The organism is Pseudomonas sp. GV047 (genome assembly GCF_003058245.1).
Classification (GTDB): domain Bacteria; phylum Pseudomonadota; class Gammaproteobacteria; order Pseudomonadales; family Pseudomonadaceae; genus Aquipseudomonas; species Aquipseudomonas marginalis.
Genome location: NZ_QCWA01000011.1, coordinates 1 through 110844, shown reverse-complemented (window position 1 = coordinate 110844; position 110844 = coordinate 1). Strand labels below are relative to the sequence as shown.

Below are 110844 nucleotides of genomic sequence, written 5' to 3'. Positions count from 1 at the left end.
GTACTTCGAACGCAGAGCCATGACTTCGGTCATGTCGACTTCGTTGAAAGTGGTCAGCATCGCCATGTTCGACTGTGCTTCAACCAGGCGCTTGGCCACGGTGGCACGCACGCGGGTCATCGGCACACGCTTCTCGGTGCGGTCGCCGGCAGCGAACACAGGCGCAGCGGCAGCCGGGGCAGCAGCCTTGACAGGCGCGGCAGCCGGAGCGTTTTTCTTGGCTTCAACAGCAGCGACCACGTCTTCCTTGGTCACACGGCCGTCTTTGCCGGTGCCTTTGATGGAAGCCAGGTTGATGCCGTTTTCTTCAGCCAACTGGCGAGCAGCCGGTGCGGCGATTGGATCTTCGCCACCCGCAGCCGGAGCGGCAGCAGGTGCCGAGGCAGCGGCCGGTGCAGCAGCGGCAGCAGGAGCAGCGGCAGCGCTGCCCTCTTCGATCGAGCCGAGTACCTGGTTCGACAGAACGGTAGCGCCCTCTTCGGCAACGATTGCGCCCAGCACGCCGTCAGCTTCGGCCAACACTTCCAGCACGACTTTGTCGGTCTCGATGTCGACGATCAGGTCGTCACGCTTGACGGCCTCACCTGGTTTCTTGTGCCAGGTGGCAACGGTGCCATCGGCAACCGATTCCGGGAATGACGGGGCTTTGATTTCGATAGCCATTATCTGTGGGTCCTTAAAATTCGGTTTCAGTCAGCGCGAAGGCGTTAAACAGTGAAAGCATCTTGCAGCAGTTTTTCCTGCTGCTCGGCGTGCATCGACGCATAACCACACGCAGGTGCAGCGGAAGCATCACGGCCGGCGTACTCCAGGCCCAGGGCCTTGTTGTGGTTACCGATGCTGCGACGCAGGTGATGCTGGCTGCTGTACCAAGCGCCCTGGTTCATCGGCTCTTCCTGACACCACACCACGTTAGTGAGGTTGGTGTAAGGCGCGATGGCCTCCATCAGGTCGTCTTCCGGGAACGGATAAAGCTGCTCGATACGCACGATGGCGATGTCTTCGCGGCCTTCGGCACGGCGTTTTTCCAGCAGGTCGTAGTAGACCTTGCCGCTGCACAGCACCAGGCGAGTCACCTTGGCCGGGTCCAGCGTGTCGATTTCTGGAATAACGGTCTGGAACGAGCCATCCGCCAGATCTTCCAGGGTCGAGATGGCCAGTTTGTGACGCAGCAGCGACTTCGGCGTCAGCACGACCAGCGGCTTGCGCAGCGGGCGGATTACCTGGCGACGCAGCAAGTGGTAGATCTGTGCCGGGGTGGTCGGCACGCACACCTGGATGTTGTGCTCGGCGCACAGTTGCAGGTAACGCTCCAGACGGGCCGAGGAGTGCTCAGGGCCCTGACCTTCATAGCCATGTGGCAGCAGCATGGTCAGACCGCACAGGCGACCCCACTTGTGCTCGCCGCTGGTGATGAACTGGTCGATAACCACTTGGGCGCCGTTGGCGAAGTCGCCGAACTGGGCTTCCCAGATCACCAGCGCATTCGGCGTGGTGGTCGAGTAACCGTATTCGAACGCCAGTACCGCTTCTTCGGACAGGAACGAATCGTACAGGTCGAAACGTGGCTGGCCTTCGTAGAGGTGCTTCAGCGGAACGTAGGTGCTTGCGTCTTTCTGGTTGTGCAGAACCGCGTGACGGTGCGAGAACGTACCACGGCCGATGTCCTGGCCAGTCATGCGGATCGGGTGACCTTCGAACGCCAGGGTCGCGTACGCCATGGTTTCGGCGTAACCCCAGTTGATCGGCAGGCCGCCGGCTTGCATCTTCTGACGGTCTTCGTAGATCTTCGCAACCTGGCGCTGCACCACGAAGCCTTCCGGAATTTCCAGCAGCTTGGCGGACAGTTCCTGCAGGGTCTTCAGATCGAACGAGGTGTCGTGACGCGCCGTCCAGGTGTGACCCAGGTACGGACGCCAGTCAACGAACAGCTCTTTGTTCGGCTCCTTGACCAGGCTTTTTACGACATGCAGACCATTGTCCAGCGCGTTGCGGTATTCATCGATCTTCGCCTGAACACGTTCATCGTCAACGATACCGGCCTTGGTCAGGCTTTCGGCATACAGCTCACGGGTGGTGCGCTGCTTGGTGATCTGCTGGTACATCAACGGCTGGGTGCCGCTTGGTTCGTCGGCTTCGTTGTGACCGCGGCGGCGGTAGCAAACCAGGTCGATCACCACGTCACGCTTGAATTGCATGCGGTAGTCGACAGCCAGTTGGGTCACGAACAGCACGGCCTCCGGATCATCGCCATTCACATGGAGGATCGGCGCCTGGATCATCTTGGCAACGTCGGTGGCGTACTCGGTGGAACGCGCGTCCAACGGGTTGCTGATGGTGAAGCCAACCTGGTTGTTGATGACGATGTGAACGGTACCGCCGGTCTTGAAGCCGCGGGTCTGCGACATCTGGAACGTTTCCAGGACCACGCCTTGACCGGCGAATGCCGCGTCACCGTGGATGGAAATCGGCAGGACCTTTTCACCGGTGGTGTCGTTACGACGATCCTGGCGAGCACGGACCGAACCCTCGACCACTGGAGAAACGATTTCCAGGTGGGATGGGTTGAACGCCATGGCCAGGTGAACTTCACCGCCGGTGGTCATCACGTTGGACGAGAAGCCCTGGTGGTATTTAACGTCACCGGAACCCAGCTCGACCTTCTTCTTGCCTTCGAACTCGTCGAACAGCTCACGCGGGTTCTTGCCGAAGGTGTTGACCAACACGTTCAAGCGACCACGGTGGGCCATGCCGATCACGATTTCCTTGGTGCCGTAGGAACCGGAACGCTGGATCAGCTCGTCGAGCATCGGAATCAGGCTCTCGCCGCCTTCCAGGCCGAAACGCTTGGTGCCCGGGTATTTGGTACCCAGGTATTTTTCCAGGCCCTCGGCTGCGGTCACGCGCTCAAGCAGGTGGCTGCGCACGTCGGCGGACAATACCGGACGGCCACGCACGCCTTCCAGGCGATGCTGGAACCAGTGGCGTTGCTCCGAATCGGTGATGTGCGTGAACTCAGCGCCGATGGTGCGGCAATATGTCTGCTGCAACGCTTCGTGAATTTCGCGTAGGCTCGCTTCCTCTTTGCCGATGAACAGGTCGCCGGCACGGAAGGTCGTATCAAGATCGGCATTGGTCAAGCCGTAATGATTGATCGACAGGTCAGCAGGTGCAGGACGCTGCCAGAGCCCCAGCGGGTCAAGCTGGGCCGCCTGGTGGCCACGCATCCGGTAGGCCTGGATCAGTCGCAGTACTTCAACTTGCTTCTTCTCGTGCTCACTGCTCACGCTGCCGGCGGAAACCGGTTGGGCGCGGCGCTGGTTCTTTGCCAGCAGCACGAACTGATCGCGAATTGTTGCGTGCGATACATCGGTGGCAGCGTTGCCGTCTGAAGACAACGTCTGAAATTTGGTGCGCCATTCTTCTGGCACAGCGTTAGGGTCGTGCAGGTAGAGCTCATAAAGCTCTTCCACATAGGCAGCGTTACCACCTGAAAGATAGCCGCTGTTCCACATGCGCTGCATCACGCTTTCTTGCATGCTTGGTCACCCTCGATTTGGGGACACCACCGGCGAAAACACCGAGTTTGCTTGCAAAAGGCCAAGTGCAGCGACCAAAACAAGCCACTTAGGATCACGCTGATAGTTCGGGTACCAACCCGAATGCCCCTGCTTGTCTCATTTCTTCAAAATAAGAGCTGCGGCTTTGTAAGTCGCTGCTCAAGTTAAAACTACGGCGCCGGTTGAAGCCTGCGCCGTAGCATTTACGGGCACAACGGTCCTGCTTTGTTACAACGTCAGTTACACACCGCTTTGCAGCAGCATGTTACGGATGTGACCAATGGCCTTAGTCGGGTTCAGGCCTTTGGGACATACGTTGACGCAGTTCATGATCCCGCGGCAGCGGAATACGCTGAACGGGTCATCCAGCGAAGCCAGGCGCTCGGACGTCTTGGTGTCGCGGCTGTCTGCCAGGAAGCGGTACGCTTGCAGCAGGGCAGCTGGACCCAGGAACTTGTCCGGGTTCCACCAGAAGGACGGGCACGACGTCGAGCAGCAGGCGCACAGGATGCACTCGTACAGGCCATCGAGCTTTTCACGCTCTTCTGGGGACTGCAGACGCTCGATGGCCGGAGCCGGCGTGTCGTTCTGCAGGAACGGCTTAACTTTCTCGTATTGCTTGTAGAAGATGCTCATATCAACGACCAGGTCACGGATAACCGGCAAACCTGGCAGAGGACGAACGATCAGCTTGTTGCCTTTGACAACGGCGGACAGCGGCGTGATGCACGCCAGGCCGTTTTTGCCGTTGATGTTCATGCCGTCGGAACCGCACACACCTTCACGGCAAGAGCGACGATAGGAGAAACCTTCGTCCTGCTCTTTGATCAGTGCCAATACATCCAGCACCATCAGGTCTTTACCACCGGTATCGACCTGGAACTCCTGCATGAACGGCGCAGCGTCCTGATCAGGGTTGTAACGATAAACACTGACTTTCAACATGGCAGCCACCCTTAGTAAGTCCGAATCTTCGGTTCAAACGTCGGAACCGTCTTCGGCGAGAAGTTCACGGCACGCTTGGTTACGCGCTTGTCACCCGGGAAGTACAGGGTGTGGCACAACCAGTTTTCGTCATCGCGATCTTCAAAGTCTTCACGAGCGTGGGCACCACGGGATTCCTTACGAACCTCGGCGGCGATCGCAGTCGCTTCAGCCACTTCCAGCAGGTTTTGCAGTTCAAGGGCTTCGATACGAGCGGTGTTGAACGCCTGGCTCTTATCGTTGATCTTGACGTTGGCGATGCGCTTGCGCAGATCGGCCAGCTGGGCAATACCCTTCTGCATGTATTCGCCGGTACGGAATACACCGAAGTAGTTCTGCATGCAGCTTTGCAGCTCGCGACGCAGGGTTGCCACGTCTTCGCCATCAGTGCGCTCGTTCAGAGCGTTCAGGCGCGCCAGGGCGGCCTCGATGTTGGCGTCGGTGGCGTCATCGTATTCGATGCCGTCGGTCAGGGCTTTTTCCAGGTGCAGGCCAGCCGCGCGGCCGAATACCACCAGGTCGAGCAGCGAGTTGCCGCCCAGGCGGTTGGCACCGTGTACCGATACGCAGGCCACTTCGCCTACCGCGAACAGACCGTGGATGATCTCGTCCACGCCTTCGGCGTTCTGGGTGATCGCCTGGCCATGAATGTTGGTCGGAACACCGCCCATCATGTAGTGGCAGGTTGGAACAACCGGAACCGGAGCAACCACCGGGTCCACGTGGGCAAAGGTCTTGGACAGCTCACAGATACCCGGCAGGCGGCTGTGCAGCACTTCTTCACCCAGGTGATCGAGCTTCAGCAGTACGTGGTCGCCATTCGGGCCACAGCCGTTACCGGCGATGATTTCCTTGACCATCGAACGGGCAACGACGTCACGACCCGCCAGGTCTTTCGCGTTCGGAGCATAACGCTCCATGAAACGCTCGCCGTGCTTGTTGATCAGGTAACCACCTTCACCACGGCAACCTTCGGTGACCAGTACACCGGCGCCGGCGATGCCGGTCGGGTGGAACTGCCACATTTCGATGTCCTGCACCGGCACGCCGGCACGCAGTGCCATGCCGACGCCGTCACCGGTGTTGATCAGGGCATTGGTGGTGGAAGCGTAGATTCGGCCTGCACCGCCGGTCGCCAGAACGGTAGCCTTGGCGCGGATGTAGGTGGTTTCACCGGTTTCGATGCAGATGGCGATCACGCCAACGAATGCACCGTCGGCGTTCTTCACCAGATCCACTGCGTAGTATTCGTTCAGGAACGTGGTGCCGGCTTTCAGGTTGCCCTGATAAAGCGTGTGCAGCAGCGCGTGACCGGTACGGTCGGACGCGGCGCAGGTACGGGCAGCCTGGCCGCCTTTACCGTAGTCCTTCGACTGGCCGCCGAATGGACGCTGGTAGATGCGACCCTGTTCGGTACGGGAGAACGGCAGGCCCATGTGGTCCAGCTCGAACACCGCGGCCGGGCCTTCCTGGCACATGTATTCGATAGCGTCCTGGTCACCGATGTAGTCGGAACCCTTGACGGTATCGTACATGTGCCAGCGCCAGTCATCGTTCGGGTCGGCGGACGCGATGGCGCAGGTGATGCCACCCTGGGCCGACACGGTGTGGGAGCGCGTCGGGAATACCTTGGTGATCACGGCAGTCTTGTGACCGCCCTGGGCCAGCTGCAGCGCTGCGCGCATGCCGGCACCGCCGCCACCAATGATGATGGCGTCGAAGGAAATAGTTGGAATGTTAGCCATGAATCAGATACCCCAAAGAATCTGCACACCCCAGACGAAGTAAGCGAACATCGCGACGCCGCATACTGCCTGGAAGAGGAAACGGACTGCGGTCGCGGACTTGCCCAGCGCCATCGGCGTCAGGTAGTCGGTCGCGATGGTCCACATGCCGACCCAGGCGTGAGCGCCCAGGGCTACAAGGGCCAGCAGGCTGAAGATTCGCATCGCATTGTGGGAAAACAGCCCGTGCCATTGCTCGTAGCCGATGCCCGGGTTTGCGACGAGGTATCCGATCAGGAAAATGAAATAAGCCGCGAGAACGACCGCAGACACACGCTGCGCCATCCAGTCATAGAGGCCCGAACGCGATAGGTTCGTAACGCTGGTTACCATATCCAAACTCCTGCCAGAACGATCAGCACCACGGAAATGGCGATGATGATTTTCGAGCCCAGGCGGCCGCCTTCCAGCGTCTCACCGATGCCCATGTCCATGATCAAGTGGCGCACACCGGCTACCAGGTGATACAGCAGAGCGGACAGGAGGCCCCATGCTACGAACTTGGCCAGCGGGCTGGTCAAGCATGCCTTCACCTCGGCGTATCCTTCCTCGGAACCCAGGGATTTGCTCAATGCATAAAGCATGATGCCCAAGCCCAGGAACAGGATGATGCCGGAAACACGGTGCAGGAACGACGTAACGCCGGTGATGGGGAGTTTGATGGTCCTTAGGTCTAGGTTTACAGGTCGTTGGCTATTCACGGCTTTTTTTCACACTGAAGAGCCCCTAACAATCAGGGCAAAGTTGTTGGGGAGTGCGACTGGTCAGGTAAGCACCACCCAGGGAGTGCGACCCCCAATGAAAGCAAGCCCAAAAGCCCTTGGCGGTCGGTGGCCGAGTATAGACAGTTAGGTTACTAATGACAACGCGCGCACCTCACCCTAATAGCGGATTGCGCTGGCGGGATAAAAGGCGTAAATGGCAGGCAATTTCGAGGAAAAAGTCCGGTTAAAGCCTTCTGGGGCAAGACTTTAGGCAAATTGACATCTGAATTTATCTCACTATAGTGGTGCGGGCCCTGCGTGGGGGGTCTGTCTGATGATTTGAAGCATAAATAGGAGGCCACATGGCTGACAAAAAAGCGCAGTTGATCATCGAGGGCGCAGCCCCCGTCGAGCTGCCCATTTTAACCGGCACCGTTGGTCCCGATGTTATCGACGTACGGGGCCTGACGGCCACGGGCCGTTTCACTTTCGACCCAGGCTTCATGTCGACCGCCTCTTGCGAGTCGAAGATCACCTATATCGACGGCGACAATGGCATCCTGCTGCACCGGGGCTACCCGATCGAGCAACTGGCGGAAAAATCGGACTATCTGGAAACCTGCTACCTGCTGCTAAATGGCGAATTGCCAACAGCCGAGCAAAAAGCCCAGTTTGTCAGCACCGTGAAGAACCACACCATGGTTCACGAGCAGTTGAAGACCTTCTTCAACGGCTTCCGTCGCGACGCCCACCCGATGGCGGTCATGTGCGGCGTGGTCGGCGCCCTGTCGGCCTTCTATCACGACTCCCTCGACATCAATAACCCGCAGCATCGCGAAATTTCCGCGATCCGCCTGGTTGCCAAGATGCCGACCCTGGCCGCAATGGTTTACAAGTACTCCATGGGCCAACCCATGATGTACCCGCGCAACGACCTGACGTACGCGGAAAACTTCCTGCACATGATGTTCAACACCCCGTGCGAGATCAAACCGATCAGCCCGGTGCTGGCCAAGGCAATGGACCGGATCTTCATCCTCCACGCCGACCACGAGCAAAACGCCTCCACCTCCACCGTGCGCCTGGCAGGCTCTTCGGGTGCCAACCCGTTCGCCTGTATCGCCGCCGGCATCGCAGCGCTGTGGGGTCCTGCCCACGGCGGTGCGAACGAAGCCGTATTGACCATGCTCGATGAAATCGGCGATGTGTCCAACATCGACACGTTCATCGCCAAGGCCAAGGACAAGAACGATCCGTTCAAGTTGATGGGCTTCGGTCACCGGGTCTACAAGAACCGCGACCCACGCGCCACCGTCATGAAGCAGACCTGCGACGAAGTGCTGAAGGAACTGGGCATCAACAACGATCCGCAACTCGAACTGGCCATGCGCCTGGAAGAGATCGCCCTGACCGACCCGTACTTCATCGAACGCTCGCTGTACCCGAACGTCGACTTCTACTCGGGGATCATCCTCAAGGCGATCGGCATTCCAACCAGCATGTTCACCGTGATCTTCGCCCTGGCGCGGACCGTGGGCTGGATCTCCCACTGGAAAGAAATGCTCTCCAGCCCGTACAAGATTGGCCGCCCGCGCCAGCTGTACACCGGCTACGAGTCGCGTGACATTACCAAGCTGGAAGATCGCAAGTAAGCACCTTTCAGCAGCACCGAAAACGGCCTCCCTCAGTGGAGGCCGTTTTTATTTGTGGCGCCTGATCTACCGCCATCGGGGGCAAGCCCCCTCACACATTTGAACGTATTCATAGATCAAGTGTGGGAGGGGGCTTGCCCCCGATGAGGCCAGTAGCAGCCCCCCATAAGCCCCAGGCAAAAAAATACCCCGGCCTTTCGACCGGGGCATTTCTTTATCCAGCTACAACCTTAGTGATTAACCGCCCCACTCGCCCCCAGGCCAGTCTGCGAACGCACAAACTGCGGGAAGTACAGCGCACGCTCTTTCTCTGCCGCCGCCGACTTGTCGGTGATGGAGAAGAACCAGATACCGATGAACGCAATGATCATCGAGAACAGCGCCGGGTATTCGTACGGGAAGATGGCTTTTTCGTGATGCAGGATCGAGACCCAGATGGTCGGACCCAGGATCATCAGGCCAACGGCACTGATCAGGCCCAGCCAACCGCCAATCATCGCGCCACGGGTGGTGAGGTTTTTCCAGTACATGGAAAGCAGCAACACCGGGAAGTTACAGCTGGCGGCAATCGAGAACGCCAGGCCGACCATGAACGCGATGTTCTGGCTTTCGAACAGGATGCCCAGGCCAATCGCCAACACTGCGAGGGCGATGGTGGTGATCTTCGATACGCGAATCTCATCCTTTTCGTTGGCCTTGCCTTTCTTGATCACGCTGGCGTACAGGTCATGGGACACCGCCGAAGCACCGGCCAGGGTCAAGCCGGCAACCACGGCGAGGATGGTGGCGAAGGCCACCGCCGAGATGAAGCCCAGGAAGATACTGCCACCCACCGCGTTGGCCAGGTGCACCGCCGCCATGTTGTTACCGCCCAGCAAGGCGCCTGCAGCATCCTTGAACGCCGGGTTGGTGCTGACCAGCAGGATCGCGCCGAAGCCGATGATAAAGGTCAGGATATAGAAGTAGCCGATGAAGCCCGTGGCATACAGCACGCTCTTACGCGCTTCCTTGGCGTCGCTTACGGTGAAGAAGCGCATCAGGATATGCGGCAGGCCGGCGGTACCGAACATCAGTGCCAGGCCCAGGGAGAACGCGGAGATCGGGTCTTTCACCAGGCCGCCGGGGCTCATGATCGCTTCACCTTTAGGGTGGACCTTGATCGCCTCGGAGAACAGCGTGTTGAAGTCGAAGTTGACGTGCTTCATCACCATCAGCGCCATGAACGAAGCACCGGACAGCAACAGCACCGCCTTGATGATCTGCACCCAGGTGGTCGCCAGCATGCCGCCGAACAGCACATACAGGCACATCAGGATCCCGACCAGGATCACCGCCACATGGTAGTCGAGGCCGAACAGCAGCTGGATCAGCTTGCCCGCCCCCACCATTTGCGCGATCAGGTAGAACGCCACCACCACCAGGGAACCACAGGCCGACAGGCTGCGGATCTGGGTTTGCCCGAGGCGATAGGACGCCACGTCGGCAAAGGTGTACTTGCCCAGGTTACGCAGGCGCTCGGCGATCAGGAACAGAATGATCGGCCAGCCCACCAGGAAGCCGATCGAGTAGATCAGGCCGTCGTAGCCGGAGGTGAACACCAGTGCGGAAATACCCAGGAAGGACGCGGCCGACATGTAGTCGCCGGCAATCGCCAGGCCGTTCTGGAAACCGGTGATCTTGCCGCCGGCCGCATAGTAGTCGGCCGCCGACTTGTTGCGCTTGGAAGCCCAGTAGGTGATGCACAACGTCGCGCCGACAAAGGCCACGAACATCAGGATCGCTGCGATATTCAGCGGTTGTTTGTGCACTTCACCGGTCAATGCATCCGCCGCCCACACCGCAGGAGCGAAGACCGAAGCGCCGAATACTGCCAATAGACGACGGATCATTGCGCAGCCTCCTTGAGAATCGCATTGTTCAGGTCGTCGAATTCGCCGTTGGCGCGTCGCACATAGATGCCGGTGAGGACAAAGGCCGACACAATCAGCCCGACCCCGATGGGGATGCCCCAGGTGATGGATGAGCCGGGGCTGAGTTTAGCCCCCAGTACTTGTGGCCCGTAGGCGATCAACAGGATGAATCCGGAGTACAGCCCTAGCATGATCGCCGAGAGAATCCAGGCGAACCTTTCCCTTTTTCTCACCAGCTCCTTGAAACGCGGGCTGTTTTGAATCGAGAGGTAAATGCTGTCGTTCATTGTTTTTATCCTCGCAGCACAGCTTTTTTATTATTGGTACGTATCCACTGTATGCGGCTACGGAACAGGTTCCAGACGACCTTAGTATTAGACGGAGTGTAGCGAGGGATTGAGAGGGCGCAGAAACATTTGCGGGTGACGAAAATAATGTGGGAGGGGGCTTGCTCCCGATAGTGGTGAGCCAGTCAGATCATTGACGACTGACACACCGCAATCGGGGGCAAGCCCCCTCCCACAGGGGGTTGTATCAAGGCATTGGGGGGTTATTTACCGGTCCACTCGGCTACGCGCTCAGGGTGCTTGGCCACCCAGTCCTTGGCCGCTGCATCAGGCTTGGCGCCTTCCTGGATAGCGAGCATGACTTCGCCGATCTCATCCTTGGAGGCCCACTGGAATTTCTTCAGGAACGCCGCGACTTCCGGCGCTTTCTTCTCCAGGCCCTTGCTGCCGATGCTGTTGACGGTTTCAGCAGCACCATAAATCCCTTTTGGATCGTCCAGGAAACGCAGTTTCCACTTGGCGAACATCCAGTGTGGCACCCAGCCGGTGACCGCAATGGATTCCTGTTTGTCTTCGGCACGGGTCAGCTCGGCGATCATCGCCGCACCCGAACTGGCTTGCAGTTTGTAGTCGAGGCCGTACTGCTTGATGGCTTCGTCGGTCTTGAGCATCACGCCTGAACCGGCGTCGATGCCGACGATCTTGTTCTTGAAGGTGGTGTCGGTCTTGAGGTCTTCGATGGACTTGGCCTTGACGTACTCCGGCACGATCAAGCCGATCTTCGCATCCTTGAAGTTGGGGCCGTAGTCGACCACCTTGTCCTTGTTCTTGGTCCAATACTCGCCGTGGGTCACCGGCAGCCAGGCGGAGAGCATGGCATCGAGCTTGCCGGTGGCCACGCCCTGCCACATGATCCCGGTGGCGACCGCTTGCAGTTTGACGTCATAACCGAGCTTTTCCCTGATCACCTCTGCCGCCACATGCGTGGTGGCAACGCTGTCGGACCAGCCATCTACATAACCGATGCTCAGGGTTTTGCTGTCGGCGCTGGCCAGTGTGGAGCTCATCGCAACTACCAGAGTGGCAGCTGCGCCCAAGAGTCGTCGCATCTTCATCGTACTTCCCCGAAAGTGCTGCGCCCGACGGATGTCGAGCGACGTCAACCTGTTGTTATGTGGTGCGCCGCGCCCCCTTCACGCGCATCGATCCGGCTGCTGCGACATCAGTGGAGTGCTGACACGTCGATCATCAACCTGCCGCAGCCTTCGACCTGCTCTGTCAGCGACCTCATGCAAGCAAGAAACGACATCACATCGCCAGTAGGACTTTTTGTAGGACTTAACCCCACGATCCCGCCTGAACTTTGCATGTCAAAATTATGCAGCCCCACTGGGATAGCGCAAATCCGGGTAAGATGCGCGCCTTTGCTCCCCCAGATAAGCCGACCATGCCCGCGACTGCCCGCTTCCCTGCCCTGCCCTATTGCTTCGCTTTGATCCTCGGCCTGCTGGCCCTTGTCGGCTACTGGTATGGCCTCGGCCGGCCGGTGGTGCTGCCAGATGTGGCCAGTGCCAGTCACAAGCTGCAATGCGCGTCGTACACACCGTTCGACAAGGACCAATCGCCCTTCGACCAACCGTTCACACTGCGCCCCGCGCGCATGGACGCCGACCTGGCCCTGCTGGCCACCCGCTTCGAGTGCATCCGCACCTACTCCATGACCGGCCTGGAAGCCTTGCCGGACCTGGCGCGCAAGCATGGGTTAAAGGTGATGGCGGGCGCCTGGGTCAGCAGCGACCCGGTCGCGACCGAAAAAGAAGTCGACCAACTGATCGCCTCGGCTAACGCCAACCCCGATGTGGTCACCTCGGTGATCGTCGGCAACGAAGCGCTGCTGCGCAAGGAAGTCACCGCCAAACAGCTGGTGGCGCTGATCCATAAGGTCAAAAGCCAGATCAAGCAGCCGGTCACCTACGCCGACGTCTGGGAGTTCTGGCTGCAGCACCCGGAAATCGCGCCGGCGGTGGACTTCCTGACCATCCACCTGCTGCCCTACTGGGAAGATGACCCCTCCGGCATCGACCAGGCCCTCAAGCATGTGGGCAATGTACGCCAGACCTTTGGCAACAAATTCGCGCCCAAGGACATATTGATCGGCGAGACGGGCTGGCCCAGCGAAGGCCGCCAACGCGAAACCGCGGTGCCGAGCCGGGTCAATGAGGCCAAGTTCATGCGTGGCTTCGTGGCCATGGCCGAGGCCAATGGCTGGCACTACAACCTGATCGAAGCGTTTGACCAACCGTGGAAGCGCGCCAGTGAAGGTGCCGTGGGCGGCTACTGGGGCCTGTTCGATGCCGACCGCCAGGACAAGGGCATCCTCGCCGGGCCGGTGACCAATGTGCCGCACGGGCCGCTGTGGCTGGGGGTCGGCGGGATTATCCTGCTGGGCACGCTGGTGCTCGGTGGTCGCGTCCGCAGCTCGCGCGCCGCGATCGCCCTGCCCCTGCTGGGTGCAGTGGCTGCCTGCGCCATCGGCACCTGGGCCGAACTGACCCGCGTGACTGCGCGCTTCAACGATGAGTGGGCATGGGCCGGTTTACTCGTGGCGCTGAACCTGCTGGTACTGGCCCACGCGGCCCTGGCCCTGAGTGCCCGTGAAGGCTGGCGCGAACGCCTGTTCAGCTGGCTGGAACACCGTGCCGGCTGGCTGGTGGCAATCGCCGGGTTCGCGGGCGCCGTGATGATGCTGGCACTGGTGTTTGACCCACGCTACCGCAGCTTCCCGAGTGCGGCGCTGCTGCTGCCGGCGTTGGTGTACCTGGTTCGTCCAGTGACCGGGCCACGCCGGGAGATTGCCTTGCTGACCTTTATCATCGGGGCCGGCATTGCGCCACAGCTGTACCGTGAAGGCTTGCTGAACCAGCAGGCTTGGGGTTGGGCGGTGGTCAGTGGGTTGATGGTTGTGGCTTTGTGGCGGTGCTTGCGGATGCGCAAGGCTTAAGAGCGCCATCGGGGGCAAGCCCCCTCCCACCTTTGGACTGCGTTCTCATGTGGGAGGGGGGTTGCTCCCGATTGGTCTTGTCAGGCGCGCCGCGACTGCCTGACCAACCGCAACCCCGCAATCACCACCGCAAACACCGCAAACGAGGTGTTGTACAACGCCAGGGCCGGCAGCCCGAACGCCAGCCCCAGTACCGCCAAGCCCCATCCCGCACGGCCCGGCACGAAAAACGCCAGCACCGAGGTCACCAGCGCGGCCCAGCCCAGCACCTTGAAGTGAATCATCAAGCCCAGGTTCGAACGCACCTGGCATTCCCAGCGGCTGGCCTCGTCGGCACAGATGCCGACCCACTGGCCATCTTCCATAAAGCCGTAACGCGCGCCATAACTGGCAGCCAGCCATAACGGCAGGGCAATAAGCAGCAAAATCAACGGCAAGCGGCGGGACATGGAGCACTCCGATAGGCAAAAACGGCGCTCAGCTTAATGCGCCGGCGGCCGTTAGCAAGGTGCATACACACAATTAGTGTTCACTAATGCATGGCAAAGTGTATCGTCTCGCTACTATTACCCCGAATCCGACGTTATTTTCCGACTTTTCGTGCCGAGAGCTGGCACTTCGGTGGCAACGCGGTGGTCATAGCCTGCGAACTTCATTAAGCACGTTTCCTCTTAGGGATTAAGTCATGCTCCGTTCCTTGCGCTGTGCTGCCTTACTGGGCAGCCTTTTTTTGAGTGCGTCAGCACTGGCCGTCGATATCGACCAAGCCAGCTATGGCTACCCTTTGACCAACCCATTCGAAGCGACCATCGCCACCACACCGCCTGACCTTCGGCCGACATTGCCGACCGACGACGAGATCAATCAGTCCGACTACACCCTGAACATGCGCCCCGAGCGCGAGTTCAGCCTGCCGGACAACTTCTGGGCAGTGAAGAAACTCACGTACCGCATCGCCAAGCAGGACCGGGCCGCGCCGCTGATCTTCCTGATCGCAGGCACCGGTGCGCGGTTTGACAGCAGCATCAACGAATACCTGAAAAAACTGTATTACCAGGCCGGCTACCACGTGGTGCAACTGTCGTCGCCCACCAGCTTCGACTTCATCGCCTCTGCGTCGCGCTTCGCCACCCCCGGCATCAGCCAGGAAGATGCCGAAGACATGTACCGCGTGATGCAGGCCGTGCGCGCCCAGAACGCTTCGCTGCCGGTGACCGACTTCTACCTCACCGGCTACAGCCTCGGCGCGCTGGATGCGGCATTTGTCAGCAAGCTCGACGAGACCCGCCGCAGCTTCAACTTCAAGAAAGTGCTGCTGCTCAACCCGCCGGTCAACCTCTACACCTCGATCACCAACCTCGACAAGCTGGTACAGACCGAGGTCAAGGGCATCAACAACACCACCACCTTCTATGAACTGGTGTTGAACAAGCTGACCCGTTACTTCCAGCAAAAGGGCTACATCGACCTCAACGACGCCCTGCTCTACGACTTCCAGCAATCCAAGCAGCACCTGACCAACGAACAGATGGCCATGCTGATCGGCACCTCGTTCCGCTTCTCGGCGGCCGACATCGCCTTTACTTCGGACCTGATCAACCGCCGTGGCCTGATCATCCCGCCGAAGTACCCGATCAGCGAAGGCACCAGCCTCACGCCGTTCCTCAAGCGCGCACTGCAATGCGACTTCGATTGCTACCTCACCGAACAGGTGATCCCAATGTGGCGCGCCCGCTCCGACGGCGGCAGCCTGTTGCAACTGGTTGACCAGGTCAGCCTGTACGCCCTCAAGGACTACCTGCACGCCAGCCCGAAAATCGCCGTCATGCACAACGCCGATGACGTGATCCTCGGCCCGGGCGACCTTGGTTTCCTGCGCAAGACCTTCGGCGATCGCTTGACCGTCTACCCCCTGGGCGGCCACTGCGGCAACCTCAATTACCGCGTCAACGCCGACGCCATGCTGGAGTTCTTCCGTGGCTAAATATCTTCTGCTGCTTGCCGCCCTGATGTGCGCAGGCGTTGCCAATGCCGACAACAGCAAGGCTCACGCGCCTGTGGTGATGGACTCCGACGGATTCAAGGAGCCGTTGAGCAAACTCAAGTTCAACCCGGGTCTGGACCAACGCGAATTCGAACGCTCGTCGGTCAACGCCCTCAACGTGTATGACCCGCTCGAATCGTGGAACCGCCGCGTGTACCACTTCAACTACCGCTTTGACCAATGGGTGTTCCTGCCGGTGGTCGACGGTTACCGCTACGTCACGCCAAGCTTCCTGCGCACCGGCGTGAGCAACTTCTTCAACAACCTGGGCGACGTGCCCAACCTGTTGAACAGCCTGCTGCAACTCAAGGGCCACCGTTCCCTGGAAACCACCGGGCGCCTGCTGCTCAACACCACCGTCGGCATCGCCGGCCTGTGGGACCCGGCGACCGCCATGGGCCTGCCGCGCCAGAGCGAAGACTTCGGCCAGACCCTGGGCTTCTACGGCGTGCCCGGCGGTGCCTACCTGGTGCTGCCGATCTTCGGCCCGTCGAACCTGCGCGACACCGGCGGCCTGCTGGTGGACTACACCGCCGAGTCCCAGATCAACTTCCTCAACGTCTCCGAAGTCAGCTCCAACCACCCGGAAATCTGGGCCCTGCGCGCGGTGGACAAGCGCTACCAGACCAGCTTCCGCTACGGTCAGATGAACTCGCCGTTCGAGTATGAGAAGGTGCGGTATATCTACACGGAATCGCGCAAGTTGCAGATTGCCGAGTAAATAACGCCCGTAAAAAAGGCCATTCGATTGAATGGCCTTTTTTGTGTCGGCGATTTATGCCCTGAGCGCTTTCCAGCTCTTGCCCACCACACTGACCACTGCCACTACCACCGCCCCGGCAACAATCCCCGCCACCGCATTCAGTAACGTCGGCATCAACCACGCCAATCCACCTGTGCTCTGGCTCACACCCTCGATCCAGTGATGCACCACCGGCACGCCATGGGTAAGGATGCCACCGCCGACCATGAACATCGCCGCCGTGCCGATCACCGACAGGCTCTTCATCATGTACGGTGCCGCCCGCAGGATGCCGCCACCGATACGGCGAGCCATCTGGCCAGGCTTCTGGGTAAGCCACAGGCCCAGGTCATCCAGCTTGACGATGCCAGCCACAAGCCCGTAGACGCCGATGGTCATGACGATGGCGATGCCCGACAACACGATCACCTGCTGCATCAGCTGCGCATCAGCCACGATACCGAGGGTGATCGCGATGATTTCCGCCGAGAGGATGAAGTCGGTGCGGATAGCGCCTTTGATCTTGTCCTTTTCGAAAGCCACCAGATCGGTCGCCGGGTCGGCCACGGCTTCGACCAATTGGGTGTGTTCGGCCTGGTCTTCAGCCTGGCTGTGCAGAAATTTATGCGCGAGTTTTTCGAAGCCTTCGAAACACAGGTACGCACCGCCGAGCATCAACAAGGGCGTCACCGCCCAGGGTGCAAAGGCGCTGATCAACAGCGCCGTCGGCACCAGGATCAGCTTATTGACGAATGACCCCTTGGCCACCGCCCACACCACGGGAATTTCCCGCTCGGCGCGCACACCGGAAACCTGCTGGGCGTTAAGCGCCAGGTCGTCACCCAGCACGCCGGAGGTCTTCTTCGCGGCCACCTTTGTCATCAAGGCAACGTCATCGAGTACCGCGGCGATATCATCAATCAACACCAACAAGCTGCTTCCTGCCATGAATCGGGCTTCCTTAAGAGAGGGATGGGCGGAGCATAACGCGGCGCAGGGCTTTGCGGGCACATTGTTGAGGCCCGCGGATAGCCGGTGCTACCATGCGCAACCGCCTGTCCTGGCAAGGAAACTCCCCGTGCTCAGTTTCATAGATACGTTTCTCTTTTGGCGAGTGGCTGTTGTCGTCAGGCAAGGAGCCGCGACGACTCATAGCTCGCTATGGGGAGGAGCGGCGACGCAGAATGGCGGCAACAGACGCCGTCAAACAGAAACAGTATCTGTGAGACTGAGCACTTTATGAGCACCATTCGCGAGCGCAACAAAGAAAAGATCCTGCGGGCGGCGAGCGAGGAGTTTGCCGACAAGGGCTTCGCCGCGACCAAAACCAGCGACATCGCCGCCAAGGCCGGGCTGCCCAAGCCCAACGTCTATTACTACTTCAAGTCCAAGGACAACCTCTACCGCGAGGTGCTCGAAAGCATTATCGAGCCGATCCTGGCGGCGTCCACGCCGTTCAACCCCGAGGGCGAGCCTTCAGCGGTGCTGAGCAACTACATCCGCTCGAAAATCCGCATCTCCCGCGACCTGCCCTTCGCCTCCAAGGTGTTCGCCAGCGAAATCATGCATGGCGCACCGCACCTGAGTGCCGAGCAGGTCCAACAACTCAATGCCCAGGCCAAGCACAATATCGACTGCATCCAGAGTTGGGTGGATCGCGGGGTGATCGCGGCTATCGACCCTCATCACCTGATGTTCAGCATCTGGGCGGCGACGCAGACCTATGCGGATTTCGACTGGCAGATTTCCGCGGTGACCGGCAAGGCCAAGCTGGATGAGGCCGATTATGAAGCGGCGGCGCAGACGATTATTCGGTTGGTGCTCAAAGGCTGCGCGCCGGACTGATGCACCGAGGTGCCTGTGCCAATCGGGGGCAAGCCCCCTCCTACCTATTGAACCGTGAATACGCTCAAGACTGTGGGAGGGGCTTGCTCCCGGTGAGGCCCTTACAGTCACACACCACTCAAGCTGATACCCCCGCATCCGCCCTCAACCCAAGCCCTTCGATCGCCGTGATCGCACACTGCTCATCAATATCCGACGTATCCCCGCTGATCCCGATCGCCCCCAGTACCGCCCCCGCCTGATCCCGAATCAACACCCCACCCGGCGCCGGCACCACGCTGCCTTGCCCCAGGCTGTTCAACGCCGCGATAAACGCCGGCCGTTGCTGTGCGTCCAGCGCCAGCAAGCGCGAGCCCTTGCCCAGCGCAATCGCGCCCCAGGCCTTGCCGATGGCGATGTGCGGGCGCAGCAGGCTGGCGCCGTCTTCGCGCTGCACGGTGATCAAGTGGCCACCGCTGTCGAGCACCGCAACGGTCAGCGGTGCGGCTGAGATCGTGCGCCCTGCGCTGAGGGCCTGGCTGGCCAGTTGGGTGGCAATCTTCAAGGTTAAAGCGCTCATGGTGCCGTCCTTCTTTTGTTATTGGGAAAGCGGTGGAGGTCTGTTTGATCAGATGCTCGATCAAACAAATAGAACACAATGACATTTATTTTTGTATACAATATTTTCAAACAAAGGCTCCACACGTCGAAAAAAGCGGTTCCGACGAACGCAAAGACCAACCAATAAAATGGATTGACCTGTGCCTCCCGCCGTGAATACACTTTGGACAGACACCACTTGTATACAATTACAAAACGCAAGAGGCACCAAAATCATGAGCAAAATGAGAGCAATCGAAGCCGCCGTCCTCGTCATGCGCCGCGAGGGCGTGGACACCGCCTTCGGTATCCCAGGCGCTGCGATCAACCCGCTGTACTCAGCCTTGCAGAAGGTGGGTGGCATCGATCACGTCCTTGCTCGCCACGTTGAAGGCGCCTCGCACATGGCCGAGGGTTACACCCGCACCAAGGCCGGCAATATCGGCGTATGCATCGGCACCTCGGGCCCGGCGGGCACCGACATGGTCACCGGCCTCTACAGCGCCTCGGCCGACTCGATCCCGATCCTGTGCATCACCGGCCAGGCACCACGGGCCCGCATGCACAAGGAAGACTTCCAGGCCGTGGACATCACCAGCATCGTCAAGCCGGTGACCAAGTGGGCGACCACCGTCCTCGAGCCGGGCCAAGTGCCGTACGCGTTCCAGAAAGCCTTCTATGAAATGCGCTCCGGCCGCCCTGGCCCGGTGCTGATCGACCTGCCGTTCGATGTGCAGATGGCCGAGATCGAATTCGACATCGACGCCTACCAGCCGCTGCCACTGGCCAAGCCACTGGCCACGCGTATCCAGGTCGAAAAGGCCCTGGCCCTGCTGGATCAGGCGGAACGCCCGTTGCTGGTGAGCGGCGGCGGTGTGATCAACGCCGACGCCAGCGAGCTGCTGGTGGAGTTCGCCGAACTGACCGGCATCCCGGTGATCCCGACGCTGATGGGCTGGGGCACCATTCCCGACGATCACCCACAGATGGTCGGTATGGTCGGCCTGCAAACCTCCCACCGCTACGGCAACGCGACGCTGCTCAAATCGGACGTGGTGCTGGGTATCGGTAACCGTTGGGCCAACCGCCACACCGGTTCGGTCGAGGTCTACACCGAAGGGCGTAAATTCATTCACGTCGACATCGAACCGACGCAGATTGGTCGCGTATTCACCCCGGACCTGGGCATCGTGTCCGACGCCGGCTCCGCGCTGACGATGTTCATTGAAGTGGCCCGTGAGTGGAAAGCCGCCGGCAAGCTCAAGGACCGCAGTGCCTGGCTGCATGACTGCCAGCAGCGCAAGTCGACCCTGCAGCGCAAGACCCACTTCGACAACGTGCCGGTCAAGCCGCAACGGGTGTACGAAGAGATGAACCAGGTGTTCGGCAAAGACACCTGCTACGTCAGTACCATCGGCCTGTCGCAGATTGCCGGCGCGCAGTTCCTGCATGTGTACAAGCCCCGCCACTGGATCAACTGCGGCCAGGCCGGCCCGTTGGGCTGGACCATTCCGGCGGCGCTGGGCGTGGTCAAGGCCGACCCGGGCCGCAAGGTGGTGGCGCTGTCCGGCGACTATGACTTCCAGTTCATGATCGAAGAGCTGGCCGTGGGCGCGCAGTTCAAGCTGCCGTACATCCACGTGGTGGTGAACAACTCTTACCTGGGGCTGATCCGCCAGGCCCAGCGCGGGTTTGAAATGGACTACTGCGTGCAATTGTCTTTCGACAACCTCAACGCACCGGAGCTGAACGGTTATGGCGTCGACCACGTCGCAGTTGCCGAAGGCCTGGGTTGCAAGGCCCTGCGCGTATTCGAGCCGGGGCAAATCCAGCCGGCATTGCGCCGCGCCGAGGAAATGATCGAAGAGTTCAAGGTGCCGGTGATCGTCGAGATCATTCTGGAGCGCGTGACCAATATTTCCATGGGCACCGAGATCAACGCCGTCAACGAATTCGAAGACCTGGCCCTGGTCGGCAACGATGCGCCGACCGCCATTTCCCTGCTCGATTAAGGAGAACCCTATGCCACGCTTTGCCGCCAACCTGTCCATGCTGTTTACCGAACAGGACTTTCTCGCGCGCTTCAAGGCCGCTGCCGAGGCCGGGTTCCAAGGTGTCGAGTACCTGTTCCCCTATGAATTCAGCTCGGCTGACATCAAGGCCCAGCTCGACACCCATGGCCTGACCCAGGTGCTGTTCAACCTGCCGGCCGGTGACTGGGCCAAGGGCGAACGCGGCCTGGCTTGCCACCCGGACCGGGTCGAGGAGTTCCGCGCCGGGGTCACCCTGGCCATCGCCTACGCCCAGGTGCTGGGCAATACCCAGATCAACTGCCTGGCGGGGATTCGGCCGCAGGGTGTGGATGATGAAACCGTGGAAAAGACCTTTGTCGCCAACCTCAAGTACGCCGCCGACAAGCTGCAAGCAGTAGGCATCAAGCTGGTCATGGAAATGATCAACACCCGCGACATTCCGGGCTTCTACCTCAACAACACCGCCCAGGCCCTGTCGATTCGCGAACAGGTGGGCAGTGACAACCTGTTCCTGCAGTACGACATCTACCACATGCAAATCATGGAAGGCGATCTGGCCCGGACCATGGCCGCGCACCTGGAGGAGATCAATCACATCCAGCTGGCGGACAACCCTGGGCGCAATGAGCCGGGAACCGGGGAGATCAACTACCGCTTCCTGTTCGAACATCTGGACCGCATCGGGTACGCGGGCTGGGTCGGCTGTGAATACAAGCCGCTGACCACCACCGAAGCGGGTTTGGGCTGGCTTAAAGCCCATAACGCCATCTAACCGACACCACACAAAACCTTGTGGGAGGGGGTTTGCTGTGGTGATGGGGGGCTTTACCACTGCCCCCATGGGGCTGCTACGCAGCCAGCGCGGGACAAGCCCGCTCACCACAACAAGCCCCCTCACCACAACAAGCCCCCTCACCACCGCAAGCCCAGCGCCCACAGAGCATAAAAAGAGGATTTCATCATGGCTAAAATCGGATTTATCGGCACCGGCATCATGGGCCAACCCATGGCCGCGAACCTGCAGAAAGCCGGTCATCAACTGTTTCTTTCCGAACACCACGGCAAGGCACCGGCCGAGCTGATCAGCGCCGGCGCAGTGGCCCTGGCCACCCCGCAGCAGGTGGCCCAGGAAGCCGAGTTCATTATCGTCATGGTCCCCGACACCCCGCAGGTCGACGACGTGCTGTTCCGCGCCGACGGTGTGGCGGCGGGCCTGTCGCCGAACAAGGTGGTGATCGACATGAGTTCGATCTCTCCCACAGCCACCAAGGCGTTTGCGGCAAAGATCAACGAGCACGGCGCGCAGTACCTCGACGCCCCGGTGTCCGGCGGTGAAGTCGGCGCCAAGGCCGGTACCTTGAGCATCATGGTCGGTGGCGAACCACAGACCTTCGAACGTGCCCTGCCGCTGTTCCAGAGCATGGGCAAGAACATCACCCTGGTGGGCGGCAATGGCGATGGCCAGACCGCCAAAGTGGCCAACCAGATCATCGTCGCGCTGAATATCCAGGCGGTGGCCGAAGCGCTGCTGTTCGCCTCCAGGAACGGCGCCGACCCGGCCAAGGTACGTGAAGCGCTGATGGGCGGCTTTGCCTCATCAAAGATCCTCGAAGTGCACGGCGAACGCATGATCAAGGGCACCTTCGATCCGGGTTTCCGCATCAACCTGCACCAGAAGGACCTGAACCTGGCCCTGGCCGGTGCCAGGGAACTGGGGATCAACCTGCCGAACACCGCCGGCACCCAGCAGGTGTTCAGCACCTGCGCGGCGCTTGGCGGCGGTAACTGGGACCACTCGGCGCTGATCAAGGGGCTGGAGCATATGGCGAATTTCTCGATTCGCGATAAGTAATCCCCCTTTGAAAGGGCTGTACCTCTAATAACAAAAATACCCGGGAGCCCGCTTATGTCGGTCGATCCGCAACACCTGCTTCGCGAGCTGTTTGCCACAGCCATCGACGCCGCCCACCCCCGGCACGTCCTCGAACCCTGCCTGCCCGCCGACCGCAGCGGCCGCGTGATCGTGATCGGCGCCGGCAAGGCGGCGGCCGCCATGGCGCTGGTCGTCGAGAATTGCTGGCAAGGCGAAGTCTCAGGCCTGGTGGTGACCCGCTACGGCCACGGCGCCCCTTGCCAGAAAATCGAAGTGGTCGAAGCCGCCCACCCGGTGCCCGATGCCGCCGGCCTGGCGGTGGCCAAGCGCGTGCTGGAATTGATCAGCAACCTGAGCGAAGACGACCGGGTGATCTTCCTGCTCTCCGGCGGCGGCTCGGCACTCCTGGCACTGCCTGCCGAAGGCATCAGCCTGGCCGACAAGCAGGCCATCAACAAAGCCCTGCTCAAATCCGGCGCCACCATTGGCGAGATGAATTGCGTACGCAAGCACCTCTCGGCGATCAAGGGCGGTCGGCTGGCAAAGGCGGCCTGGCCAGCCACGGTCTACACCTACGCGATTTCCGATGTGCCGGGCGACCAGGCCACGGTCATCGCCTCCGGCCCCACGGTCGGCGACCCGAGCACTTCGCAACAGGCTCTGGCAATCCTCAAGCGCTACGGTATCGATGCCCCGGCGTCCGTGCGCAGCTGGTTGCAGAACCCGGCCTCGGAAACCGTCAAGCCCGGCGACCCGGTACTCGCCCGCAGCCACTTCCAGCTGATCGCACGCCCGCAACAATCCCTGGAAGCGGTGGCGGTGAAAGCGCGCCAGGCCGGTTTCAGCGCGCTGATCCTCGGCGACCTGGAAGGCGAAGCGCGGGAGGTGGCCAAAGTGCACGCCGGCATCGCGCGGCAAATCGTGCAGCACGGCCAGCCGCTGGCGGCGCCGTGCGTGATCCTCTCCGGCGGTGAAACCACCGTCACCGTGCGCGGCAACGGCCGTGGCGGGCGCAACGCCGAATTCCTGTTGAGCCTGACCGACAGCCTCAAAGGCCTGCCCGGCGTGTACGCCCTGGCCGGCGACACCGACGGCATCGACGGCTCGGAAGACAACGCCGGCGCAATCATGACCCCGTGCAGCTATGCGCGCGCCGAAGCCCTGGGCCTGTCGGCCAGCGACGAGTTGGATAACAACAACGGTTATGGCTACTTCGCCGCCCTCGACGGCTTGATCGTTACCGAGCCGACCCGCACCAATGTCAATGACGTGCGCGCCATCCTGATCCTTGAGACTGCCCGCCATGACGCCTGACAAGAAGGTCAAGATCCTCGCCACCCTGGGCCCGGCCACCGACGGTATCGACGACATCCGCGAGCTGGTGCAAGCCGGGGTGAATATCTTCCGCCTCAACTTCAGCCACGGTGAGCATGCCGATCACGCCCGGCGCTACCACTGGATTCGCCAGGTGGAGCGCCAGCTCAACTACCCGCTGGGCATCCTCATGGACCTGCAAGGGCCGAAGCTGCGCGTCGGGACGTTTGCCGAGGGCAAGGTGCAACTGGTGCGTGGCCAGGCCCTGCGCCTGGACCTGGACCCGACGCCGGGTGACCAGCGCCGGGTCAACCTGCCCCACCCGGAAATCATCGCCGCCCTGGAACCGGGCATGGACCTGTTGCTCGACGACGGCAAGCTGCGCCTGCGCGTGATCACCCGGCACGCCGATGCCATCGACACCACCGTACTGAATGGCGGCGAGTTGTCCGACCGTAAAGGCGTCAACGTCCCACAAGCCTTGCTGGAACTCAGCCCGCTCACCGCCAAGGACCGTCGCGACCTGAGCTTCGGCCTGGAGCTGGGCGTGGACTGGGTGGCGCTGTCGTTTGTGCAGCGCCCGGAAGACATCCGCGAGGCTCGCGAGCTGATCGGCGACAAGGCCTTCCTGATGGCCAAGATCGAGAAGCCCTCAGCCGTACAACGCCTGCGGGAAATCGCCGAGCTGAGCGACGCGATCATGGTGGCCCGGGGCGACCTGGGCGTGGAAGTGCCGGCGGAGAGCGTGCCGCAAATCCAGAAAGACATCATCCGCACCTGCCGCCAGTTGGGCAAACCGGTGGTAGTGGCGACGCAGATGCTGGAGTCCATGCGCTTCTCGCCGGCGCCAACCCGCGCGGAAGTGACGGATGTCGCCAATGCAGTGGCCGAAGGCGCGGATGCGGTGATGCTGTCGGCGGAAACCGCGTCGGGCGAGTACCCGCTGGAAGCCGTGCAGATGATGAGCAAGATCATCCGCCAGGTGGAAAACGGCCCGGACTACCAGACCCAACTCGACGTCAGCCGGCCCAAGGCCGATGCCACGGTGTCGGACGCCATCAGCTGCGCGATCCGGCGCATCAGCAGCATCCTGCCGGTGGCGGTGCTGGTGAACTACAGCGAGTCGGGCAGCTCCAGCCTGCGCGCGGCGCGGGAACGGCCGGTGGCGCCGATTCTCAACCTCACGCCGAACCTGTCCACCGCGCGCCGCTTGAGCGTGGCGTGGGGCGTGCATTCGGTGGTCAATGATCGACTGAGGCAGGTGGATGAAGTGTGTTCCACCGCGCTGGAGATTGCCCAGGCCCAGGGCATGGCGCAGCGCGGGGATACCTTGGTGATTACTGCCGGGGTGCCGTTCGGGCAGTTGGGGTCAACCAACTCCTTGCGCATAGAGACGCTGATCTAGCGCCTGCAGAGGCCCCATCGGGGGCAAGCCCCCTCCCACATTGGACTGCATTCACACATCTAACTATGTGAACCCAATCAAGTGTGGGAGAGGGCTTGCCCCCGATGGGCCCAACTCGGTCCCACTGAATACCCATCATGCACACCCCAACCTGCCCCGACTGGGCCGAAGCCCTGCTCAACGGCTTCAGCCAGATATTCCTGCAACGCCATCCGTGGTGCGGCCTGCTGTGCCTGTTGGCGATCCTGATCGGCGCTCCGGCCTTGCTCGGCGGTGCACTGCTGGGTGGGGTCGCCGGGTTGCTCACGGCCCAGCGTCGCGGCTATCCCAAGGCCGAGCGCCAGGCGGGTATCTATAGCTACAACGGCGTATTGCTGGGCCTGTTGATCAGCCAGCATTTCGCCTGGTCGGCGTTGTTGCCGCCGCTGATCCTGGCGTGCGGCGGCCTGAGCGCGATCCTCACGCGGCAGTGGCTGAAACACGCCAGCCGGCCGCATGACCTGCCCGCCTACACCGCGCCCTTTGTCGGCCTGGGCTGGCTGCTGCTGGGCAGCGTCCCACACAGTGCCTTGGCCCTGGGCGAGCCCGATACCCTGGCGGTGCTCGGCGCGCCGTTCACCGGCCTCGCGCAAATCATGCTGCTGGACCAGCCGCTGGCGGGCGTGCTGATTGCCCTCGGCCTGTGGCTGGCGAACCGGCGTGCCGCGGTCTGGGCCGTGATCGGCGCCAGCAGCGGCGTACTGATCGGATGGCTGCTGGACGACACCAGCGCCGCCCTCCTCGGCCTGCACAGCTACAACCCCGCTCTCGCGGCCCTGGCGCTGAGCCAGGCACGGCGCCAACCCTGGCTGCCGCTGCTCGGCATCCTGCTGGCGATCCTTCTCACACCGGGCTTTGCCGCCGTGCACCTGCCCGCACTCACCGCGCCGTTTATCCTCGCCTGCTGGCTGGTACGCGCCGGCGCCCGAATACTCAGGAAACCCCGCATGGACAGCCCCTTCGAATCCCCCTAGGCTTGCTCGATATTCGATTCAGGCGGGCTTTATGGACAGCAACAACGACTGGCGTCAGCGGCTCTACATCATGGTTTTTCAGAGCGACACCGTCGCCGGGCGGCGCTTTGACGGCATCCTGCTGTTGATCATCCTCGCCAGCCTGGTGATCGTGATGCTCGACAGCATCGACCAGGTCCACCAGAACTACGCCGATGTGCTGGCCTACATTGAATGGGGCTTCACCCTGATCTTCCTGATCGAGTACGGGTTGCGCCTGTACTGTTCGCCCAAGCCGTTGCGCTACGCCTTCAGCTTTTACGGGCTGGTGGATCTGCTCGCCATCGTGCCCGGCATCCTTGCGCTGTACTACAGCGACGCGCAATACCTGCTGATCATCCGCATCATCCGCATGCTGCGGATTTTCCGCGTGCTCAAGCTCAGCCCGTACCTCAAGCAGGCCAACTACCTGATGGCGGCGCTGCGCGGCAGCAAGCAGAAGATCGTGGTGTTCCTGGTGAGCGTATGCACCCTGGTCACGGTGTTCGGCACCTTGATGTATGTGATCGAAGGGCCGGAGCACGGCTTCACCAGTATCCCCAAAGGCATCTATTGGGCGATCGTGACGCTGACCACTGTGGGCTTTGGCGATATCGTGCCCAAGACGCCGTTGGGCCAGGTGATTTCGTCGCTGGTGATGATCACCGGTTACTCGATCATCGCCGTGCCCACGGGTATTTTTACGGCCGAACTGGCCAGTGCCATGCGTGGTGAGCAACTGCAGCACGACTGCCCGGTGTGCAGGAAAAACAGCCATGAGCCCAACGCGGCGTTCTGTTCGCGCTGTGGCAGCGCTCTTTTTAAGAAAGTGGAATAAGCAAAGTTCTTTTTAATCTTTAAGCGACTAAGTGCCCCCGGCTATAGTCGCTGGCAATGTGCCTCCCCTCTTCTCCCGAACAACAAGGAATGAGCAGTGAAAAAACTCGTAAGCGCCTCTCTCCTGGCCGCCGGCCTTGCCCTTGCGGGCGCCGTCCAGGCCGCCCCGGTCACTCTGCTCAACGTCTCCTACGACGTGATGCGCGATTTCTACAAGGACTACAACGCCGCCTTCCAGAAGCACTGGGAAGCCGAGCACCCGAACGACAAGCTGACCCTGCAGATGTCCTTCGGCGGTTCCAGCAAACAAGCGCGCTCGGTGATCGACGGCCTGCCGGCTGACGTGATTACCATGAACATGGCCACCGACATCAACGCCCTGGTCGACAACGGCAAACTGGTGCCGGACAACTGGGTCACCCGCCTGCCGAACAACAGCGCGCCGTTTACCTCGGCCACCGTGTTCATCGTGCGCAAGGGCAACCCGAAAGCCCTGAAAGACTGGCCGGACCTGCTCAAGGATGGCGTGCAGGTGATCGTGCCCAACCCGAAAACCTCGGGTAACGGCCGCTACACCTACCTGTCGGCCTGGGGTTATGTGCTCAAGAACGGCGGCGACGAAGACAAGGCCAAGGCCTTTGTCGGCAAGCTGTTCAAACAGGCGCCCGTGCTGGACACCGGTGGCCGCGCCGCCACCACCACGTTCATGACCAACCAGATCGGCGACGTGCTGGTGACCTTCGAGAACGAAGCGGAAATGATCGCCCGTGAATTCGGTCGCGATCAGTTCGAAGTGATCTACCCAAGCGTCTCCGCCGAAGCTGAGCCGCCGGTGTCGGTGGTGGATAAAGTGGTCGAGAAGAAAGGCACCCGCGTGGCGGCTGAAGACTACCTGAAGTACCTGTGGTCGCCGCAAGGCCAGGAAATCGCTGCCAACAACTACCTGCGCCCGCGTGACCCGAAGGTGCTGGCCAAGTACACCGACCGCTTCCCGAAAGTCGACTTCCTGTCGGTGGAGAAGACCTTTGGTGACTGGCGCACCGTGCAGAAAACCCACTTCAATGATGGTGGGGTTTTCGACCAGATCTACTCCGGTCAGTAACTGACAAATGTGGGAGGGGGCTTGAACCCTCCCACATTTAGATCCGGGTTTTGCAGTTACATCGGCGGTGTCACGCCATCCTTGCCGGCTGAAATGGCTTGGGCAGTGATTTTCCCATCCGCCCCCTGCGCGGCAAACAACACCACCTTCACCCCCGGCTTGAGCAAGCTGCGGTCCCCCGGTTCCAGGTTGACGATCGGCACATCCTCCGGCACCACGATCTTCTGTTCGCCGCCTTTGTATTTCACGGTCAACGTCCGCCCTTTGCTGACCACCAGGTCGCCGACGGTGCCGTTGGTCATGCTGCTTCCTTCCTTCAGGTCAAACGCCCGATGCCCGTCCCCCGTGCCGGCCATGGCCGGTGGGAACACATGCACTTCCAGCGCCGTCAGGGTGCCGTCGGCGTTGGGCATGGCGGCCGAGCCGATGTAGCTGCCGGGTTTTATTTCGTCGATCCTGGCCAGGGTAACGGCGCGCACCTGGGTATCCTTGGTCAGGTGCACGGTGACGTCTTCACCGCTGTTGACCTTGACCTGCATCGCATCACCGTCCATCGCGGTGATTGCCCCGCGTACGCCTACGCGCGGTGCATCGGCGGCATTGGCCAGGCCGAGGGCCATCGCAACAGCGAGGCTTGAAGCCAGGAGTATCTTGTTGAGCGTGATTTTCATGGCGCTGGATTTCCTGTTTCGGCAGTTGTTTCTGAATGTATCATCACCCGGCATAAGTGATATCACCACAAACGGCCTACTCGCCGTTGAGCCTTGTCTTTACTCTCGCTCGCCATCTACCTTCGCTTTTATGAGAACACCATGAATGCTACCCCCCATGCTACGAGCACCATGACCCGCGCAATGGTGATGCTGTTTGCGTTTTGCTGCGGCGCCATCGTCGCCAACATCTACTACGCCCAGCCGATCATCGAACTGATCGCACCGGACATCGGCCTCACCCCGGCGATGGCCAGCCTGATTGTGTCCCTGACGCAGATCGGCTATGCCCTCGGCCTGTTCTTCCTGGTCCCCCTGGGCGACCTGCTGGAAAACCGCAAGCTGATGATCATCACGACCCTGGTGGCGATTGCCAGCCTGCTGGGTGCGGCCTTTACCGAACAACCGAACCTGTTCCTGCTGGTGTCGTTGCTGATCGGCTTCAGTTCGGTGTCGGTACAGATCCTGATCCCCCTGGCCGCACACCTGGCGCCCGCCGAGTCTCGGGGTCGGGTGGTCGGCAGCATCATGGGTGGGCTGCTGTTGGGCATCCTGCTGGCGCGACCAGTGTCCAGCGTCGTGGCTGACCATTTTGGCTGGCGCGCGATGTTCATGGCCGCCGCCGCGTTGATGGTATTTATCAGCGTGGTGCTGATGCTGACCATCCCCAAGCGCCAGCCGGACCACAGCGCCAGCTATGGCCAATTGCTGCGCTCCCTGGGCACCCTGTTGCGAGAACAACCGCTGCTGCGTCAACGCGCGTTTTACCAAGGCTGCATGTTCGCCACGTTCAGCCTGTTCTGGACCGCCGCCCCGCTGGAGCTGGTGCGCAACCACGGCCTGAGCCAGACCCAGATCGCGATCTTCGCCCTGGTCGGTGCTATCGGCGCCATTGCCGCCCCCATCGCCGGACGCCTGGCCGATGCCGGTCACACCCACCGCGCATCGCTGCTGGCCATGGTCTTTGCGGTATTGAGCTTCCTGCCGGCCTTCGTGCACCCGCTGTACAGCGTCATCGGCCTGGCGGTGACCGGCGTGGTTCTGGACTTCTGCGTGCAGATGAACATGGTCCTCGGCCAACGCGCCATCTATGCACTCGACGCCAACAGCCGCAGCCGCTTGAACGCGCTGTACATGACCAGCATCTTCATCGGTGGTGCCTTCGGCTCGGCGATTGCCAGCAGCGTGTACGAACACGGCGGCTGGCTGGGTGTGATGCTGGTGGGCAGCGCGTTCCCGCTGGTGGCGTTGTTGCGGTTCCTCAGTGCGTCGCGGCAAACGGCTGTCGCCACCGCCTAGGAACGCACCAACTTCTCCAAAGCCGCATCCGCCAGAAATGACGAGCGGCTTTTGACCTTGTGCTCGCGCACATACCGGTCAATTCGCTGGATGACATAGCCGGGCAAGGTCACATTGACCTTCTCGGTCTTGCCCAGATACGGCGAGATGTCCAGTTCCAGCATGCCCCAGCCCATCCCGGCATAGTCTTCATGGGTGTGATGAGTGCCCACCGACCTTGGCATCGGAATCACCCCGCCCTCGGCGGCGATCTCCTGCCGCAGGATGCGCGCGACTTCCACCGCGGCGTTGTAGGCCTCTTCGAAACTGTCCCCGGCGGTGACTGCGCCTGGAATATCGGGGATCTGGATACCGGTGGCGGTGAAGTCATCGCCCCATTCGATACAGATTGGGTATTGCATGAATGCTCTCCTTAAAACTGAAACAGCCCGGCACGTTTCCTGATGCTTCTGATGGTGCCCAGCGGCAGATCCTTCTTCGGATGCGGCACCGGGATCGTGTACGGGTTATAGCGGTGGGTAAAAATAGGATGACTGCCCGTGACCCGATCCAGCACCCAACCCGCCTCTTGCAGCGCCTTGATCAATAGCCTGCCTTGCACACCAGCCTCCTTGGCTCGGCCTAAATAAAAGCAACCCTAGAGTTATCTTTACTCAAGCACAAAATAGGTCAGGCTGACTGATGGTTGTTTTGCGCGATGTTGAAAACCGCCAACCGAATGACATGCCATGGGTATTCCCCACAGGCTTGTCTGTGCATGGCAAGGGCCAGGGCGCCGGCGTTTGCCGACCATGGCAGGCGCTGATCAAGGCCTGAGCCTGTCAGCGCCTCGTCATGGCAGTGTTATCTGCGGGCATCCGACGGCTGGACGATGTTTTGTATCCACTGCAACAAGGCTGAGAACGCCTTGATCATTACCTCGCGTAACGCTGCAAGCGGGTCCGTGCTGCTATCCAGCGGGGGCGCCGGCGGCGGCGCAGGGGCCGGTGTGGGGACAACCTTCGGTGCGGGTTTAACCTCCGGCTTTTGCCCCTGCCACTGCACATCGCCGGGTTTGATCTGGCCAATGCTCTTGACCACCAGGTCGGCGCTGCCGCTCCCCTTCAGATCTATCTCCAGGCTTGAACGCCCGGTGGCCGCGTCGTGCCTGAGCAATGCCTCGCCGGCGCGACCAGAGAATCGATCAGTGAACGTCAGGGCACCGACGCGCGCCTCTTTCAATGCACCCGAGACGTCAATCTTGTCCGTCCCGCTGGTAAAGTCCTCGATCAGGTCAGGCTGCTGCGGTGTGGAGTCGCTGGCCTTGTCGTAGTCAAAAATATCCGCCCCGCCGCCGCCCCGCAGCCTGTCTGCACCCAAGCCGCCCTTGAGCCGATTGTCCGCTTCATTCCCCGTCAAGACATCACGTCCGGCCCCTCCGATGGCGTTTTCAACCACGCAGCCCTTGGCGATGGAAACATTGCCCTTCAAGCCGCCCACATCAGAAAACGACTCGGCTTTCAAATTGATGTTCTGGTTCTGGGAAAACCCGGAACAATCCAGGGTGTCGTTACCGCCCCCATCCCATATGCAAAAGATAGCTTTATCCCTCGCACTGGTGAGGGTCATGGCGTCGCGGCCGGTATTGGAATTGAAGCCGTAGGTAGTGTCGGTGTTGCGGGTTTTGTGATTGGCCCCATAGAGCCGCTGAGCGGCTGCGATGTCATCCATCATCGGGGCAGAGGGATTCGAATACCGAAAATCATGGCCGGCCTGGTTCGTCTCCGACCAGTAGCTCATCACACTGCGTGCCTTGGTATCGCCGGCATACCTGGCACCATTGTTGTAATCAGCGCCGCCGCCATTGTAGTCACCCGGATGCTGCAGGCCGATGGCGTGGCCGATTTCATGCACGGTAGTGACTGAAAAGTGACTGCCCTGCGCCGGCGAACTACTTTCTCGCAGTGTGCCGACCGTGGCCGTGGTGGTGGTAATGCCGCGCGAGGGTGAGCTGGCGACGCCACGGTCACCGTGCGGGTTGTTTTTGATGTGAACCGTGCCGTCGGCGCCGGCTGCCCGCTCCTTGAAACTGATGTTGGCCACGTCCTCCCAATATTGCACCGCCTGGCGCACTCGGCGCTGCTGCGCGGCGCTGAACGTCGGGTCCACCGTATAGGAGAGATCGATCCGCTTGTCGCCATTACGGTCGTGGAAGTGCAGGTTGTCGCGGGTGATGTACTTTCCGGCCTGTTCCGTCGTGAAGGTTGGTTTGCGACCGGCGCCCACACCATAGGGGCCAGGATCGGAAGGCGGCAGGTTTTCAAGTGAGAAGTTGAGCCGAGAACGTTCAGAGCAAATCATGGGACAGTGCGCTCCTTATAGTAAGTTGATGAGTCGAGTCAATCAGAATCGACGCAATAAACTCCCATGCAGAAAACGCTCAGGACAGCGCTGATTTAGTTCGTACTGAAACACCTTAAGGCGGCGCAACATGCGCTAAGACAGGCACTAAACCACTTGCAATTTAAACAACTGAACACACACTTTCGCGCAAAAAAACCTATTGGATTCTCAGGAAAAAAACATAATCCTACAAAACCGTGCTGCTTCGACTACACCAAATCCGCCTTCACCCAGATACATGCACTTAACTTTTTCCGCCGAGTTCGCTGCATGTCAGGATCTCGCCGCTTGACATGCCCCGCACCTCACCGGTGCAGAGCAGGGTCAGGTCAATACGCAATGCCTCTGGTTCAGGCAACACAGCAGGCGCTCGACCGTGTGCTCCAGTGGCCCGGAGTTATCCAGCACAAACAACCCCGAGCCATTGCCGGCGATCAGGTCGGCGGTGAACCGTGCATTGCGCGCCAGGCGCTCCTCGATATCCGCCAGGGCCTCACGCCCCCGCGCCACCAGGCGCTGGCGCAATACGGCTTGATCCACCGCCAGCAACAGCACCCACACATCCGGGTAGCGCTCGCGGGTCTGCGCCAGGTGCGCGCGAGAACCATTGACCAGCACGTCCTCCCCCGCCGCCAGCCATTCGTCGATGACCTTGGGAATGCCGTAGGACAACCCGTTGGCGTGCCAACTGAGGGCAAACGCGCCCTCGGCCTGCATCACGGCGAATTGCTCCGGGCTGACACCCTGGGCCGCCTCACCCACCGCTTCCGCCGAGCGTGTGATCACGCGGCGTACAATCCGGCAACCGCGTTCGGCCAATCGTGGGCGTGCAGCCTCCAACAGGCTGTCCTTGCCCGAACCCGATGGCCCGATGAGATAGATCAACCTGCCCGCCATCAAAACACCCTCTTCGCTTGTTGCCAGATTGGTTGCACCACGGGTAGCCCTGCGCGGCTCCTGGCTTGGACCAGGTCGGCGCGCAGGCCAATGGCGATTTGGCCCCACACTGGAAAGTATATCCAGCAATCCCTCGGCAGCGGCCACATTACCGAAGTGCGCGCCGCCTCAATATTTTCTGGGCGTAGTGCTTACTCAACCCTGACGGGTTGGTGAGGTTTTTTGAAAGTCGCGTGTTGCGGTGATTCAGTCCGTTTCAAAGGGCGAGATAGCCGGAAGTATCTTCAATTCAAAATCTTCCAGAGCCAACATCGCCCCATTTGAAAGCTGCCAGGTGTAGAAATCCGAGAAGTCCCCTCTGGCCAATGCACGAATCACCTTTGCCACAAAACCATGTGCCACCAGCAAAACAACCTGTGTTGGATAAAGCGAAGTTAACTGGACCAAGCCTTGGTGTACTCGCGTGACCACATCAGCTATCGACTCACCACCGTCAGGCCCTGCCGCCCATTGGCGCGTGATGTCCTGTGCCCAAAGCGCTGGATGCATGGCCTTGGCCTCCGCCTGAGTCAACCCTTCGAACACACCCACATCGCGCTCGCGGAAGCTGTCAATCGTCACAGGTTCAAGGTTTAACACACGGTTAAGAATCTGCGCCGTTTGCCGCGCCCGCAAGCGTGGAGAAACGATCAACACCTCAATACCGCCGGGTAGTTTTTCGCTGAGCAAAACAGCCTGTTCCCGGCCCCGCTCGGTCAGTTCCGGGTCGAGTGCGCCGAGGTAGCGATGCTCCGCGTTGGCCCACGTTTCGCCGTGGCGTATGACGTAGAGGTTCATGAGGGTCCGTCTCGTTGAAGGGTGGGGAGTTAATCTGGTCCTGATGATAGTGCCGCCTATCGCCTAATGATCGCTCCCATGCTCCGGGTGATCAATCAAATCAGCGAAACGCTAACAGGACGTTTCCTACGATCTCTGTGGCTTGCAGTAGCTATAACGCACCGTTAGCCTCTCGCAGTCGCTGCTCATCAGCGATCAGGCTTGGTCGCCTGGATTAGAATGGCGCACAGTGCCGCGCAAGCGGCATTATTGTGTTCGCGTTATGGCGAGCTGTGCGTGGGAGGGCTTAGGGCCCTGCCGGGTTTCCATTCCCTGGTCGACCAACCTGCGTACAGCTCGCCGCCTTTCCGCTTGGTCGCGGATGTGGTGAGCTCCAACTGAATGGAGATTTACTGCATGAAAAAAGTCACGCCAAATCCCCCGCCATCCTCCATGGATGACACCCCGCAAACCCCACCCAACCTCATCTTCAGCGTCCACCCCGGCCTCAGCACCGAAGCTGCCTTGAGCAATGCCAGCGAGATGCTGGAGTCGGCGACTGTGTGTGCCTACGACTGTGCCGAGCACTTGGATGGTTCAAGCCGCAGGCAGGTGCTGGCGGTGGTACAGATGGTTGAGATTGCGCAGTTGTTAGTGGGGGCGGCGCTGGAGCGGGAGTGTCCCGTGGCTTGATGGCTGAGGAGATCTCCTGTGGGAGGGGGCTTGCTCCCGATAGCGGTAGGTCAGTCAGACATTAATCAACTGAAACACCGCTATCGGGGGCAAGCCCCCTCCCACATTTGCCCTCCAGTGTTTGGAAGAATGGGTTTCACAGGCATGAAGAAGGCGACCCGAAGGTCGCCTTTTGTCATTGCGCGTACTGCTTGCTCAAGCCCGGCGGCACGCCCTGCACGTCGGTGTCTTCCCAGGGTCCGTTGGGGCTGATGGAGCGGCTCCAGCCGTTGCTCCAGCGGTAGTAGGTGCGCTGGCGGTAGAAGGTGTCGGGCTGGTCGTCGAGCACGTACACCTGCATCTTGCCGTCCCAGTGGCTGGCGGCGCCCGGTGGTGGGGCGAAGGTGGGCGATTTGGTCGGCAGTGGCTTCGGCGGCGGGGTCACCGGGCCAGAGGGCCTGGTGCTCGGCTGGGTCGACGGGCCTGACGGCGGGATGGTCGGGCCGGTCGGCGCAGGCGGTGGGCGGTGGACCGCACAGGCGCTCAGGCCCACTACCAGGCTGAGCAGGGTGATGCGTGCAAATGCGGTCATGGGCGTTTCCTCGAAATTACTTGTCCGGACTGTCGATGGTCAGCTGCTGCAGCGCAGTGGTGGTGCTGGCCAGGGGTTGGCTGCGGCCGATCCACTCGCCGGTGGTCGGTTGACCGGCCCGGGATATGCGCGCAACCAGTTGGACTTCGGGGAAGTTGGACAGTTTCAACTGCGGCATCATCGCGTCGGCATCGCCGAGTTCGACGGTGACGGGCAACTCGGCAACGGTGACGCGCTTGGCCGCCAGGGGTGCCGGCGGGCCTTTTACCGCGCGGGCGAAGATGAATACGCTGTCGCTGGGCAAGGCCTTGGCCTTGACCTCGGCGGACAGGTCCACGCGGACGTTCATCACCGCTTTCTGCGCCACGCTACCGCCGCCTTCCTTGAGTTTTTCCGCAGCACGGTCAATGCCGCCTTGCAGCGCCACGCGGGAATTGTCTTGCGGTGGCAGTTGCGCCAGCAGGCGGCTCCAGTAGTCGATGGCCTCTTGATAACGCTGGCCTTCAAAGGCGGCGATACCGAGCAGGCCGAGGCTGGTGACTTCCTTCGGGTCAAGCTTCAAGGCTTCGTCGGTCAGCGCCTGGACCTTGGGCGACCACTGTTTGTGGTCGGCAAAGTACTGCGCCTGGGCCCACTGGCCGAGCAGTTCCGGCTGGCGCCCGGCCAGCGCCACGGTACGCTCGAAGACCTTGGCGGCATCGGCGGAACGGTCCTGGGCCATATAGGCGCGACCGAGGAAGTACAGGCCTTCCGCCGAGTCCGGTTGGGCGGCGGCGGCGCGTTCCAGGCGCCGGGTCATGTCTTCCATGGACACCGGCGGCTGGGAAAATTCGCGGGTCAGTTCAACCTTGTCGCTGGCACCGAAATGCATATACAGGCCCAGGCCAAGCACCGGCACAAGGACGGCGGCGAGCAAGGGCAGCGGCTTGCCCAGGCGCGATTCGCGGGGCTTTTCCACGCCTTCGGTGTCGGCCAGCAGCTCGCGGGCGGCTTCGGCGCGGCCGCTGTCGAGCTGCGCGGCGTTGAGCACACCTTCGTCCTGCTGCACTTGCAGCTCGGCCACACGTTCTTGGTAAAGCGCCACGTTCAGCGCGGTGCGATCCTCTTCACGCTGGGCGCGGCGGCCGCGCAACACAGGGATCAACAGGAAACTCAGGGCAATCAGAAGCAGCAAGCCGGCTGCGAGCCAGAAATCAATCATCAGTCTTGGTGTCCAGCAATTGGTCGAGGCGTTTACGCTCTTCGGGGGATAGCGCGTCGGAACCATCGGTAGTCGCGGCGCGGCGACGGCGGACGATCACGGCCATCACCACCACGCCGGCCAGCAGCAGCCCGGCGGGGCCGAACCAGAGCAGCGCGGTCTTGCCGGTGAGGGCCGGTTTGTAGCGCACGAAATCACCGTAGCGGTCGACCATGAAGTCGATGATCTGCTGGTTGTCCTTGCCCTCCCCCAGCATGCGGAAGATTTCCTTGCGCAGGTCGGCGGCGATGGGCGCGTTGGAGTCGGCGATGTCCTGGTTCTGGCACTTGGGGCAGCGCAGCTCCTTGGTCAATTCGCGGAAACGCTCGCGGTCACTGTCCTTGGCGAATTCGTAAGTGTCGATCGCGGCGTGGGCCATCCCGGCCAAGCCCAGCGCCAGCACGGCAGCGGCTAACAGGCGCTTCATGGCTTGGCCTCGTCGACCAGGGCCTGGTACTTGGCGGCCAGTTGCTCGCGCCAGACCACTTCGTCGATCACGCCGACGTATTTGTCGCGGATCACGCCCTTGGCGTCGATGAAGAAGGTTTCCGGGGCGCCGTACACGCCGAGGTTCAAACCGAGGTTGCCGTCTTCATCACGGATATCCAGCTGGTAGGGATTATGGAATTCCGCCAGCCACTTCAAGGCCGCCGCGTTGTCGTCCTTGTAGTTGATGCCGTAGATCACCACGCCCTTCTCGGCCAGCTTGTTCAGCACCGGGTGCTCGACGCGGCAGGAGATGCACCAGGTGCCCCACACGTTGACCAGCGCCGGTTTGCCGAGCAGGTCGGCCTGGGTCAGGGTCTTGTCACCCTGCACGGTCGGCAGGCTGAACGCGGGGAACGGCTTGCCGATCATCGCCGAGGGCAGCTCGGCCGGGTCCAGGTACAAGCCGCGATACAGGAATACCGCCACTACCAGAAACAGGGCCAGCGGCACGACCATCAACCAACGCTTCATACCGCCGCTCCTTGCAGGCCCAGCGCTTCACGCACCCGGCTCTTGACCTTGACCCGATACCGGCGATCCAGTGCCGCGAGCAAACCACCAAAGCCGGTGAGCAAGCCACCGAACCAGATCCAGCGCACAAACGGTTTCACATGCACGCGCACGGCCCAGGCGCCATCGCCCAGGGGTTCACCCAGGGCCACGTAGAGGTCACGGGTGAAACCGGCGTCGATACCGGCTTCGGTCATCATCGAACTCTGCACGGTGTACAGGCGTTTTTCCGGGTGCAGCACGGCGATCTCTTTACCGTTACGCACCACCCGCACGGTGCCTTTGTCTGACGTAAAGTTCGGCCCTTCGAAGTGCCTGGCGCCTTCGAAGATGAACTGGTAACCGGCCAGGTCCATGGACTCGCCCGGCGCCAGGCGCAGGTCGCGCTCGGCACTGTTCTGGCTGGACAGCACCACACCGAGGGCGCACACGGCGATGCCGATGTGGGCGATCTGCATGCCCCAGTAGCTGCGGGTCAGGGTCGGCAGGCCTTTGACCAGGCCTTTGTGGCGGGTCTTGTCGACGATGTCACGCACACCGGCCAGCAGTACCCAGGCGGCGAGCAGGAAGGTGGCGAGCACCGCCCAGTTGAAGTCGCCATAGGCGATACCGGCGACCACGGCCAGGGCCACGCTGCCGAGCAGCACCGGCATCAGCATACCGGCCAGCCATTTGACCGGGGTGTCCTTCCAGCGCACCAGCACACCGACCGCCATCACCACCATCAACAGCCCCATCAACGGAATAAACAACGCGTTGAAGTACGGCGGGCCGACGGACAGCTTGGCGCCGCTCAGGGCATCCAGCACCAAGGGGTACAAGGTGCCGAGCAGGATCATCGACGCGGCCACCAACAGCACCAGGTTATTGCCCAGCAGCAGGGTTTCCCGCGACCACAGGTTGAAGCCGACCTGGCTCTTGACCACCGGTGCGCGCAGGGCGAACAAAGTGAGGGAGCCGCCGACCACAAACAGCAGGAAGATCAGGATGAACACACCGCGCTCTGGGTCGGACGCAAACGCGTGCACCGAGGTCAACACGCCCGAACGCACGAGGAAGGTGCCGAGCAGGCTGAGGGAAAAGGCCGCGATGGCCAGCAACACGGTCCAGCTCTTGAACACGCCACGTTTTTCGGTGACGGCCAGGGAGTGAATCAGTGCCGTGCCGACCAGCCATGGCATGAACGAGGCGTTTTCCACCGGGTCCCAGAACCACCAGCCACCCCAGCCGAGTTCGTAGTAGGCCCACCACGAACCGAGGGTGATGCCGATGCCGAGGAACGCCCAGGCGACGATGGTCCACGGCCGCGACCAGCGCGCCCAGGCCGCATCGAGACGCCCGCCGAGCAAGGCGGCGATAGCGAAGGCAAAGGCCACGGAAAAACCCACGTAGCCCATGTAGAGCATCGGCGGGTGCACGATCAGGCCGATGTCCTGCAGCAGCGGGTTGAGGTCGTGACCGTCCGCCGGGATCTGCGGCAGGATGCGGGTAAACGGGTTGGAGGTCATGATCAGGAACAGCAGGAAGCCGATGCTGATCATGCCCATCACCGCCAGCACCCGTGCGAGCATGACTTGCGGCAACTGCCACGAGAACACCGACACCGCGAAGGTCCAGCCGCCGAGGATCAACGCCCACAGCAGCAGCGAGCCTTCGTGGGCGCCCCACACCGCGCTGAACTTGTAGTACCAGGGCAAGGCGCTGTTGGAGTTATTGGCTACATAGGCGACGGAAAAGTCGTCGGTCATAAAGGCGTAGGTCAGGCAGCCAAACGCAAAGACCAGGAACGCACACTGGCCCCAGGCGGCCGGCTGCGCCAGGCTCATCCACAGGCGGTCACCGCGCCAGGCACCGAGCAACGGCACCACTGCCTGGACGATGGCAAAGCACAGGGCGAGGATCATCGCCAACTGGCCCAGTTCCGGAATAAACAATGCAGACGTCATCACTTAGCCCTCCTTGGCGGGGGTGGGTGCGGACTGGCCGCTGTCTTTCAAGGCCTTGGTGACTTCCGGCGGCATGTATTTCTCATCGTGCTTGGCCAGCACTTCATCGGCCACCACCACGCCGTCGGCGTTGAGCTTGCCCAGGGCGACGATGCCCTGGCCTTCGCGGAACAGGTCCGGGAGGATGCCGCGGTAGGTGATGGTCACGGCCTTGTTGAAATCGGTGACCACGAAGGTGACGTCGAGGGAGTCGCCGGAACGCTTCAGCGAGCCCTTCTCCACCATGCCGCCGGCGCGGATGCGCGTGTCCAGCGGCGCTTCGCCGTTGGCGATCTGGGTCGGGGTGTAGAACAGGTTGATGTTCTCCCGCAGGGCGCTCATCGCCAGGCCCACGGCAATACTGACGCCGGCCAGGATGGCAAGGATGATCAACAGACGCTTTCTACGCAGCGGATTCACTTTTCGGTCTCCCGGCGCAGACGACGCGCCTCTTGTTGCAGGTAACGCTTGCGGGCCAGGATCGGCGCGGCGACGTTGAGGGCCAGCACGGCCAGGCAGATGCCATAGGCCGTCCAGACATACAGGCCGTGGTGGCCCATGGCGAGAAAATCACTGAAAGAAGCAAAACTCATCCACGCGCTCCCAGGCAGCTTTGCACTTCGGCCTTGACCCAGCTGGCGCGGGCTTCACGCTTGAGCACTTCGAGGCGCATGCGCATCAGCAGCACGGCGCCGAAGAAGCAGTAGAACCCCAGCACCATCAGCAGCAACGGCGCCCACATTTCCACGGGCATCGCCGGTTTTTCGGTGAGGGTGAAGGTGGCGCCCTGGTGCAGGGTGTTCCACCACTCCACCGAGTACTTGATGATCGGGATGTTGATCACGCCGACAATCGCCAGCACCGCGCAGGCCTTGGCGGCGCTGTCACGATTGCTGATCGCGTTGCCCAGGGCAATAAGACCGAAGTACAGGAACAGCAGGATCAGCATCGACGTTAGTCGCGCATCCCACACCCACCACGAACCCCAGGTGGGTTTGCCCCAGATCGCGCCGGTGACCAGCGCCACGGCGGTCATCCACGCACCGATGGGCGCGGCGCATTGCAGGGCGACGTCCGCGAGTTTCATCTTCCACACCAGGCCGACGACGCCGCACACCGCCAGCATCACGTAGCAGGACTGGGCCAGCATCGCGGCAGGCACGTGGATGTAGATGATGCGAAAGCTGTTGCCTTGCTGGTAGTCCGGCGGTGCAAAGGCCAGGCCCCAGACCAGGCCGATGCCGATCAGCAACACGGCGGCGAGGCTGAACCAAGGCAGCAGTCTGCCACTGATGCCGTAGAACCATTTGGGCGAGCCGAGCTTGTGAAACCAGGTCCAGTTCATTGCTGTTTCCATCACGGTTGCTTCTTGTCTTGGCAAGAAGCGTAGGGTCTTTACTGACTATGCGTATACCGCCCAGTCAGACCTCATTATTCACCGACGCTGATCTTCAGGCCGGCGGCTATAGCAAAGGGTGTCAGGGTTACCGCCAAGGCGGTCAGGCTGCCAAGCCACAGGAGGTAACCGGTCGCCGGCATGCCCATGAGCGCGGCTTGCAACGCGCCGCTGCCCAGGATCAGTACCGGGATGTACAAAGGCAGAATCAACAGGGCCAGTAACAGGCCACCCCGTTTCAAGCCGACGGTCAACGCGGCACCCACCGCCCCCAACAGGCTGAGTACCGGGGTGCCGAGCAGCAGGCTCAGCAACAGGATCGGCAGGCATTCGCCGGGCAATCCCAGCATCATCGCCAGCAGTGGCGAGAGCAAGACTAGCGCCAGGCCGGAAAAAGCCCAGTGTGCCAGTACCTTGGCCAGGACCAGAAGTGGCAGGGGGTGCGACGAAAGGACCCACTGTTCGAGGGAACCGTCTTCGAAATCACTGCGAAACAGCCCGTCCAGCGAGAGCAGGACGGACAAAAGGGCCGCGACCCACACCAGTCCCGGAGACAAGGTTTGCAACAGTTTAGTCTCCGGGCCGACCGCCAACGGGAACAACGCAATCACGATGGCAAAGAACACCAGCGGGTTGGCCAGTTCGGCCGGGCGGCGGCACAGCAAGCGGGCTTCGCGGGCGATCAACAGGGCAAACACACTCATACCGACCACCGCCCCAGGTCGAGGTCGCGGTAACCGCCGGGCATGCGCGCCAGGGTGTGGTGGGTGGTGAGCACCACCTGGCCGCCCTGCTCGCAGTGCTGCGCCAGGTGCTGTTCCAATTGGGTGACGCCTTGTTTGTCGAGGGCGGTGAAGGGTTCGTCGAGAATCCACAGCGGCGGGCCAGGCAGGTACAGGCGCGCCAGGGCCACGCGGCGCTGCTGGCCGGCGGACAGGGTGTGGCAGGGAACGTCTTCGAACCCCTTGAGGCCGACGGCGGCCAGGGCTTGCCAGATGGCGTCGCGGGTCGCGGGATGATGCAGGGCGCTGAGCCAACTGAGGTTTTCTTCGGCGGTGAGCACATCCTTGATCCCGGCGGCGTGGCCGATCCAGATCAGGTTGCGTGCCAGTTCGGTGCGTTGTTCGTCGAGGGGCCTGCCGTTGAGTCGCACTTCACCGGCCGTGGGTTGCATCAGGCCGGCCAGCAGGCGCAGCAAACTGGTCTTGCCGCTGCCGTTGGGGCCGCTGATCTGCACCATGTCGCCGCCCGCCACACGCAGGTCGAGGTGCTCGAACAGCAGGCGCAGGTCGCGTTCACAGGAGAGCGCTACGGCTTCAAGAAGAGGGCTGGTCAAGAGATCACGGGCCTTTACGGTTCAAGTCGGCGGTGCAGCGGCCGTTATAGAAAGAAGCACAATAACGGCTTTGGCGACCGATTTTAGAGAGCTGGATCAAATAGTTGTGAGGTTTTTACCGCTCTCTTTGCAGACGGGCGGCATTATACATGCGATGCCCTACGCTAAAGAGGGCTATTTCCCCAGAGACGATGCGCACGATGACCGGCGAGATCAACCTTCCTACGCTTCCTCCCACCCCGGCAACCGGGCAAAGCCCTGCGCCTGCGCCCGGGGCGCTGCTGAAACTGCTGGAGCCGCAGATCGGGCTGATCGACCCGGGCAAAACCGTGAATGCCGAGGTGCTCGCCCTGAAACAAGGCGGTGAGGCGTTTCAGCTGTTGCTCAAGCTGACCCTTGAAGGCGGCCGCCAGACGCTGGTGCAAGCCAGCAGCCCACAACCCTTGCCGTTGGGCAGCAATGTGGCCGTGAGCCAGACGCCCGCAGGCAACCTGGCCATCAGCCTGCAACAAGCCCTGAGCGCCAATGTTGCCGCCCTCACCCGTATCGATACGGCCAGGATGCCGGAAGGCACACTGCTGCAGGCCAAGGTGCTGACCACCCAGGCCCTGCCCCAAGGCAGCGCGCAGCCGGCGATCTACCGTTCGTTGGTGACCGTACTCAATAGCGCCCTGGCCGGCGCGACCCTGACACTGGAAAGCCCGCAACCGTTGCGCGTGGGCAGCTTGCTCAGCGCCGTGGTGCAGAACGCGCAAACCCTGAATTTTGTGCCGTTGAGCGGGCTCAAGGATCAACTGGCCGTCACCCAGCAACTGGCGACCCAGCAAAGTCGCCAGGGCTCCCTGGATGCGGTGTTCACGGCGTTGCAAAATCTGCCCCGCGGCGACAGCACCTCCGCCGACCTTCGCGCTGCCGCCGACCGTTTGCTGGCGGCCTTGCCCGACCTGGCACAGGTGAGCAACCCCAAGGTGCTGGCCCAGGTGATCCAGAACAGCGGCGCCTTTCTTGAAGCCAAGTTACTCGCCGGGCAAAACCCGCAGGTGCCACCGCTGGATATGAAGGGCGCGCTGCTGCGCCTGGTCGCCGACCTGCTGCCCGCCCTGCCCGCGAGCACCAACCTGAATGCCATTCTTGCCGCCAACACCCTGGCCCAGGTGCTGCCCAACTTTGTGCGCAGCCCATTGGGCACCCTCGGCCAGGTCGGCGCGCGGCAGGCGCCGGTCAGCTTCCCACTGCCGGAGCGGCTGATGGCGAAACTGGAGGGCGAAGGCGACCTGGAAAACCTGCTGCGCCTGGCCGCCGGGGCCATTTCCCGCCTGCAGAGCCACCAGCTGTCGAGCCTGGAGCAAACCGGCACCACCGCCGATGGCCGCCTGCAAACCACCTGGCAGTTGGAGATCCCCATGCGCACCCTGCAGGACATCGTGCCGTTGCAGGTCAAGTTCCAGCGCGAAGAGCCGGCGCCGGACAAGGACCAGCCCGAACGCAAGGATTCCAAGGAGCCCAAACAGATGCTCTGGCGCGTCGAACTGGCCTTCGACATGGAGCCCCTGGGGCCGTTGCAGGTCCAGGCGCAACTGACCCAGGGCAAGCTGTCCAGCCAACTGTGGGCAACCCGCGCTTTCACCGCCAGCCTGATCGAAAGCCATTTGGGCAGCCTGCGCGAGCGCCTGGTGTCGTCGGGGCTGAATGTCGGCGACCTGGACTGCCACCTGGGCACCCCGCCACGCGGGCCGAAAACCGGACTGGAACAACGCTGGGTGGATGAAACCGCATGAACAACGCCAACCCGCCACGCCAGGCGATTGCCCTCAAGTACGACGGCCAGCAGGCGCCGACCCTGACCGCCAAGGGCGACGATGCCCTGGCCGAAGCCATCCTCAAGTTGGCGCGGGAAAATGAAGTGCCGATCTATGAAAATGCCGAGCTGGTGAAACTGCTGGCACGCATGGAACTGGGCGACAGTATTCCGGAGGAGTTGTACCGCACCATCGCCGAGATCATTGCATTTGCCTGGACGTTGAAGGGCAAGTTCCCGGTGGGCTATGACCCGGATGCGCGGCCGGTGGAGCGGGATGTGACCGAGCGTGGCGACGATTACTGAATCGTCGCACCGCCCCTCCCACATTTGGATCCGCGGTCAGTTGAGCAATTCGCTTAGCGGAATGAAACTGACCCGATCACCCACCTCCAGCGTCGTCCCTTCCAACACCTCCACAAACCCCTCCGCCCACGCCGCGCTGCGCAGCACGCCGGAGCTCTGGTTGCGGTAGATGATCGCCTTGCCCTGTTCGATGCGCCCGCGCAGATACTCGCGGCGGTTGCCCGGCTTGGGCCAGGTGAACCCCACCGGCACGTCGAAACGCAGCGGCTCCACGTCTGCCACACCCTGGCGGCGCAGCAAGTAGGGGCGCGCCAACAGCGCAAAGGTCACCAGGGTCGAGGCCGGGTTGCCCGGCAGGCCGATCACCGGCACGCCACGGAAATGACCAAAGGTCAGGGGTTTGCCCGGCTTGATCGCCAGCTTCCATAACGCCAGCTCACCCTCCTCGCGCAGGGCGATACCGAGGAAATCCGCCTCGCCCACCGACACACCGCCCGTGGACAAAATCAGATCAACCGCGCTCAAGCCTGCCAGGCGCGAACGGGTCTGCTCCAGGTCGTCCGGCAGGATGCCTGCGTCGATGACTTCGCACCCCATGCGCTCAAGCCAGGAACACAACACGCGGCGATTGCTGTTGTAGATCTGGCCCGGACCGAGGGGCAAACCGGGCTCGATCAGTTCATCGCCGGTGGACAACACGGCGACACGCGGGCGGCGGATCACGTCCAGCCGATCACGGCCAAGGGACGCCGCCAGGCCCAGCTCGATCGGGCCCAGGCGCGTACCGGCCGCGAGCACCAACTCACCGACGGTGGTTTCCTGGCCTTGGGGGCGGATGTTCTGGTTGGGCTGCAACGGTTCGCTGAAGCTCACGCGCTCATCGGCGTGGACCACGGCGTTTTCCTGCATTTCCACGCAGTCCGCGCCTTCCGGTATCGGCGCACCGGTGAAGATGCGTGCACAGGTGCCGGCCGCCAGCTGCTGCGGCGCCTGGCCGGCAAAGATGCGCTGGCTGACGGGCAAGGGTTCACCGGTCCAATCCGCCAGGCGCACGGCGTAACCGTCCATGGCGCTGTTGGGCCAGGGCGGCAGGTCGAGGGTGGAGACCAGGTCCTGGGCCAATACACGGCCGTCGCACTCGGCCAGGGGCAGCACGTGCTGATCGCGGATCGGCGCGGCTTCGGCCATCGCCAGCAGCTGTTGCAAGGCTTGTTCTACCGGCATCAGGGCGCCGGTCTTGCCGGGCTTACCCACGGGATTCACAGGGTTCGGCCAACTTCAGGTGCGGCACGAAGTTGCACGGCCGATGACGGTTATCCAGTTGTTCGGCGAGGATGCCATCCCAACCGGTGCGCACCGCATTGGTGGAGCCCGGCAGGCAGCACACCAGGGTGCCATTGGCCAGGCCGGCCAGTGCACGGGATTGCACGGTGGAGGTGCCGATGTCGGCCACGGAAATCTGGCGGAACAGTTCGCCAAAGCCGTCGACTTGTTTGTCGAGCAGGCAGCCGACCGCTTCGGGGGTGCTGTCGCGGCCGGTGAAGCCGGTGCCGCCGGTGATCAACACCACTTGCACCACGTCTTCAGCGATCCAGTGGGCGACCTGGGCGCGGATCTTGTAGAGGTCGTCCTTGAGCAGCACGCGCTCGGCCAGGTGGTGGCCGGCGGCGGTGAGGCGGTCGACGAAGACCTGGCCCGAGGTGTCGGTGTCCAGGGTGCGGGTGTCGCTGACGGTCAATACCGCGATATTCAGGGGTACGAAGGGTGCATCGGCCTTGGCTTTCATGGCACGGTCCGGTTGTCGAAGGAACGGCCCGATGTTATATCACAGGCCCCTGTTCAGCTGCCTGCGCGGAACCCACATGCCACTCGATTCAATCCCCCTGCCCTGTTCGATCCTGCTGTTGGCCGGTGGCCGCGGCCAGCGCATGGGCGGCCAGGACAAAGGCCTCCTGGACTGGCACGGCCTGCCCTTGATCGCGCACGTGCAGCGCCTGGTACGGCCACTGACCGATGACCTGATCATCTCGTGCAACCGCAACCAGGCGCAGTACGCCGCCTATGCCGACCAGCTGGTAAGCGACGACAGCCCGGATTTTCCCGGGCCATTGGCCGGTATCCGCGCAGGACTGGCCGCCGCGCGCCATGGGCACCTGCTGATCCTGCCGTGCGATGTGCCCCATATCGACGCTCGACTCCTCGCCGACCTGCGTGAAACCGCACAACGCCATCCCTTGTTGCCGGTGATGGTGCGCCACGGTGAATTCTGGGAACCCTTGATCTGCATCATCCCCATCGACCTGCGAACCGAGGTAGAACAGGCCTGGCATGCCGGTGAACGCAGCCCGCGAAAGATCCTCCTGCAATTGGGCGGCGTCGGCGTGGAATGCCCAACCGATGACCCGCGCCTGGCCAACCTGAATACACCAGAGCTGTTGCGCCCAAGGTCTGACGTGTCAGAATGAACCTTCGCACAAGGAACTTTGGCGACGTCTCACACGTCACAAGGTCAGCAATCAAAAAGTATTCTCTTGGAGACAACACCCATGACTCAACGGACCATCGCCGCTCTCATGCTTGCACTGGGCCTGGCTACCCTCGCCGGTTGCGCCTCGCCGACAGTGATCACCCTGAATGACGGTCGCGAAATCCAGGCCGTCGACACCCCGAAATACAACGAAGATTCGGGTTTCTACGAATTCGAACAGCTTGATGGCAAGCGTACCCGCATCAACAAAGATCAGGTTCGCACCGTTAAAGACCTGTAAGCCTCAGCGCTTGCACACAAGGCCCGCCTCGCGCGGGCCTTGTCGTTTCCGGGGGTTACCAGTCGAGGGTGATCTGGCTGCAGAAATGGCGTTCCTCACCGGTGACGGGGTCGATAAACCGCACGCCCTGGGCCAGCAGCTTGAGGGGATTGGCGTAATCGTCCACGGCATCCTTGATCACGTCCGGGTAGAACGGATCGTTGCAGATGCTCGCCCCCAGCGCGGTCATGTGCACGCGCAGCTGGTGCTTCTTGCCGGTCACGGGAAACAGGCCGTAGCGCCATAAGTCGCCGTTCTTTTCCCGCACCTCCACGGCTGTTTCGGTGTTGCTGGCGCCAGGGCCTTCCTGCATGCGGAAGAACGGTTCGCCATCCACCAGGCGGCTTTTGTGTAGCAACGGGAATGTCAGTCCCGGTAAGGCCGGGGCAATGGCTTCGTAGAATTTATCGATCCGGCGCGTGGGAAACAGCTGCTGATAGGCCGAGCGGCTGGCCGGGTTGGCCGAGAACAGCACCAGCCCGGCGGTGTGTCGGTCGATGCGGTGCAGGGGTACCAGCGCCGGGTTGTCCAGGCGGCGAATCAGGCGGCGCAGCAGGGTTTGCTCGACGTACTCGCCGGCCGGGGTCACGGGCAGGAAGTGCGGTTTGTCCGCCACCACCAGGTGCTCGTCGGCGTAGAGGATGGTTTCCTGCACCGGGATGACTTTTTCGTTGGGGACTTCACGAAAGTAATAGATGCACAGGCCTTCCCTGTAGGCCAGGTCCAGGGGGATCGGGCTGCCAGTGACATCCAGCACCCGCCCACGGGCGATGCGGTCCAGCCAATGTTCGCGACTGATCGCCGCAAAGTGCTCGCACAGGCACTCCAGCACCGTCGCCCAGGGGCCAGGTGGCAGGTACAGGGTGCTGGCCTGGTGCTGGGACGCGGAAAAAGCGGATGTGGACATGCTCGAAGCCTTGAAAAAACAGGCGGGCATTATCCCGCATCAAGCGGGATGAAACCTAGGGCGGATCTCAGGCCTTGGCCAATTCCGCGCGCAGGATCGGCGAAGCACTCGCCGCCTCGGTGAACTCCTTGAGCCAGCGCAGCACGTCCACCGCTTCCCAGCGGCCGGGATCGTACAGCGCGTACAACAGGCCCTGGTAACCCACCACATCGAGCTGCTTGTGATAACCGGCGCGCTGGAACAACGCCTCGATCTCGGCAAAGCAGGTATTGAAATGCACTTTGTTAAACGGCGTCTTGCCTTCCGTGACCAGGCCGTCGAGGCGCAGCTCGTTCACCGCGTCGCGCACGACATCGGCAGACATGCGATTGACGCTGCTTTTCAGTTGTTCAACATTCACCACGGGCGTTCCCTCTATTCAATCACTGTACAAAAATACAGTAACGTAATATTCGGAAACCCGCCATCGCATAAACGTCAGCGCAGGAAGGCGACAACCTGATCCGCATCGAAGGGCCAATCCAGTTCAGCCCCCGTGTCCACCCGCCGAAGCACCGGAATCCTTAGGCCGTAGGCGTCGGTCAGGTCGTCGGGGTCGGTGATATCAACCAACTCGACCAGCAACCCGCGTTCGACGAGCGGCATGATTTCGGCTTCGGCAATTTCACAAAGATGGCAACCCAGGGTGCCGAACAACTGGCATTCAGGAAGCATGGCGAATGGCCCTGATCAGTAAGTAGACGAGCATTCTAAGCCTGACAAAAACCTGTGGCGAGCGGGCTTGCCACAGGTACAGCGTTCGCTCTCCGGAAATCCGCCGGCCACAATAAACCCTGACCCAGATCACCATGGCCTATAACTGATTCAGCGATTCTCGCGGCTTTTTGCCCGCTCACCCTGCAACGGAGATGCTTGTGTTCGCCAATCTGCTGATCATTCTGGCCTCATCCCTGGTGGTGATTGCGCTGTTTCGCCGGCTGCAACTGCCACCCGTGCTGGGCTACCTGTGCGTGGGCCTGGCCGTGGGGCCGACTGCGCTGGACTGGGTGAATGACAGCGAAGAACTGCCCGACCTCGCCGAACTGGGCGTGGTGTTCCTGCTGTTTTCCCTGGGCCTGGAGTTTTCCCTGACCAGGATGCTCGCCCTGCGCCGCGTGGTGTTTGGCCTCGGCAGCTTGCAGGTGCTGGGGTGCAGCGTGCTGCTGGGGGGCCTGTTGATGGCCTTTGGCGTGGCGCCGGGCATCGCCTTGTTGCTGGGTGCGGGCTTGGCGCTCTCGTCCACGGCGATCGTCAGCAAGGAACTGACCAGCCTCGGCGAAATCTTCAGCAGCCATGGCCAGAATGCGATCGGCGTGTTGCTGTTCCAGGATGTGGTGGCGGTGTTGCTGCTGACGCTGGTGCCGGTGTTCGCCGGCAGCAGCGAGCAGGCCTGGTACTGGGCGTTGCCGCTGACGCTGGGCAAAACCGTGGTGTTGTTCGTGGGCCTGTTGCTCGCCAGCCGCTGGTTACTGCCGCGCTTGTTTCATGAGGTCGCCGCTTCCCATTCGGCAGAGCTGTTTGTGCTGCTGGCGCTGGTGATCGTCTTGCTGACCGCCTGGCTCACCCACTTGCTGGGCCTCTCCCCTGCCCTCGGTGCCTTCCTGGCCGGCATGCTGCTGGGCGAAAGCCATTACCGCCATCAGATCGAAGCGGATATCCGGCCCTTTCGCGACATCCTGCTGGGGCTGTTTTTCGTCAGCATCGGCATGCTCATCGACCTGCAGTTGTTCGTCAGCCACAGCCTGTTGATCCTCGGCATGACCCTCGCGCTGATGCTGATCAAGGGCGGTGTGGTGGCCGCGCTGGTCAAGCTGCGCGGCAGCGACAGTGAAACCGCCTGGCGCAGCGGCCTGGCCCTGGCCCAGGGCGGTGAGTTCTGTTTCGCCCTGATGGCGCAGATGCAACAGAGCCGGCTGATACCCGATGAGTTCAACGGTTTGCTGCTCGCCGCGACGTTCTGTTCAATGCTGTTGACCCCACTGCTGCTGCGCGCCGCACCGGCGATGGCCCTGCGCCTGCACCGCAAGCCCAACCAACAGGTACAACTTGAAGAAATTACCGCCCTCAATGCGCAATTACACGGGCATGCGGTCATCTGCGGCTATGGCCGGGTCGGGCAATCCATCGGGCGCTTTCTGCGCAATGAGCAACAGGCGTTCATCGCCCTGGATGACGACCCGGAACGGGTCCAGGAAGCCGCCACCGAAGACAGCAGCGTGCATTACGGTGACTGTCGCCGTGGCGCCTTGCTCAGTGCCGTGGGCCTGGAACGCGCGCGCCTGGTGGTGATTGCCGTGGACAACAGTGATGTGGCCCTGGCGGTGCTCAAGGAAGCCCGCCATATCAACCCCGACGTGCCGATCCTGGTGCGCACCCGCGATGACAGCCAGTGGGCTGAATTGAAAGCAGCGGGCGCCAGCGAAGTGGTGCCCGAGCTGCTGGAGTCAAGCCTGATGCTCGCCTCCCACGCCTTGATCCTGCTGGGCCTGCCAGACCAACAGGTGCAGGCGCGGGTCGATGAAGTCCGGCATAACCGCTATCGCCTGCTGCACGGTTTCTACACGCACCCGAGCACCGACGAAGAGGCGCCGATCAATCCTGACTGACCGCACCGATCTTGTGGATCGACAGATCTGCGCCGTAATACTCCTCTTCCTGGCTCAGGCGCAGCCCGTGCACGCGCTTGATCACGCCGTACACCAGCAGGCCGCCGCCAAACGCGACGACCACACCGAGCCCCGTACCGATCAATTGGCTGATCAGGCTCACACCGCCCAGTCCACCCAGCGCGGTCTGACCAAAGATGCCGCAGGCAATCCCGCCCCATACACCGCACAGGCCATGCAGTGGCCACACCCCCAGCACATCGTCGATCTTCCAGCGGTCCTGGGCGGCGATAAAGCACCACACAAACAACCCGCCCGCGACCACGCCGGTGACCAGCGCGCCCACCGGATGCATCAGGTCGGAACCCGCGCAGATCGCTACCAGCCCGGCCAACGGACCGTTATGCAGGAAGCCGGGGTCGTTGCGGCCGATCACCAGGGCGGCGACGGTGCCGCCGACCATGGCCATCAGCGAGTTCACCGCCACCAGGCCGCTGACGCCGTCCAGGGTCTGCGCGCTCATCACGTTAAAGCCGAACCAGCCGACGATCAAAATCCACGACCCCAGGGCCAGGAACGGAATGCTCGACGGCGCGAATGCCACCAGGCGCCCTTCGCGGTAGCGCCCATTGCGCGGGCCCAGCAGCAGCACCGCCGCCAGCGCCAGCCAGCCGCCCATGGCATGCACCACCACAGAGCCGGCAAAGTCATGGAAGCTGGCGCCGAACGCCTTGAGCAACCAGGCCTGCAAACCGAAATTGCCGTTCCATACCATGCCTTCGAAAAACGGGTAGATAAACGCCACGATCAACGCGGTGGCGCACAACTGCGGAGCGAACTTTGCGCGCTCCGCAATACCGCCGGAGATGATCGCCGGGATCGCTGCCGCAAACGTCAGCAGGAAGAAGAACTTCACCAGGCCATAACCATGGTCGGCGCTGATCACGGCCGCCGGTTGCATGAAGCTCACCCCGTAGGAGATCCAATAGCCTATAAAGAAATAGGCCAGGGTGGAGATGGCGAAGTCGCTGAGGATCTTCGACAGGGCGTTGACCTGGTTTTTCTGGCGCACCGTCCCGACTTCCAGAAACGCGAAGCCGGCGTGCATGGCCAGGACCATGACCGCACCGATCAGGATAAACAGGGTATTGGAGCTGTGGACCAGAGTGTCCACCGCACTTTGCAGATTTTCCATGGAGGTTGGCAGGCCTGTGTAAAGGCAAAAAGCACCAAAGCGGTTCAAGCCAGGGGTTGCGCGCACTAAATTGGCACCACCGGCACCGCCCCTCTTCAGAGGGCGTGAACCGCTTTAGCGCAGCGTTCAACACAACCGGCCGTTGCCGACAGGGTTTTTCCGCGAGTTTGAGTTATTTAGGGTAAGGTTTTTCGAGACCTGCGCCCCGACCGCCCGGATTCAGCGCAAGCCACGGGGCGTGCGCACCAAGGCAAAGCAAAAGCTGTACCAGACAATTGCACTGAACCTTCACCGATACCGGTGACTCGAAACCACACGTACCGATCAGCCAATCACGGAGATAACCATGGCCAGAAGAACTGCAAAGACTGCTCAAGAAATACTGATGGCGGATTTTCAAACCCTGGTGACTGACACCGAAAGGTTGCTGGACGACACCAAGGTGCTTGCGGGCGACCAGGCCGATGAGCTGCGCGCCAAGATTCATGACACGCTGTTGCAGGCCCGCGAAACCCTCAAGCAAACCGAAGACTCCCTGCGCGAACGCGGCCAGGCGGCGGTCACTGCGACCGAAGATTACGTGCAGGCCAACCCTTGGCAGTCGGTAGGCATTGCCGCCGGCGTGGGCTTTCTGATCGGCCTGCTGGCCACAAGGCGCTAATCATGTCTATCGGCGAAACTGGCTCGTCCACGGGTACCACCTCACGACGCCTGGGCGCGGCCGTTCTTGGCTTGCTGCACAGCCACGTCGAACTGTTTGGCATCGAATTGCAGGAGCAGAAGGCCCGTACCGTCAGCCTGCTGCTGTTTGCCGGCCTGGCGCTGGTGTTTGCCCTGTTGTTGCTGGTGGGGTTATCGACTCTGGTGATGATCCTGGTATGGGACACCGGCTACCGCCTGACCGGGATCATCTGCCTCTGCGTGTTCTACAGCCTGGCCGCTGCCTTCTGCGGGGTGCGCTTGAAAGCGGCGGTGTTCGATGAGTCCACGCCGTTCCACGCCACCCTCGAAGAGCTGGCCAATGATCGGGAGCGCCTGCTGCCATGAGCTCGAATGAAATCCAGCAAACCTCCCGCCGGGAAATGCGCAAGGCTTTGATCCGCTTGCGCATGGAGATGCACCGCCAGGAGATACGCCACGAATCCCAGCAATTGATGGCGCCGCTGAACAAGGTGCGCAACCTGGGCCAAAACTTTCAGGGCGGCCTGGGCATCAAGCACGCGCCGCTGTGGGGCGTGGCCGCTGTAACCCTGATCGGTTTCTTCACCGGCAAGGGCGCCAAGGGCGGCGGTATCAGCAGTGTGACGCGCCTGGTGCGCCTCGGTGCCGGCCTGATCCCGCTGATCAAACTGGCCATGCAGGGCAATTCACGCAAAGGTTGAGCCTGCTGGCTGCATTCTTGCTAACAGAATGGCCCGGTCCTCGTTTTCGAGGGCCGGGTCTTTTTTCGCCAGTGTTTTTAAGGAGGCCCCGTGATCGACGGGCAACCGCTCGCCTGCTTCCAACCGTTTATCGATACCGCCACCGGGCGCATTGCCGGCGTCGAGGCCTTGGGGCGTCTACGCCAGGCTGATGGCCGCCTGCAGTCCGTTGGCCCGCTGTTCGCCGACCCACGCACGCCAGGCGCGAGCTTGCGCCGTCTCGACCGGCAGATTCGCGACAACGCGTTAAGCCGCCTGCATGAAGCCCCCGAAGACTGGTTCCTCAGCCTGAATATCTCGCCGCGCTGGATCAACCAACTGCGCCCGGGCCAGGCGCTGCCGAGCCTCAAACAGATCCACAGCCATGGCGTCGACCCGCAGCGCATCGTGTTCGAGATCACCGAACTGGGCGGCGACATCCAGCGCCTGGCCGAGGTGGTGGCACGTTATCGCGAGGCCGGTGCGCGCATCGCCATCGATGATTTCGGCGCCGGCTATTCCCAGCTTGACCGGGTATTGGCGCTGCAGCCGGACATCCTCAAGCTGGACATGCGCCTGTTCCAGCAAGCCGCCAGGGGCGGACCGAGCAGTGACGTCGTGCGGGCGCTGGCGCAGATGGCGGAAAAGACCGGCTGCTGGATCATTGCCGAAGGCGTGGAAACCGAGGCGCAGCTGAGCTTCGCCCTGGAATGCGGTTCGCGCTACGTGCAGGGCTATCTGTTTGCCCAGGCGCAATTGGACTGGTTCGCCACCGACGCCTTCGTGCCGCGCTTTGACCAACTGCGCGCAGCGTATGTCCAGCAGAAGCTGGCCGAACGCGGGCGCATCATGCAACTGCGCCAGCAATTGACCGAACTGATGAAGATCCTGCAATCCTGGGCACAGGCCCAAGCCCCGCTGGATCACTTGCCCCAACTGCCGGCCTTCCCCTGGCTGCTGCGCTTTTACCAATGCGACCGGCATGGCACCCAGTTGACCCCCAACTTCGAATGGCGCCAGGACGCCTGGCAGGCCGACAGCCGCTACCTGGGCCACAACTGGTCATGGCGCCCGTACTTCTATCACCTGCTGGCCGAAGGTTGGGAAGAGCGTCGCCTGACGCTGTCCTCGACTTACCGCGACGCCACCACCAACCAGTACTGCCTCACCGCCGGACAATTCTTCGATAACGGTCAGCGCTTGCTGTTAATCGATATCGACGCGGCCGGCCTGTAGATTTTCGCTTGCCCCGCCAAGGCGGAACCGGGAAGCTGGGCGGGTCATTCACCGTACGGAGAGTACCCGCCTTGGATTGGCCCACCCTGCTTACCCGCGAACGCCTTGGAAAACCCCTGCACAGCCCGGAAGAACTCGGCCGCAGCCCGTTTCACAAAGACCATGACCGCATTATCTTCTCCGGCGCGTTTCGCCGCCTGGGCCGCAAGACCCAAGTGCACCCGGTGTCCAGCAACGACCATATCCATACACGCCTGACCCACTCCCTGGAAGTCAGTTGCGTAGGCCGCTCCCTCGGCATGCGCGTGGGCGAAACCCTGCGCAGCGCCCTGCCCGACTGGTGCGACCCGAGCGACCTGGGCATGGTGGTGCAATCGGCCTGCCTGGCCCATGACATCGGCAACCCGCCGTTCGGGCATTCCGGCGAAGACGCCATCCGCCACTGGTTCCAGCAGGCAGCGGGGCGCGGCTGGCTGGACGACATGAGCAGCGCCGAGCGCAATGACTTCCTCAACTTCGAAGGCAATGCCCAAGGCTTCCGGGTACTGACCCAACTGGAATACCACCAGTTCGACGGCGGCACGCGCCTGACCTACGCGACCTTGGGCACGTACCTCAAGTACCCCTGGACCGCCCGCCACGCCGACTCCCTGGGTTACAAGAAACACAAGTTCGGCTGCTACCAGAGCGAACTGCCGATCCTCGAACAGATCGCCGGCAAGCTCGGCCTGCCGCAACTCGAGGAACAACGCTGGGCTCGCCATCCACTGGTCTATCTGATGGAGGCGGCAGACGACATCTGCTACGCCTTGATCGACCTGGAGGACGGCCTGGAAATGGACCTGCTGGAGTACACCGAAGTCGAGTCACTGCTGCTCGACCTGGTGGGCGACGACCTGCCGCAGACCTACCGGCAACTGGGCGCCCAGGACTCGCGCCGACGCAAGCTGGCGATCCTGCGCGGCAAGGCCATCGAGCACTTGACCAACGCCGCGGCGCGCGCCTTCGTCGAACAACAGGAGGCCTTGCTTGCCGGCACCCTGCCCGGCGACCTGGTGGAGCACATGCACGGCCCCGCCAAACGCTGCGTGCTGGATGCCAAGGACATGGCGCGCAAGAAAATCTTCCAGGACAAGCGCAAGACCCTCCACGAGATCGGCGCCTACACCACCCTGGAAATCCTGTTGAACGCCTTCTGCGGCGCGGCCCTGGAGCAGCACGGCGGACGCACGCCGTCGTTCAAGAACCGGCGCATTCTCGACCTGCTGGGCAACAACGCGCCGGACCCTGCGTGGCCGCTGCACAGGTCGTTCCTGCGCATGATCGACTTCATCGCCGGCATGACCGACAGCTATGCCACCGAGATGGCACGGGAGATGACCGGGCGCTCCAGCCCTCAATAACCTGGCTGATCACGCCGCCTGTTCACTGAACAGAATCTGCCTACGATGGGAACAGAGCGGCCTGATCGAATTCGCACAAGCGCCCGAAGAATAATCGCGCACGCTCCGGGCAGGTCTGGCGAACAGTTCCTACGTGCCCCCTATCGACGCTTGACTCACCGTGTGCCTTCTATGCCCCACTACCCCTTTCGGATCCTGTTGGTGGAGGACCATCCCTTTCAGCTCCTCGCCACCCAATGCCTGCTGAGAAGCTTCGGCTTCGAGCACCTGGCCCCGGCCGAAAACGCCGAGCAGGCGATCCGTTTGATGACCCAGGCCGAGGCGCCCTTCGACATCATCCTCTGTGACCAGTGCCTGCCCGACCTGCCCGGGCTTGAATTGATTGAAATCGCCAGTCGCCAATGCTTTATCAAGGCCGCCATCCTGCTCAGCGGACTTCCCGAGGCAGAACTTTCAGCGTTGCAAACCCAGGCCCTCAAACGTGGCCTGCCCTTGCTCGGCTACTTGCCAAAGCCGTTGAATAAAGATGAGCTTGAACATTTGACCCATACATTACTCACGTTATAAATGTAGGACTTTAAACAGATCGACCGGTCGGAAAAATCGCGCATAACCACCGTAAAGTCCTTGCCATGTTCCTTCGGCCCATGCCCCTGCGGAACCTTGGCCTCTTGCGTTACAGCTCCTTAGAGACAGGTAGGCTTTTACCTTTTTTAATGTAGGAACTTTCCTGTTTTATACCTGCCACCCCCCAAGTTCATGCTTACCCATCGGCTTCTGAGCTAATGTGCCCGCTTTATTTGTACTTGCATGGAATATGATCATGAATACAGTTTTTATTATTGACGACCATCCGGTGATAAGACTTGCCATACGAATGTTGTTGGAACATGAAGAAAACTTCAAAGTAGTCGGCGAAACGGATAACGGATGCGACGCCATACAAATGGTCCGCGAATGCATGCCGGACCTGATCATCCTCGACATCAGCATTCCAAAACTCGACGGACTGGAAGTGCTTTGCCGATTCAACGCCATGAACGCGTCGATGAAAACCCTGGTGCTGACGGCTCAATCCCCCACCCTGTTTGCCACGCGTTGCATGCGTTCGGGAGCCGATGGCTACGTGTGCAAGGAAGGTGACCTGAGCGAACTGATGAGCGCCATCCGCGCTGTACTGTCCGGTTATAACTACTTCCCCAGCCAAGCCTTGAACCCCAACGATGAGGCCTGCAAGGAACTTGAACTGTTCAAGGCGGTTAACGACCGGGAGTTGATGGTACTGCAACTTTTTGCACAAGGCCGCACCAACAAGGAAATAGCCAAAGGTATGTTCCTGAGCAATAAAACAGTAAGTACTTATAAAAAGAGACTGATGCAGAAACTTCAAGCCAAGTCCTTGGTAGAACTTATCGAGATGGCAAAACGGAACGCGCTAGTGTGAGAAACCGGATGCCCAGGCGTATAAAGGACTATTTGATTATATTGAGTGCCGGTTTGTGCTTCAGCACCGCCGTGCCTGCCACCCCTCCAGCAAGCCCGGAGCATTTCAACCTTTTGAGTCGTGCGAGCTCCGTGCAGCTGGAACCCTACCTGAACAAGGCCCAGCGCCAATGGCTCCAGAACAAACGCGAACTGGTACTGGGCGCGGCGTTTCCTGACTACCCGCCTTTTGACCTCACCTCCAGCGGGCGTGACTATGAGGGACTCACCGCCGACTACGCCGGCTTGCTGGCAATGGCGCTGGACGTACCGGTAAAAGTGTTGCGCTACCCCTCCCGAGAGGCCGCCATTCATGCCCTCGAAGCGGGTGAAATCGATTTACTGGGTTCCTCCAACAGCTTTGAAGCGGCAAATCCCAACCTGACCCTGTCGGAGCCGTACGCCGTGGACCGGCCAGTGCTGGTGACCCGCGAAGGCGAAACCCGCAGCCTGGCTGATGGGCTGGCCGGCATGCGCCTGGCACTGGTCTATCACTATCTGCCACTGCACGAAGTGGAAAGGCTCTACCCCAAGGCAATCATCCGTGCCTATCCTTCTTATCAAAACGCCTTGAATGCAGTGGCCTTCGACCAGGCAGACGTCTTTCTCGGCGATACCATTTCCACCCACTACATGATCAACAAGGGTTACCTGAAAAACATTCGCATGGCGAACTTCGGCAAACATGAAGCCTATGGATTCAGCTTTGCCATGCCCCAGGAACAGCAGACGCTGTTGAGCATCGTCGACGCCGTCCTGAGGGCCGTGCCCGCTGCCGAACGGGAAACCATTGCCAAACGCTGGAGTGCTGGCAGCGACATCCTCCTGACCGACCAAAAGCTGCAACTGACCCTTCGCGAAGAACGTTGGCTGAGGGAAAACCCGGTCGTCAAAGTGATCGTGAACCCTACCTTTGCGCCGCTGACCTTCTTCGACGCCGATGGCAATTTTCGCGGCATTACCGCCGACCTGCTGGAACTGATTCGCCTGCGCACCGGGCTGCGCTTCGAGATCCAGCGCGGGCGTGATGTGAACACCATGATCGAGCATGTAGAGAGCGGCAAAGCGGACATCGTCGGCGCAATCATCCCCAGCGTCGAGCGAGAAGCCCAACTGAACTTCAGTCGTCCCTACCTGGAAAACTCCTACGTGATGCTGACACGCAAGGACGGCCAGGCCCCCACAGGCCTTGAGGAAATGGAGGGCAAGCGCCTGGCGATCACGCAGGGCAGTCCGCTGAAAAAATTCCTGCGTGAGCACTTCCCAAAGATTCAGCTGGTAGATACCGGCGACACGTTCAAGTCAGCCGAACTGCTGGTACAAGGCCATGTAGAGGGCGCGGTGAATACCCTGGTGGTCGCCAATTACTTCCTGTCCTCGCAGATACTCCAGGACAAGATCCAAATCAGCTTCAGCATCGGCACGATGCCGGCCACCTTCGGGCTGGCGACGTCCCGCAGCGCCACCGAGCTCAGCTCGATTCTCGACAAGGCGTTGCTCAGCATCGCCCCGGACGAACTCGGCGTGATCAACAGTCGTTGGCGCGGTTATACCGCGGCCTCGGACAGTTACTGGCGCGACTATCACCAACTGATTGCGCGCATCGTCATCGGGACCGGCCTGCTGCTGCTGATTTCCCTGAGCTGGAACGCGTACATGCGCCGCCAGATCAAGCACCGGAAAATGGCCGAGCGCGCCCTCAATGATCAGTTCGAGTTCATGCGCGCCCTGGTCAATGAAACCCCGCACCCGATCTACGTGCGTGACAACAAGGGGCTGCTGCAGACCTGCAACGACAGTTACCTGCAGGCGTTCGACGTCAAGCGCGAGGACGTGATAGGTAAAAGCGCGGTCCAGATCAGTACAGCCCTTGCAGTCGAGGCGGCGCAATACCATGCCGACTATCAGCGCGTGGTGGCCGAGGGCAACCCGCTGATCCTGGACCGCACCCTGCATATTCGCGGAAAAAAACTGACGATCTACCACTGGATCCTGCCGTACCGCGACTCCGTCGGTGAAGTCCAGGGCATCATCGGTGGCTGGATCGATATCAGTGAACGACGCCAGTTGTTCGACGAACTCCGCACCGCCAAGGAGCGAGCCGACGAAGCCAATCGGGCCAAGAGCACGTTCCTCGCCACCATGAGCCACGAAATCCGCACGCCGATGAACGCGGTGATCGGCATGCTCGAGCTGACCCTCAAGCGGGCGGACCAGGGCCACCTCGACCGCCCGGCCATCGAAGTCGCCTACAACTCGGCCAAGGATCTGCTGGAGCTTATCGGCGACATCCTGGACATCGCGCGGATTGAATCCGGGCGCCTCAGCCTGGCACCGGAACGCGTCAACCTGAGGGAGGTGATCGAGTCGGTGGTGCGTGTCTTCGACGGCCTGGCACGCCAGAAGACCCTTAGCCTGTTGCTGGAGTTCACGCCTGATCTGGAGCACACCGAAGTGCTGATCGACCCGCTGCGCTTCAAGCAGGTGCTGTCCAACCTGATCAGCAACGCCATCAAGTTCACCGAACGTGGCCAGGTAAAGATCAAGGTGGAAGTATCGGCCACCGAACTGCCGCAGCAGGTCGAGATGAAACTGGTGGTGGAGGACACCGGCATCGGTATCAGCCGGGACGACCAGATGCGCCTGTTCGAACCCTTTGCCCAGGCGGACAACTCAGGACAGCTGGCCAGGAGCGGTGCGGGCCTCGGGCTGGTGATCTGTCGCAGCCTGTGCGCGATGATGGGCGGGCAACTGAGCCTGAGCAGCGTGCCCATGGTGGGCACCCAGGTGCATGTGAGCCTGAAGATGAATCGCCTGCAGGCGCTGCAGGTGGCCGAAGAACTCAAGCCCGCCGAGACCTCGAACGTGCCGGTGCTCAATGTGCTGGTGGTGGACGATCATCCGGCGAATCGCCTGTTGATGTGCCAGCAGCTCGGCTACCTGGGCCATCAGTACACCGCCGCCCAGAACGGCGCCTCCGGCTTCCAGGCCTGGCGCCAGGAGCACTTTGACCTGGTGATCGCCGATTGCAACATGCCGATCATGAATGGCTACGAACTGAGTCGTTCGATCCGCGAATACGAGGAGCGCGAACAACTGACGCCTTGCGTGGTACTGGGTTTTACCGCCAATGCCCAGCCCGAAGAGAAACAACGCTGTGCGCAGGCGGGCATGAATGACTGCCTGTTCAAACCCATCAACCTTACGGCGCTGGAGCTGCAACTGGCGAAGATCAGTCCTCAACCCAGCGGCATGACCCTGGACATCGGCAACTTCGAGGCCCTTACCGGTGGCGATCCACACATGAGCCGCCTCTTGCTGGAGGAGTTGCTGAGCAGCAGTCGCCAGGATCGCCAGGAGTTGGTTGCACTGATCGCTGCGCAGGCCTTGCCCGAAGAGATCATCGAACAGGCTCACAAGATCAAGGGGGCCGCGCGCATCGTTCAAGCCTCTGCGCTGGCCTCGCAATGCGAAGCCGTCGAACAGGCCTGTGCCCGGGGCGATGATCGGCCCCTGATCGAAGCGGGTGTGAAATCCCTGGAGAAGCTGATGCTGGAGTTGGAGAGGATGCTGCAAGTGCGGCTTGACGAACTGGATGGCCGATAAGGGGCGGGGCTGCGCCCCCTATTTCGATCAGCAGTCGGTCAAACGCAGGAAAATCGCCGCCAGCTGTTCGATACCGGCCTGATCCTGGGGGGTAAAGCGGGCCAACGACGGGCTATCGAGGTCAAGGACACCAATCAATGCGCCGTCCTTGACCAGTGGCACCACCAGTTCGCTGTTGGACGCGCTGTCACAGGCGATATGCCCGGGGAACGCGTGCACATCGTCTACGCGCTGGGTTTGCCGCGAGGCCGCGGCCGCGCCGCACACCCCACGGCCGAACGGAATACGCACACAGGCGATCTGCCCCTGGAACGGGCCAAGCACCAGCTCTTCATTGCGGTTGAGGTAAAAGCCCGCCCAGTTCAGGTCATCCAGCTGGCTGAACAGGAAAGCCGAAAACTGGGCGCTGTTGGCGATGAAATCACGCTCATCGGCCAGCAGCGACTCCAGCTGGGCACTCAGCAGGGCATAGCCACCGAGGCCGGCGCCGGCTTGTTGTAAATCGATCATGGTTGACGCTCCAGCAATTTAAGACCCACCCAGTAACGGGCGAATTGATACGCGCAACGACCGTTGCGGTTGCCGCGCCCGGTGGCCCAGCGCACGGCAAGAATGTCGAGGTCCTCATCGCGCTGCCACTGCAAACCCGCCTTGTTCGCCAGCTCACCGATCCAGTGCTCGACCACGTCCAGGAAATGTTCCTGGGTGAACGGGTAGAACGACAGCCACAAGCCAAAGCGGTCGGACAAGGCAATCTTGTCTTCCACCGCCTCGCTTGGGTGCAACTCACCGTCCACGCGCTTCCAGTTATCGTTGTCGCTCTGGTTTTCCGGCACCAGGTGGCGGCGGTTGGACGTGGCATACAGCAGCACGTTTTCAGGGGCCTGTTCCAGGGAGCCATCCAGCACGCTCTTGAGTACCCGATAGTCGCCTTCGCCGGCTTCGAACGACAAGTCGTCGCAGAACAGGATGAAACGTTGCGGCAACTTGAGCAATTGCTCGACCACACGCGGCAGGTCGGCCAAGTGGTCACGCTCGATTTCGATCAGGCGCAGACCGGCCTTGGCGTGTTGAGCGAGCAAAGCGCGCACCATGGACGATTTACCGGTGCCCCGCGAACCCCACAGCAACGCATGGTTGGCAGGCAGGCCATCCAGGAACTGCTGGGTGTTGCGCGCCAGGGTTTCACGTTGCTTGTCCACGCCGATCAGGTCGGACAAGCGCATGTCCAGGCTCACGTCCAGCGGCAACAGGAAGCCACTGCGGCCCTCGCGCTGCCAACGGGCGGCCAGGCACTGGTTCCAGTCGATGGTTTGGCGCGGCGCGGGCAACAAGGGTTCCAGGCGGGCGAGCACGGCATCGGCTCGCTCCAGAAAGGCACTCAATCGAGAATCCACGATTATTCCTCTGGCAAGTTCTTGCAAAAGATGGCGTATTGGCAACCCTGCGACAGACCGCTTGGGGCTGCGTAAAAAACGATTCATGCCGGGCAGGCCTGGGCGTGTGGATGTTCAGCTATGCTTGCCGGGCGAAGGGAAACGTGAAGTGGTTCAACACTCAATGGATATCAAGTTCGCCCACCGCTTGTCTTATAAACAAGCCAGATTGACGGTGCTGGTCGGTTTCGTCTTGGGAACCTTGCTCAGCCTGATCCAAATCGGCATTGATTATGCCAGCGAAGACGCATCCATCAACCGCGAAATACGTTCGCTGATCGAAATCAGCCATAACCCCGCGTCACGTATCGCCTACAACATCGATGCCGAACTGGCCCAGGAACTGACCCTGGGCCTGCTGCACTCCCCCGCCATCATTCGCGCGCAGTTGATCGACAACAATGGCGTGGTGCTGGCCGATGTCGACCGGCCACGCAAGGAAAGCACCTACCGCCCTATCAGTGACTTCATGTTTGGCGCCAACCGCCAGTTCGAAGATCAACTGTTCCTGAGCCACATGCCCAACGAGTCACTTGGCGTACTGCGCCTGGGAGTCGACACCTACGCTTTTGGCAGCCGGTTCCTGCGCCGCGCCGAGATCACCCTGCTCAACGGGTTCGCACGCAGCCTGTTGCTGACCGGGATTCTGCTGGGCCTGTTCTACGTCATGCTGACCCAACCGCTGGTGCGCATTATTCGTGAGCTGAGCACCCGCAAGCAGGCACGCCTGGACTGCCCGCCGGGGCATGAGCACGATGAAATCGGGGTGCTGGTGGACGTCGCCAACCAGCAATTCGAAAACATGGAAACCGAAATCCAGCAGCGCCGCCACGCCGAGGATCGGCTGACCGAATACCTGGGGCAACTGGAACATATCGTGTCCGCGCGCACCCTTGAACTCAAGGCCAGCAACCAGCGGCTGACCCAGTCCAACGATGAGCTGGAAGCCGCCAAGATGCATGCATTGGGCATGGCCCAGGCCCGGGCGGCCTTCCTGGCGAACATGAGCCACGAAATCCGCACCCCGCTCAACGGCCTGCTGGGCATGATCGCACTGTCGCTGGACAGCCCGTTGAACGCCGAACAACGCCAGCAACTGTCTATCGCCCATGACTCCGGCAAAGTGCTGGTGGAACTGCTCAACGATATTCTCGACCTGTCCAAGTTCGACGCCGGCCAGTTGGAGCTGGAGCGCATCCCCTTCGACCTCGGCGCGCTGGTGGAAGACACCGCCAACCTGTTATCGCAGAACGCCGCACCGAGCGTGGAGCTGAGCTGCCTGATCGACCCGCAGTTCCCGGCCCAGGTGCTCGGTGACCCGACCCGTGTGCGGCAGATTGTCAGCAACTTGCTCTCCAACGCCTTGAAGTTCACCCGCTTTGGTCGGGTTGATGTGCGCCTGCGTACCCACGACGGCGGCGTACGCATTGAAGTCTGCGATACCGGCATCGGCATTGCGCAGGAAGCGCAGGTGAAAATCTTCCAACCGTTCACCCAGGCCGGCGCCGGCATCACTCGCCAGTATGGCGGGACGGGCCTGGGCCTGGCACTGACGCACAACCTGTGCGAAGCGATGAAGGGGCGCTTGAGTATCAGCTCGGAAGTGGGCTTTGGCAGCCAGTTCTGCGCAGACCTGCCACTGCCGGCCCATTTGCCCGCGGTGCAGCCAGCGCCTCTCAAAGGCGAGGTCATCGCCATCACCAACGCCGGCAGCGGCCTGACAGAGTTGCTCACGGCCCTGCTGCCCTGCTGGGGACTGTCCCTGCGTTGTTTCACCATGGATGACGATTTGAGCGGGCAAACCCCCGACCTGCTGATTACCGACTGCCCGGAATGCCTGTTCCGCATACGGCCGGGCATCACCGCGCCCATCCTGCTGGTGACCGCCTATGGCAACTTCATGCCCAGCGAAGAAGTGGCGGCACTGGCGCCGTTGCACCAACAGGCACGCCCCTTGAGCCGCAACGCGCTGTACCAGATCCTGCAACGCAACTTGCGCACCGACGCGCACCTGGTGCTTGACCCCGTCCAACTGGATGCCGCACCGCTCGCACATCGGGCGCGCATCCTGCTGGTGGAGGACAACCCGGTCAACCAACTGGTGGCCAAGGGCATGCTCAGCAAACTGGGCTGCGAAGTGATCGTGGCTGCCCACGGTGGCGAAGCGCTCACGTTTCTTGAAGAACAACGCTTCGATATGGTGCTGATGGACTGCAACATGCCGGTGATGGATGGCTATGAGGCCAGCCGGCAGATTCGGCGCAGCGGACGCTGGCCGGACCTGCCGATTGTCGCGTTGACCGCCAATGCCCTGTCCGAAGAGCGCGAGCGCTGCCGTGCGGCGGGGATGAATGATTACCTGGCCAAGCCGTTCCGCCGCGAAGAACTCAATGCCCTGCTGGACTTGTGGGTGCCTGGGACGACAAGTCTTTAAGCTGCGCAAGCAACTGGTCGAGACCATCGCGCAAGGCATCGGCCTGATTCAGGTCGATGCCGCGATCACACAACAGGCGGGTCTTCAGGCCATGGGCCTGGTCCCGCAGTTGCACACCGGCCTCGGTCAGGCTCAAGTGCACTTCACGCTCATCCCTGGCACTGCGCCGACGCGTCACTAACTCAAGCTGTTCAAGGCGCTTGAGCAGCGGCGTCAGCGTGCCCGAGTCGAGCATCAGGCGCTCCCCCAGGGCCTTGACCGTCGGCTGCAGCGCAGGCGTGGCGTGCCACTCCCACAACACCAGCATCACCACATATTGCGGGTAGGTCAGACCCAACTGGTCGAGCATCGGCTTATAGGCACGGGTGACAGCGCGTGACGCAGCGTAGAGCTTGAAACACAGCTGGTTGTCCAGGGCCAGGGACACGCTGGGCAGGTCGGTCATTTGAGCAAGGCTTCGATCTCTTGGGTCAAGTCCTGCGGCTTGGTGGCAGGACCGAAGCGCTTGACCACCTGGCCGTCGCGGCCGATGAGGAACTTGGTGAAGTTCCACTTGATGCCCTTGGACCCCAGCAGGCCCGGTGCCTGTTTTTTCAGTTGCACGAACAGTGGATGGGCATCGCTGCCATTGACGTCGATCTTCTTGAACAACGGGAAGCTGACACCGAAGTTCAGCTCGCAGAATTCGGAAATCGCCCCTTCGTCACCGGGCTCCTGCTTGCCGAACTGGTTGCAAGGAAAGCCCAATACCATCAGGCCCTGGTCCTTGTACTGCTGCCAGAGTTGCTCCAGGCCCTTGTACTGCGGGGTGAAGCCGCATTTGCTGGCGGTGTTGACCACGAGGACGGCCTTGCCGGCGAAATCGGCCAAGGTCTTTTGCTCACCCTTGATGGTGGTGCAAGGGATGCTCAGCAGGTTGTTGCTCATGGCAGTGCCTCGATAAGGGAGAAAGAGGATGAAACATAGTAGGCAATTCAATTGCGTGCAATTTAATTGACCGCACTGATGACACCTCATCAACACTCTGTAGGAGCGAGCTTGCTCGCGAAAAACTCAAGGACACCGGGCTGAACCAGAATGCCCGTGTAATCGTTGACGACTTTCGCGAGCAAGCTCGCTTCTAAAGGGGCCCGACGCCAGTCGAGTTAACGGGGCACAAGATCCAGGCACACCGAGTTGATGCAATACCGCAGCCCCGTCGGCGGCGGACCGTCCGGGAACACATGGCCCAGATGCGCATCGCATTGGGCGCAGGTGACTTCGGTGCGGATCATGCCGTGGCTGACGTCACGGATCTCGATCATTGCGCTGTCGGCGATCGGCGCGTAGAAACTCGGCCAGCCGCAGCCGGAGTCAAACTTGGTGGTCGAATCGAACAGTGGCGCATTGCAGCAGATGCAGTGATACACGCCATCGGTCCGGGTCTCATTGTACTTGCCGCTGAAAGGACGCTCGGTGCCCTTGAGACGGCACACGTTGTACTGCTCCGGATCGAGCATTGCCTTCCATTCTTCAACGGTTTTCTGCAACTTTTCCATCGGTACACCTCGGCAACTGAAAAAGCCTGATCTGTATCTTTTCCATGGATCAGGCGGCACGTATGATTGCGCCTCTTCAAAACGCCAGTCTGGCACCCGCGCTACCGGCATTCAAACGTATTTATGGGTGCGGGCCTTGCAGCATTCACAGTACGGTAGTGCCCACACCGTCTGGATCGTTCATTTTCAGGATCACATCGCCATGCAGGTCAGCAAATCGAACAAGCTCGCCAACGTCTGCTACGACATTCGCGGCCCGGTGCTCAAGCACGCCAAGCGCCTGGAAGAGGAAGGCCATCGCATCCTCAAGCTGAACATCGGCAACCCGGCGCCCTTTGGTTTCGAAGCGCCGGATGAAATCCTCCAGGATGTGATCCGCAACCTGCCCACCGCCCAGGGCTACAGCGACTCCAAGGGCCTGTTCAGCGCGCGCAAGGCCGTGATGCAGTACTACCAGCAGAAGCAGGTCGAAGGCGTCGGCATCGAAGACATCTACCTGGGTAATGGCGTGTCCGAGCTGATCGTGATGTCCATGCAGGCCCTGCTCAACAACGGCGACGAAGTGCTGGTGCCAGCACCCGACTACCCACTGTGGACCGCCGCCGTGACCCTGGCCGGCGGCCACCCGGTGCATTACCTGTGCGACGAGGGCGCCGACTGGTTCCCGGACCTGGCCGACATCAAGGCCAAGATCACGCCGAACACCAAGGCCCTGGTGATCATCAACCCGAACAACCCCACCGGTGCGGTGTACTCCAGGGAAGTGCTGCTGGGCATGCTCGAGCTGGCACGCCAGCACAACCTGGTGGTGTTCTCCGACGAGATCTACGACAAGATCCTCTACGACGATGCGGTGCATATCTGCACCGGTTCCCTGGCGCCGGACCTGCTGTGCCTGACCTTCAACGGCCTCTCCAAGTCCTACCGCGTGGCGGGCTTCCGCTCCGGCTGGATCGCGATTTCCGGGCCCAAGCACAATGCCCAGAGCTACATCGAAGGCATCGACATGCTGGCCAACATGCGCCTGTGCGCCAACGTGCCGAGCCAGCACGCAATCCAGACCGCCCTCGGCGGCTACCAGAGCATCAATGACCTGATCCTGCCCCAGGGCCGCCTGCTGGAACAGCGCAACCGTACCTGGGAGCTGCTCAATGCAATCCCGGGCGTGAGCTGCGTCAAGCCCATGGGCGCGCTGTACGCCTTCCCGAGGATCGACCCGAAGGTCTGCCCGATCCTCAACGACGAGAAATTCGTGCTCGACCTGCTGCTCTCGGAAAAGCTGCTGGTGGTCCAGGGCACGGCGTTCAACTGGCCGTGGCCGGATCACTTCCGAGTGGTGACCCTGCCCCGCGTGGATGACCTGGACATGGCCATTGGCCGTATCGGCAATTTCCTCAAGTCCTATCGCCAGTAACCGACGTGGCGCTGTACGACCGGCATTCGGTCGTACAGCGATTATCTGGCAACACTTCTCTGGCTATGCACATTCCCCGTACTGCATTTGCGTTTCTACATCCACAAGCCCCTGTAGTTACGGGCCCGTAAGGCAAAAAATAGCTTTTCACGGGTAGTATTCATCATCGGAAAATCCCTTCAAGGCTCTACATTCAGGCTGTAGGACACAGTTTGAAATAGTCGCTCGGTTGAATCACCCCAAGCCGCACCTTATATACCCCGCAGTACGCGACATATTAAGCATGAGGAGAACTCTACAACCATGATGCGCATCCTGCTGTTCTTGGCTACCAACCTGGCGGTCGTGCTGATTGCCAGCATCACCCTGAGCCTTTTCGGCTTCAACGGGTTCATGGCGGCCAACGGGGTTGATCTGAACCTCAATCAGCTGCTGATTTTCTGTGCGGTCTTTGGTTTTGCCGGTTCGCTGTTCTCGCTGTTCATCTCCAAGTGGATGGCGAAGATGAGCACCAGCACCCAGATCATCACTCAACCACGCACCCGCCATGAACAATGGCTGATGCAGACCGTGGAGCAGTTGTCTCAGGAAGCAGGTATAAAAATGCCCGAGGTCGGGATTTTCCCTGCCTACGAGGCCAACGCCTTTGCGACGGGCTGGAACAAGAACGACGCCCTCGTGGCGGTCAGCCAAGGGCTGCTCGAGCGCTTTTCACCCGATGAGGTGAAGGCGGTCCTCGCGCACGAGATCGGCCACGTAGCCAACGGCGACATGATTACCCTTGCGCTGGTGCAGGGCGTGGTGAACACCTTCGTGATGTTCTTTGCGCGGATCATCGGCAACTTTGTCGACAAGGTGATCTTCAAGAACGAAGGCGGCCGCGGGATCGCCTACTTCGTAGCGACCATCTTTGCCGAAGTGGTGCTGGGTTTCCTGGCCAGCGCGATTGTGATGTGGTTCTCGCGCAAACGAGAGTTCCGTGCAGACGAAGCCGGCGCGCGCCTGGCTGGCACCAGTGCAATGATCAGTGCGCTGCAGCGCCTGCGCTCCGAACAGGGCCTGCCGGTGCATATGCCCGACAGCCTGACCGCCTTTGGCATCAACGGTGGTGTCAAGCAGGGCCTGGCTCGCATGTTCATGAGCCACCCGCCGCTGGAAGAGCGTATCGACGCGCTGCGTCGTCGGGGCTGATACCCGGTAATGCAAAAGGGGCGATTGGATCGCCCCTTTTTTGTGCGCGGGTTTTACCCCTTGGTGAGCCGATAAACGCGCTCTTCAAGACACGTGACACCGTCCTGCACGAACTTCCAGCTCTCACCCAGGATATCCTGGGCTTCGAGCACCTCCAGGCGCCACTGCAAACCCAGCAGCACCTTCACCTCATCATCCGGCACCGCAAAGGGCGGGCCGGCTTTTTGCGTCTGGTCGTAGTCCAGGGTGATCAGCAGTCCCTGGCAGCCTGGCCGCAACAGGCTGTTCAACTGCTCGGCGTACTGCGCGCGCATCAGCGGCGGCAGGGCGATCAGTGCGGCACGGTCGTAGAGCGCCGTGCAGTCAGCCAGTGCCCCGGCATCCAAGGCAAAGAAATCGCCGCACCATATTTCGATCAAATCAGCCTGGTACACCTTGAACACGCCGTGCCGAGTGATGCGCGGCGTCAGGTTCTGCTCGCTGAAAAAGGCTTCTACCGCCTGCTCCGACAGCTCAACGCCGAATACGTGATAGCCGTTGCTGGCCAGCCACATCAGGTCCAGGCTTTTACCACACAGCGGCACCAGCACCTTGGCGCCCTGGGCAAGGCCAAGCACAGGCCAATACCGCAGCAGGTAAGGATTGACCTCGGGCAGGTGAAAGCCAATCTGATTGCGCGCCCAGCGCTCCTGCCAAAATTTGGGCTCCATGGAATCACCTCCGAAAATTCGATCAAAAAGCGCTAAAACTTATATTAGATTTAGATCAATGATCTGATTGAAGATGGGCCCATGTTAAACCTCAGGACCTTCCTTATGTTGCCCAGCCTGTTTATCTCCCACGGATCGCCCATGCTTGCCCTGCAACCCGGCGCCAGCGGCCCCGCCCTGCAGCGCCTGGCCGCTGAACTGCCGCGGCCGAAGGCAATTGTGGTGGTGTCGGCACATTGGGAAAGCCAGGAACTGCTGGTCAGCGGCAGTGCCGCGCCCGAGACCTGGCACGACTTCGGCGGTTTCCCCCGGGAGCTGTTCGCCGTGCAGTACCCGGCACCGGGCGACCCGCAATTGGCCGGCGAAATTGTCGAACTGCTTCATGCCGACGGCTTGCAGGCGCGAATCGATGAGCGCCGCCCGTTTGACCATGGCACCTGGGTGCCGCTCTCGCTGATGTACCCGGCAGCGGATATTCCAGTGGTGCAAGTCTCCTTGCCCAGCCACATGGGCCCTGCCCTGCAAACCCGCATCGGGCATGCCTTGGCCAGCTTGCGCGAACGGGGCGTGCTGTTGATCGGCTCCGGCAGCATCACCCATAACCTGGGGGAGCTGAACTGGCAGGCCGGACCTGAGAGTATCGAGCCTTGGGCACGCGACTTCCGTGACTGGATGGTGGAGACACTCGCCGCCAACGACGAGGCGGCCTTGCATGATTACCGTCGCCAGGCGCCCCACGCCGTGCGCAGCCATCCCAGCGATGAACATTTGTTGCCGCTGTACTTTGCGCGCGGCGCCGGGGGTGACTTCAGCGTTGCACACCAGGGGTTCACCATGGGCGCGCTGGGTATGGACATCTACCGCTTCGGTTAACAGCGGACAAAAAAAATCCCCGAACCAGTCGGGGATTTTTTATGTGCGATCAATCAGCCCAAGGGCGGATCAATCTTCGCGGTAGCGACGCAGCTTCAATTGCTTGCCGGCAACGCGGGTGTCTTTCAGCTTGGTCAGCAGTTTTTCCAGACCGTCTTCCGGCAGCTCCACCAGGGAGAAGCTGTCACGGACCTGGATGCGACCGATGGCTTCACGTGCCAGGCCACCCTCGTTGAGGATAGCGCCCAGCAGGTTCTTGGCAGCGATACCATCACGTGCGCCCAGCGCGGTACGGCAACGGGCACGGCCTTCTGCCAATGGAACCGGAGCGCGACGCTCACGATCACCACGGTCCGGACGGTCGCCGGTACGCTCTGGACGATCACCGCGTGGCGCGTTGTTCGGCACCAGTGGGCGCTCTTTCTCGATGGCCGCCAGGGTCAGGGCCTGACCGTTGGTAGCCTTGCGCAGCAGGGCTGCAGCCAGGGCACGCGGGGTGCAACCGATATCGGCGGTCAGGCGGTCCAGCAGGTCGCCGTGGGTCGATTCAGCGTCAGCCACCAGCGGCGACAGGCTGTTGGTCAGTTTCTTGATGCGGGCATCGAGAACGGCCTGGGCATCCGGCAGGCGGACTTCGGCGACTTTCTGACCGGTTACACGCTCGATCACTTGCAGCATGCGGCGCTCACGTGGCGTCACCAGCAGCAGTGCACGACCTTCGCGACCGGCACGGCCGGTACGGCCGATACGGTGAACGTAGGATTCCGGATCGTAAGGCATGTCAACGTTGAACACGTGGGTGATACGCGGAACGTCGAGACCACGAGCCGCTACGTCGGTCGCCACAACGATGTCCAGACGGCCATCCTTGAGGGAGTCGATCACGCGCTCACGTTGGTTCTGGGCGATGTCACCGTTCAGCGCAGCGGCTTTGTAGCCTTTGGCTTCCAGGGCACTGGCCAGGTCCAGGGTCGCTTGCTTGGTACGCACGAACATGATCAGGGCGTCGAAGTCTTCGACTTCCAGCAGGCTCAATACAGCCGAGGTCTTCTGGTCAGCGTGAACCAACAGGTGAGCCTGTTCGATCGCGGTAACGGTCTGAGTCTTGGTCTGGATCTTCACGTGTTGCGGATCGCGCAGGTGGCGTTCGGCAATGGCACGGATCGACTGTGGCAGAGTGGCCGAGAACAGGACGGTCTGACGGGTCGGAGGCAGTGCCTTGAAGATGACTTCCAGGTCATCCATGAAGCCCAGCTTCAACATTTCGTCGGCTTCGTCCAGAACCAGGTGGTTCACGGTCGACAGGACTTTCTCGTCGCGACGCAGGTGGTCGCACAGACGGCCCGGGGTGGCCACGACGATCTGAGCGCCATTACGGATGGCCTTCAGTTGCGGGCCCATCGGCGCGCCGCCGTAGACGGCAACAACGGTAACGCCTGGCATTTGCTTGGCGTAGGTTTCAAAAGCGGTTGCTACTTGCAGCGCCAACTCACGCGTTGGCGCCAGGATCAGGGCTTGCGGCTCGCGCTTGGCAGGATCGATGCAGTGCAGGATAGGCAGGGCGAACGCGGCGGTTTTACCGGTACCGGTTTGCGCCTGGCCAATCATGTCCTGGCCGGCCATGATGATCGGGATCGATTGCTGCTGAATCGCCGAAGGTTCTTCGTAGCCGGTCGCGATGACGGCAGCGAGAATGTTCGGGTTAAGATTAAAAGCGGCGAAGCCGCCGGTTTCCTGGGTCATGGGTCTGCCTCTAAGTGCATCCGCAAAGACCCATGCTCCAAAGCTGCGCATGCCGTGTTGAGACTCAAGAGTCGCCCTGGCTGCTTTGTCGGCGGGGATTTGCGAAAACGAATGAATGAAAAAGATTCGTCAAGGGAGAGTCCGCTGTGCGGACGTGCAGCCGAAGCTGACTTCGGGGAATTGCGCTACCTAAACGCGGCCCGGTTAAAGGCCGGCGCGCACTATACCGGAAATACCTGAAAAAGGGAGCTTTTTTTATCGCCAGGCGCCGATAAACCGCGCTGCATCACAGTCTTTGCAGATAAGCGCGGCAGGGTCTATTTTTCAAAGGCCCGGCCCTGCTGGTCATAACGCTTAAACGGTTCACCTTGCATCGAGACCCTTTGGTCTGAAACCCTTCATTGCGCCCGAGGGCACACCCGATGAATCAAGCCAGCAGCAGCCGCGTCAGCCGTGAACTCCAGGGCCATGTCCTGCTGTTGGGACTGGATCGGGTCGCCAAGCGCAACGCCTTTGACCTGGACCTGCTCAATGAACTGAGCCTGGCTTATGGCGAATTTGATCGAAATGACGAAGCACGGGTGGCCGTAGTATTTGCCCACGGTGACCACTTCACCGCCGGCCTGGACCTGGCCAATGTCAGCGCCGTGATGGCTGGAGGCTGGCAACCGCCCCTGGGCGGTTGCGATCCCTGGGGCGTTTTCGCCGGCCCCAGGGTCAGCAAACCGGTGATCGTCGCGGCCCAGGGCTACTGCCTGACCATCGGTATCGAGTTGATGCTCGCGGCGGATATCAACCTGTGCGCGAGCAATACCCGCTTTGCGCAGATGGAAGTGCAACGTGGGATTTTTCCGTTTGGAGGCGCGACATTGCGCTTTCATCAGATCGCCGGCTGGGGCAACGCCATGCGCTGGCTGCTCACCGGCGATGAGTTCGACGCCCATGAAGCCCTGCGCCTGGGCCTGGTGCAGGAAGTCATGGCCAGTGAAGACCTGCTGCCCCGCGCCATCGAACTCGCCAGCCGCATCGCGCGCCAGGCGCCGCTTGGCGTCCAGGCCACCTTGATGTCGGCCCGCCTGGCACACATGGAAGGCGAAACCGTTGCCGCCGCCGCGCTGCCGCCGATGGTGGATAAATTGCTGAACAGCGAGGATGCCAAGGAAGGCGTGCGGGCGATGGTCGAGAAGCGGCCGGGGGTGTTCAAGGGCATCTAGCTTATGTAGCCGGACGAATCGCCTTGATCAACGCCTGCAACGAGTAACCCAGACGCGGCGCCAACAACTCAGCCCGAGCAGAAAGCGCCTCCATATCCAGCGCCTGGTCCAGCTCCGAAGGCACCAACAGGATCACATTGCCCTCCTTCACCGGCAGTTCCCAATAATGCCGGTGGTACAAACCACGCAGCAGCGCCGCGCCCAAGGGTTTGCCATCGTCGGTGGCCCACTGGTTGATCACCAGCCAACCGCCGGGGTTGAGTTTCTTCTGGCAGTTTTCCAGGAAGGTCCAGGCCAGGTGTCCGACGCCGGGACCGACATCCGTGTAGAGGTCGACGAAAATCAGGTCCGCCGATTCAGCGCTCTCCAACAGTTCCAAGGCGTCGCCGATGCGGATATACAGGCGCGGATCATCATCCAGCCCCAGGTATTCGATGGCCAGGCGCGGCACATCGGGGCGCAGCTCGATGGCTTCGACATCCTCCAGCGGCAGGAACTTGAGGCAGGCCTGGGTCAAGGTGCCAGCTCCCAGGCCGAGGAACAGTGCGCTCTCCGGCTGCTCATGGCACAACGCGCCGATCAGCATCGCGCGGGTGTAGTCGTACTCCAGCCAGCTCGGGTCAGCGGTGAACACGCAGCTTTGCTCGATGGCGTCGCCAAACTCGAGAAACCGGTAATCGGCCACCTCGAGCACACGAATCATGCCGAAATCATCATGGACTTCGGCCAGCAGGCGCTCGACACGCTCCTCGCTCATCACTACTCCTAAAGGGGTTACCCCACGGCAAAGGCGCGATTGTCGGCCAACCGGCGGCAACAGGTCACGCACTAATTGCTGATAACATTGGCGCCCGACCGTCAACCACCCAATCGAGTTCATGATGAGCCAACCCTGGAGCCCCGACAGCTGGCGCGCCCTGCCAATCCAGCAACAACCCCAGTACCCGGACGCTGCGCACTTGTTGCAAGTGGAGCAGAGCCTGGCCAGCTATCCGCCGCTGGTGTTTGCCGGGGAAGCCCGCGAGTTGCGCCGTCAGTTTGCCGAGGTGACCCAGGGTCGCGCGTTCCTGCTGCAAGGTGGCGACTGCGCCGAGAGCTTTGCCGAGTTCTCCGCCGCAAAAATCCGCGACACCTTCAAGGTGCTGCTGCAGATGGCCATCGTGATGACCTTCGCCGCCGGCTGCCCGGTGGTGAAAGTCGGGCGCATGGCCGGCCAGTTCGCCAAGCCGCGCTCGGCCAACGATGAGACCCTCGACGGCATCACCCTGCCCGCCTACCGTGGTGACATCGTCAACGGCATCGGCTTCGACGAAAAAAGCCGCGTGCCGGACCCGGACCGCCTGCTGCAGTCCTACCACCAGTCCACCGCCACCCTCAACCTGCTGCGCGCCTTTGCCCAGGGCGGTTTTGCCGACCTGCACCAGGTGCACAAGTGGAACCTGGACTTTATCGCCAACTCCGCCCTGGCCGAAAAATACAGCCAGTTGGCCGACCGCATCGACGAAACCCTGGCGTTCATGCGCGCCTGCGGCATGGACAGTTCGCCGCAGTTGCGCGAAACCAGCTTTTTCACAGCCCATGAAGCGCTGCTGCTCAACTACGAACAAGCCTTCGTGCGCCGCGACAGTCTGACCAACGACTACTACGACTGCTCGGCCCACATGCTGTGGATCGGCGACCGCACCCGTCAGTTGGATGGCGCCCATGTCGAATTCCTGCGCGGGGTGAACAACCCGATCGGCGTGAAGGTCGGCCCGAGCATGAACCCCGATGACCTGATCCGCCTGATCGACATCCTCAACCCCGACAACGACCCCGGCCGCCTCAACCTGATCGCGCGCATGGGTGCAGGCAAAGTCGGCGACCACCTGCCCAAGCTGATTCGCGCGGTGCAGCGCGAAGGCAAGCAGGTGCTGTGGAGCTCCGACCCGATGCACGGCAACACCATCAAGGCCAGCAGCGGCTACAAGACCCGCGACTTTGCGCAGATCCTCGGCGAGGTCAAGGAGTTCTTCCAGGTGCACCAGGCCGAGGGCACGTATGCCGGCGGGATTCATATCGAGATGACCGGGCAGAACGTCACCGAGTGCATCGGCGGCGCACGGCCGATCACCGAAGATGGCTTGTCGGACCGCTACCACACCCACTGCGACCCACGGATGAATGCCGATCAGTCGCTGGAGTTGGCGTTCCTGATTGCCGAGACCTTGAAGCAGGTCAAACGCTAGCAGACGTTTGGAAAATAGGGCTTGTTGTGGCAAGCCCGCTCGCCACGAAAGTACCTTCCTCCTACACGTGCAGCATGGCAAACCGCAGCCGGTCGGCACTCGGCCGCTGGCAATTGAGCTGGACCTGTTCCAGCCCCAGCCAGTCGGCCATTTGCCGCAGGTTCAGGGCCAGCGCCTGCATTCCCTCATCATCCAGCCCCGGCTCCTCTTCGTGCACCCCATGCACGGCCAGGCGCCCGTTGGCGCGTTCGGCCCGCAGGTCGATACGTGCAGCGATCCGCTCGTTGTGCAAAAACGGCAGCACGTAGTAGCCGTACACCCGTTTGTGTTGCGGGGTGTAGATCTCCAGGCGGTAGCGGAAATCGAACAGGCGCTCGGTGCGGCTGCGCTCCCAGACCAGCGAGTCGAAGGGCGACAGCAGTGCGCTGGCCGACACCTTGCGTGGCACTTTTGGCCCGGGCAGGCAGTATGCTGCCTGCTTCCAGCCTTGCACCTGGCACACCTGCAATTGCCCGTCCTCGACCAATTCCGCCAGGCGACTGCGACTGTCGACGGGGTCAAGGCGGAAGTAGTCGCGCAGGTCTTTTTCGGTGCCTACACCCAAGGCGGTGGCGCTGTGCAGCAACAGGCCACGCTGGGCCTCGGCCTCGGTCAATGGCGTCTGCTGGAGGATGTCAGCCGGGATGACGCGCTCGGGCAAGTCATACAGCCGCTCGAAACCACGCCTGCCGGCAACGGTCACCAGGCCGGCGGCGAACAGCCACTCAAGCGCGTGCTTTTCATCGCTCCAGTCCCACCAGGGTCCGGCTCGCTCTTCGCGGGTCGACAAACTGCCCGCGCCCAGCGCGCCCTGCTGTTCGACAGTCTGCAAAACGCGCTGGATCGTGGCCTGTTGCTCACGACCGAAGCGCGCCATCTGCGAATAGATGCCCCGTCCCTGCTGCGCCCGCTCCATACGCCAACGCATCAAGGGATACAACGCCATCGGCAGCAACGAGGCCTCGTGCCCCCAATACTCAAACAGCGAACGCCGCCGGCCCTGGCTCCAGGCCGCCTGTTCAAGCATCAACGGCGAGTAACCGCCCAAGCGGGAAAACAGCGGCAAGTAATGAGAGCGCACCAGCGCATTGACCGAGTCAATCTGCAACACGCCCAAGCGCTCGATCACGCGGTTGATGTGCGCAGCTTTTATCAGTACGGGCGCCTGGCGCCCGGAAAATCCCTGGGCCGCCAGCGCCATGCGCCGAGCTTGCTTGAGGGAAAAAGACAGGTCGGCGGCCATGAGGTTCTCCATGTGGGCTCGCCAACCACCCTACTGCATCCGGGGTCATTTTCGCAGCGGGTCTTGCCAGAAATGCAGATGGCGATCCTGCTCAACGTCGCCGCGATTGAGCCCGATGTCCTTGAGCGCATCATCGCTCAAGCTGGCCAGGACCTGGCGTTCCCCATGCAGCGCCTGCCAACGGGCAATCCTGTGAAACAGCCCGGAAAACGGACGTTTTGCCATCAACACAAAGCCTCTTTGACCTTTCATCTTCTCGCCCTCCAATGGGGATGACGCGAGTGTGTGCCTGGCCTTAAGATCAATCCAACGAATGTTTCTTATGCAATACATCTCGGAGATTGATCAATTGTCCGGCTACCCGAGCATCGACACTGAGGTACTGCGCACTTTCGTCGCCATCGCCGACCAAGGCGGTTTCACCCGCGCCGGTGAACGGGTCAACCGCACCCAATCGGCGGTGAGCATGCAGATGAAGCGCCTGGAGGAAGACGTGCTGCAGCGCAAACTGTTCGAGCGCGATGGCCGGCAAGTGCGGCTTACCCCCGAGGGCCAAGTGCTGCTGGGCTATGCGCGGCGCATCCTGAAATTGCACAGTGAAGTGTTCAACACCCTGCGTGAGCCGCATATGGTGGGGCTGGTACGCATCGGTACACCGGATGACTACGTGATGCGCTTCCTGCCGGGGATTCTCCAACGGTTTTCCAAGGCGTACCCGCTGATCCAGATTGAGATGCACTGCGAGGCGTCCACGGTGCTGATGCAGCGCCGGGACCTGGCCCTGACCGTGATCAGCCGAGAGCCCGGGAATGATGTCGGGGAACTGTTGCGTTCCGAACGCATGGTATGGGCCGCAGCACCGTGCTTTTGCGTAGACGAGCACGACGCCCTGCCCCTGGCGATTTCCGGTGCTGACTGCCTTTACACCCAGTGGGCCCTGGGGGCACTGGATTCGGTCGAGCGCAGTTATCGCCTCGCCTATCACAGCACCAATGGGGCGGCGATCCAGGCAGTCGTCAGCGCGGGCTTGGCGGCCATGGTCAGCATGGAAAGCCTGGTGACTGCAGACCTGCGCATACTCGGCAGCGAGGAAGGGCTACCGCCCTTGCCGTCAATGAACCTGCGTTTGCTGCGTAACCCCCTGATGGCCTCACCGATCACCGATTGCCTGGCGGAGTACATCCTCGAAGGCTTCAGACTTTAAAGGTCAGCATTACCGCACACAGCACCAGGAAGCCGCAGAACAGGCCGCGCAACAGCCTTTCCGGCAGGGCGTGGGCGACTTTCACGCCCCAACTGATACTGAGCAGGCCACCGACAGCCAGGGGGATGCCGATCAGCCAGTCCACTTCGTGGTGCCAGGCATAGGTGACCAGGGTCACCCCGGTACTGGGCAGGGCCAAGGCCAGGGACAAGCCCTGGGCGACCACCTGGGTGGTGCCGAACACACTGGTCAGTACCGGCGTGGCCACCACCGCGCCGCCCACCCCAAACAAACCGCCCATGGAACCGGACGCCGCGCCCAACACGCCAAGCCAGGGCCAGGAATAACGCATGTGTGCCGTCGGCGGTGCATTGCGCGTGAACATGCGCAGCAGGTTGTAAGCCGAAAGCGTCAGCAGGAACACGATAAAGCCGATGCGCATGGCGCCTGCATCCAGCCCCACGGCCCAGATCGAGCCGAGCCAGGCAAAGCTGAAGCCCATGATGCCCAACGGCAGGGCGTGGCGCAGTTCGATGCGATTGCGCTGGTGGTAACGCCACAGGGCCAGCATCACGTTCGGCACCACCATCACCAGCGCCGTGCCTTGGGCAAGTTGTTGGTCCAGGCCGAACCATACGCCGAGGACCGGGATCGCAATCAGCCCACCGCCGATACCAAACAGGCCACCGACCGTGCCGAGGGCCACGCCCAATACCAGATACACCGCTAAATCCAACACCGCTCGCTACTCCACATTCCCAGGCCCTGCATGCTACGCAGTCGACCCTGGCGCGGAAACGCACAGCAACGCACAATGGCTGTGCCAATCTCGCATAAGCGCGCATCGATGAATCCCAACACGCTGACCGATCAACTGAGCCTGTTTCTCGATGTACTGGAAACCGGCAGCTTTTCTGCCGCAGCCCGTCGCCATCCGCTGACGCCCTCGGCGGTGGCGCGGCGCATCGACAGCCTGGAAAGCTCCGTGGGCAGCCGCCTGTTCCAGCGCAGCACTCACGCGGTGGTGCCGACCCCGGCGGGCCTGGCCTTCGCCGAGCGGGCACGACGGATTGTCAGCGAGCTGCAACTGGCGCGGGCGGAAGCGGTCTCCTTGAGCCATGCACCCGAGGGCTTGATCCGCGTGGACGCACCGGCAGCGTTTGGGCGACGGCATCTGGCGCCCGTGATCGCCGACTTCCTGAATGTGTACCCGGGCTTGGATGTGCACCTGCATCTGATCGACAGCTTTGTCGATATGCAGGGCGCGCACTTGGGCAAGGTCGACCTGGTGCTGCGCGCCGGGCATATCGTCGATACCCGGCTGATCGCCACGCCCCTGGCCAGTATCGTGCGCATCGCCTGCGCCAGTCCGGCCTACCTGAAAAGCCGTGGCACCCCGGCCCACCCTCGCGAATTGAGCGAGCATGACGGCCTGGACTGGGACGGCCTGGCGCCGATGTTCGCGTGGCGCTTCGAGTTGGACGGGCGACGTGCAACGCATCGCCCACGGCGCATCCGCATGAGCGCCAACAACGCTGAAGCGCTGTTATCGGGCGCTCTCGCCGGGCTGGGGATCGCCCACCTCCCCACCTGGCTGGCCAGTGAGTACCTGGTGCGCGGCGAGTTACTGCCGCTGTTTTGCCAAGACGGCCTGCCCACCCCGGAGACCACCGGGATCTATGCACTGCGCCTGGAACAGCAGCCCAATGCGCGCAGCCGGTTGCTGCTGGAATACCTCAAGTCCCGATTCAGCCCCGTGCCGCCTTGGGATCTGGCACTGCAAAGCGGACTGGTCTGACCACCCGCACAGAATTATCTGGCGCATTAAAGATTTGCCCGCTAGATTCCAGGCAGACACGCTTTTTTGAGGCACCACCATGAGCAAAAATCCCGCCCCGTGCGAATCCCTGTTGCTGGACAACCAACTGTGTTTCGCCCTGCACTCCACGTCGCTGCTGATGACCAAGGTCTACAAACCGCTGCTGCAAGCCCTCGGCCTGACGTACCCGCAGTATCTGGCCATGATGGTGCTGTGGGAAGAAGATGGTTTGACCGTCGGTGAAATCAGCAGCCGCCTGCTGACCGACCCGGGCTCCCTGACGCCACTGCTCAAGCGCCTGGAAGCCGAAGGCCTGCTCAGCCGCACCCGCAGCCGTGAAGATGAGCGCGTGGTGGTGGTGGAACTGACCGGCGCCGGGCGCGCCTTGCAGGAAAAAGCCATGGGCATTCCACAGTGCATTCTCGGCGCCAGCGGTTTGGAGCTGGACCAATTGCGCACGCTGCAGGCTGACTTGCTTGCGTTGCGGGGCAACCTGCAGAACGCGATCTGAACACGGCAAAACACTCAACCTGTGGGAGGGGGCTTGCTCCCGATAACGGTTTATCAGTCGACGAATCTTTTGACTGAAACACCGCTATCGGGAGCAAGCCCCCTCCCACATTGGTTTGCAGCGACTGAAAAATATTTATGCATTTATCTTGCGCGCTAAACATTAGCGCTATACATTTGCCTCACCAACTACTTAGCGCGCAAAACTTTAGCGCTAAAAACCAAGAGGACGACACCATGCAAACGCTCTATACCGCAGTAGCCACCGCCACCGGCGGCCGTGATGGTCGCGCTGTTTCCAGCGACAACATTCTCGACGTCAAACTCTCCACCCCCAAGGAATTGGGCGGCGCCGGCGGCCAGGCCACCAACCCGGAACAACTGTTTGCCGCCGGTTACTCGGCCTGCTTTATCGGCGCCCTGAAATTCGTCGCCAGCCAGACCAAACGCAAAATCCCGGATGATGCCTCGATCACTGCCCACGTCGGCATCGGCCAGATCCCTGGCGGTTTCGGCCTGGATATCGACCTGCATGTCAGCCTGCCAGGCCTGGCCGAGGACGATGCGCAAAGCCTGGTCGACGCCGCGCACCAAGTCTGCCCGTACTCCAACGCCACCCGTGGCAACGTCGATGTGCGCCTGCACGTAACCGTCTAACCACTGCCGCTGTCACTGGAGAAGAACATGAACACATTTGCCAACGTGCTGACCGGCAGCCTGCTCGCCCTGTCCGTCACTCACGCGTTTGCCGCCAATGGCGACGTTGAACACAGTACCCAGGCCTTCCTGGATGTGTTGAACGCCGGCACCGGCAAACCGATGGAACAACTGACACCCACGCAAGCCCGTGCCGTGCTGACGGGCGCCCAGGCCGGTGTGAAGTTGACCCTGCCCAAGGCGGACGTGAGCCAGAAGACCATTCAGGTCGATGGCCAGCCGCTGGACCTGACCATCGTGCGGCCAGCCGGGGTCAAGGGCACATTGCCGGTGTTCATGTTCTTCCACGGCGGCGGCTGGGTGTTGGGGGATTACCCGACCCACGAGCGCCTGGTGCGCGATCTGGTGGCGGGTTCGGGGGCCGTGGCGGTCTTCGTCAACTACACGCCTTCACCGGAAGCCCGCTATCCGGTGGCGATCAACCAGGCCTACGGCGCAACCAAGTGGGTCGCCGAGCATGGCAAGGACATCAACGTCGACGGCAAACGCCTGGCGGTCGCGGGCAATAGTGTCGGCGGCAATATGGCAGCCGTCGTCAGCCTGATGGCCAAGGACAAGGGCACACCTGCGATCAAGTTCCAGCTGCTGTTATGGCCGGTGACCGATGCCAACTTCGAGACAGCGTCCTACAACCAGTACGCCGAAGGGCACTTCCTCACCAGGAACATGATGAAGTGGTTCTGGGACAACTACACCACCGACGCCAACCAGCGGGCCGAGATCTACGCCTCGCCGCTGCGGGCGACCGCGGATCAGCTCAAGGGCTTGCCGCCCGCGCTGATTCAGACCGCCGGTGCCGACGTGTTGCGTGACGAAGGCGAAGCCTATGCGCGCAAGCTGGACCAGGCCGGGGTTCCAGTGACCGCCGTGCGCTATAACGGCATGATCCACGACTACGGCTTGCTCAACGTGGTCAGCCAGGTACCAGCGGTGCGTTCGGCCTTGCTGCAGGCATCCGACGAGCTCAAGCAACACCTGAAGTAAAAAAGCAGCGCCCACGAAAAAGCCCGACGCTAGGTCGGGCTTTTTTCGTATCGGCGGGGCCGGAATTACTTCTTGGCGCGACCTTTGTACGAACCACCTTCGCGGGTGTCGATCTCGATCAGGTCGTCGATTTCGATGAAATCGGCTACTTGCAGTTCGGTACCGTTGCTCAGCTTGGCAGGCTTCATTACTTTGCCCGAAGTGTCACCGCGAGCGGAACCTTCGGTGTAGGCAACCTTACGCACGATAGTGGTCGGCAGCTCTACGGAAACCAGGCGCTCTTCGAAGAAAATAGCTTCGCAGACGTCTTCCATGCCTTCTTCGATGAACGGCAGAACGGCTTCGATATCTTCAGCGTTCAGCTCGTACATGGTGTAGTCGGTGGTGTCCATGAACGTGTAGGTGTCGCCGCTGATGAAGGACAGGGTCGCTTCCTTGCGGTCGAGGATCACGTCGTCCAGTTTGTCATCGGCGCTGTAGACGATCTCGGTCTTGTAACCGGTCAGCAGGTTCTTCAGCTTGGTCTTCATGATTGCGCTGTTACGACCAGACTTGGTGAACTCAGCTTTCTGAACCAGCCAAGGGTCGTTTTCGAGACGGATCACTGTACCGGGTTTCAGTTCTTTACCAGTTTTCATTGCGTATATCCGAAATTTGGATGGGATTACAAAAATCAAGGTCGCGTATCATATCCAACTTTCATAAAACTGTACCAGCGCCGTCGCAAGATCGGCCTGCAAGCCTTGTTCCAGACACCACGTCTGCGCGTGCTGGCTTAACTCAGGCCAGTGCGCCAGCAGCATTTTCCACGCTTGTGCCATATCGCCATCAGTGTTCCAGGCTTGCCAGAGCTCGACCAGGGCAGCCTTTGCGGCCGGTGACAGGGCGGCGGTGTACAGGTCCAGGAAGGCGTCGAGCTTGTCCAGGTGGATGTCTTCGTCCTGGCGATAGATGTGCCACAGCAGCGGCCGCCCGGCCCATTGGGCGCGCACGAACGAGTCTTCGCCGCGCACGGCGTTGAAGTCGCAACACCACAGCAGGCGGTCATATTGCTCCTGGCGCACAAACGGCAGCACCTGCACGGTCAGGGCGTTGCGTTGATGGACGTCCCCCACCGCCAGGCCTTCGACACCGAGCCAATGCTGTACATCACCGAGGATGCGCCCTTCCGGCACCAAGAGATGAGTGGTGTGCCCGTCGGTCGAAAGTGCATCCAGCCAACTGGCCAGCCCGGCGTTTTCGTAGGCGAACAACGAGATCAGCCGCGCACCCGGTGCCGGAAACACACCCAAGCCTTGCAGGAATTGCCGCTGTGCAGCGGCATCCTGCTGAAACGCCTGACGCTGTTCCAGCAACCCGGCCTCGCGTAACAACCCGCCCGTACCGGGTCGGAACCCTGGGAAAAAGAAGTACTTCTGCACGCCCTTGAACTTCACCGACGGCAACCGATGGCACCCCACTACCCAGTCTTCGGCACTGAGGTAATCCAGGTTCATCCACAACGGCGTGCGTTCACGCGCGGCCATGGCTTCCATGTAGTCAGGCGGCAACTGGCAGGCGAAGGCGGCGATCACCACATCGGCTGCCGGTGCGCTCGACCACACGGCCGGCCAATGGCGCACATCGACACCCTCTTGCCATTGCTGGTCCAGGCGCACATCAATCTCGGGGCACATACGCTCGAAGGCGCGCAGGTCGTCGACCCACAAGCGCACCTCGCAGCCCTGCTCCGCCACCAATTGCCGGGCCAGGCGCCAGGTCACGCCGATGTCGCCATAGTTATCGACGACGCTGCAAAAAATATCCCAGCGGGCTTTCATTCCGCGCTCCAACGCTCAAAGGCTCGATTGTCCGCATAAATGCGCCAATGCAGAAGGCTTGATCGCGATTATTCTGCACAGTGGCTGTGCGACAATCGCCGCCATGCCGTTAATGCCTGCCAGGAGGCCATCATGTCCGATCGCTCGTTGTCGCTGCCCAAGCTCACGCTCGCCATTGCCCTGGGGGTGTGGCTGGGATTTATCGCCATTGCGCTGACCAGTTGGCTGGCGTCGCGCTACCTGTTCCCGCAAAGCCTGGCGCCTGTAGCCCAGGCCGTTGAGCAACTGGGTAAACCCGCACCGGTTGCGCCGGAGCCGCCGAACCGTATGTTCGAGCAATACCAACAGAACCTGCAGAAGCATGAACAACAGCAGGCCCTGGACCAGGCCCGCAATAACGCACGCAACCTGTCCAACCCAAAATGCCAGTTCTGGCTGCAGCAGGACCAGAACGCACCGAATGAAAAGACCCGGGCCAATGTCCTGCAATTCTGCGATTGATGACCGTGAATAAACACGCCGTTCACCAGCTGATCCTGGAAAAACTCACCGTCGACCTCGACATCGCCCAGCGCGCCGCGCAGACCGCCTACGAAACCGCGACCCACGAAGAAAATATCGCCGAAAACAAATACGACACCCTCGGGCTGGAGGCGTCTTACCTGGCAGCCGGGCAAGCCAGGCGCGTCGAGGAAATCAAGCAGGCGCTGGCGCTGTGCCAGAACCTGCCACTGCGTGCGTACGATGATCAACGTGGCATAGAAGTCGGCACATTGCTGGGCCTGGAAGACGAGAACGGCCGCCAGCAGTGGCTGTTCCTGGCACCGGATGCGGCGGGTTTGAAGGTGGACGTGGTCGGGCAACCGGTGACCGTCATCACCCCGCGTTCACCCTTGGGCAAAAGCCTGCTGGGCAAGTTCGAAGGTGATGAGGTGGAGATTCTGGTGGCAGGCGCCCGGCAACACTTTACGGTTACCGAGGCCAAGTAACCCCCCTTAATGGACGGGCAATTCCACGCCGTCGAACAGCTCTTCCAGTTCCTGCTTGTTGTGGCACTGGATTGCCTTGGCCATGACTTCGCGGGTCAGGTGCGGGGCGAACTTCTCGATGAAGTCGCACATGAAGCCCCGCAGGAAGGTGCCACGGCGGAAGCCGATCTTGGTCACACTGGACTCGAACAGCTCGCTGGCATCCAGCACCACCAGGTCTTTATCGAGGTTGGTATCGACGGCCATCTTGGCGACGATGCCCACGCCCAGGCCCAGGCGCACATAGGTCTTGATGACGTCGGCGTCGGCGGCGGTGAACACCACTTTCGGCGTCAGGCCACGATGGCTGAAGGCTTCGTCGAGCTTGGAGCGGCCGGTGAAACCGAAGACGTAGGTGACGATCGGGTATTCGGCCAGGGCTTCCAGGGTCAGCTTCGGCAACTTGGCCAATGGGTGGCCCTGGGGCACGACGACGCAACGGTTCCAGCGGTAGCACGGCATCATCACCAGGTCACCGAACAGCTCCAGGGCTTCGGTGGCGATGGCGAAATCGACGGTGCCGTCGGCGGCCATCTCGGCGATCTGCATCGGCGAGCCTTGATGCATGTGCAGCGCCACGTCCGGGTATTGCTTGATGAAATCGCGGATCACCGGCGGCAATGCGTAACGCGCCTGGGTGTGGGTCGTGGCAATCGACAAGGTGCCTTTCTTCTCGTTGGAGAATTCCTGGGCGATCTGCTTGATGCTCTCGACTTTGCGCAGGATCTCGCCGGCGGTGGTGATGATGCGTTCACCGGCCGGGGTGACACGGGTGAGGTGCTTGCCGCTGCGCGCGAACACTTCGACGCCCAGCTCGTCTTCGAGCAGGCGGATCTGCTTGCTGATACCGGGTTGGGAGGTGTAAAGGCTTTGAGCGGTAGCGGAAACGTTGAGGTCGTGGTGCGCCACTTCCCAGATGTAGCGCAGTTGTTGAAGCTTCATATGTGTCCCTCAAAGCAGATAGACGCCACGGGTATCAGCGACGGTATATAACTATATTAAAGGTTTGACGGATAAATCTAGAACTTTTTATCGTTTTTTACCCGTCACACGTCATCACTGCGTCGACGCTGTAACGCAGGCACGAGGTAAACCGGCACGCTAGACAACTGCAGCACCCGTGCGGCGGTGCGCCCAAGCGGTGTGGCGGCCGCCGTGGCATGGCTGTGGCTGCCGACGATCAACAGGTCGACGGACAATTTGCGCAACTGCTCGAGTATCACTTCGCAAGGGTCGCCCTGAATCACCCGTACCGAGCGAATCAGTTCAAGATCCTGGCCCTCATCCCCCAATTCTTCGCGAAAACTGTCCAGCACCCGTTGCTCGATGGTCGCCATGACAGTACTCAGCCCCTGGCTCTGCCATTCACTCAAGGCCTTCTCATCAAGGTAGCTCTGCAACACCGATTCGGCGAACAACCCGATGGGCTCGACCACATGAATCACATCCAGGTCAGCCTTGAACGTTCGTGCCAGCGCCAGTGCATGTTGCATCACATACGGCGCATACAGACCGAGGTCTGTGGCGTACAGCATCGAACGAATCATAAAACCTCCCGGACGGCCAGGATGGAGGAGATTGAATGAGCTTAGCAGCGCGCCTAGGTCTCGGCCTGAATCCTCACCTCGTTACTGATGCCATGGGGCACATGCCCGGTGGCCACCACCTCCCTGGCTTTCTCGCAGTGACCGGCCTGGTCATCGAAAAACACATCCGCGGCAAACGCCTCCAGGAAGGCGGACTTTTCCAGGCCGCCGAGAAACAGTGACTCATCCAGGCGGATGTCCCACTCACGCAAGGTCCGGATCACCCGCTCGTGGGAAGGCGCCGAACGGGCGGTGACCAAGGCTGTGCGGATCGGGCAGGCCTCGTCTGGAAACTCACGCTGCAACAAGTTGAGTGCCGCCAGGAAACCCTTGAACGGGCCACCGTGCAAAGGCTGGCGTGCCGACTCGCGCTCGCTGGCCTGGAACGCCTCCAGCCCACCGGCCTGGTACACGCGCTCCGACTCATCGGAGAACAGCACCGCGTCACCGTCGAAGGCGATCCGCAGCTCTTCGCTGGACGCCCGGCGCGGACCGCCCGACAGAATCGTCGCGGCGGCAAAGCCGGCATCGAGGGCGCTGCGTACATCTTCAGCATGGGTGGACAGAAACAGGTGACAGCCAAACGCTGCCAAATAAGGATAAGGACTACGCCCACCGACAAAGGCTGCGCGGGAAATATCCAGGCCGTAATGCTGGATGGAATTGAACACGCGCAAGCCGGTGTCGGCACTGTTGCGCGACACCAGCACCACCTCGACCCGAGCACGGCCCAGGCTGGCATTGAGGCTCAGCAGCTTCTTGACCAGCGGAAAGGCGTCACCGGGCTCGAGGATCTCTTCCTCGTGTTCGATCTGGTATTTACGGTAGGCCTCCACCCCTTGGGCAAGGTAGACCTTGTGGCTGTCGCTCAGGTCGAACAGGGCCCGCGAGGAAATCGCCAGCACCAGTTTGTCGCCCAATCCCTTTGCCATGGTACGTCCCCCGAATCAGCGGTTATGCCGATCAATAAAGCTCAAGGCCTGGTACAGCGCCTGCATTCGTGGCAATTCGCAACCTGCGGCCTTGGCGGCAGCGAGCGGTCGCCCATAGATCGCCGCCAGTTCCAGCGGGCGTTTATGTATATGGTCGTGGTACATGCTGGGCAGGTAATCGTCCATGGTTTCCGTCATGGCGAACATCTGCTCGGCGTAACTGTCGGGGATTTCATGACCGCAGGCATGGGCGCCCTGCACCACTTCGGCCATCAGCGCCTGGATCAGCTCGCGGCTGGATTCGTCCGCCATCATTGCCGTGGTACCCGTTCCCAACAGTACGGAGAGGCCATTGTAAGGCACGTTCCACACCAGCTTGTGCCAGCGGGCCTGATGCACATTGGCCATGGCCTGGGACTCGATGCCGGCCTTATGAAACAACGCGGCACCGGCTTCGACAATAGCCTTCTGACGGGCCTCATCGTTGGCGGCCGTGCCGCTGTGGTAGCCCAGGTTGACCCGGCCCAACGCCTGATGCTCGACGACGCCAGGCGCGGAGCGGTGTACGCCGATGTAGCACAGCCCGCCCAGTAGATGCAGGGATGGCGGCAGGTGTTCACGCAGACTGTCTTCGACATCCAGGCCGTTTTGCAGCAACACCACCTTGGCGTCCGGCGCCGCGACCTGGGCGAGGGTCGGGGCCAGCTCGACATTGCCGGTGGACTTGGTGCCCACCAGCAACCAATCGCACGGCGGCATGTCGGCGGCATGGGCGTAGGCCTGCACCGGGCGCAGTTGCAGGTTGCCATGCACACGGCTATTGACGCGCAGGCCGTGCTCGCTGACCGCCGCGTATTCGCTGCGCAGCAGGAAGTGCACGTCGAAGCCCGCGCGTGCCAGCATCACGCCATAGAAGCCACCGATGGCGCCGGTGCCGATAATGCCGATACGTGGCGACTGTACTGTCATGGCAGTTCCTCCGGAGTGCGGCTAAGTGCTTGGTCAATGGTTTCGGTCAGGTCAGAAAGCGTAAGACGTGTCTGTATTTGCCCGAGGAACTGACCCTCGCACACCACGAACAACGCCGGCAAATGAAAGATCTGGTAGCGTTCGACCGCACCGCCATTGTGCCCGGCATCCACCCAGCACACGCGGTCCACCGGCAAACGCCAGCCCGGCAACTGCTGGCGTGCCCAACGGCAGCTGGAACACCCCACGCTGGTGAACACCACCAGCGAAATACCTGGCAATCCCAGCAATTGCTGGTCAATATCCAGGTCGGTCAATTCCAGTTCCTTCACTATACTGCTGCCACCGCCGTCAACTGGACGGTGCTCGGAGTCCGTGTACATGGGTCGTTTTTTACCTCACCCTGATGATGTCGCTGTCGAGTTAATCCAACGCCCCTCTCCCGCCATCCCCCGCCAACGCCTGCACACTATCGGACTGGGCGGCGTTGCCTGCAATTGGCCCCGCCCATGGCGCCAGGGCACGGCCGTTGACCTGCACATTCCCTCCCTGGGCGCCACGGCCCGCTATCCGGGGTATGTGGCGTGGTGTCGCAAGGTGGAAAACGGCTACCGCGTGGGCATTTCGTTTACCGATGAACATGCGTTGTTCGGTGCGCGAATGGGTGAACAAGCATGCCGGATAGAGCGCTACTGCCGCCAGCACGAAGATGCCGAGCCCACCCCGCAGCAACTCGAAGCCCTGGCCCGTGAGTGGGTGGCGCGCCATGCCGGCGAGTTCGCCCACGAGACGTTTGTGCGGCCAGCGCTGGATTAAAGCGGGCTTTGCCCATTGTCGCGGGCCCGTGTTACGCGCTAAGGTTCCTCCCCCCTGCATTCAAATCATGCTGTGCCCGCCGCACGGGGATGGCTGGCGGCCGGCACCCGTGACCCTGGCGAGTAACACGATGGCTGATTTACCGATCAATGACCTAAACGTCGAATCCAACGAGACCCTGATCACACCCGATCAGCTCAAGCGCGAAATCCCTCTGAGCGACGCTGCCCTGCAGACCGTCACCAAGGGCCGCGAAGTCATCCGTGACATTCTCGATGGCACCGACCACCGCCTCTTCGTCGTGATCGGGCCTTGCTCGATCCACGACCTCAAGGCTGCCCACGAATACGCCGAGCGCCTCAAAGTGCTGGCGGCGGAAGTGTCCGACACCTTGTACCTGGTGATGCGCGTGTATTTCGAGAAGCCGCGTACCACCGTGGGCTGGAAAGGCTTGATCAACGACCCGTACCTGGACGACTCGTTCAAGATCCAGGACGGTTTGCACATCGGTCGCAAATTGCTGCTGGACCTGGCCGAAATGGGCCTGCCCACCGCCACCGAAGCCCTCGACCCGATCTCCCCGCAGTACCTGCAGGACCTGATCAGCTGGTCGGCCATCGGCGCGCGCACCACCGAGTCGCAGACCCACCGCGAAATGGCATCCGGCCTGTCTTCGGCCGTAGGCTTCAAGAACGGCACCGACGGCGGCCTGACCGTGGCGATCAACGCGCTGCAATCGGTCTCCAGCCCTCACCGTTTCCTGGGTATCAACCAGGAAGGCGGCGTCTCCATCGTCACCACCAAGGGCAATGCCTACGGTCACGTGGTGTTGCGCGGCGGCAATGGCAAGCCCAACTATGACTCGGTCAGCGTGGCGCTCTGCGAGCAGGCGCTGAACAAGGCCAGGATCAAGCCGAACATCATGGTCGACTGCAGCCACGCCAACTCCAACAAGGATCCGGCCCTGCAGCCGCTGGTGATGGAAAACGTCGCCAACCAGATCCTCGAAGGCAACCAGTCGATTATCGGCCTGATGGTCGAGAGCCACCTGAACTGGGGCTGCCAGGCGATTCCAAAGGACCTGGCCGACTTGCAGTACGGCGTGTCGATCACCGATGCCTGCATCGACTGGTCCGCCACCGAGAACACCCTGCGCAGCATGCACGCCAAGCTCAAGGACGTATTGCCGAAACGCAAACGCAGCTGAACCTGTATCTGAAGGGTGCGCACACAAAAACGCCGGGCTGAGCCCGGCGTTTTTCATGCTGCATTTTATGTTGTGCGTTATAGCTTCGCGGCATGGCGCTGGTGGCGCTCCATGTAGCGTTCGACATAGGAACACGACGGGATCACCGTGTAGCCTTGCTCTTCGGCAAACTTCAACGCTTCCTCGGTCAACGCGGCAGCAATGCCACGGCCGCGCAGTGCGTTGGGCACGAAGGTCCGATAGATGTCCAGGGTCTGCTTCCCGAGGTCCATATAGGTCAGATAGGCACGATGACCGTCCACATTGGTCTCGAACTGATGACCAGCCTGGTCATGGTGGATGGACAACGCCTCGCTCATCACTACTCCTCGCGGGTCTTGGATTCTGACCCCTACCTTACCGATGTTTTTCCGGCGAAGGAACATCTACGCCACCCCGTGCCGGTTTCGACAACGAGAAAACCTTGAGCGCTCACAACCAGCACGTAGGGAATAGTAGGCAGCAATCCTGTAATTGCTCAAGGCGTGCCCGTCATCCCTGCCGCTGGTGGATATAGAAAGGGCCTCGATCAACCGGTGACCGAAAGCCTGAACATTGCCGGCAGTTGAACCTTGAGACGAACAGGCGCTCTTAAAGTCACCTCTACATGCGTAAAAGATGCTCGGGCAAGCATCCTCAAGCCTAACCAAAGTGTCGGCGTGGATATATAAATTTTCATCTGGTTGCCAGGCCCGGCACATGCGGGCTGGCCCTTTCAGCCTGGATCCAATTTTCATCCGAATGAAAAAAACTGGACAGTTTTTATACAAACCTCAAAAAGGTTAGCCAAAATAGATTCGGTACAAGAATTTTTTTTGCTTCTTGCGCTACGTCAGTTTACTTACTACAAGTAATGGGTAGTATGTACGCCGGCTATTAGCTCACTCTGAGAAAGTAGCCATTTAATAGAAAGTCCTTGAAGGGGAACACGATGAACAACGTTCTGAAATTCTCTGCTCTGGCTCTGGCCGCAGTTCTGGCTACCGGTTGCAGCAGCGTCTCCAAAGAAACCGAAGCTCGTCTGACTGCAACTGAAGACGCAGCAGCTCGCTCCCAGGCCCGTGCAGACGAAGCCTACCGTAAAGCTGATGAAGCTCTGGCTGCTGCTCAAAAAGCACAACAGACTGCTGACGAAGCTAACGAGCGCGCTCTGCGTATGCTTGAAAAAGCTAGCCGCAAGTAATAATCCCTCGGGATTGTTATCAAGCCGATCCATTCTTGGATCGGCTTTTTATTGCCTGCGATTCGGACCAGAACCCCGCGCAATAAAAAGCCCGCCGCAGCGCAAGGCCGTGGCGGGCTCAGCAGCGGACCGGACGCTTATTGCTGCAGGTCGATCGGCGCGCTGGAAGCTATCGGTGCAGCACCTGGCACACCGATCTCGGTGGGCAGGCCATCTTCGGCCGCGACCACATCACGCACCTGATCCCAGTTCACCCGCAAGTTATTGGCCAGGTCTTCACGCTTGAGCAAGGCGTTGATCACTGCCGTGTGCTTGTCGACCACCGACGGCGTGCCATCGTCGTTCAAGGGCGTATGCGCCTCGAGGTAGACCTTGCCGCCGCTGCTGCCGAACTTGTAGGCATCGTTGATGATGCGCACCGACGTCCCCACCGGGACCATGCCGGCCATTTCCAGCACGTTGTTGTTGAACATGCGGAAGCAGCCGTGGCTGGTACGGGTGCCGATGCCGAACTTCATGTTGGAACCGTGGATGAGGTAACCCGGCGTTCCCAGGGTGAACTTGAACGGCCCCAGGGGATTGTCCGGGCCGGCCGGCACCACATTGGGCAACGGGTCGCCGTTGGCGGCGTGCTCGGCCTTGATCGAGGCCGGCGGCGTCCAGGTCGGGTTCGGCGTCTTGGCGATGATGCTGGTGTGCGCAATGGGCGAGCCCCAGCCTTCACGGCCAATCCCAAGCGGGAAGGTGTAGACCACGTCCTGCCCCTTGGGGAAGTAGTAGAGCCGGTATTCCGCCAGGTTGATCACAATGCCCTCACGGGGCCCCGGCGGCAGGATGAAGCGCGTCGGCAGGACGATCTCGGTCCCCGCCCCCGGCAACCAGGCATCGACGCCCGGATTGGCCGCGACCATTTCCGAATAGCCCAGGTCGTAGGTGGTACCCAGGTCGGCAAAGGTGTCTTCGTACTTGGCCTTGATCACCTGGACCTGCCCGACGATGTCTTCGCCGGGTGGAGGCAGGGGCAACTGCAAGGCGGCGGCAGGACCGGCCGCACACAAGGCAGCAAGAGACAGGCAGCAGGTGACGACGGAAAGGCGCGACAACATCCGGAAAATCCTTCGCAGAACGACGGGTAGGTAAAAATCGATTGTATACGTGAAGCGGACTTCTAGCTGCCCCCTACAACTCGAAACGCAACTCGGGCCAGATTGGCGGCGTGCCACGCTTCTGCGACTCCAGGATCGCCCGGCACAAAGGGCACAGGCGCTGGTCCTGGAAAATCGAACGGTCGACCAGGGACCAACGCGGCTGCGCCGGCAATAACGTACCGCACAGGGTGCGGTCGATGGAGCCGCCCAGTTCCAATTGACGCGTCACCAGATGCACCCGCACTTCCTGGCAGGCGAACAGATCCAGCTGCTCGTCCGGCTCGATCAGTTGGTAGTTAAACAGGGACCAGGCAGGACGCGACATCGGGGGCTCCAGATCGGGGGGGCGCCACCTTAGCCGAAAGCCTGCCGGTAGAAAAGCGTCATAGCAGCGGTTTTAGCGTCGGCCAGACATTTTCCAGCAATTTGCCCTGGGCGCCGACAGCCGGGTGCAGTCCATCAGCCTGCATCAACGCCGGGTTGCCACCGATACCCTCCAGGAAAAATGGCACCAACGGCACCTTTTTGGCCGTTGCGACGTCATTGAATACCTTGGCGAATGCATCGACATAGCGCTTCCCGTAATTGGGCGGAATCTGCATGCCCAGCAACAGTACCTTCGCACCGCTGGCCTGGGACTGCTCGATCATCGACGCAAGATTTTGTTGCAATTGCGCCGGCGGCTGCCCGCGCAAGCCGTCGTTACCACCCAATTCGATTACCACCACGTCCGGCTTATGCGCTGCGAGCGCCGCCGGCAGGCGCGCGAGGCCTCCGGCACTGGTGTCGCCGCTGATGGAGGCATTGACCACTTTATCGTCGAAACCTTCCTTCTTGAGCCGTTGCTGCAGCAATGCGACCCACCCTTTGCTGGTATCCAGGCCGAAACCGGCACTGATACTATCGCCAACGATCAGGACTGTACCCGCCGCTGCGTTCTGGGCCATGCACATCAAGGCCAGGCCAGCACTCAAAAACCACATTCGCATCGGATTCTCCATGGGCGCAAGCATTCTCACCGCGCGGAACCTCAGCAAAGTGGTTCCCAGCGCGGAAGGTGAACTGACTATCCTGCACGAACTGAGCCTGGAACTGAACAAGGGCGATAGCCTGGCTATCGTCGGCAGCTCCGGCTCCGGTAAATCCACCCTCCTCGGCCTGCTCGCCGGCCTCGACCTGCCCAGCAGCGGTGAAGTCACCCTCGCCGGCCAGGCGCTCAGCACCCTCGACGAAGACCAGCGCGCACGCATCCGTGCCGAACACGTAGGCTTTGTGTTCCAGTCGTTTCAACTGCTCGACAGCCTCAATGCGCTGGAGAACGTCATGCTGCCGCTGGAGCTGGATGGCCGCAAGGACGCCCGCGAACGCGCCAGACACCTGCTGGAGCGCGTGGGCCTCGGCCAGCGCCTGACCCATTCCCCACGCCAGCTTTCCGGGGGCGAACAGCAACGGGTGGCGATTGCCCGCGCCTTTGCCGCCGAACCGGACGTGCTGTTTGCCGATGAGCCCACCGGCAACCTCGACAGCCACACCGGCGAGCGCATCAGCGACCTGCTGTTCGAGCTCAATAAAGAAAGCGGCACGACCCTGGTGCTGGTTACCCATGACGAGCGCCTGGCTCATCGTTGCCGACGCCTGATCCGCCTTGAAGCCGGCCTGATGGTCGCCCCCCTGGAGCCTTGATGGCACGTTTGCCGCTGTTGCGCCTGTTCAGTCTTGCCCTGCGCCAATTACTGCGCGATGCCCGCGCCGGCGAATTGCGTGTGTTGTTCTTCGCCCTGTTGGTGGCCGTGGCCGCCAGTACCGCTATCGGTTATTTCGGCGCCCGCCTCAACGGCGCCATGCTGTTGCGCGCCACGGAGTTCCTCGGCGCCGACCTGGTACTCGAAGGCAGCTCACCGGCCCGCCCCGAACAAATCAGATCCGGGACCGAACTGGGCCTGGATCACGCCCGTGTGGTTGAGTTTTCCAGCGTCATTGCCACCGATAATGGTATCCAGCTCTCCAGCATCAAGGCGGTCAACGAGCAGTATCCGCTACGCGGTCAACTCAAGAGCGCAGCAGCCCCCTTTGGGGACGAAATCCCGGGCGGCGGGCCGAAACCCGGTGAAGCCTGGGTCGAGTCGCGGCTGCTGACGGCACTGGACCTGAACGTCGGCGACAGTATCGATGTGGGTATGAAGACCTTGCGCCTGGCACGCGTACTGACCTACGAGCCGGATCGCGCCGGCAACTTCTATAGCCTGACGCCCAGGGTGATGATCAACCTGGCGGACCTGGACGCCACCGGCGTAGTCCAGCCAGGCAGTCGCGTCAGCTACCGCGAGTTGTGGCGTGGCCCGCAGGCCAGCACCGCGCTGCAAACCTATCGTGACCTGATCAAGCCGGGGCTCGCTGCCAACCAGCGTCTTCAGGATTCACGGGACGGCAACCAGCAGATCGGCGGCGCCCTGGGCAAAGCCGAGCGCTACCTGAACATGGCCAGCCTGGTGGCCGTGCTGTTGGCCGGCGTCGCCGTGGCCCTGTCGGCCAACCGCTTTGCCACCCGCCGTTTCGACGCCAGTGCGTTGCTACGTTGCCTTGGGTTATCGCGACTCGAGGCCATGTTGCTGTTCAGCCTGCAATTGAGCGTACTGGGGTTGCTGGCGAGCCTGGCCGGCGCCCTGCTCGGTTGGCTGGCACAGTTTGGCCTGTTCTATTTCCTGCACGACCTGTTGCCGGCGGATGTTCCGCCTGGTGGACTGTTGCCGGCCATTGCCGGGATCGGCACCGGGCTGGTTGCTCTCGCGGGATTCGCGCTGCCACCGTTGGCCGCCCTCGGTCGCGTGCCGCCGCTGCGAGTGCTGAGGCGCGACCTGCTGCCTATCCCGTCCAGCACCTGGATGGTCTACGGCGCCGCGTTGTTCGCCCTGGGCCTGATCATGTGGCGCCTGAGCCTCGACCTGGTGCTGACCTTCGCCCTGCTGGGCGGCGGCGTGGTTGCCGCGCTGGTTCTGGGGGGCTTGCTTCTGCTGCTGTTGCAAAGCCTGCGACGCCTGTTGGCCCGGGCCTCCCTGCCGTGGCGCCTGGGCCTGGGCCAATTGCTGCGCCACCCGCTGGCGGCGGCGGGCCAGTCCCTGGCATTCGGCCTGATCCTGTTGTCCATGGGCTTGATCGCCCTGCTGCGTGGCGAATTGCTGGACACCTGGCAAAACCAGCTGCCCAAGGACGCCCCCAACTATTTCGCCTTGAATATCCTGCCGGCCGATAAGGACGCCTTTGGTGCCCGCCTGCTGGAAGTGCAGGCGCAATCCGCGCCGCTGTACCCGGTCGTGCCAGGTCGGTTGATCAGTATCAATGGCGAGCCGGTACAGGAAATAGTCAGCAAGGACTCCAGCGGTGACCGCGCTGTACAACGGGACTTGAGCCTGACCTGGGCCGCCGACCTGCCGCCGGGCAATACCCTGACCGAAGGCTCATGGTGGTCGCAACAACCCCCCGATGGAATGCCCGGAGTCTCGGTAGAAGCCAAGGTCGCGCAGAGCCTCAAGCTCAAGTTGAACGATCACCTGGTGTTCACCATCGCCGGGGAAAACCGTGAGGCGCGGGTTGCCAGCCTGCGAACCATCAACTGGGATAACTTCCAGCCGAACTTCTTCATGATTTTCCAACCGGGAACCTTGACGGACCTGCCGGCCACCTACCTGACCAGCTTCTACCTCGCGCCAGGGCATGATCAGCAGATCGTTGATCTGTCCCGCGCCTTCCCGGCGGTGACCATCCTGCAGGTCGAGGCGCTGCTGGAGCAACTGCGCAGCATCCTCGCCCAAGTGACACTGGCGGTGGAGTACGTGTTGTTGTTTGTGCTGGCCGCTGGGATGGCGGTGCTGTTCTCCGGCCTGCAAGCCACCTTGGATGAGCGCATTCGCCAAGGTGCACTGCTCCGGGCACTGGGCGCGGAGCGCAAGCTGCTGGTCAAGGCGCGGCGCATCGAGTTCGGCTTGCTGGGCGCAGTCAGCGGCTTGCTGGCGGCGCTGGGTACCGAGTTGGTGACGTGGGTGCTGTACCGCTATGCCTTCGACCTGGCCTGGCAACCGCACCCCTGGCTATTGCTGCTGCCTGTGATCGGCGCCGTATTGATCGGCGGTGCCGGGGTGTTCGGCACGCGCCGTGCGCTGAATGCCAGCCCGCTGACGGTTTTGCGCGAGGGCTGAGCGGTCAATGACCCGCCTGCCTTGCGGGGGGCGGGTCAACGTCGCTTACTTCACGTACTCGATAGCGGTGATCCACCAGCACACCTCGCCTCCCGGGGTCTGCACAATGGCCTCATCGTCGACTTCCTTGCGCAGCAGCGCACGGGCCATCGGTGAATCGATGGAGATATAGTCCATCCGATCATAAATCTCGTCATAGCCGACGATACGGAAACGCTTGGTCTCGCCCTGTTCGTTTTCAATCTCGACCCAGGCGCCGAAAAACACCTTCCCTTCCTGCTCGGGCATGTATTCCACCACACGCATGTCTTCCAGGCGCTTGCGCAAGTAACGCACCCGCCGGTCGATTTCGCGCAGCAGCTTCTTGTTGTACTGGTAGTCGGCATTCTCGCTGCGATCCCCCAGGGAAGCAGCCCATGTCACCTTGCGCGTGGTATCCGGGCGCTTTTCGCGCCACAGGTAATCCAACTCTTTCTTCAGCGCTTCATGACCTTCTTTGGTTATCAGCTTGGTACTCAAACGCATGCATCCCCAGGCAATGTCCATAGGTACCGATAAGGCAGGAAATCACATCCAGGCGTCGGTTCGCTGGCGCTGATGATAAATGAACCCAGGAAAGTAGCCAGGCCTGTCTAGCTATCCAACGTCTGATCCAATTCAAGCAGCACGCCCCGCAAGCTCTGGCGTAAGCTCGAGACTTGCGAGGTCATCACCTTCAGGGCTTCGGTCCGTTGACTGACGGCCAGGGACTGGTCATGCAGTTGAGCGGTGCGCTGCTCCAGATCCCGGACCCTTTCATCCAACTGGGTTTGCTCCTGCTGCAAGCGGGCCTGCCATTGATCAAGCGCGGTTTCCCTCTCCGACGCAGCGAGTTTCTGTTGGGCCAGCTCCTGAGCAACACGAGCCAGGTTGGTCAGCGTACTGCCTACTTCAAACAAGTGGTCGTCGTCCGCGGGCGCCGAAAGCTTCGGCTGCGCCGGGGCGCTTGGCTCATTCAGGACAACAGGTACATCCTGGACGATGGCCACAGGCGCGTCGACCAACATCTGCCGGGGCTCTTCTACGACAGGTTCAGGTACGGGAAGCGGAGTAGGCTCGGGTGGATTCGCCCCCCTGACAGATGAACTCATTTTCGACGAGAAACGAATGGAAGGCACAATTAATGAAGCACTTTCGATTGCCGGCAGCACCGGCGCAGACATTCCCAGGGAGATCACTTTCATCACCAGGGCCTTCTTGATGATCACCGAATGATGCTCTTCGGGCCTCGCAGGCGGCAGCTTGCAGCCTTTTAAATCGATAAAATGATAAGGCACCTGAGTTTCGGTAACACCGGCTTTAGTGCCTGCCGCCGCCGAGGTAAGAATTTGCTTGAAAACATGCATTGCCACATGCAGGTCCTCCTTGGACTCCACTCCCCCCAGAAAATACCGATCAAGTTTTTTGCGCAAGGCTGCGACATACACCCTGGAACTCGCCGGCTCAACCTCTTCATCCAAGCTATAAACAAGAAAGTTGGAGGCAATCTGGCCTACAGCAAACCCACAGAGCAATGCACCGTTAACCGGAGCATCTTGACCGTCGCGTTCAAGAACAAGGGTACGTAGAAGCATCATGGTGATCGGGCCTCATTACAAAATTCGAAAAGTCTCTATAACCTTCAGACCATCACTCAATAATTAAAGGTTAAAAACACAAAACAATTGTTTCAGCGACTTGCCTAGCGCGCCCGTAGGATTTTTCCTATTAATGCTGAGCGGCGTTCCCAAAAACAGATATTGCTCGTACCCTTTTCAAACTCTCCCTCCACGACCACACCACGCTAAATGATCGAAATCATCAATCTGACAAAACATTTAAACAATAAGAAAATAATCAGCGATTTTTCATTCAGCGCAAACAAACAGGAATGCCTGGGACTATTCGGAGAAAATCCTACAGTTAAAACGGCCCTTCTCGACGTAATATCGGGCTCGACCACGCCTTCCAGCGGGCATATAAACATCCAAGGCTTCAATACTAAAGCCCATCCATTAAGAGCAAAAAAACTCATCGGCTACCAACTTCACAGATGCGTCAGTCATCCTACGATGTCGGTTAAAGAATTCCTTGACTACATCGCGGCCCTTCGCGGACTGCGCGGCACCGAAAAACGCGCACAGGTGGACTATGCCGCTACGCAACTGGAGTTGTTGCCGGTGCTCAACGCTCCCCTCGAGGCTCTCTCCATCGGTTTGAAGCGCAAAGTCACCATTGCCCAGGCCATCCTGCACGCCCCTGCCTTGCTATTACTGGATGAACCGACCGAGGGGCTGGCACCTGATCAGAAATACAAATTCAGGAGCCTCATCCAGTCATTGACGCAAGAAATGACCGTGATCGTCGCTTCCCGACACTGCGATGAATTATCCGAACTCTGTACACGCGCCCTGGTGATCGCAGGTGATCGCCTGGTGGCCGATACCCCCATGCCAGATCTGCAACGCGACTCTCGCCATTTCCAGGCGGTCACCCTCGCCGCAGATGCCCCCTTGGACCTGCTGGCTCTCGCCGTACTGCCGGGGGTGGCAGGCATCGAAGAACATCGGCACGCACCCGGCACGGTGACCGTCCTGGCCATGCCGGGGCACACCATCTACCCCCATATCAATACGCTCATTGCCAATCGTCGCTGGAAAATCAACTCACTGAGCCTGGAGCCTGGTCGCCTCAGCGACGTAGTTCATTATCTGAGCCGAGAGACTCCCCTTTGAAACTGCTGCCCGTCATCTTCAAGCGTCAACTCGTCCACTACGCCGGTACACCCGGCACCTATCTGAGCATTGCCATTTTTTCAGTACTGTCCGTGGCATTGGGGTTGCACATGAGCGCCTGGCCAGAACAGGACAGCAGTCACTTGCAGGTTTTCTTCCAGCTACACCCCTGGCTCTATTTATTGCTGATTCCAGTACTGGCGGCACAACTCTGGTCGGACGAGTCCAATGCCGGTTTTCTCGACCTGATGAAAACATTACCCATCACCACGTTTGAATGGGTTATCGGCAAATTTCTAGCAGCCTGGGTCGTGGCGGCCACAGCCCTGATATTGACCTTCCCTCTCGTGATCATTGCCAACTACCTGGGAGTGGCGGACAACAGCGTTATTGCCTCGCAATTTATATCGAGCTGGCTACTGGCGGGCAGTTATCTAGCCGTCGGTTGTTTTATTTTCACACTGGTACGGCAACGCACTGCCCTTTTCATACTGACTGTGGGCTTTATGCTTATCGTCAGCGCACTCTCTTATTTGCTCGATGCACTTGAACATCAAGCCCCCATCTGGGCGGTGGACAGCCTGGTCTCCCTCAGCCCTTTTTCGAGGTACAGCGCTATCGACAATGGAAAGTTCACGCTTCGTGACATGCTTTACTTCATCAGCATGATCTTGGCCTTTCTCGCAGCGACGACCGTCACTCTCAACTATAGACACAGCTGAGAAGGAAAGCCCTCCATGCGACCTACTCTGCGCACCGGCATGACACTCACTGTTATCCTGTTACTATTCCTGGCGTTTAACTTAGTTTGGGTAGGAAAAATTCCAAATATCCGATGGGACTTCTCACAAGGAAAAACGCATACCCTATCGCCTCAAGTACGACAGTTACTCGCGTCATTGGAAAACCCTGTGGATTTGTATTATTTCAATGCCCATGACAGCCCTGGACGAAGCTACACCTTGAAACGCTATGGCAAGCGCATCGAAGACCGGTTGATGGAGTACGAAAAAGCAGCAAAAGGCATGATCAACCTGCACCTTATTGATCCCATGCCTTTTTCAGAGGACGCCTACAAAGCCAGGTTGTTTGGCCTCGACGACAATGCGGGATTCATGGGCCTGATCGGCACCCGAGCCGGCTATGGAGCGCAACGCATCGAATCATTCAGCCTGGATCGTGAGCCATTGCTCGAATATGAAATCAGTCATTTGATCTACAAGTTGCAGCATCCGGAGCGCCCCGCTATCGGACTGCTGTCAGGGCTGGCGATGGGAGAATCCGCGGGCCGATTGTTGAAGGAACTGCAGCGACATTTCAACCTGGTCAATCTGGGAGCAAGCACCGAGCGCGTGCCGGAACAGGTCAAGACGCTCATGGTCGTGCATCCACAGGCGCTGCCTGAACAATCGTTATATGCGGTTGAACAATTTGTATTGAAGGGCGGTAAATTGATGGCATTTATCGACCCGTTTAGTGAGCAAAGCTCGAACACCCCATCCGCCAATACCCGACTGACTGATTTGCTTGCCGCTTGGGGAATACAGATGCCGGCGAACAAGTTTCTGCTCGATCACCGCTACGCCGCGTCGCACACACCTGTGAAAGGGAAGTTCACAGTGCAGCATCCGGGCAGGTTGAACCTGCCCCGGCAGGCAATGAACACAGGCGATCCGAGCACCTGGAAATTGAATAACGTGACGGTATCAAGCAGCGGCGTGCTGTTTCGCCGCCAGAAAGGCCGCACGACGCTGACCCCTCTCCTGCAAAGCTCCCTGCAATCCGAGTTGCAGGAAACCGACCGGCTTGCCTCGGCAACCGAGCTCGATTCAACGGCCGATGAGGCCTCCAGCCAAACACAACGCCATGTGATTGCAGCCCGTATAGAGGGGCCTGCCTATTCAGCATTCCTCGATGACGTGGAAGGACAGCCGGCAGCAGTGCAAAAAGCGGCGCAGATCCATGTGGTGGTAGTCGCCGACACTGATTTGCTCACGGATCAAGTCAATAGCCCAGCGCCCGACAGCAACACACTGTTTATCTTGAATACGCTGGATAACTTGTCCGCCAGTGATGTACTGACCAATATTCGCCCGCACGCGTCGGCGCAAAGATCGCCAAACAGGCTGGAACGGATGCGCGACAGCGCCGTACACGCCTACACGCAGAAGGCGACTGAATTGGAACAACGCCTGCTACGGACAGAACATGAATGGCAAATGCTGCGCACAACGGAGGTGCAGCTCGGCTCCCAGACCGTGGACACCACCACCCAATTGGTTGCACTCAACAAGGAGCGACTGCGCTTGCCAATGGAATTACATGCCTTGAAAGCCGAGGCATACGCGCAGGTACATCGCCTGGAGTTCGCCATAAAAATGCTCGTGGCACTGGCGATACCCCTGATGCTATGCCTGGTTGCCTGGGTGGTTTTCCTGTGCAATCGACGGCGTCGACTACAGGCGAGCGTCGCGCTCTACTGAGTTCAACGCCTGGCAATCAGCCCCTGCCGGGCAATGCGGGTCAATTGTCGGATGACTTCCTGCGCGTCGCTGGCGCTGGGGGCCTGGATAACCGCAAGATCGAAGCTGTTATTCGCAAACCGGGCAAGAGAATCGCCATCTTCCACAAACTGAATCAAGAATGCCGATGGCCGTCCGCTGCGACGTGGCCACCCGTCCAGATAACGCAAGAGCGTAGGCTGATGCTTGCCGCCCAGGAGGATTTTTGGATTGCGTTGGGTGAGGTCCGCGGTGATCGGGGCCAGGCGTATCAGGGGGCGTAGTGCATTCATCGTGTCGTGTCTCTGCCTCAAAAGTCTGCGGGCAGGTGAGAGGCAACACCGAACCAGCGCTTTAGCGGTATTTCGAAGTTGCCTCCCCAGGGGAGAACAAGCTTCTGTCGGGTTCTATCAAGACCCAGTGGCGCCCCGCAATTAGCTGTTTAAATCGGCGCATGGGCAGCATCCTAGAGAAGCCGGTGGGGCGGTGTCAAGAATCCCGAGCAACGAAAAGGCCCACACAGTGGTGGGCCTTTTCAGAGTTTTGCGCCGGTGTCAGTTGGCGATGGCGCGGTCGGCAGACAGTTTGCCAGCACCTTCCAGCAGCACCGCCAGGGAGCCGCCCAGCAGGGCCAGTGCGAACTCATAACCGTTGTTGGCCATGAACAAGCCGTTATGGATATGCACCGAGAAGATCGCCACCAGCGACAGAATGGTCAGGCCCAATGCCGCCGGGCGTACCAGCAAACCGATGATCAGTGCCAGGCCGGCAAAGAACTCGGTTCCGCCCGACAGCAGCGCCATCAGGGTACCCGGCGCCAGGCCAATGCTTTCCATCCACTGGGCGGTGCCCGCCAGGCCATAGCCGCCAAACCAACCGAAGAGTTTTTGCGAACCATGGGCGGCAAAGATGATGCCGACGACGATGCGCAGGATGGTCAGGCCGTAGCCGGCACGAGTGGACAGTACGCTTTTGATCATTGGGCTCATGGGGTGGATCCTTTTCGAAGTAGGGGTTGGTTGGCCGCTATATTAATCAGTTTAAGCAATGATAAAAGCCGAAAAACTGCCTGATTAACATCGAAAAAATAGATTATTTCCGTGAGGCGATTTTCGGCGCCTGCGGTTCCAGGGACTCTCGCTCCCGATCGAACGCCAAGTAGTACTTGTTGACGCTATTAACATAGCTGACGCCCCCCATCCCCACCTGCTCCATGGCGATGCGCTCCACCTGGAAGAACCATTGATTGGGGTTCAGTCCCCGACGCCTGGCCTCGGTGCGCATGCCCTGCACCCGCTCCGGCCCCATGTTGTACGCGGCCAATACGAAGGCCATGCGCTCGCGCTCGTTGAGCTTGGGGCTGGCGAAGAATTTGCGACGGATCAACGCCAGGTAACGCGCGCCGGCCTGCACATTGCTGTCGAGACTTTCGATGTTGTTGACGCCCACCCGCTGCGCTGCCGAAGGGGTGATCTGCATCAGGCCGGTAGGGCCGCCGCTGTTGCGCGCACCCGGGTCGAAAGCCGACTCCTTGAACGCCAGCGCCGCGAGGTTCAGCCAGTCCATGCCTTGCTCACGGGCGTGCTTTTGCAATACCGGGCGCAGTTTTTCCAGGCGCTGGCGGTCGACGCGGGCCAGCGGGTTGCGCACCTGGTAGAGGCGCCGATAGATGCGCTGGAATGCCACATCCTGGTCGGACGGCGTGCGATAGGTCTTGAGAAATCGATCAATACTGGCCCGCAGCATCGAGGCATCCTGGCGCACAAACCAGTACTCGTCGCCCGGTTCGCTGATTGCCACCTGCTTGTCGAAGCGCAACTTGGGCAGGATCTTCGACCAGCGCTCAGCAATCGGCTTCTCGACAATAGTCAGGTGAAAAATGCCCGCCTGGACCATCTCCAGCACATCCTCCACCGCCAGGGTCGGGTCCACCCATTCCACCTTGACCGGCGGCTGTTTGTGCAAGGCCAGTTTCTGGTTGACCTGGCTGATGGCATCCGCCGCCGCGCTGCCGGTGGTCAGCGCCAGGGTACGCCCGGACAGTTGCTCCAGCTTGGTAAACCGCCGCTCACCCTTCACCCCCACCAGCCATAACGGCACACCGCTGGCGATCGGATCGCTGGTGCTGATCTTGTGTGCGGCCTTCACATCCAGCAATTCACCGGGGGCCACCAGGTCGCCTTCGCCACGGGCGAGTGCGCCGAGCAGTTGGTCCTTGGCCTTGGGAATGATCTTGAGGTTGATTTCCTGGCCATCACGGGCGTGGCCATTGAGGTATTGCTCGAACGCACGCAAGCGATGGTATTCGACACCGATGGCCTGGCCCTGGACCTCGCCGGAACTGTTACGGCTCTGGTTCACCAGTACACGCAGGGTGCGACTCGAGCGAATCTCCGCCAGGTCGCGCACCTTGCCGGGCCTGGTCACTTCCAGCGGCCCGTCCAGACGCGCGAGCGCCGCCGCGGGCAGCAGCAGCGTCAGGCACAACATAAGCAACGCCGAGGGTCGGATCATCCGCTCTCCGGAAAGAATACTGGCCAACACCCTCGCGAAAAACGAGGCGTTGGGGGTCAGAAACAGAGCGCTTTAAGCGCTGGCAAGACGCGCAACGGTGGCACAGTGCAAGGCGTGCAGCCAATCACGATGTCACTTGCGACGTTCAAAGACAGCTATAACTCGTTGTAGTTCTTCGTTTTTCTTATAAATCTACAGCTCTGATATGCTTTCCGGCCGCAGGCGGAGATAGCACCATGCAACTCATTGATATCGGCGTCAACCTGACCAACCCCAGTTTCGACGAGAAGCACCAGGCCGTTCTCGACCGCGCCTATGCCGCCGGGGTGCAACAATTGGTGCTCACCGGCACCAGCGTCGACGGCAGCGAACAGGCCTTGGAACTGTGCGTCAACCTCGATGACAGCGGCCAGCGCCTGTTCAGCACGGCCGGCATCCACCCCCACTCCGCCAGCGATTGGAACGGCGATAGCGCCAGGCGCCTGCGTGGTTTGCTCAACGAAAGCCGCGTACGTGCGGTGGGCGAATGCGGGCTGGATTTCAATCGGGATTTCTCTCCGCGCCCGCAACAGGAAAAAGTCCTCGAAGAGCACTTGGCTCTGGCGGTTGAGCTGAAACTGCCGGTGTTTCTCCACGAGCGCGACGCCAACCAGCGCCTGCTGGAGATCCTCAAGGACTACCGCGACCACCTGAGCGCCGCCGTGGTGCATTGCTTCACCGGCGAACAACCGGCGCTGTTCAGCTACCTCGATCTCGATTTGCACATCGGCATTACTGGCTGGATCTGTGATGAGCGCCGTGGGACGCACCTGCATCCGTTGGTCAGGGAAATTCCCCGTGGTCGTCTGATGCTGGAGAGCGATGCGCCCTACCTGCTGCCGCGCACCCTGCGTCCAAAGCCGAAAAACGGCCGTAACGAACCCGCCTACCTGCCGGAAGTGCTGCGCGAAGTCGCCCTGCACCGCAACGAAACGGCCGAGGACCTGGCTCAGCACAGCACCGCCTGTGCCCGCGCGTTTTTTGGGCTGCCTGCCGTGGATTGATGCGGTGCATTGACCCATGTCAAAACCGCTTTGCGGAGTAGCGGCACAATAATGGCACCTTGCCAATGCTGTTTCCGCTATCAGAGAAAACCTTCCATGGGTGCCTGGCTTAGCAATATCTCGCTGAAATACAAATTCTGGGCCGTCAACGCGGTCGCCTTTATCACGACCCTGCTCCTGGTGCTGTACGCCGTGCATCTCGAACAGCAATCGCGCAGCCATGCGTCCCAGGCCTCGGCACAGGCCCAGGCGCAATTGCTCGGAGCCTGGCCGGCCGACAAGGCCCTGCCCAAGAGCGAGCACTGGCTGACGTTTGCCCGCGGCCAAGTCCCACAGCTGGCCGATCAGGATCTGTCAGCCCTGAGCAGCAACACGGGTTGGGTCGAACTCAACCCCATGCCGCTGTTCGGCGAAAACACGCTGATGGGCGCCGAAGTGATCGCCCGCCCTGATGGGCAATACATCGCCGTGCTCGCCCACGCCCCCAGCCTGAGCCAGGTATTCAGTGAACGCTTCGCCAACTATGCCGTGGCGGTGCTGATCCTGATGCTGGCGATGCTCTGCGCCTCGCAATTGCTGATCCGCTTCCTGCTCAGCCAACTCAACACCCTCAAGGACGTGATGCTGCACGTGGAGAAAACCGGCGACCTGTCGGCCCGCGTGCCGTTGGCCTGCAAGGATGAAGTCGGCCAGATGGCCAGCGCCTTCAATGCCATGCAAGCCGGTTATCAGCGCGTGGTCAGCACCGTGGCGCGCACCGCCAGGCTTCTGGACGAGGGTGCCGCTCGATTGGCCAGCAGCATGAATGAGGTACAACACGGCATGCTTGGCCAGCAAAGCGAGACCGACCAGGCCGCCACCGCCATCAACGAAATGACCGCCACCGTCTACCATATCGCTCAACATGCCGGTGCCACCCGCGACTTGTCCCAGGCCGCCGACACCCTCGCTGGCAGCGGTCAGGACGTGGTCACCCGCGTACAGCATTCAATCGCCGGCCTGTCTTCCGGCGTGCAACAGACCGCCGAAATGATCCAGAAACTGGCCGAGGACAGCCAGAAAATCAACAGCGTGGTCAGTGTGATCCACAGCATCGCCGAACAGACCAACCTGCTCGCCCTCAACGCCGCCATCGAAGCTGCTCGCGCCGGGGAAATGGGCCGTGGGTTTGCCGTGGTCGCCGACGAAGTGCGCAACCTGGCCAAGCGCGTGCAAAGTTCCACCGACGAAATCACTCGGATGGTCTCGGCGCTGCAGGCCGGCACCCGCGACGCGGTGGACTTCATGCAGGAAAGCTCGTTCAAGGCCGACGACTGCGTACAACAAGCCCTGGAAGCCGGCACAGCGCTCGCCGAAATCACCAGCGCCGTGGCGCAAATGCGTGAAAGCAACACCCAGATCGCCGTCGCCGCCGAACAGCAAAGCCACGTGGCCGAAGAGATGAACCGCGCAGTGGTGAGCATTCGTGATGTGACCGAGAACACCGTGCAACAAACTGTGGGTTCGGCGACCACCAGCAATGAGCTGGCAACGTTGGCTGGTGAGTTGAGCAAGGCGATTGGGCAACTGAAGCTGTAGGGCTTTTCCACCTGTAATCCGACTCCTACGATCAACTCTGCGTTTACCCGAAGTCTTGGCGAACCCTCCTAGCCGTCCTGGCGAATAGCGCCGACTTCTTTACCTGACGAACCTCTCCAAAGTCTCTCGCCTGATCATTCAGTGCGAGGGACCGCCGATGCACCTACCCGTCAATGCCCTGGTCGTCGGGGCGGCCTCTTGATTCCCGTGATTGCCAGCTTTGTCCTGGCCCCCATGGATGCCAAGGCGCTAGACGTTGAGCGCGTCTTTCGTGACTTGCGTGATTGCCTGAACACCTTTGATGAGTGGGCCGAGGGGTTCTTGAGCGCTTCGGCACTGGAAGTGGATCAGGTGTTCAAAGTTGGGGAAGAGGTGGCGCTGGTGGCGCCGGCTTCCTCCAAAACCCCCAGTAACACCGTCGCCAGGTGCGATGCCCAGGGATCGCTGACCCTGGTGCATATGTTCGAAAGCACTCGGTTTGTACCGATCGGCAATACGCCGGTGATGCTGCAAGCCATTGCCCAGGATGGCAGCCCGCTCGGCGCACCACTGCATCGGACCATCGGCCCCGGCGGCATCCTCGAAATCACCGAGTGTGATCGCAACCAGCCGTACCAAATCACCTTCTATCCCAACGTTTCCAAGGATCACGTCAAGGCGCTGTATGGGTCTTATCAATCGGTGATCGCAGGGTTGGAAAGTCGCCTGCATGAGGAATGGACCAAGACTTTCCAGCCCCTGTGGGACGACTTCGCCAACGCCACGCCGCCCGAGCGTAGCGCGATGCAAGCTTTGGCGTTTTCAAGCGGGATGGCCAAGGCGCTCTACAACCTGTGGGACAACGTCAAGCAGCTGTATGACTTGTTGGCGGACCTTAAGGCCAACAGCCAGAAGTTGTTGGCCTACATCTCCCAGACTGAACTCGATGAACTGCTGAGGCTGGGCAACGACGCCATCGCAAGGGGGCTGTTGGTGCTCAGCGATGAGCCGCTGCTGTTTATCTACCTGTCGGCCATGGTCAGTTGGCTACGCCTGCTGCCGCCGCCCGAGCTGTATGAAGTGCTGGGCGAGATCAGCGGTGAGGTGTTGATCAATCTGTTCCTGATCTGGGCGACCCGTGGCATGGGCGTGCAGATTCGCCTGGGCGCTCAGGTGCTGGGACATATCAAATCCGGACGAGCGCGCCAGTGGCTGGAGAGGCTGGCTGATCAGTTGGTGGGACCGACGTTGGACGCGCATGTCGAGGCAGTGAAGCCTTTGCTGCTCGGTGGCCCCGCGACAGCGATAAAGACCGTACCGGTGGCACCGTTGAAGGCGGGGGAGCATGTGGTTTCGAACCCCGTGCCGGCGGTTCGTAACAAGACACAGAAGACCGTGTTGGTCAGGCAGGAGCCTGTCGATGATGTGCCTGTTTCGGGGAAAAACCCGAACGGGGATGCGGCGGCCCCTTCGGATAAGACCGTCACCAACGGCTGCCCCGTGTCGATGGTTACCGGGGAGGAATTGCTCACCCTCACCGACGGCACGTTGGATGGGATCTTGCCGTTCGAGTGGACACGGTTGTATCGCACCAGTGCGGTGGAAGTGGATGTCGGGCTGGGATTTGGCTGGAGTCATTCGCTGGCGCATCGGCTGGTGGTGTCGGGCGATTCGGTGGTGTGGACGGACCATGAGAACCGCTCGATTGGGTTTCCACTGCCGACTGTTGCTCGACCCGCCATCACCAATAGTTTGGCCGAAGCCGCGATCTATTTGGGCGCGTCGCCGGATGAACTGGTGCTGGCCCAGGCGTCGCGGTTTTATCACTTTCGCGACGGTGTGCTGGTCTCGATCAGTGATGCGTACGACAACCGGCTGCGGATTTCTCGGGATTTTCTGGGGCGGATTGAGCGGCTGGATAACGGTGCGGGGTGTGCGCTGTTCCTGCGCTATGCGTCGGCCCGCATCGTCGCGGTGGACTACCAGGTGCAGCGGGCCGAAGGCCGTGGCCCGTATGTCTGGATTACCGAGCAGACCGTCGTTTCCTACGCCTACGACGACGCTGGCCGACTGGTCTCGGCGACCAATGCGGTAGGTGAAAGCGAGGTTTATCGCTACGACGATCAGCACGTGATTCTTGAGCGCGGACTGGCCGGTGGGGCGAGTTTCTTCTGGGAATGGGAACGGGCGGGCAAGGCCGCGCGATGTGTCCGGCATTGGGCCAGTTTTTCCCAGATGGACACGCGGTATGCCTGGGGGGACGACGGCCGGGTCACGCTGCATAACGCCGATGGCAGTCAGGAAGTGTACGCCCATGACGACCGGGCGCGGCTGGTGCAGCGGATTGATCCGGACGGTGCCCAGCATTTCAAATCCTACGATGCCAAAGGCCGGCTGACGGTTGAGCAGGATCCGCTGGGGGCGGTGACGGCGTATCAGTACGACGAAGCCGGACGCTTGGT

Annotated in this window: 114 protein-coding genes and 1 pseudogene (1 of these 115 only partly in view); 53 read left to right on the top strand and 62 right to left on the bottom strand. The window is 61.1% G+C overall.

From position 1 onward, the window contains the following. The 6 genes from odhB to sdhC all read right to left on the bottom strand — a co-directional run. On the bottom strand, positions 1-663 hold the 5' portion of the coding sequence (odhB, locus tag C8K58_RS24700) for a 2-oxoglutarate dehydrogenase complex dihydrolipoyllysine-residue succinyltransferase (protein ID WP_027607059.1). 561 nt of this gene lie to the left of the window's left edge; the window shows 663 of its 1224 coding nt (coding positions 1-663); the start codon lies at positions 661-663; its stop codon lies beyond the left edge, outside the window. Between the two features lie 44 nt (positions 664-707). Beyond that, positions 708-3539, bottom strand: coding sequence for a 2-oxoglutarate dehydrogenase E1 component (locus C8K58_RS24695; protein WP_027607058.1), 2832 nt, complete (start codon positions 3537-3539; stop codon positions 708-710). A gap of 261 nt (positions 3540-3800) precedes the next feature. Next, a complete protein-coding gene (locus C8K58_RS24690; RefSeq protein ID WP_003172807.1) occupies positions 3801-4505 on the bottom strand; it encodes a succinate dehydrogenase iron-sulfur subunit in 705 nt (234 codons plus the stop codon). Positions 4506-4516: 11 nt separating this feature from the next. After that, entirely contained in the window at positions 4517-6289 is a 1773-nt protein-coding gene (sdhA, locus tag C8K58_RS24685; RefSeq protein WP_027607057.1) for a succinate dehydrogenase flavoprotein subunit, read from the bottom strand. Positions 6290-6292: 3 nt separating this feature from the next. Next, positions 6293-6661: a succinate dehydrogenase, hydrophobic membrane anchor protein gene (gene sdhD, locus C8K58_RS24680; protein ID WP_003172805.1), complete on the bottom strand. Its 369-nt coding sequence runs from the start codon at positions 6659-6661 to the stop codon at positions 6293-6295. Then, positions 6655-7029 (bottom strand): succinate dehydrogenase, cytochrome b556 subunit, encoded by a 375-nt coding sequence (sdhC, locus tag C8K58_RS24675; protein ID WP_003172804.1) that lies wholly within the window; start codon positions 7027-7029, stop codon positions 6655-6657. Before sdhC ends, sdhD begins: the two co-directional genes overlap by 7 nt. A gap of 365 nt (positions 7030-7394) precedes the next feature. Here sdhC and gltA point away from each other — a divergent pair, with 365 nt between their 5' ends. After that, the gene (gene gltA / locus C8K58_RS24670; protein ID WP_027607056.1) at positions 7395-8684 is read left to right on the top strand and encodes a citrate synthase; all 1290 of its coding nucleotides are present in this window, start codon (positions 7395-7397) and stop codon (positions 8682-8684) included. A 230-nt stretch (positions 8685-8914) separates the two neighbouring features. Here gltA and C8K58_RS24665 read toward each other — a convergent pair whose 3' ends face one another. The 3 genes from C8K58_RS24665 to C8K58_RS24655 all read right to left on the bottom strand — a co-directional run bounded on the left by C8K58_RS24665 (position 8915) and on the right by C8K58_RS24655 (position 11996). Continuing rightward, on the bottom strand, positions 8915-10573 hold the full coding sequence (locus C8K58_RS24665) for a cation acetate symporter (RefSeq protein ID WP_027607055.1): 1659 nt from the start codon (positions 10571-10573) through the stop codon (positions 8915-8917). Then, entirely contained in the window at positions 10570-10881 is a 312-nt protein-coding gene (locus C8K58_RS24660; protein ID WP_027607054.1) for a DUF485 domain-containing protein, read from the bottom strand. The genes C8K58_RS24665 and C8K58_RS24660 overlap by 4 nt, the downstream gene beginning before the upstream one ends. Positions 10882-11144: 263 nt before the next feature. Then, complete coding sequence (locus C8K58_RS24655) at positions 11145-11996, bottom strand: glycine betaine ABC transporter substrate-binding protein (protein ID WP_027607053.1); 852 nt, start codon at positions 11994-11996, stop codon at positions 11145-11147. A gap of 332 nt (positions 11997-12328) precedes the next feature. On the opposite strand from C8K58_RS24655, the gene C8K58_RS24645 reads away from it, so the two are divergent. After that, entirely contained in the window at positions 12329-13882 is a 1554-nt protein-coding gene (locus C8K58_RS24645) for a glycosyl hydrolase family 17 protein (protein WP_108574508.1), read from the top strand. 80 nt (positions 13883-13962) lie between these two features. Here the strand turns inward: C8K58_RS24645 and C8K58_RS24640 are convergent, their stop codons facing one another. Continuing rightward, on the bottom strand, positions 13963-14331 hold the full coding sequence (locus tag C8K58_RS24640; protein ID WP_092358527.1) for a hypothetical protein: 369 nt from the start codon (positions 14329-14331) through the stop codon (positions 13963-13965). Between the two features lie 236 nt (positions 14332-14567). On the opposite strand from C8K58_RS24640, the gene C8K58_RS24635 reads away from it, so the two are divergent. Further along, the gene (locus C8K58_RS24635) at positions 14568-15866 is read left to right on the top strand and encodes a serine/threonine protein kinase (RefSeq protein ID WP_027607050.1); all 1299 of its coding nucleotides are present in this window, start codon (positions 14568-14570) and stop codon (positions 15864-15866) included. Continuing rightward, entirely contained in the window at positions 15859-16647 is a 789-nt protein-coding gene (locus C8K58_RS24630; protein WP_027607049.1) for a VacJ family lipoprotein, read from the top strand. Before C8K58_RS24635 ends, C8K58_RS24630 begins: the two co-directional genes overlap by 8 nt. Before the next feature lie 54 nt (positions 16648-16701). On the opposite strand, the gene C8K58_RS24625 is transcribed toward C8K58_RS24630, so the two are convergent. Continuing rightward, a complete protein-coding gene (locus tag C8K58_RS24625; protein ID WP_027607048.1) occupies positions 16702-17616 on the bottom strand; it encodes a DUF808 domain-containing protein in 915 nt (304 codons plus the stop codon). A 291-nt stretch (positions 17617-17907) separates the two neighbouring features. Here C8K58_RS24625 and C8K58_RS24620 point away from each other — a divergent pair, with 291 nt between their 5' ends. Beyond that, the gene (locus C8K58_RS24620; RefSeq protein ID WP_027607047.1) at positions 17908-18513 is read left to right on the top strand and encodes a TetR/AcrR family transcriptional regulator; all 606 of its coding nucleotides are present in this window, start codon (positions 17908-17910) and stop codon (positions 18511-18513) included. Between the two features lie 118 nt (positions 18514-18631). On the opposite strand, the gene C8K58_RS24615 is transcribed toward C8K58_RS24620, so the two are convergent. Continuing rightward, on the bottom strand, positions 18632-19072 hold the full coding sequence (locus C8K58_RS24615) for a heme-binding protein (protein ID WP_027607046.1): 441 nt from the start codon (positions 19070-19072) through the stop codon (positions 18632-18634). Positions 19073-19328: 256 nt separating this feature from the next. Between C8K58_RS24615 and gcl the strand changes: the two genes are divergently transcribed. The 8 genes from gcl to C8K58_RS24575 all read left to right on the top strand — a co-directional run bounded on the left by gcl (position 19329) and on the right by C8K58_RS24575 (position 28687). Further along, complete coding sequence (gcl, locus tag C8K58_RS24610) at positions 19329-21104, top strand: glyoxylate carboligase (protein ID WP_092358525.1); 1776 nt, start codon at positions 19329-19331, stop codon at positions 21102-21104. A 10-nt stretch (positions 21105-21114) separates the two neighbouring features. Next, complete coding sequence (gene hyi, locus C8K58_RS24605) at positions 21115-21897, top strand: hydroxypyruvate isomerase (RefSeq protein ID WP_108574507.1); 783 nt, start codon at positions 21115-21117, stop codon at positions 21895-21897. 189 nt (positions 21898-22086) lie between these two features. After that, positions 22087-22977 carry a 2-hydroxy-3-oxopropionate reductase gene (locus C8K58_RS24600; protein WP_108574506.1) on the top strand — a complete coding sequence of 297 codons (891 nt, stop codon included), beginning with the start codon at positions 22087-22089 and terminating at the stop codon, positions 22975-22977. 54 nt (positions 22978-23031) lie between these two features. Further along, positions 23032-24312 carry a glycerate kinase gene (locus C8K58_RS24595; protein ID WP_108574505.1) on the top strand — a complete coding sequence of 427 codons (1281 nt, stop codon included), beginning with the start codon at positions 23032-23034 and terminating at the stop codon, positions 24310-24312. Then, positions 24302-25717, top strand: a complete 1416-nt coding sequence (gene pyk, locus C8K58_RS24590) for a pyruvate kinase (protein ID WP_027607041.1) — start codon at positions 24302-24304, stop codon at positions 25715-25717. Before C8K58_RS24595 ends, pyk begins: the two co-directional genes overlap by 11 nt. Before the next feature lie 137 nt (positions 25718-25854). Next, positions 25855-26730 (top strand): urea transporter, encoded by an 876-nt coding sequence (locus C8K58_RS24585; RefSeq protein WP_098480051.1) that lies wholly within the window; start codon positions 25855-25857, stop codon positions 26728-26730. A 31-nt stretch (positions 26731-26761) separates the two neighbouring features. Next, on the top strand, positions 26762-27586 hold the full coding sequence (locus C8K58_RS24580; RefSeq protein WP_027607039.1) for an ion transporter: 825 nt from the start codon (positions 26762-26764) through the stop codon (positions 27584-27586). Between the two features lie 96 nt (positions 27587-27682). Further along, on the top strand, positions 27683-28687 hold the full coding sequence (locus C8K58_RS24575; protein WP_027607038.1) for a sulfate ABC transporter substrate-binding protein: 1005 nt from the start codon (positions 27683-27685) through the stop codon (positions 28685-28687). Between the two features lie 56 nt (positions 28688-28743). Here C8K58_RS24575 and C8K58_RS24570 read toward each other — a convergent pair whose 3' ends face one another. Continuing rightward, positions 28744-29358 carry a DUF5666 domain-containing protein gene (locus tag C8K58_RS24570; RefSeq protein ID WP_027607037.1) on the bottom strand — a complete coding sequence of 205 codons (615 nt, stop codon included), beginning with the start codon at positions 29356-29358 and terminating at the stop codon, positions 28744-28746. Positions 29359-29499: 141 nt separating this feature from the next. Here C8K58_RS24570 and C8K58_RS24565 point away from each other — a divergent pair, with 141 nt between their 5' ends. Further along, on the top strand, positions 29500-30696 hold the full coding sequence (locus C8K58_RS24565) for an MFS transporter (RefSeq protein ID WP_081744462.1): 1197 nt from the start codon (positions 29500-29502) through the stop codon (positions 30694-30696). Here the strand turns inward: C8K58_RS24565 and C8K58_RS24560 are convergent. Continuing rightward, the gene (locus C8K58_RS24560; protein WP_108574504.1) at positions 30693-31097 is read right to left on the bottom strand and encodes a type II toxin-antitoxin system HicB family antitoxin; all 405 of its coding nucleotides are present in this window, start codon (positions 31095-31097) and stop codon (positions 30693-30695) included. The two genes, C8K58_RS24565 and C8K58_RS24560, sit on opposite strands and share 4 nt — an antisense overlap. Before the next feature lie 11 nt (positions 31098-31108). Further along, complete coding sequence (locus C8K58_RS24555; RefSeq protein WP_027607034.1) at positions 31109-31297, bottom strand: type II toxin-antitoxin system HicA family toxin; 189 nt, start codon at positions 31295-31297, stop codon at positions 31109-31111. Positions 31298-31377: 80 nt separating this feature from the next. Between C8K58_RS24555 and C8K58_RS32790 the strand changes: the two genes are divergently transcribed. Then, the gene (locus tag C8K58_RS32790) at positions 31378-31512 is read left to right on the top strand and encodes a hypothetical protein (protein WP_256592547.1); all 135 of its coding nucleotides are present in this window, start codon (positions 31378-31380) and stop codon (positions 31510-31512) included. A 27-nt stretch (positions 31513-31539) separates the two neighbouring features. Here C8K58_RS32790 and C8K58_RS24550 read toward each other — a convergent pair whose 3' ends face one another. The 4 genes and pseudogenes from C8K58_RS24550 to C8K58_RS24540 all read right to left on the bottom strand — a co-directional run bounded on the left by C8K58_RS24550 (position 31540) and on the right by C8K58_RS24540 (position 34812). Next, the gene (locus C8K58_RS24550) at positions 31540-33036 is read right to left on the bottom strand and encodes a M10 family metallopeptidase C-terminal domain-containing protein (RefSeq protein WP_108574503.1); all 1497 of its coding nucleotides are present in this window, start codon (positions 33034-33036) and stop codon (positions 31540-31542) included. A gap of 366 nt (positions 33037-33402) precedes the next feature. After that, complete coding sequence (gene phnN / locus C8K58_RS24545; protein WP_027607033.1) at positions 33403-33975, bottom strand: phosphonate metabolism protein/1,5-bisphosphokinase (PRPP-forming) PhnN; 573 nt, start codon at positions 33973-33975, stop codon at positions 33403-33405. Further along, positions 33975-34079: pseudogene (locus C8K58_RS33155) on the bottom strand (PhnM protein); the annotation flags it as partial. The gene phnN and the pseudogene C8K58_RS33155, both read right to left, overlap by 1 nt. Positions 34080-34221: 142 nt before the next feature. Then, positions 34222-34812 (bottom strand): histidine phosphatase family protein, encoded by a 591-nt coding sequence (locus tag C8K58_RS24540; RefSeq protein WP_043293701.1) that lies wholly within the window; start codon positions 34810-34812, stop codon positions 34222-34224. Between the two features lie 396 nt (positions 34813-35208). Here C8K58_RS24540 and C8K58_RS24535 point away from each other — a divergent pair, with 396 nt between their 5' ends. Further along, on the top strand, positions 35209-35484 hold the full coding sequence (locus C8K58_RS24535) for a DUF6124 family protein (RefSeq protein WP_027607032.1): 276 nt from the start codon (positions 35209-35211) through the stop codon (positions 35482-35484). 175 nt (positions 35485-35659) lie between these two features. Here the strand turns inward: C8K58_RS24535 and C8K58_RS24530 are convergent, their stop codons facing one another. The 10 genes from C8K58_RS24530 to ccmA all read right to left on the bottom strand — a co-directional run bounded on the left by C8K58_RS24530 (position 35660) and on the right by ccmA (position 43011). Continuing rightward, a complete protein-coding gene (locus C8K58_RS24530; protein WP_065939950.1) occupies positions 35660-36055 on the bottom strand; it encodes a hypothetical protein in 396 nt (131 codons plus the stop codon). Positions 36056-36071: 16 nt separating this feature from the next. After that, entirely contained in the window at positions 36072-37256 is a 1185-nt protein-coding gene (gene ccmI / locus C8K58_RS24525; RefSeq protein WP_092358511.1) for a c-type cytochrome biogenesis protein CcmI, read from the bottom strand. Then, complete coding sequence (locus C8K58_RS24520) at positions 37249-37722, bottom strand: cytochrome c-type biogenesis protein (RefSeq protein ID WP_027607029.1); 474 nt, start codon at positions 37720-37722, stop codon at positions 37249-37251. The genes ccmI and C8K58_RS24520 overlap by 8 nt, the downstream gene beginning before the upstream one ends. Continuing rightward, positions 37719-38255: a DsbE family thiol:disulfide interchange protein gene (locus tag C8K58_RS24515; protein ID WP_010211784.1), complete on the bottom strand. Its 537-nt coding sequence runs from the start codon at positions 38253-38255 to the stop codon at positions 37719-37721. The genes C8K58_RS24520 and C8K58_RS24515 overlap by 4 nt, the downstream gene beginning before the upstream one ends. Then, positions 38252-40240, bottom strand: coding sequence for a heme lyase CcmF/NrfE family subunit (locus tag C8K58_RS24510; RefSeq protein ID WP_108574502.1), 1989 nt, complete (start codon positions 40238-40240; stop codon positions 38252-38254). The genes C8K58_RS24515 and C8K58_RS24510 overlap by 4 nt, the downstream gene beginning before the upstream one ends. A 3-nt stretch (positions 40241-40243) precedes the next feature. After that, positions 40244-40699: a cytochrome c maturation protein CcmE gene (gene ccmE, locus C8K58_RS24505; protein ID WP_027607026.1), complete on the bottom strand. Its 456-nt coding sequence runs from the start codon at positions 40697-40699 to the stop codon at positions 40244-40246. Further along, positions 40696-40872, bottom strand: a complete 177-nt coding sequence (gene ccmD, locus C8K58_RS24500) for a heme exporter protein CcmD (protein ID WP_003172771.1) — start codon at positions 40870-40872, stop codon at positions 40696-40698. Before ccmD ends, ccmE begins: the two co-directional genes overlap by 4 nt. Continuing rightward, positions 40869-41624, bottom strand: coding sequence for a heme ABC transporter permease (locus tag C8K58_RS24495; RefSeq protein ID WP_027607025.1), 756 nt, complete (start codon positions 41622-41624; stop codon positions 40869-40871). Before C8K58_RS24495 ends, ccmD begins: the two co-directional genes overlap by 4 nt. 86 nt (positions 41625-41710) lie before the next feature. Further along, on the bottom strand, positions 41711-42379 hold the full coding sequence (gene ccmB, locus C8K58_RS24490) for a heme exporter protein CcmB (protein ID WP_027607024.1): 669 nt from the start codon (positions 42377-42379) through the stop codon (positions 41711-41713). Further along, the gene (gene ccmA / locus C8K58_RS24485) at positions 42376-43011 is read right to left on the bottom strand and encodes a cytochrome c biogenesis heme-transporting ATPase CcmA (RefSeq protein ID WP_027607023.1); all 636 of its coding nucleotides are present in this window, start codon (positions 43009-43011) and stop codon (positions 42376-42378) included. The genes ccmB and ccmA overlap by 4 nt, the downstream gene beginning before the upstream one ends. Before the next feature lie 200 nt (positions 43012-43211). Between ccmA and C8K58_RS24480 the strand changes: the two genes are divergently transcribed. Both C8K58_RS24480 and C8K58_RS24475 read left to right on the top strand, forming a co-directional pair. Continuing rightward, positions 43212-44789, top strand: a complete 1578-nt coding sequence (locus C8K58_RS24480; protein ID WP_027607022.1) for a flagellar hook-length control protein FliK — start codon at positions 43212-43214, stop codon at positions 44787-44789. After that, complete coding sequence (locus C8K58_RS24475) at positions 44786-45115, top strand: EscU/YscU/HrcU family type III secretion system export apparatus switch protein (RefSeq protein ID WP_027607021.1); 330 nt, start codon at positions 44786-44788, stop codon at positions 45113-45115. Before C8K58_RS24480 ends, C8K58_RS24475 begins: the two co-directional genes overlap by 4 nt. Positions 45116-45151: 36 nt before the next feature. Here C8K58_RS24475 and glp read toward each other — a convergent pair whose 3' ends face one another. Both glp and moaB read right to left on the bottom strand, forming a co-directional pair. Beyond that, a complete protein-coding gene (glp, locus tag C8K58_RS24470) occupies positions 45152-46378 on the bottom strand; it encodes a gephyrin-like molybdotransferase Glp (RefSeq protein ID WP_108574501.1) in 1227 nt (408 codons plus the stop codon). Further along, positions 46362-46901 (bottom strand): molybdenum cofactor biosynthesis protein B, encoded by a 540-nt coding sequence (gene moaB / locus C8K58_RS24465; RefSeq protein ID WP_027607019.1) that lies wholly within the window; start codon positions 46899-46901, stop codon positions 46362-46364. Before moaB ends, glp begins: the two co-directional genes overlap by 17 nt. 76 nt (positions 46902-46977) lie before the next feature. On the opposite strand from moaB, the gene mobA reads away from it, so the two are divergent. Beyond that, positions 46978-47580, top strand: coding sequence for a molybdenum cofactor guanylyltransferase MobA (gene mobA, locus C8K58_RS24460; RefSeq protein WP_098480108.1), 603 nt, complete (start codon positions 46978-46980; stop codon positions 47578-47580). An 81-nt stretch (positions 47581-47661) separates the two neighbouring features. Beyond that, the gene (locus C8K58_RS24455; protein ID WP_010211805.1) at positions 47662-47883 is read left to right on the top strand and encodes a YgdI/YgdR family lipoprotein; all 222 of its coding nucleotides are present in this window, start codon (positions 47662-47664) and stop codon (positions 47881-47883) included. Positions 47884-47938: 55 nt separating this feature from the next. Here the strand turns inward: C8K58_RS24455 and C8K58_RS24450 are convergent, their stop codons facing one another. The 3 genes from C8K58_RS24450 to C8K58_RS24440 all read right to left on the bottom strand — a co-directional run bounded on the left by C8K58_RS24450 (position 47939) and on the right by C8K58_RS24440 (position 49543). Then, on the bottom strand, positions 47939-48829 hold the full coding sequence (locus C8K58_RS24450) for a pseudouridine synthase (RefSeq protein ID WP_027607017.1): 891 nt from the start codon (positions 48827-48829) through the stop codon (positions 47939-47941). Between the two features lie 67 nt (positions 48830-48896). Further along, entirely contained in the window at positions 48897-49232 is a 336-nt protein-coding gene (locus tag C8K58_RS24445) for a hypothetical protein (protein WP_010565034.1), read from the bottom strand. A 74-nt stretch (positions 49233-49306) separates the two neighbouring features. After that, complete coding sequence (locus C8K58_RS24440; protein ID WP_027607016.1) at positions 49307-49543, bottom strand: glutaredoxin family protein; 237 nt, start codon at positions 49541-49543, stop codon at positions 49307-49309. Between the two features lie 194 nt (positions 49544-49737). Between C8K58_RS24440 and C8K58_RS24435 the strand changes: the two genes are divergently transcribed. Further along, complete coding sequence (locus tag C8K58_RS24435) at positions 49738-51474, top strand: monovalent cation:proton antiporter-2 (CPA2) family protein (RefSeq protein WP_098480045.1); 1737 nt, start codon at positions 49738-49740, stop codon at positions 51472-51474. Here C8K58_RS24435 and C8K58_RS24430 read toward each other — a convergent pair. Then, positions 51461-52669: an ammonium transporter gene (locus C8K58_RS24430; protein WP_027607014.1), complete on the bottom strand. Its 1209-nt coding sequence runs from the start codon at positions 52667-52669 to the stop codon at positions 51461-51463. The genes C8K58_RS24435 and C8K58_RS24430 overlap by 14 nt on opposite strands. A gap of 346 nt (positions 52670-53015) precedes the next feature. Between C8K58_RS24430 and C8K58_RS24425 the strand changes: the two genes are divergently transcribed. The 8 genes from C8K58_RS24425 (at position 53016) to C8K58_RS24390 (ending at position 61796) form a co-directional block, all read left to right on the top strand. Continuing rightward, the gene (locus tag C8K58_RS24425) at positions 53016-53330 is read left to right on the top strand and encodes a YqjD family protein (protein WP_012723021.1); all 315 of its coding nucleotides are present in this window, start codon (positions 53016-53018) and stop codon (positions 53328-53330) included. A gap of 2 nt (positions 53331-53332) precedes the next feature. Beyond that, positions 53333-53716, top strand: a complete 384-nt coding sequence (locus C8K58_RS24420) for a phage holin family protein (RefSeq protein ID WP_012723020.1) — start codon at positions 53333-53335, stop codon at positions 53714-53716. Next, complete coding sequence (locus tag C8K58_RS24415) at positions 53713-54051, top strand: hypothetical protein (RefSeq protein ID WP_027607013.1); 339 nt, start codon at positions 53713-53715, stop codon at positions 54049-54051. The genes C8K58_RS24420 and C8K58_RS24415 overlap by 4 nt, the downstream gene beginning before the upstream one ends. 90 nt (positions 54052-54141) lie before the next feature. Continuing rightward, positions 54142-55305, top strand: a complete 1164-nt coding sequence (locus C8K58_RS24410) for an EAL domain-containing protein (RefSeq protein ID WP_027607012.1) — start codon at positions 54142-54144, stop codon at positions 55303-55305. Positions 55306-55376: 71 nt separating this feature from the next. After that, positions 55377-56708 (top strand): deoxyguanosinetriphosphate triphosphohydrolase, encoded by a 1332-nt coding sequence (locus C8K58_RS24405; RefSeq protein ID WP_027607011.1) that lies wholly within the window; start codon positions 55377-55379, stop codon positions 56706-56708. 171 nt (positions 56709-56879) lie between these two features. Further along, positions 56880-57275 carry a response regulator gene (locus tag C8K58_RS24400; RefSeq protein WP_027607010.1) on the top strand — a complete coding sequence of 132 codons (396 nt, stop codon included), beginning with the start codon at positions 56880-56882 and terminating at the stop codon, positions 57273-57275. A gap of 256 nt (positions 57276-57531) precedes the next feature. Beyond that, on the top strand, positions 57532-58152 hold the full coding sequence (locus C8K58_RS24395; protein ID WP_027607009.1) for a response regulator transcription factor: 621 nt from the start codon (positions 57532-57534) through the stop codon (positions 58150-58152). 8 nt (positions 58153-58160) lie between these two features. Next, positions 58161-61796: a transporter substrate-binding domain-containing protein gene (locus C8K58_RS24390; RefSeq protein WP_092358503.1), complete on the top strand. Its 3636-nt coding sequence runs from the start codon at positions 58161-58163 to the stop codon at positions 61794-61796. Positions 61797-61823: 27 nt separating this feature from the next. Here the strand turns inward: C8K58_RS24390 and C8K58_RS24385 are convergent, their stop codons facing one another. Then, positions 61824-62306 (bottom strand): GAF domain-containing protein, encoded by a 483-nt coding sequence (locus C8K58_RS24385; protein ID WP_092358501.1) that lies wholly within the window; start codon positions 62304-62306, stop codon positions 61824-61826. Continuing rightward, complete coding sequence (locus tag C8K58_RS24380) at positions 62303-63193, bottom strand: ATP-binding protein (protein ID WP_027607006.1); 891 nt, start codon at positions 63191-63193, stop codon at positions 62303-62305. The genes C8K58_RS24385 and C8K58_RS24380 overlap by 4 nt, the downstream gene beginning before the upstream one ends. A 163-nt stretch (positions 63194-63356) precedes the next feature. On the opposite strand from C8K58_RS24380, the gene C8K58_RS24375 reads away from it, so the two are divergent. After that, on the top strand, positions 63357-65666 hold the full coding sequence (locus tag C8K58_RS24375) for a response regulator (RefSeq protein ID WP_108574500.1): 2310 nt from the start codon (positions 63357-63359) through the stop codon (positions 65664-65666). Here the strand turns inward: C8K58_RS24375 and C8K58_RS24370 are convergent. The 3 genes from C8K58_RS24370 to msrB all read right to left on the bottom strand — a co-directional run bounded on the left by C8K58_RS24370 (position 65620) and on the right by msrB (position 67204). Then, complete coding sequence (locus C8K58_RS24370) at positions 65620-66111, bottom strand: MarR family winged helix-turn-helix transcriptional regulator (protein ID WP_027607004.1); 492 nt, start codon at positions 66109-66111, stop codon at positions 65620-65622. The genes C8K58_RS24375 and C8K58_RS24370 overlap by 47 nt on opposite strands. Beyond that, on the bottom strand, positions 66108-66593 hold the full coding sequence (locus C8K58_RS24365; RefSeq protein ID WP_098480042.1) for a glutathione peroxidase: 486 nt from the start codon (positions 66591-66593) through the stop codon (positions 66108-66110). Before C8K58_RS24365 ends, C8K58_RS24370 begins: the two co-directional genes overlap by 4 nt. Positions 66594-66811: 218 nt before the next feature. After that, the gene (gene msrB / locus C8K58_RS24360) at positions 66812-67204 is read right to left on the bottom strand and encodes a peptide-methionine (R)-S-oxide reductase MsrB (RefSeq protein WP_092358497.1); all 393 of its coding nucleotides are present in this window, start codon (positions 67202-67204) and stop codon (positions 66812-66814) included. Positions 67205-67406: 202 nt separating this feature from the next. On the opposite strand from msrB, the gene C8K58_RS24355 reads away from it, so the two are divergent. Beyond that, the gene (locus C8K58_RS24355; protein ID WP_065924445.1) at positions 67407-68618 is read left to right on the top strand and encodes a pyridoxal phosphate-dependent aminotransferase; all 1212 of its coding nucleotides are present in this window, start codon (positions 67407-67409) and stop codon (positions 68616-68618) included. Positions 68619-68921: 303 nt separating this feature from the next. Beyond that, positions 68922-69809, top strand: a complete 888-nt coding sequence (gene htpX, locus C8K58_RS24350; RefSeq protein WP_027607000.1) for a protease HtpX — start codon at positions 68922-68924, stop codon at positions 69807-69809. A 53-nt stretch (positions 69810-69862) separates the two neighbouring features. On the opposite strand, the gene C8K58_RS24345 is transcribed toward htpX, so the two are convergent. Next, entirely contained in the window at positions 69863-70519 is a 657-nt protein-coding gene (locus C8K58_RS24345) for a thiopurine S-methyltransferase (RefSeq protein WP_027606999.1), read from the bottom strand. A gap of 105 nt (positions 70520-70624) precedes the next feature. Here C8K58_RS24345 and C8K58_RS24340 point away from each other — a divergent pair, with 105 nt between their 5' ends. Then, the gene (locus C8K58_RS24340) at positions 70625-71392 is read left to right on the top strand and encodes a class III extradiol ring-cleavage dioxygenase (RefSeq protein ID WP_098480041.1); all 768 of its coding nucleotides are present in this window, start codon (positions 70625-70627) and stop codon (positions 71390-71392) included. 69 nt (positions 71393-71461) lie between these two features. Here C8K58_RS24340 and C8K58_RS24335 read toward each other — a convergent pair whose 3' ends face one another. After that, the gene (locus C8K58_RS24335) at positions 71462-73135 is read right to left on the bottom strand and encodes a DEAD/DEAH box helicase (protein WP_027606997.1); all 1674 of its coding nucleotides are present in this window, start codon (positions 73133-73135) and stop codon (positions 71462-71464) included. Positions 73136-73557: 422 nt separating this feature from the next. On the opposite strand from C8K58_RS24335, the gene C8K58_RS24325 reads away from it, so the two are divergent. After that, complete coding sequence (locus tag C8K58_RS24325; protein WP_065924442.1) at positions 73558-74349, top strand: crotonase/enoyl-CoA hydratase family protein; 792 nt, start codon at positions 73558-73560, stop codon at positions 74347-74349. Between the two features lies 1 nt (position 74350). Here the strand turns inward: C8K58_RS24325 and C8K58_RS24320 are convergent, their stop codons facing one another. Continuing rightward, positions 74351-75106, bottom strand: coding sequence for a spermidine synthase (locus C8K58_RS24320; protein ID WP_027606995.1), 756 nt, complete (start codon positions 75104-75106; stop codon positions 74351-74353). Between the two features lie 124 nt (positions 75107-75230). On the opposite strand from C8K58_RS24320, the gene C8K58_RS24315 reads away from it, so the two are divergent. Continuing rightward, positions 75231-76577, top strand: a complete 1347-nt coding sequence (locus C8K58_RS24315; protein WP_027606994.1) for a class II 3-deoxy-7-phosphoheptulonate synthase — start codon at positions 75231-75233, stop codon at positions 76575-76577. A gap of 61 nt (positions 76578-76638) precedes the next feature. On the opposite strand, the gene C8K58_RS24310 is transcribed toward C8K58_RS24315, so the two are convergent. Together C8K58_RS24310 and C8K58_RS24305 are read right to left on the bottom strand one after the other, a co-directional pair. Then, a complete protein-coding gene (locus C8K58_RS24310) occupies positions 76639-77859 on the bottom strand; it encodes a winged helix-turn-helix domain-containing protein (protein WP_098480040.1) in 1221 nt (406 codons plus the stop codon). A gap of 45 nt (positions 77860-77904) precedes the next feature. Further along, a complete protein-coding gene (locus tag C8K58_RS24305; RefSeq protein ID WP_065924439.1) occupies positions 77905-78111 on the bottom strand; it encodes a DUF1127 domain-containing protein in 207 nt (68 codons plus the stop codon). A gap of 70 nt (positions 78112-78181) precedes the next feature. Here C8K58_RS24305 and C8K58_RS24300 point away from each other — a divergent pair, with 70 nt between their 5' ends. Continuing rightward, entirely contained in the window at positions 78182-79063 is an 882-nt protein-coding gene (locus C8K58_RS24300) for a LysR family transcriptional regulator (RefSeq protein WP_065924438.1), read from the top strand. On the opposite strand, the gene C8K58_RS24295 is transcribed toward C8K58_RS24300, so the two are convergent. Continuing rightward, positions 79053-79802 (bottom strand): sulfite exporter TauE/SafE family protein, encoded by a 750-nt coding sequence (locus C8K58_RS24295; RefSeq protein ID WP_027606990.1) that lies wholly within the window; start codon positions 79800-79802, stop codon positions 79053-79055. The genes C8K58_RS24300 and C8K58_RS24295 overlap by 11 nt on opposite strands. A 108-nt stretch (positions 79803-79910) precedes the next feature. On the opposite strand from C8K58_RS24295, the gene C8K58_RS24290 reads away from it, so the two are divergent. From C8K58_RS24290 to C8K58_RS24275, 4 genes are all read left to right on the top strand, one after another. Then, positions 79911-80861 (top strand): LysR family transcriptional regulator, encoded by a 951-nt coding sequence (locus tag C8K58_RS24290; RefSeq protein WP_108574499.1) that lies wholly within the window; start codon positions 79911-79913, stop codon positions 80859-80861. A 79-nt stretch (positions 80862-80940) separates the two neighbouring features. Next, on the top strand, positions 80941-81393 hold the full coding sequence (locus C8K58_RS24285) for a MarR family winged helix-turn-helix transcriptional regulator (protein WP_108574498.1): 453 nt from the start codon (positions 80941-80943) through the stop codon (positions 81391-81393). A gap of 236 nt (positions 81394-81629) precedes the next feature. Continuing rightward, positions 81630-82049 carry an organic hydroperoxide resistance protein gene (locus tag C8K58_RS24280; RefSeq protein ID WP_027606987.1) on the top strand — a complete coding sequence of 140 codons (420 nt, stop codon included), beginning with the start codon at positions 81630-81632 and terminating at the stop codon, positions 82047-82049. Between the two features lie 27 nt (positions 82050-82076). After that, positions 82077-83093: an alpha/beta hydrolase gene (locus C8K58_RS24275; protein WP_108574497.1), complete on the top strand. Its 1017-nt coding sequence runs from the start codon at positions 82077-82079 to the stop codon at positions 83091-83093. 65 nt (positions 83094-83158) lie between these two features. On the opposite strand, the gene C8K58_RS24270 is transcribed toward C8K58_RS24275, so the two are convergent. Both C8K58_RS24270 and earP read right to left on the bottom strand, forming a co-directional pair. Further along, on the bottom strand, positions 83159-83731 hold the full coding sequence (locus tag C8K58_RS24270; protein ID WP_003172723.1) for an elongation factor P: 573 nt from the start codon (positions 83729-83731) through the stop codon (positions 83159-83161). A gap of 48 nt (positions 83732-83779) precedes the next feature. Then, positions 83780-84913, bottom strand: a complete 1134-nt coding sequence (gene earP, locus C8K58_RS24265) for an elongation factor P maturation arginine rhamnosyltransferase EarP (RefSeq protein ID WP_098480038.1) — start codon at positions 84911-84913, stop codon at positions 83780-83782. A gap of 132 nt (positions 84914-85045) precedes the next feature. Between earP and C8K58_RS24260 the strand changes: the two genes are divergently transcribed. Then, the gene (locus C8K58_RS24260; protein ID WP_108574496.1) at positions 85046-85414 is read left to right on the top strand and encodes a hypothetical protein; all 369 of its coding nucleotides are present in this window, start codon (positions 85046-85048) and stop codon (positions 85412-85414) included. Between the two features lie 5 nt (positions 85415-85419). Further along, the gene (locus tag C8K58_RS24255; RefSeq protein WP_027606983.1) at positions 85420-85902 is read left to right on the top strand and encodes a GreA/GreB family elongation factor; all 483 of its coding nucleotides are present in this window, start codon (positions 85420-85422) and stop codon (positions 85900-85902) included. A gap of 6 nt (positions 85903-85908) precedes the next feature. On the opposite strand, the gene cysB is transcribed toward C8K58_RS24255, so the two are convergent. The 5 genes from cysB to C8K58_RS24230 all read right to left on the bottom strand — a co-directional run bounded on the left by cysB (position 85909) and on the right by C8K58_RS24230 (position 89811). Beyond that, positions 85909-86883 (bottom strand): HTH-type transcriptional regulator CysB, encoded by a 975-nt coding sequence (gene cysB / locus C8K58_RS24250; RefSeq protein ID WP_003189876.1) that lies wholly within the window; start codon positions 86881-86883, stop codon positions 85909-85911. Between the two features lie 104 nt (positions 86884-86987). Continuing rightward, complete coding sequence (locus C8K58_RS24245) at positions 86988-87488, bottom strand: universal stress protein (RefSeq protein ID WP_027606982.1); 501 nt, start codon at positions 87486-87488, stop codon at positions 86988-86990. Between the two features lie 53 nt (positions 87489-87541). Beyond that, the gene (locus C8K58_RS24240; protein WP_027606981.1) at positions 87542-88459 is read right to left on the bottom strand and encodes a 5'-nucleotidase; all 918 of its coding nucleotides are present in this window, start codon (positions 88457-88459) and stop codon (positions 87542-87544) included. Between the two features lie 15 nt (positions 88460-88474). Then, on the bottom strand, positions 88475-89428 hold the full coding sequence (locus tag C8K58_RS24235) for a putative 2-dehydropantoate 2-reductase (RefSeq protein ID WP_108574495.1): 954 nt from the start codon (positions 89426-89428) through the stop codon (positions 88475-88477). Further along, complete coding sequence (locus tag C8K58_RS24230; protein ID WP_027606979.1) at positions 89425-89811, bottom strand: co-chaperone YbbN; 387 nt, start codon at positions 89809-89811, stop codon at positions 89425-89427. Before C8K58_RS24230 ends, C8K58_RS24235 begins: the two co-directional genes overlap by 4 nt. Here C8K58_RS24230 and C8K58_RS24225 point away from each other — a divergent pair. Next, complete coding sequence (locus C8K58_RS24225; RefSeq protein ID WP_027606978.1) at positions 89810-90244, top strand: PilZ domain-containing protein; 435 nt, start codon at positions 89810-89812, stop codon at positions 90242-90244. The two genes, C8K58_RS24230 and C8K58_RS24225, sit on opposite strands and share 2 nt — an antisense overlap. 130 nt (positions 90245-90374) lie before the next feature. Beyond that, complete coding sequence (locus C8K58_RS24220) at positions 90375-91451, top strand: 3-deoxy-7-phosphoheptulonate synthase (RefSeq protein WP_027606977.1); 1077 nt, start codon at positions 90375-90377, stop codon at positions 91449-91451. Positions 91452-91528: 77 nt separating this feature from the next. Here the strand turns inward: C8K58_RS24220 and C8K58_RS24215 are convergent, their stop codons facing one another. Continuing rightward, positions 91529-91810, bottom strand: a complete 282-nt coding sequence (locus C8K58_RS24215) for a GNAT family N-acetyltransferase (RefSeq protein ID WP_027606976.1) — start codon at positions 91808-91810, stop codon at positions 91529-91531. Between the two features lie 611 nt (positions 91811-92421). Between C8K58_RS24215 and oprI the strand changes: the two genes are divergently transcribed. Beyond that, entirely contained in the window at positions 92422-92673 is a 252-nt protein-coding gene (gene oprI / locus C8K58_RS24210) for an outer membrane lipoprotei OprI (protein WP_003172710.1), read from the top strand. A 137-nt stretch (positions 92674-92810) separates the two neighbouring features. Here oprI and C8K58_RS24205 read toward each other — a convergent pair whose 3' ends face one another. The 3 genes from C8K58_RS24205 to C8K58_RS24195 form a co-directional block, all read right to left on the bottom strand. After that, complete coding sequence (locus C8K58_RS24205) at positions 92811-93779, bottom strand: L,D-transpeptidase family protein (protein ID WP_027606975.1); 969 nt, start codon at positions 93777-93779, stop codon at positions 92811-92813. A 73-nt stretch (positions 93780-93852) separates the two neighbouring features. Further along, on the bottom strand, positions 93853-94146 hold the full coding sequence (locus tag C8K58_RS24200; protein ID WP_003172705.1) for a hypothetical protein: 294 nt from the start codon (positions 94144-94146) through the stop codon (positions 93853-93855). A gap of 58 nt (positions 94147-94204) precedes the next feature. Then, a complete protein-coding gene (locus C8K58_RS24195) occupies positions 94205-94810 on the bottom strand; it encodes an arylesterase (RefSeq protein WP_027606974.1) in 606 nt (201 codons plus the stop codon). 10 nt (positions 94811-94820) lie between these two features. Between C8K58_RS24195 and C8K58_RS24190 the strand changes: the two genes are divergently transcribed. Continuing rightward, positions 94821-95504: an ABC transporter ATP-binding protein gene (locus C8K58_RS24190; RefSeq protein WP_005786391.1), complete on the top strand. Its 684-nt coding sequence runs from the start codon at positions 94821-94823 to the stop codon at positions 95502-95504. Then, complete coding sequence (locus tag C8K58_RS24185) at positions 95504-98014, top strand: ABC transporter permease (protein ID WP_108574494.1); 2511 nt, start codon at positions 95504-95506, stop codon at positions 98012-98014. The genes C8K58_RS24190 and C8K58_RS24185 overlap by 1 nt, the downstream gene beginning before the upstream one ends. Positions 98015-98059: 45 nt before the next feature. Here the strand turns inward: C8K58_RS24185 and greB are convergent, their stop codons facing one another. Both greB and C8K58_RS24175 read right to left on the bottom strand, forming a co-directional pair. Beyond that, on the bottom strand, positions 98060-98533 hold the full coding sequence (greB, locus tag C8K58_RS24180) for a transcription elongation factor GreB (RefSeq protein WP_027606972.1): 474 nt from the start codon (positions 98531-98533) through the stop codon (positions 98060-98062). A 113-nt stretch (positions 98534-98646) separates the two neighbouring features. Beyond that, positions 98647-99630 (bottom strand): hypothetical protein, encoded by a 984-nt coding sequence (locus tag C8K58_RS24175; RefSeq protein ID WP_027606971.1) that lies wholly within the window; start codon positions 99628-99630, stop codon positions 98647-98649. 210 nt (positions 99631-99840) lie between these two features. Here C8K58_RS24175 and C8K58_RS24170 point away from each other — a divergent pair, with 210 nt between their 5' ends. The 3 genes from C8K58_RS24170 to C8K58_RS24160 are packed head-to-tail and all read left to right on the top strand — an operon-like array spanning position 99841 to position 103250. Continuing rightward, on the top strand, positions 99841-100767 hold the full coding sequence (locus C8K58_RS24170; protein ID WP_027606970.1) for an ABC transporter ATP-binding protein: 927 nt from the start codon (positions 99841-99843) through the stop codon (positions 100765-100767). Then, complete coding sequence (locus C8K58_RS24165) at positions 100764-101489, top strand: ABC transporter permease (RefSeq protein ID WP_027606969.1); 726 nt, start codon at positions 100764-100766, stop codon at positions 101487-101489. The genes C8K58_RS24170 and C8K58_RS24165 overlap by 4 nt, the downstream gene beginning before the upstream one ends. Positions 101490-101504: 15 nt before the next feature. Further along, a complete protein-coding gene (locus C8K58_RS24160) occupies positions 101505-103250 on the top strand; it encodes a Gldg family protein (RefSeq protein WP_098480035.1) in 1746 nt (581 codons plus the stop codon). Positions 103251-103252: 2 nt separating this feature from the next. Here the strand turns inward: C8K58_RS24160 and C8K58_RS24155 are convergent, their stop codons facing one another. The 3 genes from C8K58_RS24155 to C8K58_RS24145 all read right to left on the bottom strand — a co-directional run bounded on the left by C8K58_RS24155 (position 103253) and on the right by C8K58_RS24145 (position 105782). Further along, positions 103253-103561 carry a hypothetical protein gene (locus C8K58_RS24155; protein ID WP_065924423.1) on the bottom strand — a complete coding sequence of 103 codons (309 nt, stop codon included), beginning with the start codon at positions 103559-103561 and terminating at the stop codon, positions 103253-103255. A gap of 261 nt (positions 103562-103822) precedes the next feature. After that, on the bottom strand, positions 103823-104257 hold the full coding sequence (locus C8K58_RS24150) for a DoxX family protein (protein WP_027606966.1): 435 nt from the start codon (positions 104255-104257) through the stop codon (positions 103823-103825). Positions 104258-104360: 103 nt separating this feature from the next. Then, complete coding sequence (locus C8K58_RS24145; RefSeq protein ID WP_027606965.1) at positions 104361-105782, bottom strand: transglycosylase SLT domain-containing protein; 1422 nt, start codon at positions 105780-105782, stop codon at positions 104361-104363. Between the two features lie 236 nt (positions 105783-106018). Between C8K58_RS24145 and C8K58_RS24140 the strand changes: the two genes are divergently transcribed. From C8K58_RS24140 to C8K58_RS24130, 3 genes are all read left to right on the top strand, one after another. After that, positions 106019-106825: a TatD family hydrolase gene (locus C8K58_RS24140; RefSeq protein WP_092358477.1), complete on the top strand. Its 807-nt coding sequence runs from the start codon at positions 106019-106021 to the stop codon at positions 106823-106825. Positions 106826-106921: 96 nt separating this feature from the next. Beyond that, positions 106922-108403, top strand: coding sequence for a methyl-accepting chemotaxis protein (locus C8K58_RS24135; RefSeq protein ID WP_098480033.1), 1482 nt, complete (start codon positions 106922-106924; stop codon positions 108401-108403). A gap of 198 nt (positions 108404-108601) precedes the next feature. After that, a partial coding sequence (locus tag C8K58_RS24130; protein WP_146188256.1) for a DUF6531 domain-containing protein occupies positions 108602-110844 on the top strand: 2243 nt, incomplete at its 3' end.

What these genes read in the sequence shown, in the direction of transcription:
- C8K58_RS24695 (WP_027607058.1), bottom strand. Translation starts at nt 3,539, where the DNA reads ATGCAAGAAAGCGTGATGCAGCGCATGTGGAACAGCGGCTATCTTTCA.
- C8K58_RS24690 (WP_003172807.1), bottom strand. Translation starts at nt 4,505, where the DNA reads ATGTTGAAAGTCAGTGTTTATCGTTACAACCCTGATCAGGACGCTGCG.
- sdhA (WP_027607057.1), bottom strand. Translation starts at nt 6,289, where the DNA reads ATGGCTAACATTCCAACTATTTCCTTCGACGCCATCATCATTGGTGGC.
- sdhD (WP_003172805.1), bottom strand. Translation starts at nt 6,661, where the DNA reads ATGGTAACCAGCGTTACGAACCTATCGCGTTCGGGCCTCTATGACTGG.
- gltA (WP_027607056.1), top strand. Translation starts at nt 7,395, where the DNA reads ATGGCTGACAAAAAAGCGCAGTTGATCATCGAGGGCGCAGCCCCCGTC.
- C8K58_RS24665 (WP_027607055.1), bottom strand. Translation starts at nt 10,573, where the DNA reads ATGATCCGTCGTCTATTGGCAGTATTCGGCGCTTCGGTCTTCGCTCCT.
- C8K58_RS24660 (WP_027607054.1), bottom strand. Translation starts at nt 10,881, where the DNA reads ATGAACGACAGCATTTACCTCTCGATTCAAAACAGCCCGCGTTTCAAG.
- C8K58_RS24655 (WP_027607053.1), bottom strand. Translation starts at nt 11,996, where the DNA reads ATGAAGATGCGACGACTCTTGGGCGCAGCTGCCACTCTGGTAGTTGCG.
- C8K58_RS24645 (WP_108574508.1), top strand. Translation starts at nt 12,329, where the DNA reads ATGCCCGCGACTGCCCGCTTCCCTGCCCTGCCCTATTGCTTCGCTTTG.
- C8K58_RS24640 (WP_092358527.1), bottom strand. Translation starts at nt 14,331, where the DNA reads ATGTCCCGCCGCTTGCCGTTGATTTTGCTGCTTATTGCCCTGCCGTTA.
- C8K58_RS24635 (WP_027607050.1), top strand. Translation starts at nt 14,568, where the DNA reads ATGCTCCGTTCCTTGCGCTGTGCTGCCTTACTGGGCAGCCTTTTTTTG.
- C8K58_RS24625 (WP_027607048.1), bottom strand. Translation starts at nt 17,616, where the DNA reads ATGGCAGGAAGCAGCTTGTTGGTGTTGATTGATGATATCGCCGCGGTA.
- C8K58_RS24620 (WP_027607047.1), top strand. Translation starts at nt 17,908, where the DNA reads ATGAGCACCATTCGCGAGCGCAACAAAGAAAAGATCCTGCGGGCGGCG.
- C8K58_RS24615 (WP_027607046.1), bottom strand. Translation starts at nt 19,072, where the DNA reads ATGAGCGCTTTAACCTTGAAGATTGCCACCCAACTGGCCAGCCAGGCC.
- gcl (WP_092358525.1), top strand. Translation starts at nt 19,329, where the DNA reads ATGAGCAAAATGAGAGCAATCGAAGCCGCCGTCCTCGTCATGCGCCGC.
- hyi (WP_108574507.1), top strand. Translation starts at nt 21,115, where the DNA reads ATGCCACGCTTTGCCGCCAACCTGTCCATGCTGTTTACCGAACAGGAC.
- C8K58_RS24600 (WP_108574506.1), top strand. Translation starts at nt 22,087, where the DNA reads ATGGCTAAAATCGGATTTATCGGCACCGGCATCATGGGCCAACCCATG.
- C8K58_RS24595 (WP_108574505.1), top strand. Translation starts at nt 23,032, where the DNA reads ATGTCGGTCGATCCGCAACACCTGCTTCGCGAGCTGTTTGCCACAGCC.
- pyk (WP_027607041.1), top strand. Translation starts at nt 24,302, where the DNA reads ATGACGCCTGACAAGAAGGTCAAGATCCTCGCCACCCTGGGCCCGGCC.
- C8K58_RS24585 (WP_098480051.1), top strand. Translation starts at nt 25,855, where the DNA reads ATGCACACCCCAACCTGCCCCGACTGGGCCGAAGCCCTGCTCAACGGC.
- C8K58_RS24580 (WP_027607039.1), top strand. Translation starts at nt 26,762, where the DNA reads ATGGACAGCAACAACGACTGGCGTCAGCGGCTCTACATCATGGTTTTT.
- C8K58_RS24570 (WP_027607037.1), bottom strand. Translation starts at nt 29,358, where the DNA reads ATGAAAATCACGCTCAACAAGATACTCCTGGCTTCAAGCCTCGCTGTT.
- C8K58_RS24565 (WP_081744462.1), top strand. Translation starts at nt 29,500, where the DNA reads ATGAATGCTACCCCCCATGCTACGAGCACCATGACCCGCGCAATGGTG.
- C8K58_RS24560 (WP_108574504.1), bottom strand. Translation starts at nt 31,097, where the DNA reads ATGCAATACCCAATCTGTATCGAATGGGGCGATGACTTCACCGCCACC.
- C8K58_RS32790 (WP_256592547.1), top strand. Translation starts at nt 31,378, where the DNA reads ATGGTTGTTTTGCGCGATGTTGAAAACCGCCAACCGAATGACATGCCA.
- C8K58_RS24550 (WP_108574503.1), bottom strand. Translation starts at nt 33,036, where the DNA reads ATGATTTGCTCTGAACGTTCTCGGCTCAACTTCTCACTTGAAAACCTG.
- phnN (WP_027607033.1), bottom strand. Translation starts at nt 33,975, where the DNA reads ATGGCGGGCAGGTTGATCTATCTCATCGGGCCATCGGGTTCGGGCAAG.
- C8K58_RS24540 (WP_043293701.1), bottom strand. Translation starts at nt 34,812, where the DNA reads ATGAACCTCTACGTCATACGCCACGGCGAAACGTGGGCCAACGCGGAG.
- C8K58_RS24535 (WP_027607032.1), top strand. Translation starts at nt 35,209, where the DNA reads ATGAAAAAAGTCACGCCAAATCCCCCGCCATCCTCCATGGATGACACC.
- C8K58_RS24530 (WP_065939950.1), bottom strand. Translation starts at nt 36,055, where the DNA reads ATGACCGCATTTGCACGCATCACCCTGCTCAGCCTGGTAGTGGGCCTG.
- ccmI (WP_092358511.1), bottom strand. Translation starts at nt 37,256, where the DNA reads ATGATTGATTTCTGGCTCGCAGCCGGCTTGCTGCTTCTGATTGCCCTG.
- C8K58_RS24520 (WP_027607029.1), bottom strand. Translation starts at nt 37,722, where the DNA reads ATGAAGCGCCTGTTAGCCGCTGCCGTGCTGGCGCTGGGCTTGGCCGGG.
- C8K58_RS24515 (WP_010211784.1), bottom strand. Translation starts at nt 38,255, where the DNA reads ATGAAGCGTTGGTTGATGGTCGTGCCGCTGGCCCTGTTTCTGGTAGTG.
- C8K58_RS24510 (WP_108574502.1), bottom strand. Translation starts at nt 40,240, where the DNA reads ATGACGTCTGCATTGTTTATTCCGGAACTGGGCCAGTTGGCGATGATC.
- ccmD (WP_003172771.1), bottom strand. Translation starts at nt 40,872, where the DNA reads ATGAGTTTTGCTTCTTTCAGTGATTTTCTCGCCATGGGCCACCACGGC.
- C8K58_RS24495 (WP_027607025.1), bottom strand. Translation starts at nt 41,624, where the DNA reads ATGAACTGGACCTGGTTTCACAAGCTCGGCTCGCCCAAATGGTTCTAC.
- ccmB (WP_027607024.1), bottom strand. Translation starts at nt 42,379, where the DNA reads ATGAGTGTGTTTGCCCTGTTGATCGCCCGCGAAGCCCGCTTGCTGTGC.
- C8K58_RS24480 (WP_027607022.1), top strand. Translation starts at nt 43,212, where the DNA reads ATGACCGGCGAGATCAACCTTCCTACGCTTCCTCCCACCCCGGCAACC.
- C8K58_RS24475 (WP_027607021.1), top strand. Translation starts at nt 44,786, where the DNA reads ATGAACAACGCCAACCCGCCACGCCAGGCGATTGCCCTCAAGTACGAC.
- moaB (WP_027607019.1), bottom strand. Translation starts at nt 46,901, where the DNA reads ATGAAAGCCAAGGCCGATGCACCCTTCGTACCCCTGAATATCGCGGTA.
- mobA (WP_098480108.1), top strand. Translation starts at nt 46,978, where the DNA reads ATGCCACTCGATTCAATCCCCCTGCCCTGTTCGATCCTGCTGTTGGCC.
- C8K58_RS24455 (WP_010211805.1), top strand. Translation starts at nt 47,662, where the DNA reads ATGACTCAACGGACCATCGCCGCTCTCATGCTTGCACTGGGCCTGGCT.
- C8K58_RS24450 (WP_027607017.1), bottom strand. Translation starts at nt 48,829, where the DNA reads ATGTCCACATCCGCTTTTTCCGCGTCCCAGCACCAGGCCAGCACCCTG.
- C8K58_RS24440 (WP_027607016.1), bottom strand. Translation starts at nt 49,543, where the DNA reads ATGCTTCCTGAATGCCAGTTGTTCGGCACCCTGGGTTGCCATCTTTGT.
- C8K58_RS24435 (WP_098480045.1), top strand. Translation starts at nt 49,738, where the DNA reads ATGCTTGTGTTCGCCAATCTGCTGATCATTCTGGCCTCATCCCTGGTG.
- C8K58_RS24430 (WP_027607014.1), bottom strand. Translation starts at nt 52,669, where the DNA reads ATGGAAAATCTGCAAAGTGCGGTGGACACTCTGGTCCACAGCTCCAAT.
- C8K58_RS24425 (WP_012723021.1), top strand. Translation starts at nt 53,016, where the DNA reads ATGGCCAGAAGAACTGCAAAGACTGCTCAAGAAATACTGATGGCGGAT.
- C8K58_RS24420 (WP_012723020.1), top strand. Translation starts at nt 53,333, where the DNA reads ATGTCTATCGGCGAAACTGGCTCGTCCACGGGTACCACCTCACGACGC.
- C8K58_RS24415 (WP_027607013.1), top strand. Translation starts at nt 53,713, where the DNA reads ATGAGCTCGAATGAAATCCAGCAAACCTCCCGCCGGGAAATGCGCAAG.
- C8K58_RS24400 (WP_027607010.1), top strand. Translation starts at nt 56,880, where the DNA reads ATGCCCCACTACCCCTTTCGGATCCTGTTGGTGGAGGACCATCCCTTT.
- C8K58_RS24395 (WP_027607009.1), top strand. Translation starts at nt 57,532, where the DNA reads ATGAATACAGTTTTTATTATTGACGACCATCCGGTGATAAGACTTGCC.
- C8K58_RS24390 (WP_092358503.1), top strand. Translation starts at nt 58,161, where the DNA reads ATGCCCAGGCGTATAAAGGACTATTTGATTATATTGAGTGCCGGTTTG.
- C8K58_RS24385 (WP_092358501.1), bottom strand. Translation starts at nt 62,306, where the DNA reads ATGATCGATTTACAACAAGCCGGCGCCGGCCTCGGTGGCTATGCCCTG.
- C8K58_RS24375 (WP_108574500.1), top strand. Translation starts at nt 63,357, where the DNA reads ATGGATATCAAGTTCGCCCACCGCTTGTCTTATAAACAAGCCAGATTG.
- C8K58_RS24370 (WP_027607004.1), bottom strand. Translation starts at nt 66,111, where the DNA reads ATGACCGACCTGCCCAGCGTGTCCCTGGCCCTGGACAACCAGCTGTGT.
- C8K58_RS24365 (WP_098480042.1), bottom strand. Translation starts at nt 66,593, where the DNA reads ATGAGCAACAACCTGCTGAGCATCCCTTGCACCACCATCAAGGGTGAG.
- msrB (WP_092358497.1), bottom strand. Translation starts at nt 67,204, where the DNA reads ATGGAAAAGTTGCAGAAAACCGTTGAAGAATGGAAGGCAATGCTCGAT.
- C8K58_RS24355 (WP_065924445.1), top strand. Translation starts at nt 67,407, where the DNA reads ATGCAGGTCAGCAAATCGAACAAGCTCGCCAACGTCTGCTACGACATT.
- htpX (WP_027607000.1), top strand. Translation starts at nt 68,922, where the DNA reads ATGATGCGCATCCTGCTGTTCTTGGCTACCAACCTGGCGGTCGTGCTG.
- C8K58_RS24345 (WP_027606999.1), bottom strand. Translation starts at nt 70,519, where the DNA reads ATGGAGCCCAAATTTTGGCAGGAGCGCTGGGCGCGCAATCAGATTGGC.
- C8K58_RS24340 (WP_098480041.1), top strand. Translation starts at nt 70,625, where the DNA reads ATGTTGCCCAGCCTGTTTATCTCCCACGGATCGCCCATGCTTGCCCTG.
- C8K58_RS24335 (WP_027606997.1), bottom strand. Translation starts at nt 73,135, where the DNA reads ATGACCCAGGAAACCGGCGGCTTCGCCGCTTTTAATCTTAACCCGAAC.
- C8K58_RS24325 (WP_065924442.1), top strand. Translation starts at nt 73,558, where the DNA reads ATGAATCAAGCCAGCAGCAGCCGCGTCAGCCGTGAACTCCAGGGCCAT.
- C8K58_RS24320 (WP_027606995.1), bottom strand. Translation starts at nt 75,106, where the DNA reads ATGAGCGAGGAGCGTGTCGAGCGCCTGCTGGCCGAAGTCCATGATGAT.
- C8K58_RS24315 (WP_027606994.1), top strand. Translation starts at nt 75,231, where the DNA reads ATGAGCCAACCCTGGAGCCCCGACAGCTGGCGCGCCCTGCCAATCCAG.
- C8K58_RS24310 (WP_098480040.1), bottom strand. Translation starts at nt 77,859, where the DNA reads ATGGCCGCCGACCTGTCTTTTTCCCTCAAGCAAGCTCGGCGCATGGCG.
- C8K58_RS24305 (WP_065924439.1), bottom strand. Translation starts at nt 78,111, where the DNA reads ATGAAAGGTCAAAGAGGCTTTGTGTTGATGGCAAAACGTCCGTTTTCC.
- C8K58_RS24300 (WP_065924438.1), top strand. Translation starts at nt 78,182, where the DNA reads ATGCAATACATCTCGGAGATTGATCAATTGTCCGGCTACCCGAGCATC.
- C8K58_RS24290 (WP_108574499.1), top strand. Translation starts at nt 79,911, where the DNA reads ATGAATCCCAACACGCTGACCGATCAACTGAGCCTGTTTCTCGATGTA.
- C8K58_RS24285 (WP_108574498.1), top strand. Translation starts at nt 80,941, where the DNA reads ATGAGCAAAAATCCCGCCCCGTGCGAATCCCTGTTGCTGGACAACCAA.
- C8K58_RS24280 (WP_027606987.1), top strand. Translation starts at nt 81,630, where the DNA reads ATGCAAACGCTCTATACCGCAGTAGCCACCGCCACCGGCGGCCGTGAT.
- C8K58_RS24275 (WP_108574497.1), top strand. Translation starts at nt 82,077, where the DNA reads ATGAACACATTTGCCAACGTGCTGACCGGCAGCCTGCTCGCCCTGTCC.
- C8K58_RS24270 (WP_003172723.1), bottom strand. Translation starts at nt 83,731, where the DNA reads ATGAAAACTGGTAAAGAACTGAAACCCGGTACAGTGATCCGTCTCGAA.
- earP (WP_098480038.1), bottom strand. Translation starts at nt 84,913, where the DNA reads ATGAAAGCCCGCTGGGATATTTTTTGCAGCGTCGTCGATAACTATGGC.
- C8K58_RS24260 (WP_108574496.1), top strand. Translation starts at nt 85,046, where the DNA reads ATGTCCGATCGCTCGTTGTCGCTGCCCAAGCTCACGCTCGCCATTGCC.
- cysB (WP_003189876.1), bottom strand. Translation starts at nt 86,883, where the DNA reads ATGAAGCTTCAACAACTGCGCTACATCTGGGAAGTGGCGCACCACGAC.
- C8K58_RS24245 (WP_027606982.1), bottom strand. Translation starts at nt 87,488, where the DNA reads ATGATTCGTTCGATGCTGTACGCCACAGACCTCGGTCTGTATGCGCCG.
- C8K58_RS24240 (WP_027606981.1), bottom strand. Translation starts at nt 88,459, where the DNA reads ATGGCAAAGGGATTGGGCGACAAACTGGTGCTGGCGATTTCCTCGCGG.
- C8K58_RS24235 (WP_108574495.1), bottom strand. Translation starts at nt 89,428, where the DNA reads ATGACAGTACAGTCGCCACGTATCGGCATTATCGGCACCGGCGCCATC.
- C8K58_RS24225 (WP_027606978.1), top strand. Translation starts at nt 89,810, where the DNA reads ATGGGTCGTTTTTTACCTCACCCTGATGATGTCGCTGTCGAGTTAATC.
- C8K58_RS24230 (WP_027606979.1), bottom strand. Translation starts at nt 89,811, where the DNA reads ATGTACACGGACTCCGAGCACCGTCCAGTTGACGGCGGTGGCAGCAGT.
- C8K58_RS24220 (WP_027606977.1), top strand. Translation starts at nt 90,375, where the DNA reads ATGGCTGATTTACCGATCAATGACCTAAACGTCGAATCCAACGAGACC.
- C8K58_RS24215 (WP_027606976.1), bottom strand. Translation starts at nt 91,810, where the DNA reads ATGAGCGAGGCGTTGTCCATCCACCATGACCAGGCTGGTCATCAGTTC.
- oprI (WP_003172710.1), top strand. Translation starts at nt 92,422, where the DNA reads ATGAACAACGTTCTGAAATTCTCTGCTCTGGCTCTGGCCGCAGTTCTG.
- C8K58_RS24205 (WP_027606975.1), bottom strand. Translation starts at nt 93,779, where the DNA reads ATGTTGTCGCGCCTTTCCGTCGTCACCTGCTGCCTGTCTCTTGCTGCC.
- C8K58_RS24200 (WP_003172705.1), bottom strand. Translation starts at nt 94,146, where the DNA reads ATGTCGCGTCCTGCCTGGTCCCTGTTTAACTACCAACTGATCGAGCCG.
- C8K58_RS24195 (WP_027606974.1), bottom strand. Translation starts at nt 94,810, where the DNA reads ATGCGAATGTGGTTTTTGAGTGCTGGCCTGGCCTTGATGTGCATGGCC.
- C8K58_RS24190 (WP_005786391.1), top strand. Translation starts at nt 94,821, where the DNA reads ATGGGCGCAAGCATTCTCACCGCGCGGAACCTCAGCAAAGTGGTTCCC.
- C8K58_RS24185 (WP_108574494.1), top strand. Translation starts at nt 95,504, where the DNA reads ATGGCACGTTTGCCGCTGTTGCGCCTGTTCAGTCTTGCCCTGCGCCAA.
- C8K58_RS24175 (WP_027606971.1), bottom strand. Translation starts at nt 99,630, where the DNA reads ATGATGCTTCTACGTACCCTTGTTCTTGAACGCGACGGTCAAGATGCT.
- C8K58_RS24170 (WP_027606970.1), top strand. Translation starts at nt 99,841, where the DNA reads ATGATCGAAATCATCAATCTGACAAAACATTTAAACAATAAGAAAATA.
- C8K58_RS24160 (WP_098480035.1), top strand. Translation starts at nt 101,505, where the DNA reads ATGCGACCTACTCTGCGCACCGGCATGACACTCACTGTTATCCTGTTA.
- C8K58_RS24155 (WP_065924423.1), bottom strand. Translation starts at nt 103,561, where the DNA reads ATGAATGCACTACGCCCCCTGATACGCCTGGCCCCGATCACCGCGGAC.
- C8K58_RS24150 (WP_027606966.1), bottom strand. Translation starts at nt 104,257, where the DNA reads ATGAGCCCAATGATCAAAAGCGTACTGTCCACTCGTGCCGGCTACGGC.
- C8K58_RS24145 (WP_027606965.1), bottom strand. Translation starts at nt 105,782, where the DNA reads ATGATCCGACCCTCGGCGTTGCTTATGTTGTGCCTGACGCTGCTGCTG.
- C8K58_RS24140 (WP_092358477.1), top strand. Translation starts at nt 106,019, where the DNA reads ATGCAACTCATTGATATCGGCGTCAACCTGACCAACCCCAGTTTCGAC.
- C8K58_RS24135 (WP_098480033.1), top strand. Translation starts at nt 106,922, where the DNA reads ATGGGTGCCTGGCTTAGCAATATCTCGCTGAAATACAAATTCTGGGCC.